This window comes from Marinicauda pacifica (genome assembly GCF_004793635.1).
Lineage (GTDB): Bacteria > Pseudomonadota > Alphaproteobacteria > Caulobacterales > Maricaulaceae > Marinicauda > Marinicauda pacifica.
Genome location: NZ_SRXV01000001.1, coordinates 221,649 through 334,856, shown reverse-complemented (window position 1 = coordinate 334,856; position 113,208 = coordinate 221,649). Strand labels below are relative to the sequence as shown.

Genomic DNA, 113,208 nt, shown 5'->3' with positions numbered 1-113,208 from the left:
ATCTCCAGAACCGGCTTGGCCCAGCCGCGCACGCCTGTGCTGGCATACTCGGACAGGTAGATCGCCGCAAACAGACCAACCGGGACCGCAACCAGCATCGCGATCACGGTGATAAGTGCGGTCCCGGCAAACAGGGGAACCGCCCCGAACGCCCCGGTCTGACCGACCTGGCCCTCGCGAATGGCGATTTGCGGGCTCCATTGCGTGCCGAGGAGGAACTCGTCGATGCGCCAGTTGATGGCCGAGAAAAAGCGAACGCTTTCAAACAGAAGCGACAAGACGATGCCGATCGTGGTCGCGATTGCGATGACGGATGCGAGCAGGAGAAGCACCGATATTGCGCCCTCCACCCGGTTGCGGGCGCGAAAGCTCGACGAGATTCGCGACCGGGCATAAGCCAGCCCGCCAATCGCCAGAGCCAGCGCCGCCAGCGCCATGCTGGACCGCAACACCTCATGGAATGGCCGCATCGCCGATGCCAAGGCATTGATTTCAGGGGTCTCCCGGCTTGCAACGCCTTCGCCGAAGGCGATCGCACGAGCATCGTTGATCATCAACTCGCGCCGCTCGTCGCTCAGGCGGGAATAGACAAAGCCCGCACGCGCCAGTGCGTCGTCAGTCTGCGCCTCCACCTGTCCGGCCAGAACCTCCGCTCGCGCTTCGCGTTCGGCTGCCAACCGGTTGATTTCGCTTGAAAGCGCCTGTTGACGTTCTGCAGGCGACTGAGCCGGATACTCGCCGGCAGCCGGCACCAGCTCGCTGTCGCGCTCGATCGCCTCACGGGCATAGATTCGCCGGTTCTCCAGCGTGGCGAGCTCGGCTTCAAGCCGGGCAATGTCCTCGTCGTCAGACAGTGCTTGCTCGAACTGGGCATGAACAGGCTCGCCGGCCCGGTGCATTTGCGCACCGGCGAGAGCATTGACCGCGTCATTGCCGAACATCCCGTAGATCGCCAGCAGGATGAACGCCGGAACGCCTGTCCACAAAGCAATATAGTAGCCATAGTAGCTCGGCAGCGAGTGCAGCCGCGACGCGTGGCCAGAGCTGACCGCATAGGCCCGCCGGCGTCCGACCAGAAAGCCGACCGCGGTCAGAACCATCAATATCAGCACTGTGAACAGCGAGATTTGCATGCCGATTTTCGAACCCGGAGGCGGAAATACGAGAAAGACGCGGTATCATCCCTGACACCAGCGCCAAAGCGGGCCGGACCATGGCCCCTATCGGCCTAGGAAATATGACACTCATACAACGGTTTTGTGACAACGCCCGGTCCAGGTCCGACGCGCCATCAGAGGCCAGCCTTCGGTCTGCGGCTCAAGAGACCGTCGCGCCGCGCTGCACCGGTTCGTTCCCGTCCGTAGCCGACTTTCTCACGGCCGGGAAAAATATCGAAAACACGGAGCCCTCGCCGGGTGCACTTTCTACAGTGAAGCCACCCCGGTGGCGGGCAACGATGTGCTTGACAATGGCGAGCCCCAGGCCTGTTCCCGATGTGGGACTGCTTTTCTGCCCGCCGACCCGGAAGAAGCGCTCCGACAAGCGCGGCAGGTATCGCCGGTCGATTCCCTGGCCGCAATCGCGAACCCGCAGAACCCCGTAGCGCGCTTCAGAGCTCAGCGGCGGCGCCGACAGCGTCAACCGGCCAGACCCTTCCGCGATGCGTTCGTCGCTGTGCTCAGCGGCATCGCGCGTGAGGTCGGCTCGCACGCTGATCGCAACAGATCCACCGTCGTCCGAGTATTTGAGAGCGTTCTCGACGAGATTCTCGACGACCTCATAAAGCTGATCGCGATCCCCGTGAACAATGGCCTCGCCTTCGCACGCGTCGAGGGACAGACCGATGCTCCGGCTGGCGGCGACGGGCCCCAGCGCACCAGCCACGTCCCGCGCCAGCTCGCACAGGTCGACAGCGCCGGATGGGGGCAGGTGCTCGTTCATCTCAACGCGGCTCAGCGAAAGCAGGTCGTCGATCAGGCGACGCATCCGCTCGGTCTGCACCTGCATGATCGACAGGAATCGTTCCCTCGCCTCCTCGTCATCGCGCGCCGGTCCGCGCAGCGTCTCTATGAAGCCCGACAGAGAGGCGAGAGGGGTGCGCAGCTCATGACTGGCATTGGCCAGAAAATCGGCTCGCATGCGCTCCGCGCGTTTGGACGAGGTGTCGTCAGCCAGAACCAGCATGGCGCGCCAAGGCATCGGCCCCGGTAATTCAAGCCGGATCGGCTCGACGAACGCGCGGACATGACTCTCGATCGGCGCCAGGGTCGAATACTCGACCGCCCGCCCCTTCTCGCCGCGAAGGGCCGCGCTGACAGCTTCGAGAACGCGAGGCTGGCGCAAGGTTGCCGACAACAGCCCGCCCTCGCCGCCGAGGCCGAGGAAGGCCCGCGCTGCCGGGTTGGCGCGCTCGATCCGTCCGCCCGGTCCGATCAGCAAGATAGGAACCGTAATGCGTTCCAGCATCAACTCTGCGACCGCCGTATCGGCAGGTTGGACGGTCACACGCTCCACCGGTCGCGCTTCCGGTTCAATCGTCGTCAACGCCGTGAGATAATAGACGAGCGAGAGCGAGGCGAGCGCCAGCGAGGTGCCGACGAACACGGCGAGATCGATCGTGCCGGCAGCCAGTAAGACAGCAAGGACCAGTACGCCAAGACCCGAGCTTATGGCGATATCGCGGCGGCGCGGCCGGTCGGCAGGCGTTTTGGACCAATTGTCGGACGGGTCTCGGCGAGCTCTCATATCGCTTTGATAACATGGGTTTGTGACATGTCGCTAACTTGCTGGCAGGAAACTCAACCTCAACATGAATTTTCTGTAATTCGAGAAATCCTTAGCGTTTTTCGATAAAAGTTTGTTGACATTCAGGATGTGATCGATAGGTTCGATCGCGGTCGATTAGGAAAAACAAGAAAAAAGGAGGGGGCCTTTGCTACGGCGAAGTCTACTCATCTCAGCCTCCCTGGTCGTTGCGGCATGCGCCGGGACGCCCAACCTTGCTATCGCTCCTGGAATTGAGGCGCCCGCCGACTTCCAGGCCGAACCGCAGGTTGAGCTTCCCGCTGCTGGCGACTGGGTTGCATCGTTTGAAGACGCCACGCTCAGCGCGCTGGTGGCTCAAGCCCTTTCAGCAAACCCGACAATTGAAGCAGCGTCAGCCAGTCTGGACGCTGCCCGCGCTTCGGCGCGCGCAGCCGGTTCGAACCGTCTGCCCTCTACTGACGCATCCGCGTCAACCAGCAGCAGCGACACGAGCTCCCGGCCCAGCGAGCAATACTCGTTCGGACTGGATGTCGCCTGGCAGGTCGATGTGTGGGGCCGGCTGAGCGATCAGGCGCGAGCGGGCTACCTCACTGCGGAGGCCGCTCGGGCCGACCTTTATGGAGCCCGACTGTCGATCGCCGGAGCCACGGCCAAGGCCTGGTTCAGCCTCATCGAGGCCAAGGAGCAAGCCGAGCTGGCCCGGCGCGATGTCGACACCCGGTCGCGTCAGCTTGAGATCGTCGAACGCCGGTTCGCACGCGGGGTAGCTCGCTCCTCCGATGTCCGGACTGCCCGCTCGGCCCTCGCCAGCTCACAAGCTTCCCTTGCCGCGCAGATTCGCATTGAGGCCGCTTCGGGCCGAGCTCTCGAGGTGCTGCTCGGGCGCTACCCGGGCAACCAAATTGTTCCGGACAGCACGCTACCCATCCTGCCCGTGTTGCCTCAGCCCGGCTCTCCCCAGCAGCTGCTTGAACGCCGCCCCGATGTGATCGCGGCGGAAACCAGGCTGGCTTCGGCCGGTTATTCGGCGAGCGCGGCGCGCAAGGCGCTCTATCCCGGCCTGTCCCTGGGCGCGGGCATTTCCAGTCAAAGCAGCGACGCCAGCGATCTGTTCGATCCCGATTTCCTCGTGGAGACGATTTCGGCCTCCCTGCTGGCTCCCATCTTCCAAGGCGGTGCTCTGCGTGCAGAGCGGACCAGAACAGAAGCGGTCGCGCGCCAGTTGTCTGCCCGGTATGTCGAAACAGCCCTCACAGCGCTTCGCGAAGCAGAGAATGCGATCTATGCCGACCGAACGCTTGAAGAACGGGTAGAGGCGCTCATCGTCGCTCAACGCGAAGCAGCGGCGGCCCTCGATCTGGTCGAGCGCCAGTATGCCAGCGGCGTCGCAACAATTTTCGAACTGATCGACGCTCAATCGCGCCTGATCACAGCCGAATCCCAACTGATAAGAGCGCGGCTCGAACGCGCCACGAACCGCGTGGATCTCCATCTGGCTGTCGCCGGCGACTTCGCTGCGGGTGGCGGTTATGCGGACACAAGCAACTAAAACACAGAACAAACAAAGAAGAATAATACGAGGTTGGTCATGAGCAAGTTTAGCGGTCGATTAGTCCTTTTCGGGGGTCCTGTTCTCATTCTCGGGGCCTTCATCCTCCTTTTCGCGGTGCTGTTCAGCACCGCGCCGGAACCAGAGCGCGGCGAAGTCGAAGCGCGTCCGGTGGCGGTGTTCGTCACCGAGGCCGAAGCGCGCCCGGTCCAGCTGACCGTGAACACGCAAGGCGAAGTGCGTCCGCTTACCGAGATATCTCTCACAGCCCAGGTCTCGGGACGGATCGACTATGTGGATCCCAATTTCGTGCAGGGCGGCTTTTTCGAAGCCGGTCAGACGCTGGTCCGTGTCGAGGACGATGATTATCGGCTCGCAGTGACGCGCGCCGAAGCGCTCGTTTCACAACGCCGCCAGCAATTGTTGCTGGAAGAAGCCGAAGGCGACCTGGCGCGAGAAGAGTGGGAGAGTCTCGGCGAAGGCGAGGCCTCCGCGCTTACCTTGCGCCAGCCCCAGATGGAGGATGCACGCGCCCAACTCGCCGCCGCTGAGGCGAGTCTCGCCGAGGCGAGGTTGAACCTGCGCCGGACGCGCATTTCCGCGCCATTCGACGGCCGGGTCCGCAGCAAGAATGCGGATCTGGGCCAGTTCGTCGGCGCGGGTAGCGAGCTCGGTGAGGTCTTCTCCACCGATGAGGTCCAGATTCGTCTGCCGCTGACGGATGCCCAGCTGGGCAAGCTGGGCATTCCGCTTGCCTTCCAGGCCGGCGATAGCGAAGGCCCGACAGTCCTTCTGCGCGCCATGCTGGCCGGCGAGCCCCGCGAATGGACGGGCCATGTGGTGCGTACCGATAGCGCTATCAATCCGCAGACTCGCACCTTGTATGCCATCGTGTCCGTTGAAGACCCGTATGGTTCCGGCGCCGAGGAAGCGGGCGCACCGCTCGCCATCGGTCTGTTCGTGGACGCGTTCATTGAGGGCCGGGAAATCAGCCAGGCCTACATCCTGCCGCGTAGCGCATTGCGTGGGAACGACACCGTCTACGTCGCCGAGGAGGACGGAACGCTTTCCGTTCGCACGGTGTCGGTGATTGATTCCAACGCCGAGGAAGTCGTGGTCGCCAACGGTGTAGAAGAAGGAGAGCGTGTCATCACCTCGCCGGTGCGTGCGGCCGCCGACGGGATGCCCGTTACTCCGCTTGGGCCGGATGGCGAGCCACTCGATGGCTTGGCCGACTCGGACGCTTCGTCCGCCGACCAGCCCGAAGGTGAAGATTCCGCCAGTGTCGCGAGCGCGGGCTGATGCCCGCTTTGCCCCGGCACCCGGCGAAGGAGTAGAAAAATGGTTGAACATTCCCAAGATCCGAGCACCCAGAAGGGGTTGCTCGCCTGGTGGGCCCGGAATTCGGTGGCCGCCAATCTGTTGATGGTGATTGCTCTTGTGGGCGGCATTATCGGCTTCTTTTCGATGCAGCGCGAAAATAATCCCGGCGCCGAATTCCCGGGTGCGACCATTTCGATGTCCTGGCCTGGCGCTTCGCCCCAGGACGTCGAGGAACAGATCATTGTGCGGATCGAGGAGGCCTTGGCCGACCTCGAAGGGATCGAGGAGCTTACCGCAACCGCCAGTGAGGGATCGGCGCGCATCTGGGTAGAGGGCGAGTCGAGCATTGACGACGCGTGGTTCGTTGACGAGATCGAGCGCCGCGTAAACACCGTCAACAACCTGCCGCGCGATGCCTACCGACCGATCGTCCAGCAATGGCGCAATCAGGACCAGATCGCCGGCTTTGCCGTCCACGGCGATATTGATCGCCGCGAATTGCAGCGCATCGCACGCGAAATCCGAGACGAGGTCTCGATTCAGGTGCCCGATGCTTCCCTGGTCGATATCATGGGCACCCTGCCCGAAGAGGTCGCGATCGAGGTCTCCGAAGAGAACTTGCGCCGGTACGGCCTGACCTTTTCCGACGTGGCGCAGGCCATTTCCAACTCGTCTATGAACGTCTCGGCTGGATCGGTGCGCACCGACCTGGGTGACGTCCGCATCACAGCCCGCCAGCTCGCGGACACAGCTGAAGAGTTCGAAGACATCGTTGTGCGCCAGACCGCCGATGGTAGCATCATCCGCGTCGGTGACGTGGCTCAGGTCTCCGACGGGCTCGCGGATGCCAACCTGAATGCAACATTCAACGGTCAGCAAATGGTGATTATCGCCGTTCGTTCGACCGGTAACGCTGATGTCATCACCGTCTCCGAGGGCCTTGAAGCCTATATGGAACGCAAGAACCAGGAGCTGCCGGACACCGTGCAGCTCTCTGAATGGTGGGACGGCGCAGACCAGTTCAACTCCCAGCTCCTGGTAATCGGCAACTCCGCCCTGCTGGGCCTTGGGCTGGTGCTGGTCATTCTGATCCTATTCCTGCGGCCGATTGTGGCCTTCTGGGTAACGGTGGGCATCGCAGTTGCCTTTGCCGGCGCACTCATGGTGCTGCCGATGCTCGGCATCACCCTGAACTTCCTCTCGCTCTTTGCCTTCCTGATCGTGATCGGCGTGGTCGTGGATGACGCGATCATCGTGGGCGAGAATATTCACAACCGGGTCGAACGCGGTGAGAGCGGCCTGACGGCCGCGATCCTTGGCGTGCAGATGGTTGCAAAGCCGGTCGTATTTGCTGTGATCACGACGATGATGGCATTCGCGCCCTGGATGCTGCTGTCCGGGCCTGAAGTCCAGTTCACCCGCCAGATCTCGCTGGTGATCATCGCTGCACTGGCCTTCTCTTTGATCGAGTCTCTTCTGATCCTGCCGGCCCACCTGGCTCATATCGGTCCGCAGAAGCAGACCGGCGCCTTGGCCCCGCTCTTGAAGGTCCAGGCCGCGATTGCCGACAGCCTGACCTGGTTTGCGCGTAACATTTATGCTCGCGTGCTCACCCTGGCGATCCGTCAGCGCTATGCCACCATTACGGTCTTCGTGGGCGTATTCGCGCTGTCCATCGTGTTGATGGCGACAGGGCGGGTTCCGGCGCGTTTCATGCCCGAGATCGAAAGTGATCTCATCCGTGTGAACATCACGCTGTCCGAGGGCACTCCCTGGTCGCGAACCGACGACATCCGGGCTCGCCTGGACGAGGCGGAAGAAGAAGTCCAAGCCTATTATCGCCAGCAGTTTCCAGACGAGCGCGACATGATCATGAGCCGCTCCACGCTGGCCACCGATGGTGAAGTGCGTGCCTGGATCAATATCGCGCCGCCGGAGGACCGGCCGGGCAACCTGCCCACCACCGAGGTGGCTCAACGCCTGCGCGAGGCGCTCGGCCCTGTTCCCGACGCGGAAGAAATCCGCTTCGAGGCCACGCTGAACGAGCAGGGGCCGGCGATCGAACTGGCGATCAACCATCCAGATCTGGATGTCCTGCGCACGGCTGCAGCAGATCTGAAAGCCCATCTTCGCACCTACGATACGGCCTATGACATCGTAGACAATCTGCAGACCTCGGCCGACGAACTGCGTCTGTCATTGAAGCCGGACGCGCAAACCCTGGGCCTGACCCTCGCCGACGTGACAAGCCAGGTCCGCCAGGCCTTCTACGGTCAGGAAGCTCAACGTCTCCCGCGCGAAGGTGAAGATGTTCGGGTCATGGTCCGCTATCCGCGCGAGCTGCGTCACAGCCTGGATGCGATCAACAACCTGCGGATACGCACCGCCGACGGGCGCGAAGTGCCACTCATGGCGGTCGCCGAAGCCGAGTTCGCTCCCGGCATCAGCCGGATTCGTCGCCGCGACCGTCAGCGGACGGTAACGGTTAGCGCAGAGCTGACCGATCCCGATGCCGCGCGCGACATTCGCGAGGACCTGAACGAGAACTTCTTCCCCGAGTGGCGCGAGCGCCATCCAGGGGTGTCGGTCGGGGCCATCGGCGAGGCCCAGGGCGAGCAGGAATTCCTGCAACAGATAATGACCCTGCAATTCATCATGATCGCGCTGATGTACGTTCTGTTGGCGGTCGCTTTCGGCTCCTACTGGCAGCCTCTCCTGATCATGACCGCCATTCCGTTCGCCTTCGCCGGTGCCGTGTTCGGCCACCTGATCCTCGGCGTCCCGTTCGCGCTATTCTCCAGCTTCGGCATCGGCGCCGCAGCGGGGATCGTGATCAACGACAACCTGGTTCTTGTGGACTTCGTGAACCGGCTACGCGATCGCGGAGTGGGCGCGTTCCAGGCTCTGGTGGACGGCGCGGTTCAGCGTTTTCGTCCCATCCTCCTGACCACCGTCACTACGTTCATCGGCATCCTGCCCATGATTGCAGAACGGTCGACCGCCGCCCAGTTCCTCAAACCGATGGTCATTGCGCTTGGATTTGCGGTGATCTTCGCACTTTTCCTGACGCTACTGTTGGTGCCCGCTCTCTATGCCGTCGGCGTGGACATCCGGCGGGCCCTGGTCGGATTGTGGACAGGTCACAAGCAGCCCGGCATCGGGTCGAGCTATAGCGGCCATGTCTCCACGCACGAGGAGGAAGTCGACGTCGGCCACGCTGCAGGTCAGCCCGCCGAATGAACCGCAAGACCGGGCGCGAAAGGGTGACCCTTTTCGTACCCGGTCTTTTTTATCGACCTCTGCCCTGAGACGACGTCTTGCGCATGCCGGAGGATGCACGCGCGGTGTTCTGGGCTAGAGTATCGGTTACCGCTTCCGGATACTCGGGAAGATGCTGGCGGCACACCGGATCCGGACAAGATTGCGACTTCGTACAGACGAAGCGCTTAACCTGGGGAGAAGACCCGCAATGAGAACCCTGCTTCTTTCAACGACGATGCTTACGCTCGCCACCGGCGCCGCGCTGGCCCAAGAGGGTGAGCCGCGCTATGGCACGTTCGGTTTCGATGTCGAAGGCATGAATACCGAAATCGATCCCGGAGACGACTTTTACGAGTACGCCAACGGCACCTGGTTAGACGCCACGGAGATCCCCTCCGACCGGTCGAACTACGGCATGTTCACAGTGCTCTCGATTGAAGCCGATGAAGATGTCCAGGTGATCGTGCGGGAAGCGGCTGCCGAAGACGCGGAAGACGGTACGAATTCCCAGATGGTCGGCGACCTGTTCGAGAGCTGGATGGATGCCGATGCCATCAATGCACGCGGGCTGGAGCCGGCGCGTCCGTATCTGGACCGCATCGCGCAAATCGAGACCCACGAAGACGCGGCCGCAATGTTCGCGACCGTGCACTATGCGGCCCCGTGGGCTGCTGGCGTGCTGCCCGATCCCGCCGACACCAGCCGTTACACGGTTGCGATGTCTCAAGCCGGTCTCGGCATGCCGGACCGCGACTACTATTTAAACGAAGAGGAACGCTTCGCCGAATTCCGTCAGGCGTATGTCGACTATATCGCGCGAATCTTCGAACTCGCCGGCATTGAAGGCGGTGACGAAAAGGCCGCCGCCATCCTGGAATTCGAGACCGCTCTCGCCGAAGTCCACTGGAGCCAGGAACGCCAACGCGACATTCAGGCCATCTACAATGTGATGACGCCGGACGAGGTCGCGGCCCTGGCGCCTAACCTGGATCTGGTTGACGGCCTCGACCAGCTCGGCCTGGGCGGTGTGGACAGCTATATGGTCACGACGCCATCCGCTATCAGCGAGTCGGCTGAGATCGTCGCGAACACCGACATCGCGCTGATCAAGGACTGGATGACTTTCCACTTCATCTCTGACCGGGCCGCATGGCTGGGCGAGGATTTCGATGCCGCGAACTTCGCGTTCTTTTCCACCACGCTGAACGGTATCGAAGAGCCCCGCCCCCGGGACGAACGCGGCGTGGAGCTGATCGGCAACCAGCTCGGCCATGCGATCGGTCAAATTTATGTCGACCGGCACTTCCCGCCGAGTTCAAAAGAACAGATGGAAGGCCTCGTCGGCAATCTCACCAGCGCTTTCCGGGTCCGGCTGGAAGACCTCGCCTGGATGGACGAGGAAACTCGCGAGCAAGCTCTGCTCAAGCTGTCGACCTTTGAGCCGCGTATTGGCTATCCTGAAATCTGGGATGACTTCTCCGGCCTTGAAGTCGATGCGAGCGACTATTTCGGCAATCGGATGCGCTTGGCCGAGTTCCAGTGGCAGGATCAGGTCGAGGACCTCGCGGGACCGGTGGACCGTCGTGAGTGGGGCTGGCCGCCGCAGATCGTGAACGCCAGCTACAATCCGCTGCTGAACCAGATCACCTTCCCGGCCGGAATCCTGCAGCCACCCTTCTTCGATCCCGCTGCCGACCCAGCGATCAACTATGGCGGTATCGGCGCCGTCATCGGTCACGAGATCGGTCACGGCTTTGACGACCAGGGCCGCCGCTTCGATCACCAGGGGCGCATCCGCGACTGGTGGACCGAGGAAACCAACGCCCGGTTCGAGGAACGTGCCGATGCTTTCGGTGCGCAATACGCCCAGTATTGCCCGATCGAGGACCAATGCGTGAACCCGAACCTCACGATGGGTGAGAATATCGGCGATCTCGGCGGGATGGAGATGGCCTACTCGGCATGGCGCGACTTTGCCGAAGCCAACTACGAAAATGGTGAGGCGCCTGTCATCAACGGCTTTACCGGCGACCAGCGCTTCTTCCTCGCCTGGGCCCAGGTGTGGCGCCGTCTCTACCGCGACGACAATCTGCGTCAGCGTCTGGTGACCGACCCCCACTCGCCCTCGGAATACCGGACCAACGGCATCGTGCGGAATATCGATGCCTGGTACGCGGCGTTCGATGTGGAAGAAGGCGACGAGCTCTACCTCCCGCCTGAAGAGCGTGTCTCGATCTGGTAGTTTCCAGCTCGAGCTGATCACAGCGAAAAGCCCGCCGCGACTGCGCGGCGGGCTTTTTCTTTGTGGCGGTCTCTCCGCGCCGACCTTAAAGTCCGGAAGCGCTTATTCGTTAGAGGGAAACAAGATCATGAAAGCCTGGGCCACAATCGCGTCCATCTTTCTTATTGCGGTGACGCTAACCGCCTGCCAGACCATCCAGGGCGCAGGGCGGGACATCCAGAACGCCGGGGAGGCGCTCGAAAGCGCGGTCGACTAGATCCCCGGCTTCCCGGGGTGCTCCGGGAATATCTCGGACTCCTTGCGGTTGAGATGACGCGTCTCGGAGTGCATGAAGTCGCCCTCGGTAGTGGCGACGTAGACATCCATCACGAAGTGATCGTCCTCAACCGTCAGCAGATTGAACCCGGCGGGTTCGTCGCGTGTGCGTATCGAGAACGCGGTCGACGCGCTGACAAACCAGCACACATGATCCTCATGGCTCTCGGCCAGGGCGAACACCTGGTGCATGTGACCGGTCAGAACCAGGTGGGCGCCTCCGCGAATGAAGACGTCAGCCGCCGCGCCCCCGAACTTTGTCTTGGCCCGCCCGGTCATGCCCTCCGGTGCGACCAAGGGGTGGTGACACGTTACGACCCTCAACTGGCCATTCGGGGCATTGTGCTGCAGCCTGCCGGCGATTTCACGGGCCTGGTCGGGCCTTGCCCGACCCAATGACCAGTCCAGCCGCCACTGCGCACCCCGGCTCGTCTCGAAACTCTCGATGGCCACTTTATCGTCGGCAAAGCGCGGCTCGATCGTGTCGCCCATCCGGCGGCGAAAACGGCGCCAGGGCGAGAGCAGCCGCGAAAAGATGTTGGCATAAGGCACATCATGATTGCCCGGCGAAGCCACGACCGGGGCCCTGAACCGTTCGAATAACTTGCGTGCGGCCGCGAATTCGCTGCGTTTTCCGAACGTAGTCAGGTCACCGGACGCCACCACGACATCCGGTGCCAGGGTCTTTTCCATTTCCGCGAGCGCCTCCACGAGGCGTTCGTCCTCGCGGCCGAAATGCAGGTCGGCGATATGCAGGATTTTAGTCATCATCCGTTCGCGGCCAGGAACCGCACAGCTTCTGATTTGATCTTGAACTCGATCGGCGCTTTCAAATGCATGGGCTCACCGTCGAGCATAACGTCCAACGTGTCACGTCCGTCGACTTTCAGGCTTTCCACCCACCCTGACCGGATTCGAGGATGGTCACGCCATTGTTGCATGAGTGTGCTCATCCCGAGGCTGGCGACCTCGCTCATATGCCGGGGATCGGCGGTGACGATTTCCAGCTTGGGACGCCCCGCTTCCGCCGCGCCAGTCTCCAGCACGACATCAATCCCACCCGGGGCCAGCATCACCGCCCGCACCTTCGCAAACCGGCGTTCGGCGCCGTCGGCGTAGAGGCTCAGCCGAGTGGAAAGCATGGCCTCGACCCCTTCGCTTGCGTGGCGCCAGATGCCGCCAAGCCCCCCGAAGAGTCCGTCGTCGCGCACCGCCTCGCGGGCTTCGGCAAAGCGGGTGAGAAAGCCGACCGAGGCAGCGACGAAGAAGAGCTTACCGTCGAGCCCGCCAGCATGCAGCTTCACCTCATGATAGCTTGGCGCTTCTTCCAGCACCGTTCTCCAGTCCCGATCGCCGTACAGGCGCTTGGGTAGAATGTTCGCAGTGCCCAGAGGCAAGGGCATGATCTGACAGTCGATTTCGCGTTCTGCCACGATTTCGCAAACGGAGCGCGCGGTCCCGTCCCCGCCAGCGACCGCGATAATGTCGCGCTTCTGCTCGCATACGTCGCGGATGGTTTGCTCAAAATCGGTGTCGAGAAGCTGGATTTCGACGTCGGCCCAGCTCGCCGCCTGCGTAAGTGAATCGATAAAGGAATCCTCGATCCGGGCCGGAACGGACCCGGCTCCCGGATTAATCAGCAACGCCAATGATTTTTTCATGTTCGCCTAACGATCTCTACTCGGCAAATGATCCGCGCGGCGTGAGCAAAGATGTACGGAGCGCAGGAGCGACATTGTGCAAATGTCATATTTTTGGCTTATGGCCGGTACTCGTGCAATGACCAGAACCGGGGGCCTATCATGACGATCCGTTCTCTCCTACTCGCCGCAAGCGTTTTCAGTCTTGGCGCCTGCGCAAGCAATACGGCGCAAACCCCGCCAGCGGCATACGGACCGGCCGGACCCGATGCGGTGGCGGCCTACGAGGCCGTCACGTATTCAGGGACAGGGGCACAATGGCGCAATCTTGGCCAGCAAGAGCTGGCTGAGCGGATCAATCAGCCGCTCGCGAACGGCCGGGCGCGCAACGTCATTGTGTTCATCGCCGATGGTATGAGCCTCGGCACAGTCACCGCAGCACGGATCTATGACGGACAGTCGCGCGGCATGAGCGGTGAGGAAAACTATCTTCCGTTCGAGCGCTGGGGCCACACGGCGACGATCAAGACCTATTCGGAAAACGGGCAGGTTCCCGACAGCGCGGCCACTGCGTCCGCAATCCATACCGGCGTGAAAACTCATAACGGCGCTATTTCTGTCTACGCCCGTCAAACGCTGGAGAGCTGCCGAAGCGATGCGGACCTTCCCGCCACGCTTCTCGAACTCGCAGAAGCACGCGGCCTCTCCACCGGTATCGTGTCGAGCGCCCGCCTCACTCACGCCACGCCAGCGACGGCCTTTGCCCACGTGCCCAGTCGCAACTGGGAAGTCGATGCGGTTCTGCCCGCCGACGCGGTCGAGGCGGGATGCCGCGACATCGCCCGCCAGCTTGTCGAGTTTGACCATGGGAACGGACTTGAACTGGCCATCGGCGGGGGGCGTGCGGCCTTCCTGCCTTCCAGTACAGGAGGCCAGCGCGCCGACGGCAGGGACCTGACTGCCGAATGGGTCGAACGCGGCGGCGCCTATGCCGACAACCGGGCCGACCTCTTGGCCAGCCCGGCGGATCGTCCGCTCCTGGGTCTACTGGCGAGTTCCCACCTACCCTACGAGCTCGATCGCGGCGAGGACGAAGCCTCGCTCGCCGAACTGACCGAGCTGGCCGTAAACCGGCTGCAGGGCGACGAAGACGGCTTCTATCTTCTGGTGGAGGCTGGCCGCGTCGATCACGCTCATCACGGCAGCAATGCCGCGCGCGCACTTGCTGACGCTCAGGAATTCGCTCAGGCGATCGAACGCGCCAGCGAAATGGTCGACCTGTCCGAAACGCTGATCATCGTCACGGCCGATCACGGACACGTCTTCTCGATCGCAGGCTATCCGCGCCGCGGCAATCCGATCCTCGGCCTGGTGCACCCTGACGCGCCAGATCTCAGCGATGATCCTACGCCGCCTGCAACCGCTCAGGATGGCCGACCCTACACCACGCTCGGCTACTATACCGGCCCGCACCAGCGCCCACCTGAGGGCAGTCTGACCGACGCGGAAGTGATGGACCCTGACTACCGTCAGGAGAGCGCCGTGCCGATGGGGTCAGAAACTCATTCTGGTGAAGACGTGATTGCCTACGCGACCGGTCCCCAGGCGCACCTTGTGCGCGGTGTGATGGAACAGAACACGCTCTTCCACATCATCACCTACGCCTATGGCTGGGATCAGGCTGACGAAGACTAGAAAGCGCCGACCAGCGGTTCCAGCAAGAAACCCCGGGACGGTTGACCGTCCCGGGGTTTGTTTTGTCGGGTCGACGGCTGAAGCCTAGTAGACTTCGAACAGACCGGCCGCGCCCATGCCGCCGCCCACGCACATCGTGCTGACGACATATTTGGCACCGCGGCGTTTGCCTTCAATTAGGGCGTGGCCAACCATGCGCGCACCCGACATGCCGTACGGGTGGCCGATGGAGATCGCGCCGCCATTCACGTTCAGAAGCTCGTTCGGGATACCCAGCTTGTCGCGGCAGTACAGGACCTGCACAGCGAAAGCTTCATTCAGTTCCCACAGCCCGATATCGTCCATCTTCAGACCATTTGCCTTAAGCAGCTTGGGAATGGCGTAGACCGGGCCGATGCCCATCTCGTCGGGATCGAGGCCGGCCACCGCCATACCGCGATACGCACCCAGCGGCTCCAGCCCGCGCTTTTCCGCTTCCTTGGCCTCCATAAGGACCGCAGCCGAGGCCCCATCGGAGAGCTGGGAGGCGTTGCCGGCGGTGATAAACTGGCCTTCGGACACCTTCTGACCGTTCGCATGAACCGGGTTCAAGCTCTGAAGCCCCTCGAGCGTGGTTTCCGGCCGGTTGCCCTCGTCTTTTTCAAGGACCACATCGACGATCTCGGTCTCGCCGGTTTCCTTGTTTTTCTTCACCTGCTTGGAGGGAAGCGGGACGATCTCGTCGTCGAACTTGCCCGCTTTCTGCGCCGCGGCAGTCCGCTGCTGGGACTGTAGCGAATACTCGTCCTGGGCTTCGCGAGAGATCTTGTAGCGGTCGGCAACAATCTCGGCAGTTTCCAGCATCGACATATACAGGGCCGGCACGTGCTCGTTGATCCAGGGATCGAAGGCGCGATGCAGGTTCATGTGTTCGTTCTGTACAAGGGAGATGGATTCCAGTCCGCCACCGACCGTGACCTGCATGCCATCGGAGATGATCTGCTTGGCCGCTGTGGCGATTGCCATCATACCAGAGGCGCATTGCCGGTCCATGCTCATGCCGGCAACGCTGGTTGGCAAACCGGCACGGATGAGACACTGACGGGCCGGATTCTGGAAGGTGGAGCCCTGCTGCATTGCAGCGCCCATCACGACATCGTCGATGTCCTTGCCATCCAGCTTGGCGCGCTCGACAGCGTGCTTGATGACGTGGCCGCCCAGTTCCTGGGCCTGGGTGTTATTGAAAGCGCCGCGATAGGCCTTGCCGATCGGCGTGCGTGCAGTGGAAACGATAACAGCTTCGCGCATGGGGAATTTTCCTTGAAGCGTTTGAGTGAGAGGGAGTCTAGCCGAGCTTCACGCCAAAATGCCGCGCGGCGTACTCAACGAATTTGAAAGTCTGCTGGCCGCCCTGTTCGAACTCCTGCTGACCATCCGGGTCGACAATCTTGTTGAAATTCTCGGCAACCTTTTCCGGCGTCTGGTCCTCAGGGGCAAGATAAACACCTGGAGTTTCATAGATTTTCGTCGCGGCATAACCGCCGGCACCCGCGCACAGTATCGTGCGCGCCGGTCCATCCTCGCTAACGAGATAGACCAGCCCGGCCGTAACGGACTCGACCGTCATCAGCTTGGCCGCCTCTTCGGGGATCAGACCTTCGGTCATGCGCGTCAATGCGGTGGGCGAGAGCGTGTTGACCTTGATGCCGTATTTCTGGCCCTCCAGATGGAGGACGTTCATGAAACCGACGACACCCATTTTCGCCGCGCCGTAATTGGACTGACCGAAATTCCCATAGATGCCGGATGACGAACTGGTCATGGCAATGCGGCCGTAACCGGCCTCGCGCATTGGCTCCCACACCGCCTTGGTCGCGTTGACCGAACCGATCAGATGCACGTCGACAACCGCCTGGAAATCTTCCAGCGGCATCTTGGAAAAGCTCTTGTCTCTGAGAATGCCGGCATTGTTAACGAGGATGTCGACCTTGCCCCAGGTTTTCAGGGTCTGATCGACCATGTCCTGGACTTCAGCGATCCTGGTGACGTTCGCGCCGTGGGCAATGGCCTGACCGCCTGCGTCTGTGATTTCCCTGACGACGCTCTCCGCCGCCGAGAGCGACCCGCCCTCACCGGACACCGAACCGCCCAGATCGTTGACGACGACCTTCGCGCCGCGCCGCGCCAATTCCAGCGCGTGGGACTTTCCAAGCCCCGTTCCCGCACCGGTAACAATGGCGACTCGCCCGTCGAACCGGATATCACTCATGCCTCACCTCGTGTCATGATCAAAAGCCTGCCTTCCAAGATGAAAGGCGTTTTGTTCATGCGAGCGCGTTTTCACGCGTATTGCAAGGCAGCAATTTTCCGTGAGGTGGAGATTAAAGCAGGAAGGCCGGCATCTGAACGGCGTCGAACCCGTTTCGGGCGACGAACTCGCGGACACTCTTCTTCACCAGTGAGAGCAGGCGTTCGCGATCATTTATGAGGGCCGGGTCGAAGCGCGCGGGCCGCTTGCTGGCCACGCTTGGGGTCTCGCCGATATGACACGTCCAGCCCGCGATCACCGCCGTGATGTCGTCTTGCGCTGCACCATCGAAAATATCGACGCAGGCGCTCAGCTTGAGACCGGTGGCATCGCGAAGGTCGAGCGCGATCTGAAGCTTCAGCACTTCTTCCATGCGCCACAACCGCATGCGGCCACCCTGGCGGCGAACGCCGTGTACAGCCTTGATGCAATTGACCCGCTGCATGTGGCGCAGGATGGAGGACGAGCCGTCCGCCCCGAGGACGGCGCCAGCCCGGCCGCTGGTCCCGACCACTTCCTGGTCGGTCAGAACCTTGCGCACGCGCCAGTCATACTGCAGGAGCGCATCGAGTGCGTCAGGATCCTTGAAGATGAACTCGGACCGGGTATCGATAAACATGCGCAAGCCCCCTCGCGTTTGATTGACTGCGTTTAGTGAACGCAATGCGCTTTTGGGGCCGAACCCGTTAACAAATATTTACCGGGCTTTAAGAAAGCGATTCGAATCAGGACGCGACGATTCGCCGATCAGATCTTGTTTCTTCAATATGTTAACGTAGGAATCGTCACCTCAACCGACGCCTGAACACCCCTTAACCCCTGAGAATTTTTTTATGCAGTCGTCTGATATTTCAAACTCCGATATCCGGGATGCGTCCGGTCCGGGCATCGACGAGGCCATGATCCGTACACTGGTCAATGCGTTCTACGACCGGGTGAAGCAGGATGCCCTCATCGGGCCGGTGTTTGCCGAGCGGATCAGCGACTGGGAGCCCCACCTGCAACGCATGTACGCTTTCTGGTCGTCTGTGATGCTGGGAACCCGGCGATATTCCGGCCGGCCGGTGCCGCTTCATGCCGCATTGGACATAGAGGGGCGCCATTTCGACCGCTGGCTTACCCTGTTTGTTCATACCGCCCGTGAAGTATGCCCCCCGCAGGCCGCTGCGGCATTTGTTTTCCGGGCCCGCAAGATTGCCGAGGGCATGCAGCGGGCCATCGATTTCGGACGGACCTAGCCCACTTTCGCCTTCTGCAAGCGTCCTGTTTTCACGCTTCCGACAGGACTGAACGCTGAGAACAAGGCGTTCTGGTGCCTAAAATTGCGCTTTCGTCACTTTCGTTAGCAAACCAACTATGTCATATTCCTGTCCATGAGAGGGCCGGTAGAGCCCCCAGCCATTTCGGCAGAACACACGATCCGGGGAGGACAGCATGAAAAACCATCGTTGGATGAAGGGCGTAGCACTTGGCGCACTAGGTGCGGTCATCGGCGCATCAACATCGTACGCACAGCAGCTCGATGTTATTACTGTGACAGCACAGAAGCGCGAGCAGGCCATTACCGACGTGCCAATTGCGCTTACCGTCGTGGAAGGCCAGACCCTCGACGATTTCGAGATCAACACGCTCGACGATCTTCAGCTGAGCATCCCGAACTTCCAGGTCACCCAGACCGGCATCGGGACGCAAATGTACATCCGCGGCATCGGCACCGGCAACGATCCGGCATTCGAGCAATCGGTCGCCCAGTTCATCGACGGGGTCAGCTATGGCCGCGCCCGGCTGATCCGCGCGCCCTTCTTCGATCTCGAACGCGTGGAGGTCCTGCGCGGACCGCAATCGGTGCTGTTCGGCAAGAACACGACCGGCGGCGCGCTCAGCCTGGTCACCGCCGGGCCGACCGACGAGTTCGAGGCGGGGGTCTCCTCCACCTATCTGTTCGACTATGAGGAGCTGACGGCGGACGCCTATGTCTCCGGGCCGATCACGGAGACCCTGGGCGGACGCGTGGCGATCCGTTACGCCGATAGCGGCGGCTTCGTCACCAATTCCAATCTGGGCCGCGACGAACCCCAGCGCGAGCAGTTTGCCATTCGCGGCGTGCTCGCCTTCGAGCCGACCGCCAATTTCGACGCCACGCTGAAAGTCGAGCACAACACGTTCGACAATACCGGACGCGAGATCGAGGTCGTGCGCGACGAGGCCACGGTCGGCCCGACCTATGCCCAGGCCCTCAACGCGGTCGGCCTGACCGGCGGCATGACGAACACGCAGTTCGATTTCGTACGCGACGGCAATTCGCTGGAATATTCGGACAACACCGTCTTCAACACGACGCTGACGACGAATACCGATTTCGACCTTGGCACGCTGACGACGGTGACCGGCTATGTCACCTATGACCGCAACGAATTCGCCGATCTCGACTTTACCAACTACTACATCCTGACCGGCCTGGTCGAAGAAGAGTACGAGCAATTCTCCCAGGAAGTGCGCTTTGCCTCGCGCGAAGACCAGCGCCTCTCCTGGATCGTGGGCGGCTACTTCCAGGACAATACGCTGACCAATGGCGACGTGACCGGTTTCGGCCCGGCCATTACCAATCTGGGCTATGCGCCGATTGCCAATGTCGGACTGGAACGCGCCTACGAACAGGAAGCCACGGCCTACGCCGTGTTCGGCGAGTTCAACCTGGACATCACCGAACGCCTGCGCCTGATCGCCGGTCTTCGCTGGACCTATGAAGAGAAGGAAGCGAGCCGCCAGATCACGGCCACCACCGCGCCGGATGCCTTCGGCGCGCCGCTCACCACCAACCCGGTCGCGATTGCGATCGTGCAGGGCGGGCTCGGTGTTGCGCTCAACAATCCGGGCGCGGCCGGTCACGACCTCAACCAGAGCCGGGAAGAAGACCGCTTCACCCCCGCCATCACGCTGGAGTTCGATGCGAGCGACAATGTGATGCTGTTCGCCTCCTACAAGGAAGGCTTCAAGGGCGGCGGCTTCGATGTGCGCGGCAACTCGACGGCCTTCTTCGAATTCGACGAGGAGACCGTCACCTCCTACGAGGCCGGCCTTCGCGCCGACCTGTGGGATGGACGCGCGCAGTTCAACGCCACGGCTTACCTCGCCAAGTACGAAAACCTGCAGATCAGCCAGTTTGACGGCACGATCGGCTTCAATGTCGGCAATGCGGGTGAAACCGAAGTCAGCGGGATCGACATGGACGGGCGGATTGCTCTGACCGACAGCCTGTCGCTGGCCGCCGGCCTCTCCTATCTCGACTTTGAATACACCGACTTCCGCCGCGGCAACTGCGCCTTCGGTCAGACGCCGGATGGCGATGTCGTGAACGGGGTCCAGCTGTGCGACTACACCGGACGCCGGGGCCGCTTCACGCCGGAATGGACCGGCTTTGCACGCCTCGACTATGTCCGCCCGGTGAGCGACCGGATCGACTTCGTGAGCACGCTCAATGCCGGCTATACCGGCGAGCACAACATCCACGACAATCTGGACGAAGCCGCGGTTCAGGACGCCTACACGCTGGTCGATCTGCGGGTCGGCTTCGAGTCCGATCGCTGGGATGTGGCCCTCATCGGGCGCAACCTGCTGGACGAGGAAATCCTGACCTTCGCGGCCAACGTGCCGTTCGCCAGCAGCGTCGGCGCCAACACCTGGTATGCGGTGCCGCTGCGCCCGCAAACCTTCGGCATCCAGGGCTCAGTCCGCTTCTAGACGCCAACCAGCACCCGAGACTGAAAAACCCCCGGCCAATCGGCCGGGGGTTATTTTTTGTTGCGGGTATGTCGTTTGCAAACCCGCTTAATTGCCCGGGGTCTCGACTCAGTGGTAGCGTCCCGCCAAACAACCACGAAAGGGACGGCAATGAGCGAGTGGGAAGAAAATGGCCTTCAGGTCGATTTCGGCCAAGACCAGGCAAGCATCAACTGGCGGCGCGGGCGTGGCGCGATGATACATATTAATCGTCTGCCCTTTAACGGCCCCGGCCAGCAGACCGAGTCTGAAACTCAGGCTGCCGTTCGGCGAGCTGCGAAACAAGCCCTTCAAGAGCTTCTAGATCAGCTCTGAGACAAAAGATTTCGCCCTCACAAGCCGCGATGCGGTCTACATCATCCATCCTCACCTCCACGAAAAAGCCCGCCTATTTGGCGGGCTTCTTTTACTTCGGTTTGTCGCCAGCCTTCATAGGCGGCGGATCGTGCTTCGCCACGCGCTTTAGGCACTCGTCAAAGCGCTCGTCGTCCTCGTCGCATCCAGTTCGCGGGCGAGGTCACGGAACTTATCGGATTGAGGCTTATTCGGTTTCATCGCCAGGGTCCCCAGCGGTAAACAAATTCTCGCCGTCAACCATCGCAGCGGTGCATATCTCTAGAGGCTTCCCATCGGCCCGAATAACGCTGAGCCCTATTAGGTCGCTCATGTCGTATGTATGCAGCTGGTCCAGATTCCAAACCACAGCGGTCGCCAGGTGAATCGCATCGCTCGGCTTCTTGAGCTTCTCATGAGACCGCAAAAGGCTTCGCGCCCGCTCCGCTATCTCAATATCCACTTGGACGACATGGACAAAATCCTGCTCAAACAAGTTGTCGATTTGATTGTCCTCTTCAGCTGCCAGCCCCGTTTTGCCCCCCTCGCATTTAACCTTGTAAACCTCAGCCAAGCAGAACGCGCTGGTCCAGACCTCCAGCTGCCCGCGCTCCGCCTTATGCCAAACCACTTTTAAGTCGGCGGCTTTGTCTGGTTCGCCGTTAATGAGGCCGAGCCACGCGCATGCATCCCAGTATACACGCCTCCGCTCAGTCATCATTATATCCCCAAATCTCATCAAGGTGCTGAGTGGGAGACCTGCCCTCTAAGATATTGATTTTGCGAAGCGCCTTGAAATCTACAGGGCTGGACGTGACATCCTGCAGGTCAGTCGCCTGAATCCGGCTTATTACACCCGATTTGTCGTAAAACAGTCGACCTCGGACCCGAACTCGCTGACCGTTCCACGCGTCCGACCAACTGTGCGCGGAGCCAACCTTATTTGCTAATTCGTCAGAGAGCACGCACGGGACCAAGCGGCCAGTGAGCCGATCCTTCACATACACCGCCGGACGCCCGTTCCACGTTTTCGTCTCAGTCACATGGCCGTCAAGCGCGCCGTGTTCGGAATGACTCCTGTCTTCAACGAGAAGGGCCTCCACGCGGTTCAGCGCCTCAAGGCTGCTTCGAGCGAACTTCTCAATGAATACGGTTCTCGGCAAATCGTCGTCGAAATCAAAAACCGTCCGGCCTATACCGTTCAGATTTCGCTTGAATAAGGATTTCGCCGTAGAAGCCCGCTCCTGAATCCAAGGCGCGACCTTGCCTTCGCGCAACGCGGCCATATCCCGAGAAAACCGCTGCTTACCAGTTTGCATTAGTGGGATGACAGGCACCTCAGGATCGGGCGAATAGCCGACACCTGTAACAGTCGCCGGAGAGTTTTTCGAAAGACTCTCAAGGCGCCATTTGATTTTCTCCCCGCCAGCTTCTTGCGCTATCGCGACCGTCAGAAGCTCGAAAGCATCACGAAACTGGTCAAGCGTATCCGTTACCGTAAGAGGCCCGTCCTCTCCGATGTTGGATTCCACCTGTATCGTGATGCGATCGGACGACATGACTACCACCTCCACTGGCAGGATAGACTGTCACCGTAACATTGTGAATCAGCTAATATGCGACCGAGCGTCTACCGCTGATAAGGTTTCACATTAGTCAGCAGCGGTGCGTTCCTACTCACGCGTACGCAAGTCACATATTCGCGTTTCGTATTCGCATTAACCATCACACCGACGGGCGTTTGACCAGGTCTTCGCAGAAGTCCGGCAGGGTGCGTTCTCCGGCCACCTGGTCGTCGATCAGGGCGCGGTCGAAATAGTCGCGCCAGCCGGTGATGAGGCCGTCCGCATCGAAATCGACAATCCCTGCATAGGGTACCAGGACGTGGCGTCCTGCCGGGGTGTCGAAGTCCTCGGTCGCCTCGTAGAAGAGCTGGCTCTCATTCTCCGCATGACTGAACAGGCGCAGGCGGCTGGTAACGCAGACTTCGCCATAGGCCTTGAGAAAGGCGATCGCGCCATCCCGGCCATGGGCGGGCGGCTTGGTGGTGGCGGAAAAATGCCAGACCACATCGGGATGAAGCCGGGCCGAGACGCTGTCGAGATCGCCCCGCTTCCAGTCATCGATGAGGCCGAGAAAGCTGTCGAGTTTGCTCATAAAGTCGGGTCCTTCTATTTCGAGGGGGCGACGCGGGCCGCGTCTTCGCGCAGCTTGGAGACGATCTCCTCCGCGCTCGCCAGAGGCTGGCGCGTACTGTCGTAGACATGGGCCGGGCGCGGCCGGTGATCGAACCAGAGGCGGCCTTCCTGGGGCTCGGGCCGCTGCGCGGAGAGCCAGAGGGCGGTGTCCCCGCCCTGCTCCGGCGAGCGCAGGAAAGCGCCGAGGATCTTGTGAAAACGCGGCAGGCTGCGCTCCACGCCTTCGGTATCGGCCCAGCCGGGATGCATGGTGTAGGCGCGCGCATCGCCGTCACGCGCCGTCCACAGGTCGGACAGGACGAGCTGGGCGCGCTTGTGCGTGGCGTAGGCGGCAAAGCCGTTAAAGCCCTCCTCGCCCTGCTCCATGTAGGCCAGGTTCTGGGGCGCGTTGTACATGCCGCCCGACGCCATGTTCACGATGGTTGCCTCGGGCGCGAACAGGCCGCGATCGAAGAGACCCTCGGTCAGGATGTAGGCGCAGAGCACGTTGACCGCGTACATCTGCTCGAAGCCTTCTTCGGTCTTGCGCCAGGAATGACTGAGAATGCCGACATTGTTGACCAGCGTATCGATGCGGTCGCCGCGCTGCTCGAGCGTATCCAGCAAGGCGTGCGTCTCGCTGGCGAGGCTGAGATCGGCCTTCAGCGGCACCAGGCTGCCCGGACCGCCAGAGGTCTCGGAGTCCAGCCGGGCCAGCTTCTCGTCCGACCGGCCGACCGCCAGGACCTGGGCGCCCTGGGCGACGGCGGTGCGCACGATCGCCGCCCCGATCCCGCCCGTGGCACCGGTGACCAGCAGGGTCTGCCCGGCCAGCGCGTCGTAATTGCCCGGCTTTCCAAGGCCGTGCAGCTTGTAGCCCATGACCGAAAACGGGATAAGAAAGCGACCATAGAAGTTTACGGCTTTCACCAATGGGGACACGCGGGGCTCCTTTTCTGGTTACATTGCAGATCGCGTCGACGCACCCTTGCATCGACGACCCGGTAACGGCTAACTTACTTTCACAATAATACTAACTCGACGCATTACGAAACCCAGTGCAAGGATCGACATCATGTCTGCCGAACGTCCCGCCGCCCTGTACGAGCGCAACAAGGCCCATCTCGATGCCGCGCTGAAGGCCTGCGAGACGCGCAGCTACTGGAGCCCCTTCACCGAGTCTCCGAGTACCAGCCTGCACGGGCCGGAGCGGCCGGCCGAAGGCAAGGCGCGCTTCGAGGCCATGCTGGGCCGGCGTTTCGATCTGGACCAGCCTGGCACGATCGGCGAGGTCGGCTACGAGATTTCGCCCTATACCGGCAAGACGCTGGACGTGCGCTACCCCAAGCCGGACCCGCAAGCGCTGTTCGATGCGGCGAAGGCCGCGATGAAGCCGTGGCAGCGCCTGACGGCGGAGGAGCGCGCGGGCGTCTGTCTGGAGATGGCGTTCGCGCTGGAAGAGCAGGCCTTCGCCAACGCTCACGCGACGATGCACACTGCCGGCCAGGCCTATCTGATGGCGTTCTCGGGCAGCGGGGCGAACGCGCTCGACCGCGGCGTGGAGGCGCTGACCTATGCCTACAAGGCGCTCAAGGATGTGCCGCGGACCGCCGACTGGGAGAAATCCTTCGGCCGGACCGGCGTGGTCCAGCTGAAGAAGCAATACCGGATTCGCGCGCGCGGGGTCGCGGTCGTGGTCTGCTGCGCCACCTTCCCGCTCTGGAATGCCTACCCGGCCGTGTTTGCCAATCTGATGACCGGCAATCCGGTGATCCTGAAACCCCACCCCAACGGCATCCTGCCCGTGGCGATGGCCGTCAAGCGCATGCGCGAAACCCTCACCGCGTGCGGGCTCGACCCCAACATGGTCCTGATGGCCGCCGACGAGCGCGAGACCCCGATCACGATCGAGCTGCTGCAGCATCCAGATTGCGCGATCATCGACTATACCGGCAGCCAGCGCTTCGGCCTCTGGATCGAAGAACATTGTGCCGACAAGCTGGTCTATACCGAGACCGCGGGCTGCAACGGCGTCGTGATGGACTCCCTGTCCGATCCCGAAGGCCTGATCGGGGGGCTGGCCAACGGGCTGTGCGGCTTCTCCGCCCAGATGTGCACCAGCCCGCAGAACATCCATATTCCGGCCGGCGGGGTGAAGATTGCCGGCGGCGAGACGCTGTCCTTCGAAGAGGTCGGCCAGCGCCTGGCCGACACGATCGTCAAGCGGACCGAGGACCCCAAGCGCGCCGCGGCCCTGTGCGGCGCCGTCCAGGCGCGCCAGTCGATCGATCTGATCGAGCAGGTGCGCGAGCGGGTGAAGGCCGCTGGCGGGCGGGTCGTGCTGGACAGCCGCCCCTATGAGCATCCCGACTTCCCGGGCGCGCAGACGGCAACCCCGCTGGTGGTCGAGGTCGAGGCCGATGCGGTCGACCTCTACGGCGAAGAGGTGTTCGCGCCGGTCTGCTTCCTGATCCGCGAACCGAGCCGGGAGGCCGCGTTGCAGAATGCCGCGACGCTCGCCGCCGAGCGCGGAGCGATCTCCTCCTACCTCTATTCGTCCGACCGGGACTTCATCGAGGCCGCGCAGGACGCCTTCACCGATGCGGGCGCCTCGCTATGGATCAACATGGACCAACGCATGCCGATCAACTTTGCCGCCGCGTATAGCGATTATCACGTCACCGGGCTGAACCCGGCGGGCAATGCGTGCCTGGCCGACCTCGCCTTCGTGGCGGACCGCTTCCGGATCGTGCAGTTCCGCGAGCCGGTCCCGGCCGAGGCGGCCCAATGAGCGCGCCGGGCGAAGGCCAGACTGGGCTGGAAATCCTCACCGAGTGGAAGGCGTCCGGCAAGGCGCCGGGCTTTGCCGGCCTGCTGGGCTTCAGCGTCGCCGATTTCGGGCCGGGCTATGCCCATCTCGACTGCCCGATCCGGCCCGAGCACGCCAATCTGATGAAGGGCGTGCATGGCGGCGTGATGGCCGGGCTGATGGATGCGGTGACCGGGTGCGCGCTGCTGACCCTGCTGGGGTCGAACGAGCGCTTCGCCACGACCGACCTGCAGGTGCGCTATCTGAAAGGCGCGCCGTCCGATGCGAAGCGCCTGCGCGCCGAAGCCGACATCGTCCACCGAGGACGCACGCTGTGCGTGGCCGAAACGCGCGTCTGCTCGCCGGACGGGACGGTGCATGCGCGCGGCTCGGCCAGCATGATGATCCGGCCGGTCAAGAGAGCTTCGGAAGACGGGTAGGACGTACTCTGACGTTTCGAGCATTTTCGAACCGCAAAACCGGTCCCCACTTTTGCTGAAAATGCTCGGGCATCAGGACAGCGCCGCAGCTACCTCGCGGCGCACCACCTTGCCGACCGCATTGCGCGGCAGGGCCTCCAGGACGTGATAGGTCTTGGGCGCGGCGACTGCGCCGATGGCGTCGCGCACCGCCTGGCCGAGATCGTCCTCGCTCACCGCACCGGAATGCACGATGGCCGCCTCGATGCGCTCGCCCCAATAGTCGTCGGCGACGCCGAAAACACACGCTTCCTCCACCCCGTCGACGCTCAAGAGCGCGCGCTCGACCTCACCGGGATAGACGTTGAAGCCGCCGGTGATGATCATTTCGCGCGCGCGGCCCCGGATGTAGAGGAAGCCGGCCGCGTCGATACGGCCCAGGTCGCCGGTGTGCAGCCAGCCCTCGGTCGCCGGAAACTCCTCTCCCGTCAGATAGCTCTGCGCGACGAGCGGGCCGCGCACGAGGATCTCCCCGTCCTCGCCGGGTCCGGCGTCGATACGCACCTCGCTTGACGGACAGGGCTGGCCGACGCTTTCCAGCTTGCCGGAAGACGAGAGCGTGTCCGCATTCATGGCGCTGACCGCGACCGGCGCCTCGACCTGGCCGTACATCACCGCGATGCGCGGACCGAAGGCGGCCTGCGCCTTTTCGATCTGGGCCGGAGCCATGGGCGCGGCGCTGTAGATGAGTTCGCGCAGGGCCGGGAAGCGGTCCGGCGTGGCCTTTCCGCTGGAGACCAGCTTGGTGATGAGCGTGGGCGGCATGAAGGTGTGGGTGACGGCGCGCGCCTCCATCGTGTCCAGCACGGTGTCCGGATCGGCGCTGGCCAGCACTTCGTGCCGCCCGCCCTGGGCCAGCACCGGGAAGAGCAGATGGAACGCGCCGTGGGAGAGCGGGGCGACGGCGAGATTGACCGAGTCCGGGCCGATGGCGAAGACCTGCGTCAGGTCGTCAATCACGGTGGCGATCATCGACTGGGTCTGAGCGACGGCCTTGGGCGTGCCGGTCGTGCCGCCGGTCAGCTTGATGCTCATCACATGGTCCGGCGCCAGGGCAGGACGCCGCCAGCCGTCCGCATCGATCCCGAGCGCGTCCAGGCATCCGGCGGCCGAGGCGGAGAAGGCGACGCTGTCCCGAGTCTCGCTGACACAGTCGGCACAGGCCGTATCGCGCAGCACCAGGCCGGGCTTGAGCGTCGCGACCACGGTGTCATTGAGCGCGCGGGCGCTGCGCGGGTTGAGCGGCAGCCAGCTATGACCCGACAGGAAGATGCCCAGCATGGCGACCAGGTGCTCGCCATGATTTTTGGCCGCCAGTGCCACGATCCGGGTTTCGCTGGTGCCGAGCCTGGCCTGCAGACCTGCCGCAAGCCGCGTCGCCCGGCGCGCCAGCGCCCCATAGGTCAGCGCCGCGCCGCTCTCGTCGCGCACGGCGAGCGCGTCCGGGGTACGCTGCGCCTGGGCCAGGAACCGGTCGATAGCGGCGATCATGACGCGGGGGCCTCCAGCACGCTGACCACGGTCGCGCCCTCCTCCACGTCCAGGAAGCCGCCGCCATTTTCCGCCACGGCGATCCGCGCGCCTTCCACCTGGCGCCGGCCCGCCTCGCCGCGCAGCTGGGTCACCAGTTCGAAGAGCTGGGCAATGCCGGTTGCGCCGACCGGATGTCCCTTGGACACCAGCCCGCCAGACGGATTGACCGGTGTGCGTCCACCCAGACGGGTATGGCCGGCTTCCGCATACACACCGCCCTCGCCTGGCGGGCAAAGTCCGAGATTTTCGGTCTGCTGAAGCTCGGCATAGGCGGTGGCGTCGTGGACCTCGGCGACATCGATGTCTTCAGGCGAAATGCTGGCGAGCTCGTAGGCGGCGCGGGCGGTGCGCGCGCCGACATGCTGGTCGAACGCCTCTGGCGCGCGGCTGGTCGCGCTGAGCAGCGAGATGCCGCGCAGGCTCACTGCGCGGGCTCTGGCCGCCTGCGGCACCGCGCTATCCGCCATCAGGACCAGCGCGGCGGCGCCGTCGCTGATCGGTGCGCACATGGAGCGGGTAAACGGCCAGACAATGAGCTTGTCGGCCAGCACCTCCTTGATGCTCATCGGCTTCTGGTACTGGGCCAGCGGGTTGAGCGCGGAGTGATCGTGATTCTTCGCCGCGATGGCAGCCAGCTGGCGCTGGGTCGAGCCGAACGTCTTCATGTGCAGCCGCGCGAAGGCCGCATAGCTGTCCATGAAGAAGCTGCGCGTCGCAGCACCGCTGCGCTGGTCTTCGGGGATCAGTTCGGCGGCAAGCCGGTCGACCGCCGCGTGGACCTCGTCAATGCGGGCAATGTCGGTCCCGCCGCGAAAGGCGGCGGCGACCGCGTCGGCCCGGTCGGGGAAGAACATCTTCTCCGCCCCGACCACAAGCGCGGTTTCGCACAGGCCGGCCCTGATATGGGCCGCGGCCTGCCACAGCGCGGTCGATCCGCTGGCGCAGGCATTCTCCACATTGACGATGGGAATGCCTTCGATGCCCGCCGCGCGCAGGGCGATCTGGCCGCGGATCGTGTTCTGGCCCTCCAGCATGGGCTGGCGGGTATTGGCGAACCAGGCGGCTTCAATGCGCTCCGACCCGATCCCGGCATCGGCCAACGCCGCCGATACGGCCTGTGCCGTCAACTGTTTCACGCTCGCCCCGGGCTGCTTGCCCATGGGCGTCATGGCGATTCCGGCGATTCGCGGCGCGGTCATGCCGGTTTCAGGCGGGCGGCAAGCTCGGCGCGAACCACCTTGTTGAGCGGGTTGCGCGGCAGGGCGTCGACAATCTCCAGGCGCTCGGGCCATTTGAACTTGGCCACGCCCTGCTCGGTCAGGAAGGCGCGCACATCGTCCAGCGTCAGGCTCTCGCCCGGTTTCAGCACGGCGAACAGGGCAACCTTCTCGCCCATCGTCGCATCGGGATAGCCGCACACGGCCGCCTCCGCGATGGCCGGGTGAGCGCTGATAATGCCGTCCAGCTCCTCGGGCGAGATATTCATCCCGCCGCGGATGATGAGCTCCTTGCGCCGTCCCTTGAAGCGGTAGAAGCGCGCCAGATCGCCCTCGCCGGCAATCTCGAACAGATCGCCGGTGCGGAAATAGCCGTCCGCATCGAACACGCCCTCGCCTGCATCGTTGAGATAGCCGTCAAACACGTTGGGGCCCCGGATGAGAATCTCTCCGGGCACGCCGGGCTCGGTGATCTCCCTGTCGTCGTTCTCCCACTCGACCAGCTTGGTCTCGAAGCGCTGGCCGAACCGGTTCTGCCATTCGATCTCGGGCCGGCCGAAGCGGGGAAAGAGCGTGGCACGCTGTTCGGTGTCGGGCACTTCGTTCGGGCCGCCGCACAGGCCGATGCCTTCGTTGGAGCCGAAGAAGTTGATGATCTCGATCCCGAACTTCTCCTTGAAGCCGCTGACCATCCACGGGTCGAGCGGCGCGCTGCCCGAGGCGATGTATTTAACGCCGGAGATATCGACCTTGGAATGAAGCTCCTCGTTCTGGAGAAACATGTTCAACACCGCCGGAGGTGCGATCGTGTAGGCCACATCTTCCTGCACGAGCTGCTGGAGGAAGACCGGCAGATCGAACGGGTGATGCAGGGCCAGCGTCGCGCGCACTTGCGGCCAGTAGAAGAAGAATCCCGACAGTGCGGCCATGTTGGTCATCGGGAACGGGTTGAGCATCGTCTCCCCGTCCTCGAGCGGCACGGTATCCTCGATCGCGACGACCTGGGCAAACCAGTGCTGGTGGGTACGCGGAACGCCCTTGGGCGTGCCGGTGGTGCCCGACGTCCAGCACACGGTAAAGATCTTGTCGGCCGTCGCCGCGCTTTCCTCGATACGCTCGGAAGGCTTGGCCAGGTAGAGGGCGAGCGACCGCGCCTTGTCGTCCGGCGAGCCGAAGGAGAAGCGCGTCACGCTCTTGTCCAGCGCGCTGGCGACGCCCGATGCCGCAGGCACACCCTTGAAGTGGGACTGGCCGATGAAACAGACCGCATCGAGTTCGCGAGCCATGTGGCCGATCTCGTGACGGCCGTACTGCATAGGCACCGGGCTGATGATCGCCCCCAGGCGCGACAGCGCCAGGTAAAGCACGCTCAGCTCGGCCGTGTTGGGTAGCTGGACCAGCACGGCGCGCCCGGGCTTCACCCCGGCTTCGCGCAGCGTGTAGGCCAGGTTGTGCGAGGCGTTCTGAACCTGATTATAGGTCAGGCGCCGGGGCGGACGCCCGATCAGTGTTTCGCAGTCTGGCGGATCGACGACCGCGACCCGGTCGGGGACCGCGTCGGCGGCGGCATCGAACACGGAGTGAAGCGTGCGGTCGTCCCACCAGCCCTGATCGCGGTAATACTGATGCCTGGTCTCGCGGTCGCTCATGGACATCGTGCTTTCTCCCCGTATTCTTTCATTGGCCCTGTGGCTTTCGTAATCAAACCAACTTAGCGGCTCCATGCCAAGCTCAATTGCAGAGCTTTCGACAGATTGGGGCGCAGAAACTGTGACAATGCAAGCCAGTTCGGATATAGTTCGCGTATGACGAGGCCTATGATTCAACCGCCAACCGATGTGAAGCTGATCCGGTGTTGCTCCATCTGGCGGGCGCTGGAGGATGTCGGCGACGTGCCGACCATGCTCATCCTTGAGGCTTTCTGGCTCGGGGAGCGCCGATTCGACGGCTTTCAGAAGCGTACCGGCCTGTTGAAGGCCCTGCTCAGCCAGCGGTTGAAGCAGATGGTCGCCTCCGGACTTTTCGAAAAGCGCAAATATTCCGATCGTCCGCCGCGCTACGAATACGTGATGACGGAAAAAGGCCGCGATTTGTACTGGGTCGCACTGGCCATGCTGCGCTGGGAACAGCGCTGGGGCTCGGCCAGCGCCAAATTCCGGGTTCGCCTGACCCACACTGCGTGCGGCACGAAAGATATCGAACCCACGCCCTACAGCCTATCGAGCGACATGGCGTTCACGGCCCGCGATGTCGCCTGGCAGCACGGGCCGGGGATGGGCTGGGTGACGCCGCGCCACAGCCGACGGCGCAAGCAGCGCGGCGAGACCGCGCCGGGCTCGGACAACAACCTGCTGGATGTCATCCTGCAAGTGCTCGGCGATCGCTGGGCGTCGCTGATCCTGCGCTCCATCTTCACCGGTTTCCGGCGCTACGACGAGATTCAGAAAGACGCGGCGATCGCGACGAATATCCTGGCCGACCGTCTGCAATGGCTCATCGACATGGGGCTGATCCACAAGCGGCTCTATTCGCAGAATCCGCCTCGATACGAATACCGGCTGACGGAGCTGGGCATCGACTATTACCCGGTCCTGGTCATGCTGATGGCCTGGGGCGATCGCTGGTATCTGACACCGGAGGGGCCGCCCCTGCTGCTGCTGAACCGGCATACCGGCAAGCCGCTGGAGCCGGCGATGGTCTGTTCAGCGTGTGAGAAACCGCTGATGCCCACAGATGTACAATACTCCATCGTGCCGGCCCGGAAGATGGCAGCGGACGCCGCTTCCGCATAGACTTTCATAAACAAACTTACTAGCGTTCTTCCGAGTCAATTCGGGAGGGACGTGATGTCTGATGCATCGAAGGACCGTGTGGTCCTGGTAACCGGAGCCGGAAAAGGGCTGGGCCGAGCGTTCGCGCTGGCCGCCGCTGCGTCCGGTGCACGGGTCGTGGTCAATAACCGCCAGCGCGAGGGCGCGGCTGACAGTGCCGGCGCGGTGGCCGAAGAGATCAAGGCGGCCGGGGGCGAAGCGATTGCCGAGCGAAGCGACATCGCTGCGCCGGGTGCCGCCGAGGCCATGGTGGCGGCGGCGAAATCCGCGTTCGGCCGCCTCGACGCCCTCATCCTCAATGCCGGTATCCGCGGAGATGCGCTGCGCTTCGAGAAGACGCCGCGCGACGCCTTCGACGAGATCATGACGGTGAACTTCACCGCGCAGGTCGACCTGGTACGCGCGGCCCTGCCCGAGCTGAACGCGGGCGGCGCAGGACGCCTGGTCTTCGTGTCATCCTCGGCCGGGATGTACGGGATTGGCGGCTTCAGCCCTTACAGCGCCTCCAAGGGCGCCGTTCGAGCCTTCGCCGGAGCGCTCGCCCACGAACACCGCCACGGTCCGCTGCGCGTGAACGTGCTGGCGCCTTACGCGACGACCCGCATGACCGAACATGCCTTGACCGGCGAGCTGGGCGATACCTTCCGTCCGGAGGGCTGCGCGCCGCTGGCGGCGTGGCTGGCCGATGCCCGCTGCGAGCGTCATGGCGAACTATGGGTGGCGGGCGGCGGCTATATCCGGCGCGCCTCGATGATGGAGGGCGCGGGCGGGCTGATCCCCGATCCGATAACCGGCGATGCGGACCTGGACGCCGCAGCGTCGCTGGATGGAGCGCAGGATTTCGGCGACGGAGAGGCCTCCTTCCGCGACCTGGCCGAACGCCTGATGCGGGCGGGGGGGACACGATGACCCTTCTCGTCAACCTGATCAGCGCCTACGCGCTGGTCATGGCATGCGTTATCGCGCTGTGGTTCCTCAGCATGCGAATCCGTAATGTCAGCATCATCGACATGTTCTGGGGCGCCGGATTCGGGCTGATCTCGATCCTGCTGCTGCTCATCAACCGGCCAGGGACACTCTATCCCCTGCTGATCGCGGCCATGCCGCTGATCTGGTCGTTGCGCTACACCGCTTTCATCTTCCAGCGTAACTGGGGCAAGGGCGAAGATGCGCGCTACACCAAGCTGAGAAGCTGGGCGGAGACCGACGCGGCCTTCAACAAGCTGGCGCTGAAAAAAGTCTTCCTGCTGCAAGGCCATATCATGGTGATCGTGGCCCTGCCCGTGATCGTGGCGCTCTCGCTGAGCGGTCCGCCCGCCCTGCCGGTCCTGATGTGGATCGGGGCCGCGATCTGGCTCACCGGTGTGCTCGTCGAGGCGACTGCGGACCGGCAGCTGAAAGCCTTCCGCGCCGACCCTGAAAAGCGCGGCCAGATTCTCGATACCGGGCTGTGGCGCTACAGCCGGCATCCCAATTACTTCGGCGACGCCGTGATGTGGTGGGGCGTCTTCATCGCCGCCAGCGCCAATCCGCTCGCGCTGCCGACTGTGGTGGGGCCGATCTTGATGACACACTTCCTCATCAACGTGACGGGCGTGGCCACGCTGGACAAGAAGATGGCGCGCGAAAAGCCGGGCTATGCCGATTACATGGCGCGCACCAGCGGCTTCGTGCCGTGGCCGCCCAAAGCAAAAGCGGCGCCCCGGTAATACCGGAGCGCCGCCTCGCGCATCCCCCCAGCCTGGAGGAATTTGCGGGTATCAGGCCGCGATGTCGTCGCCGGGAGCCCAGGTGCCGTGGAAGCCGGCCGGCACACGCTGGGGCAGCTTGACCCGGGCCAGCGGAGCGGCATCGAAATCCTTGGCATCCAGGATCAGCGCTTCGGACTTCCCGGTCGCACTGTCGGTCACGAAGGTGATGACATAGCCATCGTCCTCGTCCTTGGCCCCAACGCGCGGCGCGAAGGCCGGCTCCGAGCCGTAAACGCCCTCGGCAAAGCGATGGTCGGTGCCCTGCCCGGTCTCCAGATCGTATTTCACGAGACCGTCGAAGACCTGCGTGTCTGTGTTGGGAATGGTGACGTTGTAGGAATAGCGGCTCTTGCGGCCCATATGATCCAGGCTGACGACCGGGAATTCGGTGCGCCGGTCATCGAGCTGTTCGACCTTCACCTCGCCGGTCTTCATGTTGAACGACCAGCGGTGCAGCACCGCCTGCAGGGCCAGCACCGCGGCCATCGGCGCGTAAGGGCCGAACTCGGCGTTCGGGGCCAGGCCGTTGGGCACCATCTTGCAGGCGTAGAAGACGATCTCGTCGCCCTCCTCCCACGCGTTGATCCCGTGATAGATGTAGCAGGGCTCGGTCTCGAACCATTTCACGTCGCCCGTGCCGTCGCGGCGCACGACGCCGAAGCGGGCGGGCAGATTCTTCGGCTGGTGAATCTGCCACATCTTGTTGCGCAGACCGGCCTCGGTGAACACGACCGGCAGATCCATCAGGATCATGTAATTCTCGGTGATCGCCATGTCGTGCGGCAGGCGCGGACCGGGCAGCTCGATCTCCTTGAACCAGGACAGCTCGTTATCCTTCGAGACCACGCCGGCCGACATGACCGGGTTGTACAGATCGTAGTCGAAGAACAGAAACTCGCCCGTGACCGGGTCGACCTTGGAGTGGGCCGAAACATTCTTGGGCAGCGCTCCGGAGAAGGTTTCGGTCCCGATGGTTTCCAGCGTGCGCGGATCGAGGCGCACCGGTTGGCCGCTGATATACCAGAGCGCCATCAGCGACCCGTTGTGGAGAACCACGTCGGTGTTCGCGGTATCCTTGTAGACGGTCGGTGCGCCTTCGGGGCGGCGGGCCGGTTCCAGGATGCCGCCGGCAGTCAGCGTGCCGGCGCGGTCGGCCTCGTGGTCCTGGCTGTGAATATAGCGGTTGCGGTACTCCGCCTTGCCGTTCTCGAAGAAGATGGCATGCAGCATGCCATCGCCATCAAACCAGTGGTGCATGCCTTCCGGGCCATGCATCGGATTGGGCCCGTTGCGCACGTAGGCGCCATACAGGTCGGTCGGGATTTCCCCTTCCACCTCGAGCTCCAGCGCCGTCACCTCGTTGCGCACGGGGGCGTAAATCCCCTTCAGATAGGGGTTGAAGCGGTTGAGCGAGGTCAGCTCGTCGCGTTCGAATTCGGTTTCGATCATGGTCATGGGGGTTACTCCTCCGGTGACGGGTGCAGGGCTTACCCTGCGAGAGCGCGCGCGGCGCTTTGGGTCGGGTGAGCCGGCACGGCGCAGGCCTGCTCGTACTGGGCCGCCAGCTCGTCGACGATTGCGGCCACGGAACGCGCCTCCTTGACCGATCCGACGCCATGGCCAGCCGACCAGACATCGCGCCAGGCCTTCACCTGGTTCTCGCTGTCGGCAAAGTCGGGGCCGCCATCGCGTGCGGCGGCATCCAGCAGGCCCATCTTTTCAAGGCTGGCCTTGAGATAGTGAGCGGGTGCGCCGGTCAGCTTGTCGGACAGGATCAGATCCTCGAACTCGGCGGCGGCCAGCATCTCGCGGTATTCCTCGTCGGCCAGGCTCTCGCGGGCCGCAATGAAATGGGTGCCCATATAGGCAAAGTCGGCGCCCAGAACCTCGGCGGCGCGAATGGCGCGCCCGTTGCCGATCGAGCCGCCCAGCATGACCGGACCGTCGAAGAATTCACGAACGGCGCTGACGAACGCGAAACCGGCCATCGAGCCGGTATGACCGCCTGCGCCGGACGCGACGAGCACCAGCCCGTCCGCGCCCTGCTCGATGGCTTTCCTTGCGAAACCGACCGAGTTGACGTCGGCAAACACCAGCCCGCCATAGGCATGCACGGTGTCGACCACGCGGCGCGGACCGCCCAGCGCGGTGATGACCACGTCCGGCTTGTAGCGCGCAACCAGAGCCAGCTCTTCGTCGAAGCGGCCATAGGTGGAATGGGTCAGCATGTTCGCGGCAAAGGGCGCTCGCGGTCCGTCCCCGGCGCAGGTCTCGCGCAGCCAGCCCTCCAGCACGTCGATCGTGCGTGCATTGGGGAAGGGAAAGGACGCCATCAGGCCGGCTTCGCGCGCGGCTTGGACCAGCGCAGGCCCCGAAACCAGGAACATCGGGGCGACAACAGCCGGAAGACGCATGCGCGACTTCAGCTCGGACGCGGTAACTCGATTGGCCAAAAGCACACCCTTCTCTCAATCACTTTCATAACCATACTGGCTATGAGGCAATCATGCAAGACGGGGGTGGAGCTCGGTTCCGGGATCCGGGCCGGGGTCCGGGCCAGGATGGCTACCGCGTTGGGTGATTTCGCGTTTCTGCGTCGAAAGATTTCACGCGCACGGCGCCGGGCCGCTCGATTTGAACTCGCGGTTGTGCCCGCTTATGATCTTCGCGAAACTGCCAGGACACGACGATGAACATTGATTACTGGAAATGGATCGGCGGCAGTTGCCTTTATGCCCGCATTCCCGCGGAGCCCGAGATCAAGGACCAGCTTGAGCCGGTTATCGAACTTCTGGAACTGGCCAAATCGCAAGAGCTGGATGGACTGGCGTTCGATTTCGACCACGCCGGAACACCCATGAAGCGCGGCGAAGATCTCTGGCAGATCGACCAGATCATGGCACATGCCATGAATTCCAGCCTCAAGGTTTTCGCGATCATCGACCGGTCGCAGCGCAATGCCTGGTGGCTCGACCTGGTTTCGGAACTCGAGAAGTCCGGACTTGAAGCGCGCCTCTTCTACGATCCGCAACTTGCCCGCGAGTGGGTCGAAACCCGGTTCAACAGCTAGCGGCGGCGCGCGTCACTCGGCAGGCACGGACGAGCGCAAAGACACCAGACGCCTGACCGGCCGGATCGACAGCGCGAGCACGAGGGCCGCGGCCACAAGCGCGATCGTGACGCCCCACGCGCTGGCAGGCAGGACAGGATGCACCGCCAGCTTCGCACCGGCAGCAGCGACCAGGATCGCAGCGGTCAGCCCTCGCAACACCCGGGACAAGGCGAACGCGTCAAAGGCAATCGCCAGCACGAAGGCGCCTGCCAGCGCCGCCGCGAAGACAAGAGCCGGTGCAACCGGCAGCATCACCGATCCAAGTGCGGCGGCGGCAAAGCCCAGCCCTGTCCCCCAGACGGTCGCCGTCCAGACGCGGGCCCAGCGCGGCGCCGGCCGGCCCTTGTCGGCACGCCGGGTGAGCCAGATCGTCACCCCGCCGACCGCGACCACCGTCGAGGCGAGGCCGAGGAAACCGTAGAGGATCTTCACCGGCATTCCGCCGAACACGCCGAAATGGAGCGGGCCCATAGCCGACAGCGTCTGCTGGCCGGCAGGACCTTTTGCATTGCCCAGAGTGCGAAGGAAGGTGCCGGTCCCGTCGTAGAAATATTCCTCCGCGGCAACCAGGTCGTCGGGTGTCTCGATCTGCACGCCGACCAGCTGGCCCTCTTCGCCAGGGTGCTCAAGCGAGACAAACCGGACCGCCTGGCCGTCGCCGCGCGCTCTCGCATCGGCGATGATGGCCTCCATATCCGGCAGGTCGGCCGCCGGTGTCCCCTCGCCGGCTTGCGGACCGAGGACCGCTTCGATAGCCGCGGCCTGGTCGCCATCATAGGCGGCAAAGGCCAGGATCGCGACGATCAGGAAAGACAGGCCGAGAAAGGCACCGGTAAAGGAGATGACGAGGTGGAAGGGCAGCGCCCAGACGCTGAGCCGGTTGTGCAGATCGGCTTCCTGAAGCCGCTTCGACCCGCCCCAGCGCAACGAGAACGCATCGCGGAAGATACGCGGGTGGGACAGGAGTCCAGAGATGACGAGGGAGAGCATGGCCACCCCCATCAGACCGACTAGCCAGCGCCCCCAGGGGCCGGGCAGGTGCAGATCGTCGTGAAGATGAACCAGGAATCCGGCCAGCGGCGCATGTTCACGCAATACGAGCTCACCGGTGGCCGGGTCGGCGAACCATTGCTCATACCCTCCGTCATCGGCGTAGAAACGGGCGCGCAGCCAGGGCCCGCCCAACTCCGGCGCCCAGACCGAGAGCGAATGGATCGGGCCTTGGGCCTTCGAGTAGACGTCAATCTCGCGCATGGCATTGGCCAGCGCCGCATCGGAGACCTCGCCTTCCACGCGCGGCGCGCCGGGCTGTTCCCATTGCCGGATCTCCGACTTGAACACGACGATCGTGCCGGAAATGCAGACCAGGTAGAGCAGCGCCGCGAAGGCCAGCCCCAGCGCTGAATGGCCGGCGAGCATCGCCTTGACGAAACCGGATGAAATCCTGGGCCAGCGCGACATGACGTCTCCTCAGACAGCAGAAAAGGCAAAACCGGCGGCGCCCACAGCGATCAGGATCAGGCCGGGGCGCACGATACGGTCGTCGGCGAGCGTCCAGGCCATCCCGGCCGCCCACCCCAGCGGAACCAGCGAACCGCCCAGCACCAGCCTGTCCGCTTCGCCAAGCGGAGCGTGCACGGCGACAGCCAGACCCACGCCGATCGCCGCGCCGCCCGAAAGCGGACCGGCCAGCAGCACCCGGACGACGCCGCGCCACCAGCGCGAGGTGCGCTCGGAGGGTTCGGCCGCGGAGACTTCACGCTCGCGCACCCGCTCCGGCCGGCGCTGAAAGCCGAGCAGCACCGCTGCGATGGCCGCCAGGGAGATGGCGACGCCAGCCAGCGCGAGGCCGCGTTCAGCGCCACTCAGGACGGCGGCGAGACCGATGCCGGTAAGAATCGCTGCCCACCCGAGCACCGTCCAGTGACGCCCCGCCTCCCTGCGCTGAAGCAGAGCGCGGCGCAGGGCCATGGTGCCCACAGCCATCAGAGCCACGCAGGCGAGAAAGGCGATGGCGTCAGTAGTCGACATCGAGCCGGATTCCGAGAACGCGCGGCGCGCCGGGGCGGGCAAATCCGCTCGTTGTGTTGCGGTCGTAAGTGTATTCCTCGTCCAGCGCGTTGCGGACGTAGCCGATCAGCGCGACCTGGTCCCAGCGCCAGCCGGCCTGGAGATCGACCAGGAGGCGGGCGTCATTCTCCCCGGCCGGGTCGTTCTCCACATCGCGGTAGCTCGACCCTGTATAATTGGCGGACACAGAGCCGTAGGCGCCCGTCATCGCGCCATACTCCAGCGCGAGCGAGCCGGTCCATTCCGGCGCGTAGATGAAGCGGTTGCCCGCCACATTGACGAAGTCGCCGAGCGTGCTGTCGAAGACCTGGTAGTCGACAAACTCGGTATGGGCGTACCCCAGCGCGGAGCGAATGCGCCAGAGATCGCTGAACGCATAGTCGCCCTGCAGCTCAACGCCCCAGATTTCGGACTCGCCGGCATTGTCGGTGATGAAGATGTCGGTGACGTTGGGCGCCGCGGGCTGGCTGATCTGCTGATCGGTCCAGTCGGCGTAGTAGACGCTTGCCGCCCATTGCAGCGCGCCCCCGGCCCCCAGCCCCTTCAGGCCGGCTTCGTAATTGGTCATGAATTCCGGGTCGAACACGTTTGTCTCGCCGGTCACGGCGTTCAGCTCGCCGCCGCCCGCACGATAGGCGCGGCTGACCACGAAGGAGGCGTTGATATCCGGGGTCAGGGCATACTGCACGCCGGCCTTGGGCAGCCAGGCATCGTAGCTGGCCTCCACCCTGCTGGAGACCTCTCCCTCGAACTGCCGCAGGAATTCCAGACCCGGCGGAAGCTCGGAGATCAGCCGTGTCACGGCATCCGCGGCAAAGCTGGATTCCTCCTCATCATAGCGCAGCCCCGCCAGCAGCGTGAGCCGGTCGGTGATGGCGTACTCGGCATCGACGAAGAGCGCGCGGTTTTCCAGATCGAGCGCGGTGTCGCTGATCCGCTCGGCGAAAATATTGTTGGGCAGGCGCGGATCGAGAATGCTGACCGGCGTTATGAAGGCATCCACATAGGTTTCGCGGCCGTCATAGTAATAGCCCCCGGCCGACATGTTCAGGGCGCCGCGTGAGACGTTGAACCGGACCTCCTGGCTCATGGAATCGTCCTCACCCGAGCGGTCGAGTTCGGCGATCGGCTGGATGGTGACGTCGAAATCCTCGGTGCGCACATAGTCGGACTGGTTGGCGGTGGTTATCGAGACCAGCTCGAGCCCGTCGGCGATATCGATCGTCACGCGTCCGGAATGGATGAACCCTTCCGAGCCTTCGCGCCGGGGCGTGTTGTAGGCGACCTCACGTTCGAACACCTCGTCGTCCGTGAAGCCGATCACGCCATCGTCGCCCCGATAGCCCTCGAAATAATTGCTGGTCAGCAGCACTTGCGCGCGCGGGCCGGGCTGGAAGAGGAGCTTGCCACGAACCGTGGTGAGCTCACGCGCGTCTGCGGGCTCGTCCAGGAAGGTGTTGGTGATGAAGCCGTCGCTTTCCTGGTGCGACGCGGAAATACGAAAGGCCAGCACGTCCTCCACCAGACCGCCACCACCGGCCACGGCAAGCTGCGAGGTGCCATATTCGGCGATGGAGGCGCGAGCGCGGGCGCTGTATTCGAACTCGGGATCGCGGGTTCTGGCGTAGATCGCGCCGGCCAGCGTATTGCGTCCGAAATTGGTCGATTGCGGGCCGCGATAAACCTCGATCTGCTCCAGGTCCCAAACGTCCAGCGGACCGGCGAAGGTCTGCCGGTTCGTCAGGGCCGCATCATCGACGTAGACCGTCAGGGCGAGATTGGACGTGCCGGACGCGGCCGCGCCGCGCTGGTCGATGCCGCGGATCACGAAGCCTCGCTGGCCCACCGAAGACGCGACGTTGGGGAGCCGCTCGATCACGTCATAAACGTCGATTACCGGCTGACGCTCGAGCACTTCGGGACCGACCACCGAGACGCTTTCATCCACCTCGATGAATCGGTTCTCGATCTTCTGGCCGAGCACGACAATGCGGTCCATCGAGGCGCCGCGCTCCGGGGCCGCATCCGGTGCAGCCTCCTGCGCCTTAGCGGCGCCGGCAAGGAACACCGCGCTCGCGCATCCCGCCAACAACCCTGCCCGCATCGTCATATCCGCCCCCTCGATTCAAGCAAATGAGAATAAGTCGCACTCCTATATTGCGAGGCATTCTCATTTGCAAGGGGCGGAATCCGGCGCGCCTCATTCGCCGCGGGAACGATATGTTCGCGGCAGAGACGACCGACCTGTCGACATCAGCGGTCGGTGGTGGTGGGCGGGACGGGGGATGTAAGGGAGGGCCGTTCGGTGATTCAATCCGCCATCGCGAAGCGTTGCCGGCAGACGGGACAGGCCGGGCGTGCCTGTTGACCTGCTCAGCCCTGGCTGCTGTCCGTGCCGGTCAGCAAGCGCTGGTAGCTGTCCACGAGGGCGAGATAGGGCGGCACGTGCGTATTCTGCAGACCCGCAGGCGTATTGACCGCTATCTTGACCTCAAAGTGCAAGTGAATCGTGGTGGCGTTGCCGCCAAACTCGTTCGACACCAGACCGAGGCGGTCGCCGCGACTGACCACGTCACCGGGTTCGACCACCAGGCTGTCGCTGTCCAGATGGAGATAGGTGAAGCGAAGCCCGTCATCGCTCATCAAGCGGACCGAGTAGCTTCCCACAGAGGTGATGGTTCCGTCCGCCGCGGCCACGGCCCAATGCGAGGCATCCGCGCAGCTCGCCGGCCGGATGTCCTGGCCCTGATGGCCGGTCCCCGCCGGGCAGAGCGGGGTCGAATGCCCGCGCGTTTCACAGAAATTATCCCGCCAGGCATAGGCATAATTCTCGCCGTCGCATTGCCCGCCCTCCGGTCCGTGAAAGCCGCCGTGGCCGTAGACCTGCGAGTTGGCATAAGCTTGGCCAAGCTCCATCGGAAACCGCATGGCCGGCGCATAGTTGATCTGCTGGGTGAGCCCTGTGCCGCTGTCCGGGAGCAGCTCGCCCGGCGGCATGAAGGCGAAGGCGTCACCGCTCTCATCGACGACTTCCGGCTCCGGTCCGGGTTCCGCCTCGTCGTCCGCCTGGGGCGGGACGTCGTCCGCGCCGTCAGGTTGCGGTTCGCCGTCGGCCGGCAGTTCGGGTCCGGACGCCTCGTCCGGCATGTCGACGGGGTCCGAGGCATCGAGCCCCTCCCCAGCGGGCCACCAGACCATGGCTGCAATGCCGGCAGCGGCGACGACGACAGCGAGACCCAATTCAGCAGGACGCGACATCATTGAGCCCCCTGTGTGCCGCGCGAACCCGGCAGGATCTGGAGCGACTGCATCAGCTGGTCGCCGTAGCCGGGCGCGGTACAGCGCGGGTCACGCATAGGATCGGCACACTCCACCGTGATCGAATAGGCAACGCCATAGCGGTTGAACGAGACCTCCCGCCCGTACTCGGTGCGTTCGGAACGGTAGCCTTCGGCCCCGCTGCCGACGAGACGCCGGGCGGCCTGCGGATTAAACGGTTCGCTGTGAGCCAGGCGGGTGCAGAAGACCTCGATCGTGACACCCTCGCCCATGGCGACCAGGGTGTAGAAATCACCCCGTGGAAAGATCAGCACGTTCGGCTCGCTGGAAAAGCCCAATCCGCGATAGGTCGGCACCAGGATCGGCACTTCCATGCCGTCCAGATCACCCGGTCGCAGATTGCGCGGCCGGGGGAAGGCCTGGGTCTGCTGCGCCACGGCGACGGCCCTTACAGGCTGGCGCCGGGCTGCCTCTTCGCGGGCATCCGCTCGAACTTCATCCCAGACCACAACCGACTGGATCGGCCGGTCCGGTGTCGGCGCGCGATCAGGTTGCTGGACGATTGCGGCCTGCTGCACCGGCTGAACTGACCGGGTCTGTGCGCTCGCGGATGCGGCGACCGCCAGGCACAGCGTCATCGCTGCAGCCAAAGTCCTAAAGCAGAAGCGCCGGGCCATCATTTTTCTCCCCAGCGGAGATTATAATATATGCATTCTACCTGCAAATGATGTTGTTATGACTGCACCAACACATTGGGACGACATGGCAAAGCATGCGTGACCGCCAGCGATGCCCGAGCAGCTCGAGCACCAGGCTGGAGCAGGAACGGCCGCGCAGACGCAATTCGCAAGTCTGATGCTTGCCGTTTCGGGTAGACCGGGAAGGGGATATGAGCGCGCGTAGAACAGCGCAGAACCAGGGCCGGAAAGCGGTTCAGAATGACACCCGGAAATCGGTGCTAAGTATATGGCGCGCCGGGGAGGAGTCGAACCCCCGACCCCCAGATTCGTAGTCTGGTGCTCTATCCAGCTGAGCTACCGGCGCCTGTCCGTCCAGGCCCGCTTGGGTCCTGAACAGGGCGCGGAACCTACACAGCACTTCTTGATGTGGCAAGCGGGCTATATGCGGTTTGTGCAGGTCATTGCGCAGCGTGGATTCAGCAGGCTGGCGGGAAGTATTTTCGGGGCCGGTGGAACGCTTCACCCGGCCGTACGTTCGTACTGCGTTCGAGGTTTATATCAGGAGGATAACCATGCCCCGTATCGCAGCCCTGCTTGCCAGTCTCTTCATGCTCGCCGGTATCACCGCCTGCAACACCGTTGAAGGTGCCGGCGAAGACGTCCAGGAAGCCGGTGAAGCCATCGAAGACGCCGGCAACTAGGCCCGGGCGTCTCTTCCATGAAAAAGCCCCGCCGGTATCCGGCGGGGCTTTTTTTATAAGTACCGGAGGCCGGGCCTAGTTCGGCTCGCTCGGCGAATCCGGTTCGCCTTCGCCCTGAAGCTCGTCGCCGGCGTCTTCAAGCGCCTGCTCGGCATTGTCGACCATTTCGTCGACTTCCTCGCCGGCGCGTTCGAAGGTGCCGTCTTCCTCGGTGGCTTCCTCGATCGACTCGCCGATTTCCTCGGCAGCATCACGCAGGTCTTCACCCGCCTGCTCGAGTTCTTCCTCGGCTGCGGTTTCGTCCTCACCGCAAGCCGCCAGCGCGAGCGATCCGGTCAGTGCCGCGAGAATTGCAAAGCGTGAAATCATGTGTCCCTAACTCCTGTCCAAACTGCTCCGACTCCCCCCGCCCCAAGCGGGAGTCTTGCGTGCAGTGTCATAATTCATATCACAGCCGCCCGGTGAGACCAGTACGAACCTTGCCGTTCTGTAAGGTTCGCCGCTACCGGCCCGCCGACGCGAACACAGCGCGCGCGACCGCCCGGGTCAGTGTGTCGGCGCACAGCGCGCCCAACCGGGCAAGCGTGACCATTTCGGGATCGGCCAGCACCTTGTCCCCGGTCGAGACGGCAAAAACCACATCGCCGTCAAATGGCGTGTGAACCGGGCGGATGGCACGCGCCAGCCCGTCCTGGGCCATCACGGCGAGGCGGCGCGCCTGATCGCGCGTCAGCGCCGCATCGGTCGCCACGATCGCAATGGTGGTGTTCTCGCGCGCACCGGGATTGAGCTTGGCCGCGCCCCAGTCCTCCGCGCCGAACCGGTGGCCGTGCGGGGGGCGCACACCGCCGAACTCGTCCCCGATCTCGAAAGGGTTAGCCCAGAAGGCGTCGCTGCCAGGAATGCGGACCGAGCCGAAACTGTTCACGCAGACGAGGGCGCCGACCGTGTAGCCGTCAGACGTCATGGCGCTCGCCGATCCAGTGCCGCCCGGATCGGTGCCGGCCATGGCCCCGAAGCCGGCTCCGGCCCGGCCAAGCTCGACCGGCCGGTCCGACGCGGCCTTCAGCGCTTGAAGGCCGAGCGCGCGATAAGGCGGGGTTTCTCCCCAGGCCTTGTCGCCGCCATTGGCCAGATCGTAGAGAATGGCGGCCGGCACGATCGGCGAGCGCGGAACCCCAGGCGTATCCATCAGCGCAAAACCGCGCCCGGCCGCGCCGAGCCCGGCGCAGACGCCATCCGCGGCCGCCAAGCCATAGACCGACCCGCCCGCCAGCACGATGGCATCGACCTGGCCCACCAGCCCGCCGGGCGCGAGCGCATCGGTTTCACGCGTTCCCGGCCCGCCTCCGCGCACGTCGACCGCTGCGGTCATGGCGCGTTCGGCCACCATCACCGTGACCCCGGTACGCGCGGTTTCATCGACAGACTGGCCGACGGTCACACCCGCAATATCGGTGAGATCGTTATGCGTGCCGGTTTTGATCATCTCCGGGCCTTTCTCATGGTTCCGAGCACGCTATGGTGCGGCTTCATACGTGAACCGCAAGGGCGAACCCGATGTCGAGACTGTCTGTATTCCTGAGCCTGCCCGCCCTTGCGCTGGTCAGCGCCTGCAACTTCGCCGGCGAGGACGCTGTTTCCCCGCCAGAGAACGCCCGTACCGGCAACCAGGCCCAGCGCGAGGCCATGGTAGCCGCTGCCCATCCGCTGGCCGTCGAAGCCGGGCTGGAAGCCTTGCGCGATGGCGGTCATGCGGTGGACGCCGCGATTGCCGTGCAGAGTGTTCTGGGCCTGGTCGAGCCGCAAAGCTCCGGCATCGGCGGGGGTGCGTTCATGGTCTATTACGACGCGAGCGACCGCGCCCTGACCGTCTATGACGGGCGCGAGACCGCGCCGGCCCAGATCGACGAGACGCTGTTTCTGGACGATGAGGGCGATCCGCTCTCCTTCATGGAAGCCTGGCAGTCGGGCCGGTCCACCGGCGTTCCGGGCGTGATCGCCATGCTGGCCATGGCGCACGACGACCACGGAACACGCGCCTGGGCTGACGGCTTCACCTATGCGGCCCATCTGGCGGAAGAAGGATTCGCCGTTGCGCCGCGCCTCCACCAGATCGCCTCGCGCGTGGCCGAAGTCACCCAGATCGACGAGCGCCAGCCCAGCGCGCGCTATCTCTTCGATGAGAATGGCGACGCGCTTGCCGTCAGCCAGGTGGTGACCAATCCGGCCTATGCGGACACCCTGCGCGCCATCGGCGAGGACTGGCGCAATTTCTACACTGGCGAGATCGCCCAGGGCATTGTGGACGCTGCCTCCGAACGCCCCCTGCCCGGCTATCTGACGATGGAGGACCTGGCCGGCTACGAGCCGCTGCGCCGCGAGGCGTTGTGCACGCCCTATCGCGAGCTGCAGATCTGTGGAGCGCCGCCGCCCGCGTCCGGCGGGGTCGCCGTCGGCGCGATCATGGGGATGCTGGAAAACTTCGAGATGAGTGCTTTCGGGCCGGAAAGCGCCACGGGCTGGCACCTCTTCATCGAGGCCAGCCGCCTGGCCTATGCGGATCGCGACCGGTATGTCGGCGATCCTGCCTATGCCGACGTCCCGGTCGAGGGCCTGCTGGACGAGGCCTACCTCAACGCGCGCGCCGACGCGATCGCGCTGAACCAGGCAATAGCGAGCGCCGAGGCCGGCACGCCGCCCGGCGCTCCGCAAGCGGCAGTGGACGGTTCCGACGATGCGCCCGGGACCAGCCATTTCGTGATCGTGGATGCGCAGGGCAATGCGATCTCGATGACGACCACGGTGGAAAGTCCTTTCGGCAATAATCGCATGACCCAGGGCGGGTTCTTCCTGAACAACCAGCTGACCGACTTCGCGTTCGAGCCGCGCGACGAGGACGGACGGCTGCGGGCCAACGCCGCCGCGCCGGGAAAGCGCCCACGCTCGTCCATGTCGCCGACCATCGTGCTGACGCCGGATAACGAGTTTGTCCTGGCCACCGGATCGCCGGGCGGCAACTCCATCATCGCCTACACGGCCAAGTCGCTGGTGGGCATGCTGGACTGGGATCTTTCCCCCGATGCCGCAGCTGCGCTTTCAAATGTCGTTGCGCGCGGCGATGTGGTGAGCATCGAGGCTGGGTTCGAGGGGTCGAAGATCGAGACGCTGCGCGAGTTCGGACATGAGGTCCGCGGCGGTCAGGGTGAAACCTCCGGCATCCACATCGTACGCCAGACCGAGGACGGGCTGGTGGGCGGCGCCGACCCGCGACGGGACGGCACGGTCCGGGGGCTGGGCGAGGACTAGACCCTAGCCGCTTGCGCCCCGCCGGAGCGCCAGTTCAAATACGCTGCCGCTGTCATTCGAGCGCGCGAGTGAGACGTCGCCGCCCAAGGCCCGCGCGAGTTCGCGGGCAATCGACAGGCCGAGACCGGTCCCGCCCGACGAGCCGGTGACGGAGAAAGGCTGGAACAGGGTCTCGCGCACCCGGGCCGGGATGCCCGGGCCGATGTCGTGGATTTCGGTGACCACGCGGCCATCTTCCTCGCGCGCGCTGACCCGCAGGCAGGCGTCGGGCTGGGAGTCCATCGCCTGGAGGCTGTTTCGGAACAGGTTCAGAAAGATGCGGTGAAGATGATCGGGATCGGCGCTCACCCGGATGTCGGCGGCGATCGTGTTGCGCCAATCGACCGGGCCGAGCGCGGCAAACGCATCTCCGGCCGCATCGTCGGCGGCATCGCGCAGGCACACCTCGACCGGCTCGGCCTCGCGTTCTCTCGAACGGCCGTATTCCAGCGTTTCGGTACACAGGCGCACGCCGCGATCAATGGCGCGCACCAGGCGCGCGCCCATCGCCGCGACACGCGCATCGCTGTTAGCGGCGAGCCGGTCCGAAATCAGCTGGGCCGAGGACAGGACATTGCGCAAATCGTGATTGATCTTGGCCACCGCTCCGCCTAGCGCCGCCAGGTGCTCGCGCTGCCGGAAGGCCATCTGCACATCGGCCTGCATGGCCGCCAGCGCCCGTTCGGAGTCTCCGATCTCGTCGCTTCGCGCCGACGCGATATAGTTGCGCGCCGGATCGGCCGGGTCTTCTTGAAAGGCGGTCATGGCCCGTGCCAAGCGGCGCATGGGCCGCACCAGCAGGTAGAGAAGCGAGACATAGATCAGGCTGCCCGTGACCAGCGAGATGAAGATGGAGAGGCCCGCGATGCGCAGGGAGAAGGCGATGAGCGCCTCGCGCAGGGGTTCTTCGCGCACGATGACGGAGATGCGCTCGTCGGGCCGGGTTTCTGGCATCGCCCAGATATTGATGAAACGCCCCCTGGGGGCGAGCAGCGTGGCGCAGGCGGCGCGGATGCTTTCGAACAAAGACGTGTCGGTCAGGTCGGCGCGCACCAGCTCGCCTTGCACGTCACCGCCCAGGACCAGTTCGTTGACGCCGCCATAGACCCGGCCCACGGCGACAACGTCCGCGCCGTCGAGCAATTCCATGACCATGTCCTCACTCGGCATGGCCCCGGCGGCATTTTCTGCGGCAATGGCTGCCAGGTGGGCAGACTGGGCCCGGTCCTGAAGCCATTCGGTACGGAATGCGGCGGCGCTGGGCAGGAAGATGAGGATTTCGGCCAGCAGAACGAAGCCGACCGTCAGGCCCAGCAACTTGCCCGGCAGCGAGGTCGCCGCACGGCGCACGGCCGACAGCGCAGCGCGCGAACGCTGCACGGTGCCGATCCGGACTGGTGGAGGCCGCGAATCCATCATTGCCCCTAATGTAGGAGGCGCTAGTGGAAGCGCGAGAGGAGCCCCGCCCACATTTTTGCCCAGCGACCGAAAACGACCGGCTGGAAGTGCGCATTGGCGGCGTGCTTCCAGATCTCGCCGCGGGTCGGATAGGGGGCGATTGCCTCGGTCAGATCGCGAACCTTGCCGCCCTTGTGCACCGTGAGGGACACGATCTGCAGCAAGTCGTCCGCGCGCTCGCCAACGATGGATGCCCCCAGCACCTTGCCGCCCTTGCCCAGGATCAGCTTGACGCCGCCGGTCTCCAGTCCCTCGGCGATGGCCCGGTCATTGTCGTCAAAGGCGGCGCTGGCCACCGAGATGTCATCACCGTGACGCTCCCGGGCACCCGCTTCGGTCAGACCGATCTGGGCCAGGGGCGGATCGGTATAGACTGCCGCCGGGATCGCGGCCGAGGATTGCTTGGTGGGCAGGCCGAAATACAGATTGCGAACGATCACCGAGCCATGCCAGCCGGCGAGATGGGTCAACGCGCCCTTGCCCGCTATGTCGCCGGCAGCAAAGACCCGCGGATTGCCTGTCTTGAGCTTGTCGTCGCAGACGAGCCCGGCTTCGTCGGTCTCGATCCCCGCCGCCTCCAGGCCCAGACCGTCAAATACGGGCTCCCGCCCGATCGCCACGAGAAGATGACTGCCGGTCACACGGCGCCCATCGTCCAACGTCACGGAAACATCCGTGGCGGTGCCGTCGACGCGCGCTGCCTTTGAGCCCTCGGTCAGGTCGACGCCATCGTTGATCAGCGCCTCTCGCACTCGTCCGGCATGATCTGCATCCATACGGCCCAGAAGGCGGTCGGCCTCGATGATGGTGACCTCGGCCCCCAGCCGGCGAAACGCCTGGCCGAGCTCGCATCCGATCGGCCCGCCGCCCAGAATGACAAGACGATCGGGGCGCGTCTCAAGGTCCCAGATATTGGCGTTGGTCAGGTAGTCGACCCGATCCAGCCCGTCGATCGGGGGGATGCGGGCGCGGGTGCCGGTTGCAAGGACGAAGCGCTTGGCGACGACCTCGCGGGTCTCGGAGCGCACCGTGCGCTCATCCACGAAGCTGGCATGTTCGCGAATGACGGTGACCCCCAGAGCCTCGAACCGCTCCTGGGAGTCGTTGGGGTGAATGGCATCAATGGCACGCTGGATGTGTGCACGGACCTTCGCAAAATCGATTTCCGGCTCGCTGGCACAGACACCCATGCGCGCGCCCGTGCGCACCGCGTACGCGTGATGGGCTGCCGTCAGGAGCGCTTTAGAGGGCACGCAGCCATAATTCAGGCAATCGCCGCCCATCTCCCCCTTTTCGAACAACACGACCTTTCGGCCCAGCTGGGCGGCACCGCTCGCCACGGTGAGGCCGGCCGAACCGGCGCCGATCACACACAGATCGGCCTTGATGCGGATTACGGTCATTTATTCGCTTTCCTTGGCAGTGTCCTCGCCTGGAACGCCGCCGCGCACGCGCTTGAGGACGATCGGGATGAGCGACAGGACGATCAGGCCGCCTATCGCGAGGAGAATGGGCAGTGTGATCAAGTCGGAGAGGCCCGGTGTCTCTTCGGCGGCGAGCTGCTCGAGCGCACGCGCGCCGCCCGCGCCGAAACTGGCATAGACGAAGGCCGCCGGGATCATGCCGATGAGGCTGCCCAGAACATAGGCACGCAGCGGGATGGAAATGAGCGCCAGCGCCACGTTCAGCACGAAGAAGGGCATGATGGGAATCAGGCGCAGGACGATCACGTAACTCAGCGCATCTTCCTGCATTCCGGCGCGCAGCTTTTCGATCCGGCCCTTGAACTTGTCGCGCGCCCAGTCTGCCAGCGCGTAGCGCGTTATCAGGAAGATCAGAGTCGCGCCGGTCGTGGCGCCAAGGATCGCCACCCCGGTGCCGAACCACGGCCCGAACAGGAAGCCCGCGCCAATCGTGAACCAGAGCGCGCCCGGCACCGAGACCGACACGGCCAGGGCGTAGAAGACGAGATAGGCCAGCATCATCAGCCAGAAATGGTCATCGACCGTCTGATCGAGGCCAGAGATGAAAGCCGCGATCTGCTCGCGCCCCTCCGCGCTCCAGATGCCGGACAGGTAGGCCACGCCAAAACCGACTGCGATGAGAATTAACGGCAGAAGACGGCGCAGGAGCGAGGTCTTCTTCGGCGAGGTCTCGCCCGCTTCGGTCATGAAATTTCCTTCGGATTGCCGCTTGGGACGATGTATACGCGATCAGAGCAGGTTTTGGATGTGACGCTTCCTCGCCACGCCGTCACGAGTGTGTGATCGCATGCTGCGCCGGACGCCAGCAAAACCTGCGGTCCGCCTTGACATCGTTCAGGCTGGCCCGTATCACCCGCGCCTCGCTTTTGCATGCGCCAGGTCCTGTGGCCCGGCGCACTCCTTGAAGGAGAGACTTCCGTGAAACGCACGTTTCAACCGTCCAATCTCGTCCGCAAGCGCCGCCACGGCTTCCGTTCGCGCATGGCGACCAAGGCAGGCCGTCAGGTCATCGCGCGTCGCCGTTCGAAGGGCCGCAAGCGTCTGAGCGCCTAACGGCGTTCCGGGACAGATTGCTACATTACCCAGATCGCGCCGCCCGTCTGAAGACGCGGCGCGATTTTTTACGTTTGCGTCACGGCGACAAGGCCGCGCGCCGGGGTGTCGTGGTCCAGGCCATGGTGCGTAGCGGCGATGACGACGGCCCGCCGCGCGCCGGATTCACCGCGACGAAGAAGATCGGCAACGCGGTCGTGCGCAACCGTGCCAAACGCCGCCTGCGCGAGGCCGCCCGGCTGTTACTGCCCGAATACGGCCAGCCTGGAACCGACTATGTCTTCATTGCGCGGGCCGCGACACCGGAGCGCGCGTGGCAGCACTTGCTTGACGATACGAGAAGCGCGCTGATAACCCTCGCGCCACCCCGTGACGCGGGCGCAGACGAGACGCCTGGCAATCGGGCCATCCAGTCTTAGTAAAAAGAGGAACGGGCCGCCCATGGGCGATAATCGCAACATGATCCTCGCCGTGGTGATCGCGATCGCCATCATCTTCGGCTACCAGTTCCTCATCCTGCAGCCGATCCAGGAACGCCGGGAGGCGCAAGAGGCCGCCCAGGTGGAACGCGAAACCGGCGCCGATGCCGGGAGCCCGAGCGGAGAGGCGCCCTCTGCCACATCCGCCTCCGGCGCACCCAGCGTGAACTCGATCGCGCCCGGCCCGACCGGTGTGATGGTGCCGCGCGACGAGGCCTTGAGCCGGACGCAGCGCATCGAGATCCGCACGCCGGCCCTGCACGGATCGATCAACCTGGCCGGCGCCCGGCTGGATGACCTGGAATTGCTGCGCTACGACGCGACTGTGGACAGCCCCGAGCCGGTCACCCTGTTCAGCCCGGAGGGCGCGGAAGGCGCCTATTACGCGATCAGTGGCTGGTCGGGCGCCGGCGGCGCGCCGGAGAACCTGCCCGGCCCGAATACGGTCTGGACCCAGACCGGCGGCGATATCCTGACGCCGGACAGCCCGGTCACACTGGAATACCGGACCGGCGGGCTCGTCTTCGAACGCACGATCTCAGTCGATGGCGACTACATGTTCACGCTCGAAGACAGCGTCACGAACGAAGGCGGCGACGCGGTCGGCCTGGCCCGCTACGGCCTTGTCCGGCGTCATGGCCTGCCCGGCGACCTGCAGAATTTCTTCATCCTGCACGAGGGCCCGGTCGGCGTGGTCGACGCGCGCTTCTTCGACCGCAAATACGGCAAGATGGAAGACGAACGCCTGCTCCAGCGTTCGGGCACTGGCGGCTGGATGGGCATCGCGGACAAATACTGGCTGGCGGCGGTCGCGCCCGAAGGCGACCCGCAGGTCAATGCCGAGTTCCGCGTGCGCGGCGAAGACAACAATCTGCGATTTGAATCCAACTATATCCGGTCCGCAGAAACGATCGCGCCGGGACAGACCCTGTCCAGCACCGCCTTTGTCTATGGCGGCTCGAAGGATTCCGGGATCCTCACGCGCTATCAGGACGAATACTCCATCGAACGCTTCGACATGGCGATCGACTGGGGGATGTTCTGGTTCATGACCCGCCCCTTCTTCTTCATCCTCGACCAGCTGACCGATATCCTCGGCAATTTCGGGCTGGCCATCATGGCCCTGGTCGTCGGACTGAAGATTCTGCTCTTCCCGCTGAACAACAAGGCGTTCGCCTCGATGGCGAAGATGCGGGCCGTGACGCCGAAAATGCAGGAAATCCGCGAGCGCTTCGCATCCGACAAACAGCGCCAGCAGCAGGAAATGATGGAGCTGTACAAGCGCGAGAAGATCAATCCGGTCGCTGGCTGCATCCCGATCCTGCCGCAGATTCCGATCTTCTTCGCGCTCTACAAGACCGTCTTCATCTCGCTCGACGCGCGGCACGCCAACTTCCTCTATATCCGCGACATGTCGTCCCCGGATCCGACGACGCTCTGGAATCTGTTCGGCCTATTGCCCTACGACCCGTCCGGCCTGCCCGTCATAGGCTCGACCCTGGCCATCGGCATCCTGCCCATCGCGATGGGCCTGACGATGTGGGCGCAGCAGGCGATGAACCCGCCCCCGCCCGATCCGATGCAGCGCAAGATTTTCGCCTTCCTGCCGATCGTCTTCACGATCATCATGGCGCCCTTCGCTGCAGCGCTGATCATCTACTGGACCTGGAACAACTTCCTGACGATCCTTCAGCAATACGTGATCATGCGCCGCCACGGCACCGAGCCCGAGCTTGAGAAGCAGGCCAAGCGTGCGGTTGCGCGGTTGCGCGGGAAGCCCGTTTCTCCAGAGCTGAAGTCGCACGATACGGTCGGCTCGACGCCGGAAGAGAAAGCGGCCGTGGTGACCGACCAGGTGCTGGAGTCCGGCCCGGAAAACGCCGGCGGCGCGGGTAGCGAGACCAAGGACCTGAACCGGCCACTGGAAAGCGCTCCGGAGTCCCCGCTGGTAGGCACCGACGAGAAGGAGAGCTCAGACCAGCCGGAAGAGACACCCGCCACGCCTGCGACAACCGGCGGCAATCGCACGCGCTCCAACCCGGCCGCGAAGAAGAAGCGCAGCCCCGCGCGCAAGAAGCCGGGAGGCCGACGCTGACCGGTTCCGACACCGAGCGCGACGAACACGAGGCGGCACGTCTTGAAGCGGGGCGCATGCTGTTCGCGCGTGAATGCAACTTCATGCTCGGCGCGGTGTCCATGGATACCCTGCCAGAAGCCGGCTTGCCCGAAATCGCATTTGCCGGGCGCTCGAATGTCGGCAAGTCCTCGCTCGTCAACGCGTTGACGGGGCGCAAGACTCTGGCGCGCACGTCCGGCGACCCCGGCCGCACGCGGGAGCTGAACTTCTTCGACCTGGGCGGCCAGATCCGCCTGGTCGACCTGCCCGGCTACGGGTTTGCCAAGGCGCCCAAAGACGTCTCGGCGCGCTGGACCCGTCTGACCCGGGATTATCTGCGCGGCCGGGTCAATCTGAAGCGCATCTTCCTCCTGATCGATGCCCGGCACGGACTGAAACCCAGCGACGAATCGGTGATGAGCGATCTGGATAACGCGGCGGTCGTGTATCAGATTACGCTGACCAAGCTGGACAAGCTGAAGCCAGCCGAACAAAAAACGATTGTCGAGCAGACGATGGCCCGCATTGCGCGCCGGCCCGCCGCCTTCCCCAAGGTCGCGGCCACGTCATCTGCCAAGAAGATCGGGCTGGACGATCTGCGTGCCGACATCGCGGATCTGGCAGCCTCCTGATTGCAGGAGTGAGGGTCATGCCGCGTGGCAGCCTGCTAGCCGTGATACTCGCCTTGCTGTTGCCGTTCGGCGCGCGCGCGGGCGATGTCTGCAACGAGACGAGTTTCACGCTCGACATCGCGACGGCCTGGCGCACGGAAGCCGGCCTCGCCGCGCAAGGCTGGACACGTGTGCGACCCGGCGCCTGCGAGACCACCCCGGCGAGCCCCGCTGTCTCGGAACAATATCTCTATGCCCGGTCGACACCCGCTTACCCCGGCGGTGTGCGTGAATGGCGCGGCGGTCAGGAAATCTGCATCGAGCCCGGCGACTTCAGCTTCGAAGGCCTGGCCGAATGCACCGCACTGGGCCTGGACTCGCGGCGCTTTCGGCGCCTGTCCAACGATGAACGCGTGCGCGCGGTCCTGGTCGAGCCCGCCGACTTCGGTGACCGTGCCGAGGAGGCCGGCCTCCAGCGTCTTCTCCAGGCGACCGGTTACGACATCCGCACGATCGACGGCTATGCCGGACGCCGGACGCGGCGGGAGATCGACGCCTTCGAGGCCGATATCGGGCGCGGTTTCGGCAATGACCGGGTGGCGCTGCTCCAGGCCCTGCACGAGCGGGCGCTGGAACTGAACGCCAATGCCGGCCTGCTGATCTGCAACGAGTCCGGCTCGGACATGGCCGCCGCGCTGGCGCAATTGCGCGGGGATGTCTGGGAGAGCCGGGGCTGGTGGCAGATTGCGCCCGGCGCCTGCGCCCGGCCGCTGTCGGGCAACTATATTGCCAACCAGGTCTATTTCTATGCCGAGCGGCTGAATGACGAGCCGGACGGCCCGCTCGCCGACCCGCTGGCCGGCGGGACCCAGGGCTTCTGCATCGCGCCCTCGCGCTTCCTGGCCGAGGGGCGCGACGACTGCGAGGTGCGCAGCTATGCCTCGGTCGAGTTCCGTCAGGCGCCCGAACCCGAAGACGGTACCGGGCGCGTGACGCTTGGCGATCTGGACTTCGAGGAGACGCGCGAGTGAACCGCCTGGACGCGATACATACTTGGGTCTTCGACCTGGACAATACGCTCTACCCGTCCCAGGCCGCCGTCATGAGCCAAGTGGAAGGGCGCATGACCGAGTATGTGATGAAGAGTCACGCGCTCGAGCGGGAGGACGCGCGCAAGCTGCAGCAGCGCTACTATGCCGACTACGGCACGACGCTGAACGGGCTGATGTCGAACCGGTCGGATGTCGACATCGCTCACTTCCTTGACTTCGTGCACGATATCGATCATTCGGTCATCGATCCCGATCCCGATCTTGCCGCCCATATCGGCAAGATCGACGGGCGCCGGCTGGTCTATACGAATGGCTCCCGGCTTCACGCCGAGCGCGTGATCGACCAGCTCGGCCTGAACGGGCTGTTTGAAGACCTGTTCGACATCGAGGCGTCGCGCTACGTACCCAAGCCGAGCCGGGAAGGCTTTGATGCGTTCACCGGGCGCTACGGAATCGAGCCTGCGACCGCGGTGATGTTCGAGGACTCCCTGCGCAATCTGGAGACCGCGGCCGAGCTCGGCTTTACCACCGTGTTCGTCCGCCCCCATCACCATGAAGGCGAGCCCGGCGAGGCGCGCCCGCATGTGCATTTTGAAACCGACAGTCTGAATACCTTCCTCAAGAACGTTCACGCCCATCGCGAAAAACCCAAGGACCCATCCTATGACTGACCAAAGCCTGATCGACACGATTAATGCCGGTTGGGAGTCGCGCGGCGAGCTTGATGCTGAGACGCGAGGCGAAATTCGCGACGCGGTCGAGTCCGCGCTCGCCGCCCTCGATGCCGGGACGGCCCGGATTGCCTCGCGCGCAGACAATGGCGACTGGCAGGTTCATGAATGGCTGAAGAAAGCGGTGCTGCTCTCCTTCCGCCTGAATCCCAACACGCTGATGGGCGCGGCAGACGCCCCGGGACCCTGGTTCGACAAGGTCGAGACCAAGTTTTCGGGCTGGAGCGAGGCGGACTTCAAGAAAGCCGGCTTCCGCGCCGTTCCGCCGGCAACCGTGCGCCGCGGCGCCTTCATCGGCCGCAATGCGGTGCTGATGCCGTCCTACGTCAATATCGGAGCCTATGTCGACGAAGGCACGATGGTGGATACGTGGGCCACGGTCGGCTCCTGCGCGCAGATCGGCAAGAACGTGCACATTTCCGGCGGGGTCGGCATTGGCGGCGTGCTTGAACCTTTGCAGGCCAACCCGGTGATCATCGAAGACGGTGTCTTCATCGGGGCGCGCTCCGAAGTGGCCGAGGGCGTGATCGTGCGCGAAGGCGCCGTCCTGTCCATGGGGGTCTATCTGGGCGCCTCGACCAAAATCGTCGATCGCGAGACCGGTGCCATCGTGAGGGGTGAAGTGCCCTCCTACTCCGTGGTCGTCCCCGGTAGCCTGCCCGGCAAGGATGGCGGACCGAACCTGTATTGCGCCGTCATCGTCAAGCGGGTCGATGCCCAGACGCGTTCGAAGACAAGCGTCAATGCGCTGCTGCGAGACTGAACGTCAGAGCACGTAGAAGATCGCGCTCGCCCAGACATGGACCGCGAGCGGCAGGACAAGCGAGCCCGATGCGTTGCGCAGCCAGGCCAGGATCAGGCCTGCGGGGAAGAGATAGGCGCCTTGGCCGACATCCATCGAGACGATCAAGCCCGGCGTTACAATGAAGCTCTGCGAGGCGGCAAACAGGATGGCGCTTGCCACCGCTCCCCAGCCCATGGGGGCGCCCAGTACGCTGAGCGGCCGGCCGAAGGCCCGGTCGAGCGCGCTCAGTAACAGGCCACGGTAGAACAACTCGTCCACGAGCGGTGAAAGTCCGGCCTGGAAGGCGATTTCCTCGAGCGGAGCGTGCGGCACCCCCGGCGCCATCCAGTAGGCCGCGGCACCCGCCGTGATGCAAAGAGCAATTGCGACCAGCGCCGCCCTTGCCGGTGCGGGTCCTGACTGGCTGAGTTTCAGGCCGCTGACTTCGCCGCGATCCCGCAACACGAAGGCGCCAACCAGAACGAGGATCAGGAGGGCAAGCAACTCGCCCTCCCAGTTAAATCCTCTTTCGAACGGCCTGGTAAAAACCGAGCCCCAAGCCGAGGAAAGCGCGAAATCTTCCAGGATGAAAAGGCCGAACGCGATGGCAAGCCATGCCCAGGCCACGCGGCCGCGGGCCAGCACAATACCGATGCCGGCCAGCAGGAGAAAGAGGCTGCTGTCGGCGAGCAGTTGTGAAATCGGCCCGCTCATTTGTTGTCTTTCGCATGGCTGTCAGACGCGAACTGTCCTATTTCGGAAGTATGCTGACACAAACCGCCTCCCTGATCGATCCACTTGCGCTTGCCCGCGCTCTTATTCAGGCGCCCTCGGTCACGCCGGCCGATGCCGGTGCGCTCGATACGCTTGAAAGCGCGCTATCCTCGCTGGGTTTCCGCTGCGAGCGGCATCGCTTTGAGGACGTGGACAATCTTTACGCACGCCTCGGTACCGAGGCGCCTGTCTTCTGCTTTGCCGGGCACACCGACGTGGTCCCGGCCGGCGATGATGCCGCCTGGCAGAAGCCGCCCTTCTCCGGCGAGGTCGAGGACGGCGTGCTGTGGGGACGCGGCGCCGCCGACATGAAGGGGGCAATTGCCGCCTTCGTGGCCGCCGTGGCGCGGTATCGCGAGGCACACGGCGAGCCGGCCGGCTCGATCGCCTTTCTGATAACAGGCGATGAAGAAGGCCCGGCCATCAACGGGACAAAGCGCCTTCTTGAAGCGGTACACGAGGCGGGGGAGCGCTTCGACCATTGCCTGGTCGGCGAGCCGACCAACCCAGAGCGGATGGGCGAGACGATCAAGATCGGGCGGCGCGGCTCGCTGAACGGCGTGGTCACCGTGACCGGCCGGCAGGGCCATGTCGCCTATCCCGACAAGGCGGACAATCCGATCCCGCCGCTGCTCGACCTGCTCGGCCGGCTTCTGGCGCGCAAACTCGATGACGGTGCGCCGCACTTCCAACCCTCCAATCTGGAGGTCACCAGCCTGGATGTCGGCAACCATGCCCACAACGTGATCCCGGCAAAAGCCAGTGCGAAATTCAACATCCGCTTCAATATCTCCCACAAGGGCGAGGACCTGAAACGCTGGATCGAACGTGAGGCCAAGGCCGCGGCGCTCGGGTTTGAAGGCCGGATCGATCTCGACCTGAAAGTGACGGGAGACGCCTTCCTCACCCGCACCAGCGCATTTACCGATCTCCTGAAGGACGCGGTGGCCGCCGAAACCGGGCAGGAACCGGCGATGACCACCGGGGGCGGCACCTCGGATGCGCGCTTCATCAAGGATTACGCGCCTGTCGCAGAGTTCGGCCTGGTTGGCGCGACAATGCACCAGGTCGACGAGCGCGTCCCCGCCGGCGATGTGGAGATACTCACGCGCATCTATACGCGCATCCTCACCCGCTATTTCGAGGTGTTCAACGCATGATCGCCGCCCTGCTTGCCGATGCGCGCAATGCGATGATCGGCCTTGCGAGGCTGGTCAGCTTCCGCGAGGGCTGGCGGCCCTGCTTCGACACCAGCACCAACGGGCTGATCCGCTCCTTCGGGGCGATGATCCTGGCGGCGCCTGCCTTCGTTATGTTCGTTCTGGCCGCCAATTACATCGTTTCGTCGGCAGGCGCGGTATCGGCCGAGGCCCGGTACACCCCGCTCGAAGCCATCGGGTCGTATGCGCGAATCTGGCTGCTCTTCCCGGTGGTCGCCATCGCCGTGGTTTCAGTGCTGGGACTGAAGCACCGCTATGTGAGCTGGGTGGTCGTCCACAACTGGGCGGTGTTTGCCCTGCTGCACCTGGCCGCTCTCCTCTACCTGCTTTATCCGGCAGGCCTGGCCGACACGACGGCGCTCGCCATGCTGCTGCAGCTTTATCTGTTTGCGCGGCTTTTCCTGCACTGGCGCGTAGCGGTGTCCGCGCTGGAGACGGGGATGGCCACAGGCGCGGCGGCTGCGGGCATCCCCATCATACTCGACCTGCTGGCGATCTACCTGGTGTCGCGATAGGTCGGGCGCCGGCGACCGCGTGGTTTCGCCGGCGCCTGTTGCCTAGTCCTTCTTGCGCTTGACCCGCTTGAGCGTCTTGCCGCCCTCGGGTGGCCAAGACCTAGCCGGTTTGCGCGGGCCATCGCCGGCGGGCTTGGCCGATCTTGCGGGAGCCTTGCCTGACGGCTTGCCGCCTGGCTTGCCTGCCGGCTTACCGGGGCCTGGCTTCCTTGCCCGGGGCGGACCGTCCTCGTGGCGCGAGGCGGTGCGCTCGGGCTTGTTCTGCCGCTCCAGCTTGCCGGGGCGGGGTTCACGCGCCGGCTTGCTGCGCGGTGGAGGCGCGTCGCGATCCGCCGGGGTCAGCGGCGCGGCGCCGGCGCGCGTCACGCGCACCTTCTCGTCGCGCTCGCGCGGCTTGGTCATGGCCGCTTCGAAACCGGGCACGGCCGGGCCGGTGATCTCGAACCGGGTGGCGGTTTCGCCAATATCGATCTGACCGATCTCGGCGCCCGTCACGTCTCCGACACGGCAGATCAGGGGCAGAATCCAGCGCGGCTCGGCGCGGTGCTTGCGTCCGACATTGATCTCGAACCAGGTGCCCGGCTCGAAATCGGCCCGCGACGGTTTCGGCCCGCGCTCGGGACGATCGCCCCTTTCTGGGCGGTCGCCGCGTTCGGGCCGGTCGCGCATCACAGGGGCCGCGCCCAGCTCTTCAGGCGCCGGAAGGCGGGCTTCCAGCTCGGTCAGGAAGGCGGCGGCGATCGTCTCCGCACTGAAGCGCTCGAGCAAGGCACGTGCCTCCTCCAGCCGGCTTTCCTCGATCTCGCCGGACAGGGCAGGATGCTCGGCCAGGCGCTCTGAGTCCTTGGCGCGCACCGCGTCCGCGTCGGGCGCGTCGACCCATTCGGCCTCGACCCGGGCGTCCTTGAGAAGCCGCACGACCTTGCCGCGCCGGTTACTCGGCACGATCAGGGCGCTGACGCCCTTGGCCCCGGCCCGGCCCGTGCGTCCCGACCGGTGCAGCAAGGCTTCGCCATTGGTCGGCGGTTCCGCATGGATCACCAGATCGAGACCGGGCAGATCGATGCCGCGCGCAGCGACGTCAGTGGCCACACAGACTTTCGCGCGCCCGTCGCGCAGGGCCTGCAGCGCCTTGGTCCGCTCGGCCTGGGACAACTCGCCCGACAGAGCCACGGAAGAAAACCCGCGATTGCCCAGCCGCGCGGCCAGACGGTTGACCGCCTCGCGCGTGGCACAGAAGACCAGCGCCCGCGGCGCGCCATGGTAGCGCAGCACGTTGATGACGGCGTTCTCCCGGTCATGGGGCGCGACCAGGTGAGCCAGATAGGCGATGTCGGCGTGCTGACTGCCGCCGCTCACCGTCGAGATGCGCAGCGCATCCTTCTGGTAGGTCTCTGCGATGCGCGCGATGGCTTTCGAGACCGTCGCCGAGAAGAGCAAGGTGCGCCGCGACGCAGGCGCGGAGTCCAGAATGAATTCGAGATCGTCCTTGAAGCCGAAATCGAGCATCTCGTCGGCCTCGTCCAGCACCGCGGCGCGGGCCGCGGACAGATCCAGCGCGCCGCGCTCGATATGGTCGCGCAAACGGCCAGGCGTGCCCACGACGATATGGGCGCCGCGTTCCAGCGTGCGCCGTTCTGCGCGCGCATCCATGCCGCCAACGCAGGAGGCCAGACGGGCACCCGCCTCGGAATAGAGCCAGGCCAGTTCGCGCTGAACCTGCAAGGCGAGTTCGCGCGTTGGCGCAATCACCAAGGCGAGCGGTGCGCCGGCGGGCGGCAGCCGGTCTTCGCCAGCCAGAAGCTCGGGCGCCATGGCCAGGCCAAAGGCCACCGTCTTGCCGGACCCGGTCTGCGCACTGACCAGCAGGTCGCGGCCGGCGGCGTCGGGCGCCAGAACGGCAGCCTGGACTTCGGTGAGGGTCGAATAGCCTTTGGACTCCAGCGCAGCTTTGAGCGCGGAGGGAAAATTCTCGGGAAGGGTCATGAAAATCCGTGTCAGCCCGGGCGGCGTTCGGCCCGGCGCAAAAGGTCTCGCAGCGGGAACGCCCGCATGTCAGTTGCGCCCTATAGCAGAGGCCGGGGTATTTGGAAAACGGCGATGTCGGGGCAGACCGCCCGTGTCAGTACCGCACGAAGGACAGGTAGAGCCCGTCCGGCGGCGCCACGGGGCCGCAACGTGTGCGGTCGGCTGCCTCCAGGGCCGCCTTGAAATCGTCCGGCGTCCACTTGCCCGTTCCGACCTCGACCAGCGATCCGGCGATCGAGCGGATCTGGCGATGGAGGAAGCTGATCGCCTCCACCTCGATATGAATCTCCGCGCCCCTGTCTCCTGACTGCCGCGTGACCGAAATCGTGTCCAGCGACTTGACCGGGGAATCCGCCTGGCACTGACTGTCGCGAAACGTCGTAAAATCGTGCGTGCCGATCAGGGCCTGCGCCGCCTCGTGCATCGCCGTCGCATCCAGTGCGCGCGGCACACGCCAGACCCGGCCGCGATCCAGCGCCAGCTTCGCGCGCCGGTCGATCACGCGGTAGACATAGCCGCGCCGCACCGCCGAAAATCGCGCGTGGAAGGCGTCGCCGACCCGTTCGGCCTGGAGCACCGCGATCGTGTGATCGCCCAGATGATGGTTGAGCGCATCGCGCACGCGGTCGGCGCGCAGGTCCTTTTCCAGATCGACATGGGCAACCATCGCGAGCGCATGGACGCCGCTGTCGGTGCGCCCCGCGCCATAGACTTCGCGCGGCCCGCCATCGAGCTTCTGCGCGGCCGCTTCCAGCGCCGCCTGAACGGACGGCCCGTTCTCCTGACGTTGCCAGCCCACATAGGGGCCGCCGTCATACTCGATGGTGAGCTTGTAGCGGGGCATGACGCCGGATTTAGCCGGGACAGGACCGGTAAGAAACCGGTTTTTCTGTCTGGCTCAGAAGCAGGAGCAGGCGGCCGCCGGAAAAAGTCGCCGTGAGAGTCGAGACCCCAGGCGACGCGCCTCCTACTACTACCACGACTCTCATTCTGCCGGAGGATGCGCGGGGGACCTATACGAATTGAGAAAGAGCCGGCGCGCAGTGTGAGGGCGCGAGGAGATGGCGGGGATTAAGCTTGGGAGACAGGGCGCGCGGGGTGGCCGCCTTCTCCTGAGCTCGTTAGGTCTGCGCTTCGCTACGCCCGGGATTTCAGTGTGTATGATTGGCTGAAACCCTGGGGCGCCGCAGGCGAGTCGCGGCCTCAGGCAGACAGGATTGCCTGCCTCTCTTTCCTGACGAAAGTCAGGACCCAGGAGAAGGCAGGGCGGCGTAATCAGAATGACAGCGCTCCACGATCTCTGGGTCCCAGCTTTCGCTGGGAAAGAGAGATTCTGATCGGTTTTGAAGAACCCCAACCCTTTGTCATTCCGGGCGAGCGAAGCGAAAGCCTTAGACCCCCGAGAGGACAGGGTGCCGTCATCCGATCCTTCGAGGCTCGCTAAGCTCGCACCTCAGGATGAGGAGGAAGGATGACATCGAAGACGACGGCGAGGGTGTCACGGCTCTGAGTTACGGCCGCGTCCGCTACAGCCGTGTGCCCGGGGCGATGGCGGTGCCGCGGGCGAAGTCTTCGGCGTCCATGACGCCCTTGCCCTCGCGCTGCAGGCGTTTCAGACGGACGGCACCGCGCCCGCAGGCGACGCGCAGCGTGTCGTCGAGCACTTCGCCGGGCTCGCCCTCGCCGCTGACAGGTTCGGCCAGATGGACTTTCACGCGCACTTCGCCTTTTGCGGTCTCCAGCGCGAACCAGGCACCGGGAAAGGGGGAAAGGCCGCGAATCTGGTCGGCAACCTGATCGGCGGGCCGGGTCCAGTCGATGCGCGCTTCGGCGCTCCTGATCTTCTTCGCGTAGGTCACGCCCTCTTCGGCCTGGGGCTGGGCGGTCAGCGAGTCGCGTTCCAGCGCGGCGAGCGTGCGTGGCCAGAGCAGCGCGCCGGTCGTCATCAGTCGGTCGTGCAGCGTGCCGGCCGTGTCGTCGGGGCGGATGGGGACAATCTCGCTCATCAGGACAGGCCCGGTATCGAGCCCGGCCTCCATCTGCATGATCTGGACACCGGTCATCTCGTCGCCGGCCATGAGGGCGCGCTGGATCGGCGCGGCACCGCGCCAGCGCGGCAGGAGGGAGGCGTGCAGATTCAGGCAGCCCAGGCGCGGCGCATCGAGCGCCTCCTGCGGCAGGATCTGGCCATAGGCGACGACACAGGCGGCATCGAGGTCGAGGGCGGCGAAGCCGGCGAGGACTTCGGGATCGCGGAAACTCTCCGGCGTCTCGACCGGCAGACCGAATTGTTCGGCGAGCTGGTGGACCGGGGTCGTGCGGGCGGCCTGCCCACGCCCGCGCTTGCGTTCCGGCTGAGTGTAGACGCGCACCACCTCGTGGCCCGCCCCGACGATCTCGGCCAGGGAGGCGGCGGCAAACTCGGGAGTCCCCATGAAGGCAAGGCGCAAACTCATTCGTACAATATCGCTCTTTAACGCTCGGCGCTGACGCAGCATTTCTGATACAGTCCGGCACGCCCCGTTTCCACCGGAGACCTGCAATGCGATTGATGTATCTGATAGCCGCCCTTGTTCTGGCTGCCTGCCAGGCACCTGCCCCGATGCCGGGCGAACCGGATACCCCAACACAAAACCCCGATCGCGCCAGCGCGATCGGCGAGGCCTGCGGAGGCATGATGGGGCTGTATTGCGCCGATGAGGCCGCCTATTGCGCCTACGAGCCCGACGCGATGTGCGGGGCGGCCGACCAGACTGGTACGTGCGCTATCCCGCCCGAAGTCTGCACGCGTGAATATGCTCCCGTCTGCGGGTGCGACGGGGAGACCTATTCCAATGCGTGCGTCGCCGCGTCGGCGGGAACCAGCGTGGCCTATGAAGGCGAGTGCCGGAAGCCGGACTGATCCGGCTCCCGGCTTCGTTCTCTACCGCTCGCGCGTGCGCTTCTGGGATTCCGCGATGCGGGTCACCGGAGTCGAGGCCGAGGGTGCGGCGGCGGCGTTCGTCTTCGGTTTTTCTTTTTTCGGTTTCTTGGCTTCGCGATTTCCGCGTTGCTGGCCTTTGGCCATGAGGTTATCTCCACGGGCGGGAACCGTCAGGGTCAACGCGCCATGACGGCGGAGGGCGTGCCGTATCGCTGCGGCCTTGCGGGCCGGAGCGCGCGCATCTCACCGGTTGAGGGTGCGCCCGAATGAACCGTCTGTCGACCGAATTTACCGCAGGCTCCCAGGCCGCGCCGTTGACGTGAAAGCGGGGCCGGCCCAAGATAACAGTCTGGCGTTCGACGCCTGTGCACCGCCCCGTGAGGCGAGGACCCTGACGATGATTTACTCGATCTGATTGTTTTGCCGGCCGGCCGCAAGGCCCTGAGCCGTTCCCGCGCGCCACCTGCGCGCAGCATCAGATTCATGAGCGATCCATCATCATGTCCCGACTATCCAACCAGATCGCGCTCGTCACGGGCGCGGCGAACGGCATCGGCTACGCCATTGCCGCCGCCTTCCTGCGCGAAGGCGCGACCGTCATTCTCACCGATATCGATGAGGAAGCCCTGACCCAGTCCGTTGCCGGGCTGGGAGGGGCCGCCCATTCCCGACAGCTGGACGTGCGCAGCGAGAGCGACTGGGCCGCGTGCGCCGGCTGGGTCCGGGAGCGCTTTGGCGGTCTGGACTGCCTGGTCAATAATGCCGGCATCACCGGCTTCATCGAGACGTCCGGCCCGCACGATCCCGAACACCTCGACATGGAGAGCTGGCGTGCGGTGCACGAAACCAACACGCATGGAACGGCGCTGGGCTGCAAATACGCAATTCGCCTGATGAAGCATCGCGAGGCGGGCTCCATCATCAACATCGCCTCGCGCTCGGGCGTCGTTGGCATCCCCCGCGCGGCCGCCTACGCCGCCAGCAAGGCCGCCGTGCGCAACCATACCAAGTCGGTGGCGCTGTACTGTGCGGAGGAAGGCTACCCGATCCGGTGCAATGCGCTGCTGCCGGCGGCAATCTGTACCGGAATGTGGGAGGCCATGTTGCCGCCCCCCGGAGAGACGCGCGAAGCCATGACAAGCGCCCTCATTGCAGACGTGCCGCTGCGCCGCTGGGGTCAGCCGGGAGACGTTGCCGAGGCTGCCGTCTATCTGGCCACCCCAGGGTCTGCCTACGTCACCGGAACCGAGCTGCATATCGATGGCGGTCTGCTGGCCGGCAGCGCCGCCCCGCCTCGCCCTGCTAGCGAGACTTGATGGCCGAGGAGAAGGAGGAACCGATGATCGCGATGATAAGGCGCGCCAGAACCGTGAAGAACAACAAGAGGATGGCGCCCTCTTCCACGAAGAGATCGAGCCACACATTGTAGCGCGCGGGCAGGCCCGTGCCGGTGATCCAGGTCTCCACGGTCTTGGCCCACTGGACCAGCGCATTGAGCACGTCGGGAGCGAACAGGCCGAGCGAGATCAGCATTGCGTAGGACAGTATGAAGGCGAGAAAGATCGTGAATGTCGCATTGGTGACGCGACCGAAAACAAGGCCCATGGCTGGCTCCCCTCTGCACATTGCGGACGGCGCGGGACCCACAACTCGGAGCGCCCGCACGGCACCCTCTATCGTCAGTCTAGCACGCCGGCCGGTGTCCGTCGCGGGCCGACTGGCCCGCCGGAATCTCGCCGCCGGCAGCGGGCTGTCCTTAACCCCTGCGGGACCACGGGACAGGGCCGGCCACCGGCGGGAGATCCGGATCGTCTAGGACGTCCGCGTGATAGTCAGCTCGGTGCCGTCGCTCGACCAGTCGGACGTGGTCATGCTTTCGCCGACCTCCATGGACTCCCAGGCATTGCAGATTTCCTGCGTGCCTTCTTCGGCCTCAATCTGCATGCACAGCGTGCCGTCCTCGAACGTCCAGGTGCCTTCGGCGCCGAGTGAGCTCGCATAGCCCCCGTCCTCGGCGAAGGTGCTGGTCCAGCTCGCGTCACCATTGGTGATTTCATAGACGTGCCCGGACGGCCCATTCGCAAAGGCGAGACCGGCCAGACCCAGCGCCGCAGCTGCGGCTGTCAGTAGCGTTTTCATGTATGCGTCCTCCCAAACCTTGTTGCCCGGCTAATCGCCGGGTCCGGGTATGGTTAACGCGGCCCCGCCAAAGTCAATCGGGCCGGTCGTGAAATTTTTATGGAGCGCTCCATAAAAAAAAAGCTCCGGACTAGGGTCCGGAGCGTTCGCCATGCGTGCCTGCAAGGTCTGGTACGTGCGGGCTCAGCCGTCGGCGGCGACGGCGCGCAACATCCAAGCATTCTGCTCGTGCACCTGCATGCGCTCGATCAGCATGTCCTCGCTGACCTTGTCGCCAAGGTCCTCGGCGATGTCGGAGGCCTGCTTCAGGCGCCTCGCGATCTTCTCGTTATCGTGCGCCAGCGTCTCGACCATCGTCCTGGCGGACTTCACCTTGCCGTCATCGTCCTCGATGGCGGTGATTTCGGCAAACTCGCGATAGCTGCCCGGCGAGCGCTCGCCCAGAGCGCGGATGCGCTCGGCCAGATCGTCGGCAGCATCGAACATGTCCTCATACTGGCTTTCGGTCAGCTCGTGGATCGACACGAAAAGCGGGCCGGCGACATTCCAGTGATAGCCCTGCGTCTTGACCATCAGCATGTAGGTGTCGGCCACGGCCATGGCGAGCTGCTGGGACAGGCGTTGGCGCGAGACATCGTCGGCGACCGAGATATGCGGCTTCTCTTCAAGCTCGGCATCGGTTTTAAGGGCATCAGTCATGGGGGAGATCCTCTGCTTGTCAGGCGTCGGTGTCAGGTATCAGTCATCAGCCGTCGATCTGGCCGGGCGAAGCGTCGACGGCTCAGTTGAGAAAGAAGAACACGAAAAGCGCGCCGAACAGCAGCACGGCGGCGGCAGTTGTCGAGATGTACAGAATCCGTTTCTGGAACTGGCGGTTCTCACTCTGACGGACGTCTTCTTTTTCTTTCTTGACTGTCATGGTCCAAATCCTCTCCGGCTGCGCCTTGCGATCGAGACCTATGTCTCGCCGCGCAGGTTTCAACCTTCCCATTGTTTTCTGATAACGCCTTGAGAGGGCCGAAAAGTTCCACCCTGCGCTACCAGTCGCGAGCCGGATTGCCGGCGCTTCGGTATTCGTCGATACGCCGGCGGGTCGCCGGGCTGGTGTCCTGCGGAAGCCGGCCGGGATCTGCCCAGATCCGATCGGTGATCTCGCCGTCTTCCTTCGCGGCACACGTCACCCAGCTGTGAAGATAGAACAGGACGATATGGTCGCCGCGAAATGTCGGATTGCGATAGACACCCGCCAGGGTCAGTGAGCCAGGTTCCGGCGATAACCCGGCCTCCTCGGCGACCTCGCGCTCGGCAGACAGAGACACATCCTCGTCTCGCTCCACCCCGCCCCCGGGCAGATGCCAGCCATCGATATAGGAGTGGCGGACCAGGCATATCCGGCCTTCGCTGTCGGTCGCCAGCACACGTACGCCCAGCGTCATGGCGCGCGTCCGGCGCCAGTAGAAGCGGAAGGCCGGTGTCAGCCAGCCGCCAATCCGGCGCCGCCAGAGATAGCGGGTGTCGCTCATCGGAAAACTCTCCTGCCTCGCGGTGGCCTGTGCTCTGGTCTCGTGTCACGGCACAGGGTATAGACGGGCGCGAGTTGAACAACGCTGCACCCAGCGCCGGGTGCACAAGACAGAGGGAGAGCATCATGTGGGCTCTGATCGCGATCGGCATGTGCGTCGGACTGTTTGCCCTGTTTAACCTGATCGAGTTCAAGCGGCTCGACTAGACGGGTCGTGCGCCGCACACCGCGGCCGCACATCAGGCCCCTCTCCCGTTAACGCAGCCAGTCAAGGGCCAGCCATGACGCTTGCCGTCGACATCATTCTTGTCATCTCCGGGATCGCCGTTCTGCTTCTGGGCGGCGATTTTCTTGTGCGCGGCGCTGTGGCGTTGGCCAACCGGGCCGGGATCTCGCCGCTTATCGTCGGCCTGACCGTCGTGGCCTTCGGGACGAGCGCGCCGGAAATGGTGGTGAGTGCGGCTGCGGCGATCTCGAACGCGCCGGGCCTGGCCGTCGGCAATATCGTCGGCTCCAATATCGCCAATATCTTTCTGGTGCTCGGCCTGCCGGCAATCTTGATGCCAATGGCGACGCGCGCGCCCGGCGTCGGCCGCAATGCGCTGATTGCGCTGGCCGCCTCTGTATTGTTCATTGCGTTGTCCTGGGACCGGATGCTGGACCTGACCGACGGTCTGATCCTTGGCGCCCTCATCATCGTGTACGTGATCTACCTGGCCATAGGTGCAACGCGCGCCAAAGACGATCCGGTCATCGCCGAGCTGACCGAAGCGGCGACGGTTGGCGACGTCCCGGTCTCGACGGGGCGCATGCTGTTCTTCCTTCTGGTCGGTATCGTGGCCCTGCCGATCGGTGCAAACCTGATCGTGGAAGGCGCGAGCGACATCGCCGCGCTGCTGGGCGTGTCCGACGCGATCATCGGCCTCACCATCATCGCCTTCGGCACATCGCTGCCCGAGCTGGCGACCGCCGCGGTCGCCGCGATGAAGCGCCATAGCGAAGTTGCCATCGGCAATGTGATCGGCTCGAACATCTTCAACATCTTTGCGGTGGGCGGCATTACCGGCATCTCGGCCGGCCTGATCCGCGGCGGCGCGCCGATCGCACAGGAATTCTTCGTGCTCGATTTCTGGGTCATGCTGGCCGCGGCGGTGATCGCTGCGGTCCTGGTCCTGACAAGGCGGCCCATCGCTCGTGTGACAGGCGCGGTTCTCTTTCTGGGCTATTGCGGCTATATCGCCGCGCTTGCATATACAAGCCTCAGCTAGCCCCGATCTGTCATGTCCAACCTGCGCCTGGAAATTTCGAAGGACTTCGCCTTCGACGCCGCTCACTATTTCGAGCACAAGGAGAAGGATCATCCCTTCTCGCGTCTGCACGGCCATTCCTTCCAGGGTACGGTGACGCTGTCCGGCTCGCCGGCAGAAGATAGCGGCATGGTCAAGGACTTCTGGGAAATCGACTCGGAAATCAAGGCACTGCGCGACCGGCTCGACCATCGCCTCCTGAACGAGGTTGAGGGTCTTGAGCATCCCTCGCTGGAAGCTGTCGCGCTCTGGGTATTCGAACGCCTCGATGCCGTCCTGCCCGGCCTCGTCAGCGTCGAGATCCGCCGCCCGAGTTGCGGTGAGAAGGCTGTGATCCGGCGCGGGTAGCGTGCTCAGGTCGGGTTGCGCATCGGCGAAAGCCTGCCACCCGGCCCGCTACAGCGCCCCGAACACGTCCCGCGTCAAGCGGGGGTCGAAATGCTGGCCGCCGTCGACAGCAAGGATCTGGCCTGAAACGCTGGGGGTCGCGAGGAAGTAGCGCAGCGTGCGCACCATGTCCTCGAGACGCGGCCCGCACCGCAGCGGGTTGTCGTCGTGCAAACGGTCGAATTCATCTTCATCGTGATAGGGGCTTGGTAATGTCAGGCCCGGCGCGACGGCGTTGACCCGCACAGCCGGGGCAAACTCGCGTGCCAGCATCTCGGTCATCGTCTTCAGCGCGGCCTTCGACAGCGTGTAGCTGAAATAGTCGGCATTGATGTTGAACAGCTTGTAGTCGAGCACGTTCAGGATCATCGCGCTCCCGCCAGTGTCTGCGGCCTGCGCGGCGAAATCGCGCGACAGGAGCGCAGGGGCGAGCGTGTTCACTTCCATGTGGCGGCGAAAACTCTCCGGGGTCAGGTTTGACGGGCTGTCATCCTCGAAGATGGAGGCGGAGTTGACGAGCACTTCGAGCGGCCCGATCTCCTGGCGTGCGCGCTCCACCAGCGCGCCTGCGGCAGCCGGGTCGGACAGGTCCGCGCCCAGCGCGATGGCCCGGCCTCCGCGGGACTCGGCCTCGCGAGCGGCGGCTTCGGCCTCCTCACCCGAGGTATTGAAATGGATGACAACCGGATACCCGTCTTCAACCAGAGCATCGACGAAGGCCCGGCCCATCCGCCTGGCCCCGCCGGTGACCAGCGCGGCGCCTTTGGCTGGCATCGTGTTTGTCATTGTGACATGTCCTTTCATCGCAGCTCGGCCATACCCGGACGGGTCTATCGCGCTTATACCTCTCAAAGCGCCGTCATCCAGAGGACATGGCATGAAAGTCGACGCCTTGCATTCCATCCCGGCCGAGGCCACCGAGACGGCAGCCGGACAACGGCTGAGCGTGCGCGTCGAAGGTCTGCGTCTCGATGCGCAGGTGGGCGTGTATGCGAGCGAACACGGTCGGACCCAGCCCCTGGAGATCAGCCTGCAGGCCGAGGTCGAGGAAGCGTCGGCCGCACCCGGGTCCGACCTGACCCAGGCGGTCAACTACGCCGCGATGGCCGAGACCGTGCGCCAGGTGGTGGCCGCGCGCCATCACGAGCTGCTCGAAGACCTCGCTCAGACCCTTACCGACACGCTGTTCCAGGATGTTCGCGTCAAGCGCCTGCGCCTGACCATCGACAAGCCGGACGCGCTCGACGACGCACGCAGCGTCGGCGTCACCTACGAGCGCTGGCGCTAGAAGACACTCTCATCCTGGCGCCAGCCGCCACACCATCGGCCCCAGTTTCCGCTCGCTGCATCCCTCAAGCTGACGTCGGGCGCGCGAGCCCCTATCTTTGCCGTCATGGCCAAAGCCGACCGCCCCGATTCCGCTCCGACCGACATGAATGACGCCCCGGACCCGTCCGGTGCCGTGCGTGACGATGCCCGCTCCGGGCCGGAGATCATTGCCGACTACGTCAAGCGCCTGCCCGCCAAGCCGGGCGTCTATCGCATGTATGACGAGGCCGGCGAGGTGCTCTATGTCGGCAAGGCGCGCAAGCTGAAGAACCGGGTGTCGAACTACGCCAAGTCCGGCGGGCACACCAATCGCATCGCGCTGATGATCTCGCTGACGCGCTCCATGGAGTTCGTGGTCACGGCCACGGAAACCGAGGCGCTTCTGCTCGAAGCCAATCTCATCAAGCGATTGAAGCCGCGCTTCAATATCATCCTGCGCGACGACAAATCCTTCCCATACATCCTGATCCGGACCGATCACGAGGCGCCGCAGCTGCTCAAGCATCGCGGATCGCGCAAGGCCAAGGGCCAGTATTTCGGTCCGTTTGCAAGCGCAGGTGCGGTCAACGACACGCTCAACACGCTGCAGAAAGCCTTCCTCCTGCGCACCTGTACCGACAGCGTGTACGAAGGACGTACCCGGCCCTGCATGCTCTATCAGATCAAGCGCTGCGCGGGGCCGTGCGTGGATCTGGTCGAGCCGCACCGTTACGCGGAACTGGTGGACGAGGCGACGCAATTCCTTCGCGGCAAGTCGAACCTGCTCCGGGAACACCTGCAGGCCGAGATGGAGGACGCGTCACAAGAGCTCGACTTCGAGCGCGCTGCACGCCTGCGTGACCGCATTCGCGCCATTTCGGCGGTGACGACCCAGCAGGGCATCAACCCTGAAGGGCTCGAGGAAGCCGATGTCATCGCCCTGCACCAGGAGGGGGGACGCACCTGTGTGCAGGTCTTTTTCTTCCGCGCCGGCCAGAATTGGGGCAACCGCGCCTTCTATCCCAGGCACGAATCCGAAAGCGGGCCAGAGGACGTGCTGGCCGCCTTTATCGCCCAGTTCTATGACGACAAACCCGCCCCCCGCCTCCTGCTGACCTCGCACGTGCCGGACCAGGGCGAACTCCTGGCCGAGGCCTTGACCTTGCGGGCCGAACACGCGGTCGAAATCCGGAGCCCGCAGCGCGGCAGCAAGAAGGCGCTGGTCGAGCAGGCTGTTTCCAACGCTCGCGAGGCACTGGGCCGCAAGCTCGCCGAGACAAGGTCCCAGGCCCAGCTTCTGGACGGGGTGCAGAAGGTCTTCGGCCTGCCGCGCCGGCCCGAGCGTATCGAGGTCTACGACAACTCCCACATTCAGGGGAGCAACGCGCTGGGCGCCATGATCGTCGCCGGACCGGAGGGGTTTGAAAAGACGAGCTATCGCCGCTTCAACATGAAAGGCGATGACGCAGCGACAAATGACGATTTCGCGATGATGAAAGCGATGCTGCGCCGGCGGCTCGGCCGCCTGGCCCGCGAACGCAGCGAGGGCGCACCCGTGCCCGACCTGATGTTGATCGACGGGGGCAAGGGTCAGCTATCGGCAGTGCTGGAGGTGATGGAAGAGACCGGGACGAACGATATTGCCGTTGCCGGCGTGGCGAAAGGTCCCGACCGGCATGCGGGCCGCGAGGACTTTTATCTGCCCGGCAAAGCGCCCTTCCGCCTGCCCGCCAATGATCCGGTGCTCTACTACCTGCAGCGCCTGCGCGACGAGGCGCACCGCTTTGCCATCACCGGCCACCGCGCGAAACGCACCAAGCAGATCCGGGAGAACCCGCTGGACGATATCGCCGGTGTGGGAGCGAGCCGCAAGAGCGCGCTACTCAAGCATTTCGGGTCGGCCAAGGCCATCTCGCGCGCCAATCTGGCCGACCTGGAAGGCGTCGACGGTGTCTCCAAGGCGCTCGCGCGAAAAATCTACGATCATTTCCACGAGTGAGCCTCTGACATACAATTTATGTCTATTTTTCAGTAATTTAATGCAACCCTAGAAACATCATGGTTATGGGTTGTTTAAGCTTTTCCCGTCACCTCTCGACCGGAGTTTTCCCCATTAAAAAGGATGGCCGTCATGGGCGATCTCGCGCTTGCGCAACGTTTTGACTTCCTCGACTTCGATGACGACGCTCGCGCCATTCTGCGCACCATCAAGCCGATCGTGGAGCGTGCACTCCCGGCCGTTCTTGACGAGTTCTATGAGCATATTGCCAGATATCCTGAAGTCGATGCGCTGTTCGCCACTCCCGAGATCCGCGCTCACGCCAAGTCCGCGCAGTTTCGCCACTGGCTGATGATCTGCGATGCGCAGTACGGCGACGACTACATGAAATCGGTTCAGCGCATCGGCGAAACCCATGCGCGGCTCGGCCTGGCCCCGGCCTGGTATTTCGGTGGCTATTCCAAGATCACCTGCGGCATATTCCGCGCACTCGTGCGTCATGCAAAGTCGGGCCAGGGTGGTCTCCTGCGCCGGGGCAACGGGTTCGACCTCGAGTTCGCCCTGCAAAGCATCAACCGTGCGGCTTTGCTCGACATGGACCTGTGCATGTCGACCATTGATGCGGCGGCCGTTCGCAAGAAGCAGGCGGAGCGGGACGCGCTTGCCGAGCGGTTCGAGCAATCCGTGTCTGAAGTCGTCGCGTCGGTCGCGGCTGCATCGGAAGAACTCGCGCAGACCGCCCGGGCCATGAACCAGACGGCAGGACGCACGACCGAGCACAGCACCTCCGTGGCTGCAGCCGCAGAGGAAGCCACGGTCACGGCGCGCAGCGTGGCTGAAGCCACCAGCGAGCTGACCAAGGCCATCGCCGAGATCAGCCAGAATTCGAGCAAGGCGGCCGAGACCTCCGGCCTGGCCACCAGCGAGGCCAGACGAACCGGCGAAACCATGGCCGAGCTGTCGGGCGCGGCCGAGAAGATCGGCGAGATCGTGAGCCTGATCGAGCAGGTCGCCGAACAGACGAACCTGCTGGCGCTGAACGCGACGATCGAAGCGGCCAGGGCCGGTGACGCGGGCAAGGGCTTCGCGGTTGTCGCAAGCGAGGTCAAATCCCTGGCTTCCCAGACCGCCCGAGCCACCGAGGACATCTCCGCTCAGATCGCAAACGTCCAGAACGTCGTGGCCAGCGCTGTCAAAGCCATCTCGTCGGTGACCGATGCCATCGAAAACGTGACCTCGATCTCGACCTCGATCTCCGCCGCCGTCGAACAGCAGAGCGCGGCGACCGCGGAAATCAGCCGGAACACCGATCAGACCGCGAGCAGCACGGAGTCGGTTTCCGCAACGATTCAGGAAGTCCGCATTGGCGCCGAAGAGACCAGCCGGTCCTCCGATTCAGTGGTTTCCGCCGCTGAAGAGGTCGGACGTCAGGCAGAATCCCTGCGCGGCGACGTGGGTCATTTCCTTCAGCACATCCGTGCGTCTTAAGCGCGAACAACGCTTTATCGTGACCCGGTCCTAAGGTAGCACTGACCGCGCCGGCAACCGGCCGGCGCGGATCAGCGGTTCGTCATGACCCCCTCGTCTACATCTGGCTGGCTGAAGGCCCTGCCCAACCTCATCACGGTCTCGCGCTGCATCATCGGAGTGCTGGGGGCCTGGCTGCTGGTCAAAGCGTCACAGTCGACCATGGAATCGCAGGCAGTTGTGCTCGCGGTATCGTCCGGCGCGCTATTCGTGATTTCAGCGCTTTCCGATTTCATCGATGGATGGCTGGCCCGGGCGATCGGCGCCGTCAGCGCGCTCGGCGCCCTGCTTGACCCTATCGCAGACAAGGTTCTGGTCGGCAGCTATCTGATCGCCTTCGTGCTGATCAGCCGGTTTGATCCGTTTCTGACGCCAGCCGTCGTCATCATTGTGGGCCGGGACGTGCTGGTCACGGCCCTGCGGCTTTCCCGCCTGAACAGCCGTGAAGTACCGCTGCCGGTCACCGACGAGGCCAAGTTCAAGACGGGCCTGCACATGGTGCTGATCGCGCTGCCCTTTCTGCTCGTCCTGACGGGACTGCGCGATGTCGAAGGCTGGTTCTACTACTGGGTCGGCGGCGTATGGCTGGCAGCCTTGCTGAGCGCATGGACCGCCATGCCCTATCTGCGCAAGGCCTTCAGCGGGCACCGCTAGCCGACGGCAGATCAGTCGGCCAGCACGGTCGGATCGAGTTCCAGGGTCAGTGCCGGGTCGATGTAGCGATTGTGCCATTTGATCCGCCAGTCCAGATGCGCGCCGGTGGAGCGGCCACCGGATCCGACCGCGCCGATCACGTCTCCGGCCTCGACCCTATCGCCCGCCTCCACCGAGACTTCGGAGAGATGCAAGAAGCCGGAGGTGAAGCCCTGACCGTGATCGATGAAAATCAGCCCGCCTTCATAATACATGTCGCCATCGGCAAGGGTGACCAGGCCGGGGGCTGGCGCGTGGACGTCCGTCCCTTCGCCCGCGGCAACATCGAGACCGTAATGCGGACGCCGGGGCTCGCCGTTGAAGATGCGCTGTGAGCCGTACACGCCCGTGATCGGGCCTTCAGCCGGCATCACGAAACCGTCGAGAAAACCGCTGCCCTGCCAGCGCGACGTATAGGCCTGCGCCTTGCGGGCGCCTTCACTGCGGATGCGCGCGAGGGTCTCTTCAGGCGGCGTCACATATTCTTGCGGTACGCCATCGATGCGCTGGATCTCGTATTCGCGCTGCGTCACATCCAGGCTGCGGCTAAAGTCCAGCCCGCCTGCGGACACACGAAGCTCGGTCTGCTCCGGTGCATCGCGGTCATGCCCCAGAATGACGTAGCCGGCCTCGTCTGCGGTTACGGTGATGTCGCCGAGCGACACCCCGGCGCCGGGAAGCGTGCGGCAGATCAGCGTCGCGCCCTGGATGTGCTCGCCGACACAGTCGATGGGGGAATCGGAGGCCGCCGGGACCGCCGGTTGAACGAGAAGCGCGAAGCCGAGTGCGAACATCACTGGGACTCTCCCTCCTTCACGCCAGGCCCGGTATGGATTTCCATCCAGCGCTGCGTCGCGGTCGGCCCGTCCTGATAGGCTTCCTGAAGCTCGGCGCTCCAGTAGCGCAGATCGTTGAGCGGTATTTTCGAGCCCGTTACCGCGCAGACCACATACGCGCCGGGCGACAGGATGAGATAATCGGCATCCCCGTATTCCAGCTTGGCCTCACCGGTAAATTCACGGTCGAAATGGTTCATCGCTTCATCTCGCTATTCAGTGTCCACACAGAAAACTAGCACAGGCGGGACGAGGGTTGCAGTCCGTTTGCAGGCTGGCTTCGCGCGTCTGTCACCCGAGATCTTATCCCCGCCATGGTAACCCGGCTTGATGCTTTCAGTCCTGTTCAACCAGCCAGGACGCTGCTGTCTCATGGCCTATCTCGACTCCCCCCTGAGCCAGGTTCGTGCCATCGCCTCGGCGCGCTCACAGCTGAGAGTGCGCACCCGGCCTGCGCTCGACGCTCCGATTGTGGGCAGGCTGGCTCCCGGGCAGATGGTGGAGATACTCGGCGCGGTCGAAGGCGAGAGCGTGCAAGACCAGAGCGGCTGGTCCGTGCTGCAAGCGGACGCCGTGTGCTGGTCGGGCGGACTGAGGCAAGCCCAGCCGCTGCAGGACGGCCATTTCGCGCTGGCTCCGGTCCGCGTGCGGCGCCGGCCCGATGGTACGATCAGGCCGATGAGCCCGCGCGAATGCGAGACGCTCTTCGGCCGGATCGAATACCGGTCGCAGCCGGATGGCAGCGTGACGATCCTGAACGGGTTCGAGAGCCGGCTGGACGTGCTGCGTCCGCCCCTTCTGCCTCGCCCGCCCTACGGCGCAACGGCGATCAGCGTTCATCCTCTCGCCCGGCCGGCCTTCGAACGGGTTTTCTATCGCCTGCACAAGTCAGGGCTCGATGCCGGGATCCTGACGTTCGACGGCGCGTATATGGCGCGCCACAAAGGTTGGGACACCCGCCGGGCGCTCAGCACCCATGCCTATGGCATCGCGATCGATCTGAATGCCGCCTTCAACCGGTATGGCCAGCCCCCGGCGCTCGCCGGGGAGACGGGAAGCCTGGAGCGCATTCTGCCGGTCTTCGCCGACGAAGGCTTTGCGTGGGGTGGAGATTTTTCCGCACCCTGGCAGGACGGAATGCATTTCGAGCTCGCCTGCCATCCAAGAAAGCCGTTCTAGAACAAGTTGCCCTGTTCGGGGGGCGGCTTCTTTGCCGCCTTCTTTCGCGGCTTTGCCGCTGGTGCAGCAGAGGGCCGGGCCGGATCGTCCCAGATCACGGCGCGCCGCGTTGCGTCATCGGCAAATGTCAGCATCAGCGCCTGGCCTTCGCCAAGGCTGGACCCCGCCCGCACCACGCCGCCCGCTTCATCGCGCACCAGCGCAAAGCCGCGCGCCAGCACGTTCTTGTAGGAGAGCGAATCCAGGCGAGCGCCCAGGCTGGCGACTTCGCGCGTGTGCTGGCGCAGCTGGCGCCCATAGGCCGGTTGCAGGCGGCGCGACACCTCGGTCATCCGGCGCCGGGCCTGGTTGATATCGCGCTGCAGCGCGGCGGGGCGCAAGCCGGCCGCGAGTGTCTCGAGCCTGCCGCGTTTGCGTTCCACCCCTGTTTTCAATGCGGTATCAAAACGCTGGCTGACGAAGTCGTGGCGCTGGCGCTTGTCGAAAAGCAGGTTCTCGGCCCGCGGCATGGCGCGCACCAGGGCGCCGAGGTCCGAGCGCTTGCGATCGACCGAGCGCCGCAACGCGCCGGAGAGACGACTGCCTGCAAGATCAACACGTTCGATGAGTTCGCGCCGTACCGGGACTGCGATTTCGGCTGCCCCGGTCGGCGTCGGCGCGCGGCGGTCGGAGGCGAAATCGATGAGCGTGGTGTCGGTTTCATGGCCGACTGCGGAGATGAGGGGGATGTCAGATCCCGCCGCCGCACGCACCACGCTCTCCTCATTAAAGCACCATAAATCCTCTATCGAGCCACCACCACGTGCGACGATCAGGACATCAGGCCTGTGCAAGGGGCCGTTATCCGGCAGCGAATTGAAGCCCTGGATCGCTTCGACGATCTGGGCGGCCGCCCGGTCGCCCTGGACCAGGACCGGCCAGAGGAGGACGTGGACCGGGAAGCGGTCTTCGAGCCGGTGGAGGATGTCGCGGATCACCGCACCGGTCGGCGAGGTGATCACCCCGATCGTGCGCGGAAGGAAAGGCAGAGCGCGTTTGCGCTCCGGGTCGAAGAGGCCCTCGGCGGCGAGCTTCTTCTTGCGCTCCTCCAGCAGCGCCATGAGCGCGCCGGCGCCGGCCGGTTCCATCCGGTCGATGATGATCTGGTATTTCGAGCGGCCGGGAAAGGTGGACAGCCGGCCCTCGGCAATGACCTCCAGCCCTTCTTCCGGGCGGAAGGCGAGCTGAGCGGCCATGCCCTTCCAGACTACGCCGTCGATGACGGCCTGCTCGTCCTTCAGGTCGAGATAGACATGGCCGGACTTGGCGACCGTGACGCGGCCGAGCTCGCCGCGCACGCGCACGTGGCCGTAGGAGTCTTCCACCGTTTTCTTGAGCGCGCGCGCCAGCTCGCTGACGGTGAATTCTGGTGCGTTGGTAGCGGTGGCCATCTAAAAAGCGGACTCATCTCGTTTCTGCTTTGCCATGGGTAACCCAAGCCGCCTGTGCGGCGCCAGAGGCGGGCCTGCGCATTTGAGGGCTGGATTGAACCGCCGGATTTGGGCTAGGCCACCTCCCGACACTTGCGAGCGGCGCGAAGACTTGCGGCGCAGGACCGGAACGAGGCATTTGGGCCATGAATATTCTCATCATCGGATCGGGCGGGCGCGAGCATGCCCTGGCCTGGAAGATCGCACAGAGCCCGCTGGTCGACACCGTGTGGTCTGCGCCGGGCAGCGTGGCGATGGATCAGATCGGGCCCTGCTTCGATGTTGCTGCCGACGACATTGACGGTCTTCAGGCGCTGGCCCTGCAGCTGGAACCCGATCTGATCGTGATCGGCCCCGAAGCCCCGCTGGCGCTGGGGCTGGCCGACCTGCTGCGCGCGCGCGGCTTCGATGTGTTCGGTCCGTCCAGGGACGCGGCGCAACTGGAAGCCTCCAAGGGCTTTGCCAAGGACATGATGGCGCGCTTCGGCGTGCCGACCGCCGCCTACGGGGCCTTCACCGACCTGGCCAAGGCACGCGCCTTCCTGGACACGATGAACGCGCCCTACGTGCTGAAAGCCGACGGCCTGGCCGCGGGCAAGGGCGTGGTCATCGCCCAGACGCGCGAAGAGGCCGAATCCGAGCTGTCGGACATGTTGTCGGGCAAGTTCGGGGACGCCTCGGCCTCGGTCGTCATCGAGGAGTTCATGGAGGGCGAGGAGGCCAGCGTCTTCGTGCTGACCGACGGGACCAATGCGCTGACCCTGCCGGCCGTGCAGGATCACAAGCGGGTCGGCGAAGGCGATACCGGGCCGAATACCGGCGGCATGGGGGCCTACGCCCCAGCCCCGCTGATGACCCCTGAATTGATGGCAACCGTCGATGAGCAGATCGCCCGCCCGATGCTGGACGGGATGCGCGACGCGGACATGGCCTATTCCGGCGTGCTCTATATCGGCATCATGGTCACCGCGCAGGGGCCGAAAGTCGTCGAGTTCAATTGCCGCTTCGGCGACCCGGAATGCCAGGCCCTGATGGTGCAGACCGAAGCGGACATCGTGCCGGCCCTGCTGTCCTGCGCCACTGGCGGCATGCCGGCCCGGGACTTTGCCCGGCTCCTGCCCCAGGATGACCGCCCTGCCCCCACCGTGACGGTGGTGATGGCGAGCGAGGGCTATCCCGGCAGCTATGAGAAGCACACCGTGATCAAGGGTCTCAAGGAGGCCGGCGAGGTCGACGGCGTGACCATCTTCCACGCCGGGACCGGCGTGAACGATGCCGGCGACGTGGTCGCGACGGGCGGACGGGTGCTGAACGTCACCGCCACCGGGGCGACGCTGCAAGAGGCCGTGGACCGGGCGTATGCCGCGGTGGACCGCATCGACTGGGCGCAAGGCTTCTGCCGCCGCGATATCGCCTGGCGCGCCCTCTAACGCTGTCGTGCGCTACTCTGCTGCGCCCGCCCCCTCGGTTGCGGTGCGCGGTTCGGCGGCGGCAATGGCTTCCAGCTCGGTATCGATCTTCTCTGCCATGAGGATCGCGGTCTCGACCGCGTTCACGAAGAAGTCGCGGGTCAGGTTTTCGAACGTGTCGGTCGGCTGGTGATAATGGGGGTGGTCTTCCACACTGAGCAGCAGGAAGGGGATTCCGGCTTCGAAGAAGGGACCGGAATCGGTGCGCAGCGTCCAGTCGTCACCGCCGGTATCCTCCGGCGTGTCGTAGCCGCGTGACAGGGTGACCGGGGCGGAGGCGCCAATCTCCTCGATAATCGGCACCAGAACCGGGAAGTGATAGCTCCCGACCGCGTAGAGCTCGTTCTGTTCGTTATACCCGATCATGTCGAGGTTGAGGTTGAAGGCCATTTCGCCGAGCGCTTCGGGCGGGTTGGCCACGAAATGCTCCGCGCCCTTCAGCCCGACCTCCTCGGCATCGAACGCCACGAAGACGACATCGTGCTCGGGCGGGTTCTCGACGAAATGCTCGGCGATCGCGAGCATGCCGGCCACGCCGGAGGCGTTATCGTCCGCGCCGTTATAGATCTCGTCGCGGCGCACCCCGACGTGATCGTAATGGGCGGTGACGACGATGGCCCGGTCCGATCCGCTCTCGCACAGGCAGGCAATGATGTTGGTGCCGGTCCGCGGCTCGTTGCTGCGCGACATGTAGCCGAAGGGATATTCGAAGCTCGCGCCGACGGGCGTGAGGCCGATCTCCTCGAACCGGGACATGATGTAGGCGCGTGCGCGTTCGCTGCCTGGCGTGCCGGCGGCGCGCCCTGCCATGTCGTCACCGGCGAGAACGCGGACATCCTCCAGCGGCTCGGCGTTGACGGCAACCAGAAGGGCGAGCACAGGCAGGGTGGCAAGCAGCGGCATGGGGGACGATCTCCGACAGAGTTCAGCAACGATGAAGGCTGCGGGTTCCCACCGCCTGCCGGTCTCTTATATTCCAGTTCAACGAAAATGGGAGTACACGCACATGCCGATGGCCGCGGACGATATCGCAAAGCTGATCCGGGACGGCATCCCCGATGCCGAGGTCGAGATTGTCGACCTTGCTGGAGACGGCGACCACTACAAGGCGATCATTACGGCGGAGAGCTTTCGCGGCATGCCCCGCGTGAAACAGCACCAGGCCGTGTACGCGGCCCTGGGCGGGCGAATGGGCGGAGAGTTGCACGCGCTCGCTCTGGAAACCCGCACTCCTGCAGGCTGATCGCTTGACCGCCTGCCCCGCTCTTCCTAGCTAGAAGACTTGATATTCTTCCGGAGGCTTCTGCCATGACCGACCAGGCCGTACTCGACGAAATCAAGGATGCCGTCACCAAGAATGACGTGGTCCTGTTCATGAAGGGCACGCCGACCTTTCCCCAGTGCGGGTTTTCGTCGGTCACGAGCCGGGTGCTCGACCATCTTGGCGTGAACTACGTGGCGGTCAATGTGCTGGAAGACCAGGCGGTGCGTGAAGGCATCAAGGTCTTTTCCGACTGGCCGACCATCCCGCAGCTCTACGTGAAGGGCGAATTCGTCGGCGGCTGCGACATCATCAAGGAGATGTTCGAGACCGGCGAGCTGCGCAGCTACATGGCGGACAAGGGCGTGCTGGAAACCGGCAGCGCGGCGTAGACACGCCCCGCCATTTTCTGCTTTTCAAAAAAGCCCCGGTCGATTGGCCGGGGCTTTTGTCTATCGCCCGATCGGGTTGGCCAGCCGGATGTCCGCGCTCTGCGGCACGCCCAGCTCGGCGCGGGTCCACTCAAGCGTGACCCCTTGGGGGAGAATCGCCTCGCAGCGGTCCGGCTCGCGGCGGACCAGCTCGACCTCGGCGGTCCAGCTTTGCGGCGCCATGAAGATGTCGATATCGAAGCTGTCCTTGGTCGTGCAGCCATTCGAGTGGGCCTGAACGATCAGCGTGTCCTGCTCCACCCGCCAGCCCAGAACCGAGTCCAGGCGACGTTGAGGCTCCGCGATACGCGACGGCTCGAGTTCCGGGCCAGGCTGGCATCCGGCGGCGAGGAGTGCGAGCACAAGTGCATGCCCTCCGGTGGCCAAAGCAATAGCGTTCATCTGAACCTCGCGACCCGCGAATGGGTGTCTTCACTCTAGCCGCAAACCTGCAACGCGGTCAGCCCGAAACGCAAACGCCCGCCCCGGAATATCCGGAGCGGGCGCCTGGTCGTCTCGAACGGGTCGTGAAATCTACGAGGAGTAGAATTCGACCACGAGGTTGGGTTCCATCTGCACCGGATACGGCACATCGGAGAATTCGGGGATGCGGGTGAAGGTGGCCGTCATCGCCTTCACGTCGACTTCGACATAGTCGGGGAAGTCGCGTTCGCCGCTCTGCAGCGCTTCGAGGACGAGGGCCATGTTGCGCGACTTTTCGCGCACTTCCACGACATCGCCCGGCTTCACGCGGTAGGACGGGATGTTCACGCGCTGGCCGTTCACCTTCACGTGCCCGTGGTTCACGAACTGACGTGCGGCGAAGACGGTCGGGACGAATTTCGCGCGGTAGACCACGGCGTCCAGACGGCTTTCCAGAAGACCGATCAGGTTCTCGGCCGTGTTGCCTTTGCGGCGATCGGCCTCGTCATAGATCGAGTGGAACTGCTTCTCGGTGATCGAGCCGTAATAGCCCTTCAGCTTCTGCTTGGCGCGCAGCTGAAGGCCGAAATCGGAGATCTTCGCCTTGCGGCGCTGACCGTGCTGGCCCGGACCGTAGGGACGCGAGTTGATCGGGGATTTGGCGCGGCCCCAGATATTCTCGCCCATACGGCGATCGATTTTGTGTTTCTGCGAATGACGCTTCGACATGTTTTTCCTGTTTCGACGCGGCCCGGCAGAGCGCCCTCTTCGCTCCGCAATAAAAACGGCGGTTCACGCGTCGCCCGTGAGTGTTGGACGAATTGGCAGCTTCATGCTGGCCGAGGGAAGCGCGGGTTATGTTAGATGGCCGGGGCTAAGTCAACTGGCCGCAGCGGTTCGCGGGCCGACGGGCGCCCAACTTGCCCGCTTACAATTATTTGACCTGTGTACCGGCGCGGACTTCCATACGGTCCTAGCCTTTGCAAGAGGAAACCGGCCATGCGTCGTCTTCGTCCACTCGTCCTGTTTGCTGCCCTTGTGCTGGCACCCGGCATGGTGTCTGCCCAGTCCGAACCCGACCCTCGTGCTCTGCAGCCCGCGATCGATCAGCTGTACGCCGAGCAGACTGCCCCCGGCGTCTCTGCGGCGGTGATCGGCCCGCATGACGATGACGCGGTGAGAGCCTGGGCCGGAAAGATGGCCCGAGATGCGGGCCCGGTCGGGCCGCAAACGCGCTATCTGGCAGGCAGTCTGGGCAAGACCGTCACCGGTTTGATCGCCGCCCAGCTCGTTCACGAAGGCCGGCTCGACCTCGATGCGCCGATCACGGCCTGGCTTGCCGACCGGCCCTGGATCGAGGCGCTCGAGCATGGCGACGCGATCACCATGCGCCATCTGCTGACGCACACTGCCGGCGTGCCGGACTATCTGGAGGATTGGCGCTTCCATCTGGCCCTCCGCCTGCGGCGTGAGCACAGCTTCACGCCGGACGAGTTGATCGGCTTCGTGGCATCGCACACCCCGGCCGGCGAACCCGGGGCAGCGTTTTCCTATTCCGACACCCATTTCATCATCGCCGGCCTGGTCCTGGAGGCTGTGACGGGATCAGCCTATGGCGAACTGGTCCGCGACCGGGTCATCGTCCCGCTGGGCCTGTCCGAAACCGAGGTTCTGGCCGGGCGGCACTACGAGAATCTGGCGACCGGATATGACCGGGCGCTGTTCGGCGGAAAGACCGCAACCCTGCGCGGCGACGCCCTCATCCGCGATTTTTCCTATGAGGGCGCGGCCGGCGGGCTGGTGACCAGCCCGGCCGATCTGGCGCGCCTTTTCCTCGCTCTGGGTTCTGAGACATTCGCCCCCTATCGTGCCATCATGATCGACGAGGCCTGGACGCTGGATGCCGAGCGCGGCACCGGCTACGGGCTTGGCGTCTATGTGACCCGAAACGAGGACGGTACGTACCGGCTGTTCCACGGCGGCGATTTTGCCGGCTACCGCTCGGCGGCGCTGTATGACAGCCGCAGCGCGCTGGCCTTGGCCGTTCAGGCCAATGCCAAATCGTTCGAAGCTCCGGACGCGGTGTTTACCCTGATGGATACGTTGACCGGCAATCCCGGCCCCTAATCCCCCCGCACGACGCGGTGCTTGCCGCGTCCGAGAGTCAGCGCCTTCACCGCGCCGCGGAAGGTGCGCACTTCCTGGATGGTCAGTCCGCCGCGCGCGAAGATATTGCGCAGATTCTGGATCATCAGCGGCGTTTTCTCCGGCGGGAAGAAGAAGCCGGCGCGCTCCAGCTCCTCCTCGAAATGGCGGTACATGCGGTCAAGCTCGTCCTGGCTGGCCGGGTCCTCCAGCGGGCGGAACTCGGCCGGCGGCGGATCGGCCGCGCGCCATTCGTGCGCGATGATGCCGACCGCCATGGCGAGATTCAGGCTGGCAAATCCCGGCTCCACCGGCAGGGTGAGGATGGCGTTCGAGCGCGTGACCGCCTCGTTCGGCAGGCCCGCGCGCTCGCCGCCGAAGAGCACGCCCACGCGCGTACCCGCCTCGACATGACCGCGCGTCTCGGCCATCGCCTCGCGCCCGGTCAGGACAGGCTTGAGCATGTCGCGCGGGCGCGCCGTGGTCGCATAGAGCACGGACAGGTCGGCCACCGCCTCGTCGAGCGAGTCGAACACCTGCGCGGCGTCCATCACCGGAGAGCCGACGGCCATCGTGATCGCCGTCTCGTTCGGCCAGCCGTCGCGCGGCGCCACGATGCGCAGTTCGGGCAGCGCGAAATTGCCCATCACCCGGGCAGCCGCGCCGATATTCTCACCCATTTGCGGGCGGTGAAGGATGAAGACGGGGTGTTTGGAACCCTCTTTCATAGCTGCTCTTTCACTTCCAAGGATCGGGTGCTAGATCACGCCCCAATACGACTCCCCCCTTTAGCGCGCGTTTGGGTGCGCGCCTCAAGACGGAAAGCGCATAAACATGGCCAAGATCAAAGTCGACAATCCGGTGGTCGAGCTCGACGGCGACGAGATGACCCGCATCATCTGGGATCTGATCAAGGAAAAGCTGATCCTGCCGTATCTCGACATCGACCTGAAATACTACGACCTCTCGATCCAGAAGCGCGACGAGACCGACGACCAGATCACCGTCGAGGCCGCCGAGGCCATCAAGCATTACGGCGTCGGCGTGAAATGCGCCACGATCACGCCGGACGAGCAACGCGTCGAAGAGTTCGGCCTGAAGAAGATGTGGCGCTCGCCCAACGGCACGATCCGCAACATTCTCGGCGGCGTCGTCTTCCGCGAGCCGATCGTGATCCAGAATATTCCGCGCCTGGTTCCCGGCTGGACCAAGCCGATCGTCATCGGCCGCCACGCCTTCGGCGACCAGTACCGCGCGACCGACATGAAGATTCCCGGCCCCGGCAAGCTGACGATGACCTATACGCCGAGCGATGGCGGCGAGCCGGTGACCCGCGAGGTCTATGACTTCCCGTCCGCCGGCGTTGCCATGGGCATGTACAATCTCGACGACTCCATCCGCGACTTCGCGCGCGCGTCGCTGCGCTATGGCCTCGATCGCGGCTGGCCGGTCTACCTGTCGACCAAGAACACGATCATGAAGGCCTATGACGGCCGCTTCAAAGACATCTTCCAGGAAGTCTACGAGGACGAATTCAAGGCCGACTTCGAGAAGAAGAAGATCACCTACGAGCACCGCCTGATCGACGACATGGTCGCGGCGGCGATGAAATGGTCCGGCGGCTTTGTCTGGGCCTGCAAGAACTATGACGGCGACGTGCAGTCCGACACCGTGGCCCAGGGCTTCGGCTCGCTCGGGCTGATGACCTCGGTGCTGATGACGCCGGACGGCAAGACGGTCGAGGCCGAGGCGGCGCACGGCACCGTGACGCGTCACTACCGCCAGCACCAGAAAGGCGAGAAGACGTCGACCAACTCCATCGCGTCGATCTTCGCCTGGACGCGCGGCCTGAAATATCGCGGCACGATGGACGGCAACGAGAAGGTCGTGGCCTTTGCCGAGAAGCTGGAAAAATCGGTCGTGCGCACCGTGGAAAACGGCTTCATGACGAAGGACCTGGCCCTGCTGGTCGGCGATCAGCAAGGCTGGCTGACCACCGAGGGCTTCCTCGACAAGGTGGGCGAGCGCTTCGCCGACGAGATGAAAGACGTCGTCTAGGCCTTAGCGCCTGACGGGACGAGGTCAAAGGCCGGGCAGCCATGCCCGGCCTTTTTCTTTGACGCCCCGGCGAACAGGGGCGTGCCGAGATACCTCGGCCACGCGGGCTAGCGAGGACTAGTCCTGCTGCTTCCTGGCGCGCGCATACTCGGCGTCGCGCGCGGCGGCGATGCGGTCGCGGACCGTTTCCGGGGCGAGGCCGTATTCTTCCAGCGCCCGCCCGGCAAGCTGCAGCCCGGCCTCGATGGCGTCGGGAATAATGAAGTCGGCGCCCGCCTCGCTGAGCCGATGGGCGTGGTGGGCATCCTGAGCCCGTGCCAGAACCAGCGCATCGCGCCGGACCTCGCGCACGGCGCGCACCATCGCTTCGGCGCTCAGCGCATCGTCGACGGTGACCACGAAGAGCGACGCCCCCTGCGCGCCGGCGCGCATGAGGATTTCCGGGCGTGACGCATCGCCGAGATAGACCTGCCAGCCGGCCTTGCGGGCGCGCGACACCACGCCCGGACGCCGGTCGAGCGCCACGATCTCGGCCTCCTCGGTCTTGAGAACGCGCGCAATCGCTTCGCCGACCCGCCCGAACCCGGCAATCACCACGTGATCTTCAGGCGCGGTCAATCCGGCAACACCCGGCACGCCGGGGTCGGGCTGGCCCATGCGCTCGGCAAGCATGCGCCCGAGGCGTCCCGAGATCGGTGTGAACAGCATGGAGAGCGCGGCCATCGCCGTGAGAATGGTCGTCATCTCCGGATCGAAGAGCGCGCCGCCGCCGGCCGCCGCGACGATCACGAAGGCGAACTCGCCCGCCGGGGCGAGCAGAAAGGCCGCCTCGATCGCCACGGGGCGCGAACCGGAAATCAGGCGCACGGCAAAGAAGGCGATGACGCCCTTGAGCAGAAGCAGCCCGAACAGCCCGCCGGCAATGACCCACAGATCACGCAGCACGCCCTGCAGGTCGAGGCCCATGCCGACGGTCATGAAGAACAGGCCGAGCAGCAGCCCCTTGAAGGGTTCGAGGTCGACCTCGGCCTGGTGCTTGAACTCGGTTTCGCCAAGCAGGAGACCGGCCAGGAAGGCGCCCAGCGCCAGGGAAAGTCCTGCGCCGGCCGTGAGCACCGCCGCGCCGACAACGACCAGCAGCAGGAGCGCCATCAGGAAGTCGCGCCCGCCCTGGGCCGCGTAGCGGAAGACGCGGTTCAGGCCGAAGCGGCCGATCAGCACGATGATCGCGATCGCGATCGTGCCCTGAACCAGCGCTTCGAGCATTGCCGTCAGCAGACCGGTTTCGCTGTCCCGGCTCAGAAACCCGACCAGGATGAGGATCGGCGCGACGAGAATATCCTGGAACAGGAGGACGGCGAGCGAGGTCCGGCCGACCGGCTGAAGGGTGCGCCGCTCCTCGGCCAGCACCTGCATGACGATCGCCGTGGAGGAAAGTGCGAGCGCGAACCCGACTGTAAGCGCGGCAGGAGGCGGCAGGCCGGCGAGCCATGCTGCGCCCGCAATCAGACCGGCGCTGACGAAAGCCTGCAGGCCGCCAATCCCGAACACCGCGCGGCGCAGCTGCCAGAGCTTCTGAAACGACAGCTCAAGACCGAGCAGGAAGAGCAGGAAGAGCACGCCCAGTTCGGCGAAGGGCGCTGCGGTCTCCGGCTCTGAAATCGTGATGTATTCCAGAACCGGCAGACGCGGCACGAACTGACCCAGACCGAATGGCCCGAGCGCGATGCCGGCGAGAAGAAAGCCGAGCACCGCCGACATCTTCCACCGGCGCAGCAGCGGTACGATCAGGCCGGCCGCGACCAGAAAAACGATCACGTCCTTCAGCCAGACTTCCTGCCCTGCCCCGTGTTCCATAGCGCCCCGCGCATGCTTGATCTGTCCTGATCAGATCAGCTTACACACGCGCGAGGGCTTGCGTCAGGGCAAATCCCTTTTTGCCATGAGGTGTTTGCAGCGGTTTTGGGGCTGTTTCTCGTGTCTGTGGAGCCGGCCGCCCTGCATGCGCAGACCGTCTCGCTGGCGCTCGATTTCTTCGGCCGGCTGGGTGGCCGCGAGTGATCCGCCTCAGTCCGCGCCGCCCGTACGCTTCAGCGTCACGAAGGTCTCCGCCTCGATGACCCAGCCGAGCGCGTCACGGCGCCATTTGGCGAAATAGCGGCCGGAATAGCGGACGCTCATGCCCTCGGCGGACCAGGCGCCGCGCCAGCGCCCGGTTTCGGCGGCCAGCTGGCCGTCCTCTCCGACCTCGATGCGCGAGGGGCTGCGCACATAGGTCACATCCGGCATGGCGGTGAAGATCGACTGCCAGGCCTCCAGCTGGGCGGCGCGGCCGACCATGCACTCCGCCTCGTCGCCGGGCACCAACAGCACGTTATCGGCCAGCACAGCGGCGATGGCCTTCAGATTGCGCATGTCCAGCGCGGCGTTGAAGTCACCCCTGGCCGCGGCGACAGCCCGAGCAGCCGGCTTGTCGCCAACCAGCTGGATACCCGTCTTCGGCGTCCGCGCCATCAACCGGCCAGCGCCTCGCGGATCGCCGTCAGCCCGGCTTCGGCCTGAGTGCCATCGGGTCCGCCGGCCTGAGCGAAATCGGGACGCCCGCCGCCGCCCTTGCCGCCAACCGCCGCAGCACCTTCGCGCACCAGGTCCACGGCGTTGTACCGGTCTTTCAGATCGTCGGTGACGCCGACGGCCAGCGCCGCCTTGCCTTCATTGATGCCGATGAAGACCGCGACGCCTGAGCCCATCTGAGACCGGGCCTCGTCCACCAGACCGCGCAAATCCTTGCCGCCGACGCCCTCGACCACGCGGCCGATGAATTTCACGTCACCGATCGTCTCCGGGCCCGCCGGCGCGCCGGCGGCACCGCCGCCCATGGCGAGCTGTTTCTTGGCCTCCGCCAGCTGGCGCTCCAGCTTCTTGCGCTCATCAATGAGGGCGTCGAGGCGCGCTTCAAGCTCGCTGGCGGGGATTTTCAGGCGGTCCGCTGCGGAGCGGGCGATACCGGCCTGGGTTTCGAGATACTGGCGTGCCGCTTCACCGGTCAGAGCCTCGATGCGGCGCACGCCGGCGCTGACCGCGCTGTCGCCGACGATCTTGAACAGGGCGATATCGCCAGTACGCGCGACGTGGATCCCGCCGCACAGCTCGATCGAGTACGGTTTCTGCCCGTCGTCGAACGCGTGACCCATTTCCAGCACGCGCACGCTGTCACCGTATTTTTCGCCGAACAGGGCGAGTGCCCCGCGCTCGATCGCCGCCTCGGGCGCCATCTCGGCGATCTGGGCGGGCGCATTCTGACGGATGACCGCATTGACCTGGGCTTCGATCTCTCGCGTCTGTTCCTCGCTGAGCGCCTGGCCGTGCGAGAAATCGAACCGCAGGCGGTCCGGACCGACATAGGAGCCTTTCTGGCTGACATGCGGCCCCAGCACATCGCGCAGCGCCGCGTGAACGAGGTGGGTGGCCGAATGGTTGGCGCGGATCTTGTCCCGGCGTTCGCCATCGACTGCCTGACGGCCGGTATCGCCAACGCCGATTGCCCCGCCGCTCACCTGACCGATATGGGCATACACGTCACCGGCCCGCTTCTTCACGTCCTCGACCTTGAAGACCGCGCCATTGGCGAAGCTGATGGTTCCCGTGTCGCCGATCTGGCCGCCGCCTTCGGCATAGAAAGGCGTGCTGGAAAACACGAGCTCGCCGCTCTGGCCGTCCTCCAGCGCGTCCACCGACGTCTTGCCGGCGACGATCGCGCGGATTGTGTCCTCGCCGCCGAGCGCCGTGTAGCCGGTAAATCCGGTCGCCCCGGCCGCATCGCGAACCGAATACCAGACCGTGTCGGGGGCGGCCTCTCCCGATCCCGACCAGCTGGCGCGCGCTTCGGTCTTCTGGCGGTCCATGGCCGCGTCGAAGCCGGCCACATCCACGCTCATACCCTTGGCGCGCAAAGCATCCTGGGTCAGGTCCAGCGGAAAGCCGAACGTATCGTAGAGCTTGAACGCGGTTTCACCGGGCAGCGAGTCGCCCTGTGCCAGACCGGAGGAAGCCTCTTCAAGCAGGCTGAGCCCGCGCCCGAGCGTGCGCTGGAAGCGCTCTTCCTCGGCGCGCAGCGTTTCCTCGATTACCGGGCGCGCCCGGTTCAACTCGGGGAAGGCATCGCCCATTTCCGCCACGAGGGCGGGGACGAGCTGGTGCATCACCGGCTCCTGCGCGCCCAGCAGGTGGGCATGGCGCATGGCCCGGCGCATGATCCGGCGCAGCACATAGCCCCGGCCCTCATTGGACGGACCGACGCCGTCTGCGATGAGGAAGCTGGTCGCGCGTAAATGGTCGGCGATGACGCGATGGCTGGCGAGCTGGTCGCCGGCGGCTTTCGCCTTGAGCACCTCTTCGGACTGCGCAATGAGCCTCTGGAACAGGTCCACCTCGTAATTATTGTGCACGCCCTGAAGGACAGCGGCGATCCGCTCAAGCCCCATACCAGTATCGATCGAGGGTTTAGGCAGAGGCTTGCGCTCGCCGCCTTCGACCTGCTCGTACTGCATGAAAACGAGATTCCAGATCTCGATGAAGCGGTCGCCGTCTTCATCCGGCGATCCCGGCGGTCCGCCCGCGATCTCCGGTCCATGGTCGTAGAAAATTTCAGAGCACGGGCCGCACGGACCGGTGTCGCCCATCATCCAGAAATTGTCGGACGTGGAGATGGGAATGATCTTGTCGTCCGGCAGGCCGGCAATCTTCTTCCAGAGCGCGGCCGCTTCCTCGTCCTCGCTGAAGACGGTGACCAGGAGCTTGTCCTTGGGCAGCGCAAATTCCTTGGTGACCATCGTCCAGGCGTGGTGGATCGCCTCTTCCTTGAAGTAGTCGCCGAAGGAAAAATTGCCCAGCATCTCGAAGAAGGTGTGGTGGCGGGCGGTATAGCCGACATTGTCGAGATCGTTGTGCTTGCCCCCGGCCCGCACGCATTTCTGCGAGGAGGTCGCGCGCGGCTGTGAGCGCTTCTCGACACCGGTAAACGCGTTCTTGAACGGCACCATCCCGGCATTGACGAATAGCAGCGTGGGATCGTCCTTCGGGACGAGCGGGGCCGACTGGACGATTTCGTGTCCGTGGGACGCGAAATAGTCGAGAAACTTGGCGCGGATATCGCGCAATGGTGTCATGACAGGCTCCGAGGCCGGTGTGAATTCGTGCCGGCGGCAAGACGCAGCCGGGCGAGCATCCCCCATATACGAACGGGCGCCCGGCAAAGCCAAGCGCCCGTTGCAATCATTTCAGGCTTACACCCCGGACCGGGGCAAACTCCCTCTAGCCGGCAGCGGCCTCGTCGCCGTCATCGGCCTGGTCCAGATCGGGCCGGCCGAGCATTTCCTCAGCCAGAAGGCCGGCATTCTTGCGGACTTCGTTTTCGATCTTGTTGGCGATGTCGGGATTGTCGAGCAGGAATTTGCGCGAATTCTCGCGGCCCTGGCCGATCCGTTCGGAGCTGTAGGAATACCAGGAACCCGACTTCTCCACGATGCCGCCCTTGACGCCCAGATCCAGCAATTCGCCGGTCTTGGAGATGCCTTCACCGTACAGGATGTCGAATTCCACTTCCCGGAAGGGCGGAGCGACCTTGTTCTTGACCACCTTGACGCGGGTCTGGTTGCCGATGACCTCGTCGCGGTCCTTGAGCGCGCCGATCCGGCGGATGTCCAGACGCACCGAGGCGTAGAATTTCAGGGCGTTGCCGCCGGTTGTGGTTTCCGGGCTGCCGAACATCACGCCGATCTTCATCCGGATCTGGTTGATGAAGATGACCAGCGTGTTCGACTTGGAAATGGAGGCGGTGAGCTTGCGCAGCGCCTGGCTCATCAGGCGCGCCTGCAGACCAGGCAGGCTGTCGCCCATCTCGCCTTCGAGTTCGGCGCGCGGCGTGAGGGCCGCCACGGAGTCCACGATGAGAATGTCGATCGCGCCGGAACGCACGAGCGTATCGGTGATTTCCAGGGCCTGCTCACCGGTGTCCGGCTGGGAGACGAGAAGTTCGTTCACGTCGACACCGAGCTTGCGCGCATAGACCGGATCAAGCGCGTGCTCCGCATCCACGAAGGCCGCAGTGCCGCCCGCCTTCTGAGCTTCGGCGACGCAATGCAGGGCCAGCGTCGTCTTGCCCGAGCTTTCCGGCCCGTAAATCTCCACGACCCGTCCCTTGGGCAGGCCGCCGACACCCAGCGCGATGTCCAGACCCAGAGAACCGCTAGAAATCGCTTCGATATTCTGGTTCGGGCGCGAGCCCAACTTCATGACCGACCCCTTGCCGAAAGCGCGGTCGATCTGGGTGAGCGCGGCGTCGAGGGCTTTGGTCTTGTCCATATTGTCGTCTTTCACGAGCTGCATCTTCGCCTGAGCCATGGCGTACACTCCCTTTTCTCACGCCGCCCTGAGTCGGGCAACCAAGGGATATGTACGCGTTTCGTTCTGCGAACGCAACAAGAACATTAAACCGGCGCGGCGGCAGGCCTGACCGAGGTCAGGGGCTCAGCCGCCGATAAGCTCCTTAACCCGTTCGGCCAGCTGCGGCAGCGTGAAGGGCTTGGGCAGGAAGGACACGTCGAGTTCCTTCGACAGGGTGTGAGAGAACTCTTCTTCCGCGTAGCCGGAAATGAACACGATGCGGGCATTGCCAAGATAGGGCCGACCCTTTTCCAGCAATCCAGGGCCGTCGAGCCCCGGCATCACCACGTCGGAGATGATGAGATCGAAGCTGCCCGGAGACTCTTCCAGGATTTCCAGTGCTTCCTCGCCATCCTCGGCCTCGACCACTTCATAGCCGCGCTTGACCAGCGTCTTGGCCGCGATGGTGCGCACCGGCGCTTCGTCCTCGACAAAGAGGATGCGCCCGCGGCCGGCAAGATCGGCGGGCTTGCGCTCGACCGTCCTGGCTTCCTTCTCGGCCGCGATTTCTTCGGTTTCCGTAGCGCTGGGCTGGTGCTCGGGCATGTAGATCGTGAACGTGGTCCCCTCGCCGACGCGCGACTTGGCAAAGAGGAAGCCGCCCGACTGCTTCACGATGCCGTAGACGGTCGCCAGCCCCAGACCGGTGCCCTGCCCGGCCGGCTTGGTGGTGAAGAAGGGCTCGAAAATCTTGGTCAGCGTCTCCTCGTCCATGCCGGTTCCGCTGTCGGCCACACGGATGGCGGCCCAGCGCCCGTCCTTGGGGTTGGGCGCACCGGCCCGGCGCACATCGTCCGCGTCGACCGTCTGGGTCGAAATGGTCAGCGTGCCCCCACCCTTCGACTTCATCGCGTCGCGCGCATTCGTGGCGAGATTCATGATGGCGTTTTCAAGCTGGGTCTTGTCCGCGCGGATGAGGGGCAGGTCGCGGCCATGCTTGAATTCGAGCCGCACCGATTCCTCGAGAATCTGGCGCAGGAGTACCGAAACGTCCGACAGCGTGTCGGTGACGTCCAGCGTGGTCACACGGAAGGTCTGCTTGCGCGAGAAGGCGAGCAGTTTCTTCACGAGGCCGGCCGCGCGCGCCACGGTGGAATTGATCTGTTGAAGCTCGGGATAGGACGGGTCGCCGACCGGGTGGCGGCCCAGCAGCTCGTCGGTATTCAGGCGGATGGCGGTCAGCATGTTGTTGAAGTCGTGCGCTACGCCGCCGGCCAGCTGCCCGACTGCCTGCATCTTGGCCGCCTGGGCGAACTGGCGCTCGAGATCCTTGAGTACCGTGATATCGACCAGATAACCTACCCGCTTGCCGGCACGCGAGGGCGCGAAGAAGAGATGGATCTCGCGTGAGCCCTCCCCGGTGATCAGACGCGCCTCGGCCGGTTCGCCGCGCCCGGCCAGGGCGGTCGCGAAGACACTCTCCGCCGACATGTCCTCGGTCCAGTCGAACAGCTCGGCAAAGCGCGTGCCCGGCGTCGCACGCCCGGCGGAGAGCTGGACCATGGCCGGATTGGCGTCCTCGATGAGGCCGGTTTCCGGATCCGCCTGGTCCAGACGCACAACGCCGAAGGGGGCGCTGGCAAACATGTCGTCAAACGTGCGCCCGGCCGTGTCGCCGTGGGCGGCCATCGCCTGGGCCACGCCCGGCGGTGCGCCGGTGATCGACAACCCGTAGACCACAGCACGCGCGCGCGGCGGACGCGCATCGTCCCAATCCAGGGCCAGCACGGCGGGCGCCTCGACGCCCTCGCGGGCGTTCAGACGCACATCGATGCGCACCGGCGTGTCGCTGCCGCGCGACCTGGCGAAGCTCTTCGCGGTATCGCCGAGGAACATGTCCTTGATCTTCAGCGCCTGGTCGGCATCCACACCGAGCCAGTCGCGCAGCGTCGCGTTGGCGGCCAGAACCCGGCCCTCACCGTCGGCCAGGAACAGACCGACCGGCGCGTGCTCGGCCCAGCCGGGAACCTCCTCGCCGGCGGGACCTGCTTCGGCATGCTCCTCGGCGAACCGCCAGACCGCACCACCGCTCTTCAAAGGACTGACCTCGGCGCGATAGACGGCCGCGCGCACGCCAGAGCGCAGAGGCGGCAGGGTCTCGCGCGCCTGTGTGCGGGCCTGTGCGGCGCGGGTGAGCCGGTAGATCGCCGCGCCCGCAGCCCCCGCCCACACCCGGTCGGGAGAGGCCGGGCCGAGTGTCGCGCCCAGCCCGGCCGCATCCTTTGCAAGCTGGCGGTATGCGGTGTTGGCCCAGACCGGGCGCCCCTTCACATCGCTGATGAGCACCGGGTCGCTCATCGCTTCGAAGGCCTGGGAGGCGAGCCCGTCGGATGCAGCCTGCGGTGCCTTTTCCGACAAGACGCGCGCGGCGCTCTCGCCGGCGACCAGCGCATAAAGGAAGAGGAAGGCGACAAAGGCGACGCCGGAGAGAAGGAGAAAGCCCTGCCAGCCTGCGGCGGACGCGGAAAAGGCACCAAACGACGCTGCACCAAGCGCGGCCAAGCCGGCCACCCAGAAAACGATTCGTGTAGCCGGCGCCAGCCAGCGGCGCGCAGGCGCGTCGGCGGACGGGCTCTGCAAGGGCTGCTCGCCGGGGCTCCCGGCCTCACGGCTGGATTGGCTGCGGTCGGTCGAGGGGGCGTCAGTCATGGTTAACTCGCATCCTGAAACTGTGCGCCCGGCCTAGACAGCAACCGCACGCCGATTCGTCTGGAAGTCTGACCGGTTAAGGTTAACGCTCCTTTCGCTTGCGGCCGCCTCCTTTCGCAATCGACATGACGTAACCGATCACCTTGGCGACCGCCGTATAATGATCGACCGGGATCACCCCATCCAGCTCCGCCGTAGCATGCAGGGCACGCGCGAGCGGAGGATCCTCGACGATCGGGATGCCGTGCGCCTCGGCGATTTCACGAATCCTGAAGGCCACATCATCCACGCCCTTGGCGATGCAGATGGGCGCCGGCGTGCGACCCTGCTCATATTCCAGCGCCACGGCATAGTGGGTCGGGTTGGTGATCACGACGGCCGCGTTGGGCACATTGGCCATCATACGCCGCTGGGCGCGTTCGTGGCGAATCTGGCGCAGCTTTGCACGCACCATCGGATCGCCCTCGGTATCCTTCATCTCGTCGCGGATTTCCTTCCGGCTCATCTTGTTGCGTTCCATGAATTCATGGCGCTGGAAGAAAAAATCGCCGGCCGCAATGAGGCTGTAGACGGCAAGAGCGGCGAGCATCAGAAGGATGGCGTCGGTCCGAAGAAGGCTGAGCACGCCGACCAGTTCCATACCGGGCAGGGCCGCGAGTTCTCCGCGCCGGGGCCAAAGCACGACCGCGATCGCGACGGAGACCAGCCCCATCTTCCCGATACCCTTGAAGAAATTGACCCAGCCTTGCGGGCCGAACATGCGCTTGACGCCCTCGACCGGATTCAGCTTGGATAGCTTGGGTTCCAGCTTGGAGGGGGTGAACATCAGCCCCTGCTGCACCGTATTGCCCAGCACAGCGGCGACAATCAGCGCCATGAAGGCAAAGCCGACGACCGCACCGATGCGCAGCGCCGTGGCTGTCGCCAGATCAATCGCTTCGACCGGCGCAAGGCTGAGCTCGTGCGCGTTGGCCAGAAACAGGCTGAGAGAGTTTGCCATGCCCCGCGAGAGGCCGGGGCTCAGAACCGCGATAATCCCCAGCCCGGCCGCCAGAATGAACCAGCCGGGAATCTCCTGCGATTTGGGAACGTCGCCCTTCTCGCGTGCCTGGCGGAGTTTTCGCTCTGTTGGCTGCTCTGTCTTTTCTGACTTGTCTTCCTCGGACATGCCCGCCTCACATGAAGGTCACGGCAAAGCGCTCGAAGCGCTCAAGCCAGACAATTGCGATCGCACCGAGCGAAATCGCCAGGATGGCAAAGCCGATCAGGATGTTGAGCGGCATCGCGATGAAGAAAATCTGGGCCTGGGGCATCAATCGGGACAGCACGCCCAGCCCCAGATAGAAAATCAGACCGAAAACGATCAGCGGCGCGGAAATCTGAATGCCGATGGTGAACGCGTCGACGAACAGCGTCAGCGCCCACTCCGCCGCGTCCTCAAACATCGGCACCTGTCCGGCCGGCATGACCTGGTAGGAGGATGCAGCCGCCTGCAGCAGGAGGTGATGCAGGTTCGTGGCGAAGATCAGAACCAGGAAGGTCAGGTTCAGGAAAATGCCGGGAAGCGCCCCGCTCTGCCCGGCCGCCGGGTCGAAAGCCTGAGCCATGGCCAGACCGGTCTGATAGCCGATCACCTGACCGGCCACCGCCGCCGAGGCCAGGAAGAACCGCGCCGCCGCGCCGATCATGAGACCGATCAATGCTTCGACCGCGACCATCGCGGCGGCTGTCGCCTGGTCTGCTGGCATCTCCGGCAAGCTGGGCGCGATGGACGGCCCGATCGCGAAGGCGAAGGCGAGCGCGAAGGCCAGACGGATGCGCGGGGGGATGCCCGGCTCGCCAAAACCGGGAAGCAGCATCAAGACAGCGCCCAGCCGCGCGAAGATCAGCGCGGCGGCGAAGAGTGTCGTCTGAAGGTCGATGGCGGCGAGCATGACCCGCCTAGCCTGTGATGATTCTGTCGGCGACCGTTGTCATGAATGTCGACATCACCGCGCCCATGAGCGGCAGAAAGATCAGCAGCGCGATGAAGATGGCGATAATCTTCGGCACGAAGACGAGCGTCATCTCCTGGACCTGAGTCAGCGCCTGCAGCAAGGCGATCATGACGCCGACCACCAGGCCGACAATCATGACCGGAGCGGCCATGGCCAGCATGGTCCAGATCGCGTCGCGAGCGATGTCGATGACTTCCGCACCATTCATAGCGGTCCAGCCTTCTTTCCACGTGAGCCAACCCGGCAATTTTTGCCGCCCCCAACGTTAACGATCCCGGTTAACGAAGCTTGAAGGAAGATGAAAGCGCGCCCCGCGATCGGGATTTAACCTCGCGACCTGTCCATGATTTAATTCGTGCGTTGCGCCAGAGGCTTCTAGGATCACGCGCGACTCTGGGCCGGACAAACCGGGCCGATCACAATCGGGGAATAAATATGCTGAAATATCTTATGGGTGGCGTGGCTTCCGTCGCGCTTCTGGCTGCCGCGCCGCATGCGGCGATGGCGCTGACCACGACCGCGCTGCAGGCGACTGAGGCCGAGACGCCCGCCGCTGGCGAGCAGACCGAAACCGAGCGCCTGTATGCCTGGATGGACGAGGTCTTCCAGACCGAGCTGCAATATTCGCCGGAAAGCAAGACCCAGCTGGGCATCATTGACGAAGATTATGACGACTGGGGTCCGCGTGGCGACGAGGCGGCCGCAGCTGAACATGCGCGCAGGCAGGAATACCGGGCGGAGCTGATTGAGAACTTCGACCGCGACCTGCTCGATGAGGCGGGCAAGCTGTCCTACGACTTCCTGATCTATCAGGGGACCATGTCTGACCGCCTCTACCAGGTGCGCGAGAGCGGGTACGTGTTCTCGCCGATGGGTGATGCGGTGTCAGGCCTGACCACCTTCATGATCAATGCCCATCAGGTGCGTAACGAGGAACACGCCGAAGCCTATCTCAGCCGCCTCGCCGGCCTCGGCGAGATCGTGGACGACCTGGTCGAAGAAGCAGAAGAGCGTGCCGAAAACGGCGTGCGCCTGCCGCTCTTCGCCTATCCGCGCCTGACCGCCTCGGCCGAGCGTCAGATGTCGGGCGCTCCGTTCGACGATACCGATACCGACAGCGCGATCCTCGCCGATTTCCGCGGCAAGGTCGAAGCGCTGGACCTGAGCGAGGAAGACGGCGCGGCGATGATCGCGCGCGCCGAGGAGATCCTCCTCGACAGCTATCAGCCGGCTCTCCAGCGCTACGTCGCGTCCCTGGAAGAGATGGAGACACACGCCGACGAACGCGCGGGCATCTGGAAGAACCCCAACGGCGCGGAGTATTACGAAGCCCAGGTCGCCTTCTTCACCACGCGCGACGACCTGACGGCGCAGGACGTTCACGAAATCGGCCTTTCCGAAGTCGAACGCATCCAGAACGAGATGCGCGGCATCATGGAGCAGGTCGGGTTCGAGGGCGATCTTCAGGAGTTCTTCGAATTTTTGCGCACGGATGAGCAGTTCTACTATCCCGATACGGACGAAGGCCAGCAGGCCTATCTGGAACGCTCCACCGAGATCATCGACCAGGTCATGGAAGTGGCGCCGGAGTATTTCGACACGCTGCCGGAAGCCGACCTGGAAGTGCGTGCGGTGGAGGAGTGGCGCGAAGCCACGGCTACGGGCGCCTTCTACAACCAGCCAGCCCTGGATGGCTCGCGTCCGGGCTATTACTACGTCAACCTCTCCAACATGGCCGATAATCCGAACTACCTGATGGAGAGCCTCGCCTATCACGAGGGCGCACCGGGTCACCACTTCCAGATCGCCCTGGCGATGGAACTGGAAGACGTCCCGATGCTGCAGAAGCTCGCCTGGTATTCGGCCTATGGCGAGGGCTGGGCGCTCTATGCCGAGCATCTCGGCAAGGATATGGGCTTCTTCGAAGATCCGTACATGGACTTCGGCCGCCTCTCCTACGAGCTGTTCCGGGCGGTGCGCCTGGTGGTGGATACCGGGCTTCACGACCAGCGATGGACGCGTGAGGAAGCCATCGCCTACATGATGGAAAACACGCCCATGACCGAAGGCGACATCACGCCGGAAGTCGAACGCTACATCGTGTGGCCGGGTCAGGCGCTGTCCTACAAGATCGGCATGATGACCATCCTAGACCTGCGCGAGCAGGCCATGGAGCGTCTCGGCGACGATTTCGATTATGGCGGCTTCCATGATGCGGTGCTGACGGCAGGCACGATTCCGCTGCCGCTCCTGCGCACCCGGGTGGAAAGCTGGATCGCCAGCGTCGAAGCGGGCGAATAGGCCGGCCGACCACCCTTCTGACTGGCGAAAGGGCGCTCCATCCGGGGCGCCCTTTTTGCTGGCTCGATGATGGAGGCCTACTCGATGATGTGGTCGTCCAGATCCTCGTCGTCGACTTCGTCCTCGCCGACCAGCGTGCCATGCACGCCCGCACCTGCCTTGCGGGTGGAGTCCGGATCGCCCGTCTTCAGCGGATGCCAGTCATAGAGAGGGCGGCCTTCGTGAATGAGCCGGTACGCACAGGTCTGCGGCATCCAGGAAAGCGTGCCCACATTCTCCGGCGTCAGCTTCACACAACCAGGAACCCGGGTATGGCGATTGGCGTAGTCGCTGCATCGCACGGCTTTGAGATCCAGCAGCCGGCAACCTACATCGGTGCGCCAGATGCGTCCGCCGTCTTCGGGCGGATCCTGCAGCAGGACAATGCAGCACTTGCCGCACCCGTCGCAGAGCGATTCCCATTCCGCCTTCGTCATTTGCGAAAGCGTCTTGGTTTCGTAAAAGGGCGCGGTATCGGTCATGGCCTGAATTTAGCCGTGTTCGCTTGTTCTTTCAGAAGGTCCTGCAGGTCCTTCACAGATAGAGACGGGGACGATCATTAGCGATCATCAAGACAGGCGTGAACCCGCAAGGGGCATCTCGCGGAGCGTACTCCTGCGCGCCGGCCTCGGCACGGCACTGGGTGTGCTTGTGGTCGCGCTAATAAGCTTCGCCGTGTTCTGGCACTGGGCCTTCCATGACCTGCCCGACCTGCCGGAGGCCAACTCCGCCTTGTGGGATGTGCGCCGCGAACCGGCAGTCACAATTCTCGACCGCCAGGGCCGCGTGCTGACGGTGCGCGGACCGCGCTACGGCCAGGCGGTGACGCTGGACGAGCTGCCCGACCATGTGCCCCAGGCCTTTATCGCCATCGAGGACCAGCGCTTCTACGAGCATGACGGCGTGGACCAGCAGGGCACCCTGCGCGCGCTGGCCGTCAACCTGCGCGCCGGGGAGATCGAACAGGGCGGCTCGACCCTGACCATGCAGCTGATCAAGAACCTGATCCTGAGCCCGGACCGGACCGTGCGGCGCAAAGTGCAGGAGATGCGCCTTGCGCTGGCGCTCGAACGCCGGCTGAGCAAGCAGGAGATCCTCGAACTCTACTTAAACCGGGTCTATCTGGGCGAGCAGGCCTACGGAATCGAAGCCGCCAGCCAGCGCTATTTCGACAAGCCGGCAAGCGAGCTGACGCTGCAGCAGGCTGCGCTTCTGGCCGCGCTGCCCAAGGCGCCGAGCCGGCTGGCACCGACGGCCAATCTGGATGCAGCCCAGGCCCGGGCCCAGGACGTGCTTCAGGCCATGCTGGAACAGGGCTTCATCGACGAGATGACCTATCTGACGGCCGTATCGACCCCGGCCGAGCCCATCGCGGGCTCCGAGCTGGTCGCCGATCCGGCCATTTTCGGACATGCCTACGATGCCGCGGTCGCAGAGGTGACCGCCCTGCTCGGCGAGGAAGAGCTCGCGCCCGACCTGATCGTGCGCACGACCATCGACGCCGACCTGCAGCGCGCCGCTCACGCAGCCATCATGGAAACGATCAACGGCGCCGGCGCCGACCGCACCGCATCGCAAGCCGCGCTCGTCTCGATGACACCGGAAGGCGCGATCCGCGCGCTGGTCGGCGGGACCGATTACACCGAGAGCCAGTTCAACCGCGCGGTTCAGGCCGAGCGCCAACCGGGATCAGCCTTCAAACCCATCGTCTTCGCGGCCGCTCTTGAGGCCGGCTACGAGCCCTCCTCCGCATTCGAGGACGCGCCGGTTGATATCGACGGCTGGACACCGGAGAATTTCGGCGGCGGGTATCGCGGGCGCGTCACCATCGCAGACGCGCTGAAGCGCTCGATAAACACCGTGGCCGTGCAGGTGGGCGCCGCGATCGGCACCGGCCCCATCGTCGACATGGCCGAACGGCTGGGCATCGATACACCGCTCGCGGGGCATCCCTCCATCACGCTCGGCGCCGAGGAGGTCACACTGAAGGAGCTGACCGGCGCGTTTCTCGTCTTCGCCAACGATGGCGTGCGCCGTGCGCCCTACCTGGTCGAGGACGTGCGGACCTCGCGCGGGAGCGTGCTGTATCAACACGACCTGACCGAACGATCCACGGCCCTGTCGCAAGACACGGCGCGGGCGATGTCGACAATGCTGCAAGCGGTGGTTCGCGACGGGACGGGCACACGCGCCCAACTGGGCGCCCGTCCGGTGGCCGGCAAGACCGGCACGAGCCAGAACAGCCGCGATGCCTGGTTCGTTGGCTACACCGCCGACTTCGCAACCGGGGTCTGGGTCGGTAATGACGACGATACTGCCATGGCCAACGTGACCGGCGGCTCCCTGCCGGCGACGATCTGGCGCGACTTCATGTCCGAGGCGGAGGACGGGCTGCCGGTAACCGCGCTGAATGCACCCCCGCCGCGCCGCCGCAGCGAAAGCGAGGAACGCCTCGCCGCCTTCTACTCCGAGCTGTCTTCACGCTTCGATGCGTTGATCGAAGACCCGTCGGGCAATTGAAGCGCGGCGAGCATGGCCTTGAGATCGGACATCTCCCGGCGCAGCGCGCTGACTTCATCGATCAGCTGTTCGCGTTCGCCGTGGGCTGCCGCCTCGCGCTCGGTCTCGGCGTCAAAGTGCTTTGACTGGAGAGAATCCACGATCACCGCGATGAACATGTTGAGCACCGCGAAGCTGGTGATCACGATGAAGGCGACGAAGAATATCCAGGCATAGGGATGCTCGGCGATGACCGGGCGCGCCACCCCCATGGACCAGCTCTCCAGCGTCATGATCTGGAAGAGGGTGAAGGCGCTGGCGCCCAGATCCGCGAAGAATTCCGGGTGCGTGCCGGAGAACAGTTTCGCTCCCATGACCGACGCGACGTAGAAGACGAGCGCCAGCACCATCATGATCGCGCCCATGCCCGGAATGGCGCGTGCGAGTGCCTCCACCACGCCGCGCATCTCCGGCATGACCGAGAAGAGGCGGAACAGGCGCAGTACGCGCAGCGCCCGCAAGACACTGAGCGCGCCGGCGGCGGGGACGAGGGAGATCGCGACAACGACGAGATCGAACCAGTTCCAGCCAGAGCGGAAGAAGGCGCCGCGCAGAGCCACCATCTTCACGGCAAGCTCGGCCACGAAAATCCAGATGATGATCTTGTCGATCAGGACCAGGCCCTGCGAGACCGCGGCCGGTAACGGGTAGGTCGTCGCGCCCAGGATGATGGCGTTCACGATGATCAGCGTGATGATGGTGTTGCGAAAGCCCGCGCTTTCGACGAGCGCTTTGAGGCGCGAGCGAGGCTGAGCAGGCGCGGGCGTGTGGTTCGGCTTGGACGTCATTACGGGCTCGGCTCTTTGAGGAATTCGACGCGTTGGTTAGCGGGCGCGGCCGTCTCGATCAATCGCAATACGCCGCCATACTGGCGTATACCGACGGGAAACCTGTCCGCGCGCATTATGCTCTGATGGTCATCATCGCCGTTCTCTCTGCACTCGCCTTCGTCCAGTTGCCGCCCGAGGGGGCGGTCAACGAGGGCCATGAGCGCCGCGGCGGTGTCATCGCGCGTCTCGACGGCCTCCCCGCAGAGAGCTGGCAGGCCTGCGCGAGCGCGTGCAGCCTCAATCACGCGTGCGCCGCGTGGACCTGGCGCGTCGGTCATACGCAGCATCCTGCGCGCTGTGAGCATCACGCCAGCGCCCTCACCCCCCGCCGCCATCCCGGCGCCATCACGGGACTCTCCTCAAGGCTCGCAACGCAAATTGAAGCCGCCAGCGACCGGCTGCCAGATGCGCGCGAGCGTGAGGCGCTCAGGGCGCTTGGGCCGGCCGAGCCGGCTCGATCGACGCCTTCGCCGGAATTTGGCGAAATCGACCCGAATTAACCTTGCTCGCGCACCCTTTCTTTACCGGAAAGTCGCATCCTCAAGACGTTCTGGCCGGGTCGGGTGATTCATGACGATCGAAACGAGACTCGATAAGCTCAATGCCTTGGCACGCGAGCGATCATCGCAACGCCGCCGTGATTTGCTGCGCGAGGTGACCGATCTCTTCTTCGACGAACCCCCGTTGAGCGACACCCCCCTTCAGCGCCAGTTCGACGAGATACTGAGCGCCATAGCCACACAGACAGAGCTGGATGCCCGCGCCGAAATCGCCAACAAGTTTGCCGATTTCGACGGGGCGCCCCGGGGCCTCATTCTTCAGCTGGCTCGCGATGCGATTTCGGTGGCCGCGCCGATCCTGCAGCGGTCATCGGTTCTCAGTGAGGACGACCTGGTCAGCATCGTTCATGAGACAGGCCAGGATCACATGCGCGCCATCTCGGTTCGCGACACAGTGCCTGAGCCGGTGTCCAACGCCATTGTCGAACGTGGCGACGATACCACGGTGGCCAGTCTGGTCTCGAACGAGGGGGCGAAACTGTCCCGCTCGACCTTCGAGACCGTGGCGCAGCGCGCCGAGGCAAATCCTGAACTGCAAGCCCCCCTGGCCAAGCGCGAAGACACGCCGATCGACCTGCTCAACGATCTGATGAGCGTCGTCGAAACCAATCTGCGCGAAACGATCACCCGCCGGTTCGAAGGCCTCGACCCCGAAGTGGTCGAGGCTGCCCTTGCGGCATCCAAGAAGCGTCTGCAAGCGCGCCTGGAAGAAGACCAGGACATCGTCAAGGCGCGCAACATGATCATCCGCAAGAAGATGCGCGGCCAGCTCAACGGATCGTTTCTGGCAAGCCTGTTGCGCGACAAGCAGAGGACGGCGTTCTGCGTCGGCTTTGCCGAACTGTCCGGCGTCGACTATTTCGCCGCCAGACGCGCGCTCGAGCACCCCAGCGTCGACGGGCTTGCGCTGATCTGCAAAGCGGCCCGGATCGAAAAGCCGCTCTTCGTGACGCTCGCCGTGTTGCGCGAGGACACAAAAGCAGACCCCTTCACCGGCTCGCGCAAGCTGGGAGAGCTCTACGACGCGCTGACGGAAGAAGCGGCCGGGCGCGCCCTTCGCTTCATGCGGATGCGCCGCGACGCAGCCGCCTAGTCGTCAAACCGCGCCGGTTCGACGATCGCGCGTCCGATCGTATTGGTATCGGCGCCGAACCAGATCACTCCGTCCGGCGCATAATACTCCATATGGCGCACCGTGCCGCCGCCCGACGGGACTTCGGTATTGGACACGAAGGCTTCAGTCTCGGGATCAAAGCCGACGAAGGCGTTGGGCTGAACACCAGTTTCCACCAGCCAGAGGCGGCCTTCGCCGTCGCGCGCCATGCCATAGGGGCGCGAGCCCTCTCCCGAAGGCGTCAGCCAGTCGTTGACCTCTTGCGTGGCCGGATCGAATACGCCAACGCGCGATCCTGCGTAGTCGGTGTACCAGATGCGCCCGTCATCGGTGATGGCCAGACGGCGGGGCCGGCTCTCCTCGCGCGGCAGCTCATGTTCGGTCAGAGCCATCGTCCCGGGATCGATGCTGGCCAGCTTGTTCGTGCCAAGAAGCACGACCCAGACCGTACCGTCCTCTGCGATCTTGATTCCATAGGGGCGCGCATCGGGCGTCGGGACTTCGAGGGTCTCCACTGTGCGTTCTGATACGTCGAGCTTGCTGACCGTGTTGGCGCCCTGGCCGGTGAACCAGATATCGCCCTGCGCGTCGAAGATCATCGTGTGGGGATCTTCCGGATGGCCATCAGGCATCATCACCCGTTCGAACTCGCCCGTCTCGACATCGTAACGTCCGACATGAGCGGCGCGATTGGCCGCGTACCAGACTGCCTGGCCGTCCGGTTCGACGATCAGGTTATGCGGGCCGTCGCCGTCCTGCAGGTCGACCTTGGAGAATTCGGCCTCACTCACATCGAACGAGGCGATATAGTCGGTAACCTGGCCGACAAACCAGATCGTGTCTCCGTCCACGGTGTAAGGATCGCGCGGACGCGACGTCTCGTAGGGTACCGTCCATTCTTCGATGACGATCGTGCCGTCACCGGCTTCGGTGGCAAAGTCCTGCGCGACAGCGGGCGCGGCCAGGACGGGCAAGGCGGCAAGGGCGGTGAGACGCATGGCGATCTCCTGTCAGCTCGTGAATGGCGCAGAGTGTGCCACGAAAGACCGTTCTGCGTCACCTCGATCCAGGATTGAGCCCGGCCTAGTCGGAGTCGTTGTCCGGCTCGTCCCCGGCCTCGCTGGGGGTTTCGCGTCCGCGCATGTCGGGCAGCGCACTGTCCCGGCCGACATGCTTGCGCACGCTCGGCGGAACGAAAACCTCCGTGCCTTCATCCATGTAGATAGTGGTCGACGGGAAGGCGAACGCAGTCCCGGCCTCTTCCTCGACAATACGCTTGACCGCAAAGGCCAGCTCCTCCTTGACCCGCAGCCACTCGCCCCAGCTCGTGGTGTGGGTGAAGCAATAGAGCAGGAAATCGATGGACGACGCGCCGAAGCTGTCCACGTGCATGAAGGTCGACACTTCCGGCGGGTCGGCAAAATCGTCATTGGTCAGGATATAATCGAGCACGTGATCGCGGATGTATTTCAGCTGCTCGGTCGTCGTCTTGTACTCAACGCCGATGGACCATTTGATCCGGCGATGGGTCATGCGTGTGAAGTTCGTGACGGCATTGTCGGCCAGGAAGGAGTTCGGCACGTAAACCGGGCTCTTGTCGAACCGGCGTACCAGGGTCGAGCGGAAATTGATCTTCTCCACATGGCCTTCGACGATGCCGTCGACGAGGATCCACTCGCCGGGGAGAAAGCGCTTCTCGGTGAGAACCAGAAGGCCCGCGATGAGATTGCGGAACAGATCCTGCGCACCCAGGCCCACGGCGACGCCCAGCAGGCCTAGGCCCGCGACGATCGGCGCCACCGGGATGCCCCAGATCTCCAGCACCGCGCCAATACCCACGACCACGAACAGGATACGCAGTGCCTTGGCGAGCCAGTCGACCAGAACCGGCGTCAGCAGATTGCGAAGTCCGGTCAGCAGATAGCTGACGGGCAGGACCGCATTGTGCAGCGCCCAGAATATGGCCACGGCGATAAGGGACTGGACCAGACGCGTCCCTGGCCCGGCCCCATCGGGCCCTTGCAGCCCGACAATCTGCACGGCGATATAAACCCCGACGATGATCGGTATCAGGCGCAGCGGGTTCGAGATCGCGGCCAGGACCTTGTCGTCCAGCAGGGTCTGGGTCTGCTCGACCCGGTTCTTCAAGATCACATTGAGCACGCGGGTGAACAGACCCCGCACCGCAAATGCGATCATGATGACGAGAAGCGCGACCAGCGCGTCGCCGACATTCAGCCCGAGAAAGCTCGTATCCCAGACAAAGGCGACCTCGCCCCACAGATTGCGGGCCGTTTCGACGACCTGGCGGAAAACGCCGGACTGCGCACTCATCCGCGCCGCTCCTTGGCTTTCAGAAACTCGATATCAGGGTATTTTTCCTGGCTGTAGGAAATCTCCCAGGCCGACTTGGCCATGAAGACCAGCGCCCCGTCGATGTCTTCGGCTATCGCCGACTTGTGACGATCGATAAAGGCTTCAAGCTTGTCGTCCGGCCCGGTGATCCAGCGCGCCGTATCGTACGGGGCAGGCTCGAAGATGACGTCGATGCCGTACTCGGCGGCGACGCGTTCGGCCATTACGTCGATCTGCAGCGCGCCGACCGCACCCACGATGAAATCCCCGCCGACCTGCAGGCGGAAGAGCTGGGTCACGCCCTCCTCGGCCAGGCTTTCCAGCGCCTTCTTCAGGTGCTTGGCCTTGAGCGGATCCTTCAACCTCGCCCGGCGCAGCATCTCCGGGGCGAAATTCGGTATTCCGGCGACCTGCCACTTGCCGCTTTCCGAGAGCGTGTCGCCGACGCGCAGAACCCCATGGTTCGGGATGCCGATCACGTCGCCGGCATAGGCATTGTCGGCGATCTCGCGGTCCTGGGCGAAGAACAGGATCGGGTTGGACACCGTCATCGTCTTGCCCGCGTCGGTCTTCAGCTTCATGCCGCGCTTGAACGTGCCCGAGCACAGCCGCATGAACGCCACGCGGTCGCGGTGATTGGGATCCATGTTCGCCTGGATCTTGAACACGAAGCCGGCCACTTCCTTGTCACCGGGCTCCAGCTCCGGCTTGGACCCGCCGACCGCGGGCTGGGCCTCGGGTCCAGGTGCCACCTGGACCAGCGCGTCGAGCAGCTCGCGCACGCCGAACTGGCGCAGCGCCGAACCGAAATAGACCGGGGTGAGATGGCCCTCGCGATAGCTTCGCGCATTGAAATCGACACAGACCTCGCGCGCCAGCTCGACGCCTTCGGTGATTTCCTCGGTCTCGGCCGGCGACATGATCTCGTTCAGCGCGTCCGGTGTCAGCGCGAGACGATCTGACGCCTTTTCCGGGTCGGCGTCATCGCCGGGGCGCTCATACCGGATGAATTGCCCGGTCTGCAGGTCGGCGACCCCTTTAAAGCGCTGGCCCGAGCCGGAGGGCCACTGCATCGGCGCGGCATCGAGCGCCAGCTTGTCCTGGATGTCGTCGAGCAATTCGGACGGGTCGAGCGCCTCGCGGTCCATCTTGTTGATGAAGGTCAGGATCGGAATGTCGCGCAGGCGGCAGACCTCGACCAGTTTCAGCGTGCGCGGCTCCACGCCTTTGGCCGCATCCAGGACCATGATGGCGCTGTCGGCCGCGGTGAGCGTGCGGTAGGTGTCCTCGGAGAAGTCCTCGTGGCCCGGCGTGTCAAGCAGGTTGAACAACAGACCCTTGTATTCATAGGTCATGACCGAGGCGCTGACCGAAATGCCCCGCTCGCGCTCGATCTTCATCCAGTCCGATTGCGTGCGCCGGTTCTGACCGCGCGCCTTGACCTGACCGGCGAGCCGGATCGCCCCGGCGGCGAGGAGGATGTTTTCCGTCAGCGTGGTCTTGCCCGCGTCCGGGTGGGAGATGATGGCGAATGTCCGCCGGCGCGCCCATTCCGCGCCGTTAGCCGCATCGGTCATGAAGGGTCCTGGAAGGTTTTCGGGTCTGACCGTGCGGACTAGCCGAGCAAGCCTGAAAGGGCAAGCCGGACGGGGAGTGAGAGTCCGCGCTCAAAGGCCGGCCAGGCGACTCCTACTCCTATCACGACTATCACAGACCCTCGCCACCGCTTCGAGGCCGGACGAGTGCGTGGACGGTGAGAAAGAGCGCGGATCGGGAGAGTATATGCGCACCTGGCAAGGGCAGGGATAAGCGTGAAGTCCCGGGGATTCCGCCCGCCTACGCCTGCATTCTCTGAGGGGCGTGATCCCAGACGGCGCTGTTGGTGGCGCGCGGGGTCAGCTTGCCGCCCTGCTGCAGCTCGCGCAGCTGGACAAGCGTGACCAGGGAGACGGCGGCCAGACGCACCTGAACGTCCTGGGGACCACGGGCGGCGGTCGGCCGCACAGCGAGAACCGCGTTCGCCTCACCCGTCTTCCAGGCCAGCATCGCGGCCAGGAAATGGGCCTTGTCCGGCCGGTTCTGTGCCAGGTCCGGATCGTCGAAAATGGTCTCGCGCAACAGCTTGATGGTCTTGGCGACGCCCAGATTGAAAAGCTGGGCCTCGCTGAGCGGGCTCCGTGCGGCCAGGGCTGTCGCCCGGGGCTCTGCGACGTCGAAAACCACTTCGTTAAACAGGAAGAGCATGAATGTGCCGTCCGTGCCGATCATTCGAATTCGTTTCAGGTCGGCCCAGTATTGCCGGATGCGCGTTAAGACTTCTCAAGCGGCTCGGTAAGGAAATGTCGACCATAACGGTCCTCGACCTCGACGACCCACAGGTCGGGGTCGTCCTCCAGCCGGCGCCGGGCGTAGTCGTCCGCGCGGACCTCGGCCAGAGGCCCCTCGCCCAACGGCTGGCTCCACACACGCTGACCTGAAAAATCTGTAACCGGCACAAACAGATGCGCCGTGCGGTCGGGCATGGACACCTTGACCAGAACCGCTCCGGCATCCGGATCGCCGCGCTGGGCGACATAGACCGACGCGCCCGCCCCCTCGGCACGCCAGCGCAGGGCGTCGACCCAGAATTGCGTCTTCAGTTCATTCATTCGGCTTGATGGCAAAGCAATTGCTTAATAAAGTCCTAACCAGAGGGGAATGTTTCATGTCGATACGCTTTGTTCTGACGTGCGTCGTGGCGTTGGCTTGCGCCTGTCTGTCGCTGTCCGCAATTGCTCACGCGGAGGACTTGCGTGCCGCCCGCTCGGAGGAACACGCCCTCAGCTCCCTGGCCGCACAAAGCAGCGTGACGCTGAACGAGACGTCCGGCCTTGCCCGTATCAGCTTCGACATCGCGCCTGGCGCCCGGGCCGAGGCGGTCGAACTCGTCCTTGTCGCGCGCCCGGTCAGCCCTCAGTCCGGCGGGCGCCTGCAGGTCTCGGTCAATCGCGGCCGCAGCGTCACCCTCGCTCCGCAGCCGGAAAATTTCGAGGCCCGCTTTGCGCTTTACGCTGACTCGCTGCGCGAGGGAAGAAATACGTTGAACCTGAACTTCGACGCGGCTGGCGAGGACGGCTGGGTCATCGATGCCGAAGCCAGCCGGCTGCGCGTTTCCGTTGCCCCGGCAGCGGGTTATTCCAGCCTTTCCGATGTCGAGGCCGCCCTGGGCGCCGACTTCGCCGCGCCGCGCCGCATCTTCATCGATGCCGGTCAGGCCGGGACGCAGGCTGTCCCCGTTTCGGCCCTTACGGCCCAGGGGCTCGCGCTGCGTATGGGTGAGGCCCCGATTCTGGTCAGCGAACGCAGTGTCGCGGAACTGACCGTTCGCGCGGTCGCCGACCCGGCCGCCGCGACGCCGGCCGTAACCCTGACCGGCGAAGACGAAATCCAGCTCAGCGCCACCGATTCCGCTGCCCTGATTGCGGCCGCGCGCCTGTTCGCCGCGCGCTCCATGGATGGCCAGGATCGCCGCTTCGGCGCCGCGCAGGCACTCTCCGCCGCGCGCCTGGTCCGCGACACCGGCTTTGAAACAACGGGCGCCAATGCGGATCTGGAGACCCTGGCGGGGTTCGGCGCTCCTTTCGGCGCGGAGCAGGGCATCGCCACCGCCGTCGTCTTCACCGATACCGATCCGCAGGCGCGACTGGCTGCCCTGGCCGTCGTGGGCCGTGCGGCCATCGCCTCGGGCTCGGCCTGGATTTATGGCTGGTTCGGCGAGGACATCGACGCCGCGCCGGCGAGCCATCACCGGATGGTGCTTGGCCCGCTGTCCACCATGGACAGCCGCCTGCTCGCCGCGGCTCCTGCAGAAATGCGCGCGGCCACGGATGCGGCACGCGCGCGCCTGCCGCGCCAGCGCCGCCATTTCGGCTCGACCGCCTATGCCGACGACACGGTCGGCCCGCTGGCCGAGATCGCCGGGATCGCCGCTATCTATGAAGACACGTCCGGACAGACCGTGGCCATCATCACCTCGCCGGACGGGGCCGACTTTGCCCGCGCGGCCCGGCGCCTGGCCCGGTCTTCCCTGTGGAACGGCATGGAAGGCCAGGCGGTCCTGTGGGACGCCTCGGCCGTAACGGCCTTCGGTCCCACCACCGGCCCCGCCTTTTCGCGTGAAGCCTTCGTCGTCTTCCTGCGCGACAATGATCGCTACGTGGCGCTGGGCGCGTTCTCTCTGGCGATGTTGCTGCTGCTGAGCGGCAGCGCTGTAAACCGGTCAGCAAGCCGACGTGTGTAAGACTGACGGACATGTGGATGTCCGTCAGCTCTCTCGCCCTTGTTCTCGGTGCCAGCGATCCCTCCGGGGGCGCCGCGCTTGAGGCGACCTTTATCGGTCGCGCGCGCGCCATTGCCGCCGATGAAGCCTGCGACCTGTTCGATGAGAACCAGCGTACCGCGCTGCAATCGGGCCTGAGCCAGGCACGGCGGGATCTGCGCCGGGCCGGCTATGATGGCGGTGACATCGACGCGGCCCTCGCGCGCGTGCGCACCGACCGGCAGCTGGCAGACTGTTCCAGCGAGGGCGTCACCGCGCTCGCCGAGGATTATCGCAGCGCCTATGCCGGCTATGCGCGCCAGCCCTCCCTGAGTTTCGAAGGCCCCCGCCATCGCTGGACCGCCGACCGGACCGAATACGATTTCGTGCACTGGCCGCTGGTACAAAAGATCGACGGCGGGCATTTCGGCCGGGCGGTTCTTTCCGGTCCGCGCGACGAGACGCGCCAGGTCGAGCCGGCGGTCGTGCTGGAAGGCCAATCGGACGCGGTCAGCGCAATGCTGGTCCTGCGCGATACGGCCAAGCGCGCCGAGGTCTATGACCGCACGCTGGGCGGGCTCTACGCCCTGCCAGACGGTGAAGAGCTGGCCCGCTACAGCGCGCCGTCCCATGCCGAGCGGAGAATCTTCGCGTCCGGGCGCATCGATCCGGCGCAGGCGCGGGTGCTGAATGCGGGCGAACGCGGCAACGATTTGCCCGAGGCCTACGGCTTCCGATTCCCCGAAAGCGCGCTGACCGCGCTGGCCGGACTGGAGCCGGAGGAAGCGGCGGCCATCGAGCTTGTCGACAATCGCGGCCGCGTCATCGACCGTGTCTGGGTGGAGGCAGGCCAGCTTCAGGCCGCGCTGGATTTTGCCAGCGTGCCCTACGAGTCCATCACCGCATCGCGCTAGGGATCAGGCGGCGCCGCTGTTTGCAGCCTGCGAAATGACATCGCCCGCGCTCTGCGCACGGCGGATCTGTTCATGCACGGCGAGCGGCTCGAACGTTTCGACATCGCCGCGCGCATCGACGAGCACCGGCAGGCGGATCGTGACGGTTGTCCCCTCGCCCTTGACGCTCTGGACGGTCATGCGACCGCCATGCATCTCGGCCAGCGACCGTACCAGCGACAGGCCAAGGCCCGAACCGCGCTCATCGCTGGTCAGCGAGGAGCGGGTCTGGGTGTACTGGCCGCCAAGGGCGCGCAGCTCGTCTGCGCCCATGCCGACACCGCTATCGCCGACAGCAAGGACAAGCTCGTCGCCTTGTGCGCGTGCCATTACAGCGACCGCGCCACCCTCGGGCGTGAACTTCACGGCGTTGGAAATCAGGTTGAGGAGGATCTGGCGCACCGCCTTGCGGTCGGCATCAACCTCCAGCGCATCGCTGCCGGCGTCTGTCGAGAGGGTCAGGCCCTGATCTTCGGCGCGCAGGCGCAGCATCTTCGCACAGGTCTCCACGACGTCGCGCGCGTCGAAGCGGTCGGTGACCAGCTCGTAGC

Annotated in this window: 107 protein-coding genes and 1 tRNA gene (2 of these 108 running past the window's edge); 47 read left to right on the top strand and 61 right to left on the bottom strand. The window is 64.5% G+C overall.

Going from position 1 to position 113,208, the window contains the following annotated elements; translation table 11 throughout:
* Positions 1-1,133, bottom strand: partial view of a phosphate ABC transporter permease subunit PstC gene (gene pstC, locus E5162_RS01700; protein WP_135943224.1) — the 5' portion only. It extends 562 nt beyond the left edge of the window; the window shows 1,133 of its 1,695 coding nt (coding positions 1-1,133); it begins with the start codon at positions 1,131-1,133; its stop codon lies off the left edge, out of view.
* 184 nt (positions 1,134-1,317) lie between these two features.
* A complete protein-coding gene (locus E5162_RS01695) occupies positions 1,318-2,745 on the bottom strand; it encodes a sensor histidine kinase (RefSeq protein ID WP_135943223.1) in 1,428 nt (475 codons plus the stop codon).
* Between the two features lie 187 nt (positions 2,746-2,932).
* Here E5162_RS01695 and E5162_RS01690 point away from each other — a divergent pair, with 187 nt between their 5' ends.
* The 5 genes from E5162_RS01690 to E5162_RS01670 all read left to right on the top strand — a co-directional run bounded on the left by E5162_RS01690 (position 2,933) and on the right by E5162_RS01670 (position 11,397).
* Positions 2,933-4,315, top strand: a complete 1,383-nt coding sequence (locus E5162_RS01690) for an efflux transporter outer membrane subunit (protein WP_135943222.1) — start codon at positions 2,933-2,935, stop codon at positions 4,313-4,315.
* 39 nt (positions 4,316-4,354) lie between these two features.
* Positions 4,355-5,617 carry an efflux RND transporter periplasmic adaptor subunit gene (locus E5162_RS01685; RefSeq protein ID WP_135943221.1) on the top strand — a complete coding sequence of 421 codons (1,263 nt, stop codon included), beginning with the start codon at positions 4,355-4,357 and terminating at the stop codon, positions 5,615-5,617.
* 39 nt (positions 5,618-5,656) lie between these two features.
* Complete coding sequence (locus E5162_RS01680) at positions 5,657-8,878, top strand: efflux RND transporter permease subunit (protein WP_135943220.1); 3,222 nt, start codon at positions 5,657-5,659, stop codon at positions 8,876-8,878.
* Positions 8,879-9,107: 229 nt separating this feature from the next.
* Positions 9,108-11,141, top strand: coding sequence for a M13 family metallopeptidase (locus tag E5162_RS01675; protein WP_135943219.1), 2,034 nt, complete (start codon positions 9,108-9,110; stop codon positions 11,139-11,141).
* Positions 11,142-11,268: 127 nt separating this feature from the next.
* Positions 11,269-11,397: an entericidin A/B family lipoprotein gene (locus E5162_RS01670; RefSeq protein WP_135943218.1), complete on the top strand. Its 129-nt coding sequence runs from the start codon at positions 11,269-11,271 to the stop codon at positions 11,395-11,397.
* On the opposite strand, the gene E5162_RS01665 is transcribed toward E5162_RS01670, so the two are convergent.
* Both E5162_RS01665 and E5162_RS01660 read right to left on the bottom strand, forming a co-directional pair.
* Positions 11,394-12,227: a metallophosphoesterase family protein gene (locus tag E5162_RS01665; protein WP_135943217.1), complete on the bottom strand. Its 834-nt coding sequence runs from the start codon at positions 12,225-12,227 to the stop codon at positions 11,394-11,396. The genes E5162_RS01670 and E5162_RS01665 overlap by 4 nt on opposite strands.
* Positions 12,224-13,117 carry a diacylglycerol/lipid kinase family protein gene (locus E5162_RS01660; protein ID WP_135943216.1) on the bottom strand — a complete coding sequence of 298 codons (894 nt, stop codon included), beginning with the start codon at positions 13,115-13,117 and terminating at the stop codon, positions 12,224-12,226. The genes E5162_RS01665 and E5162_RS01660 overlap by 4 nt, the downstream gene beginning before the upstream one ends.
* A gap of 141 nt (positions 13,118-13,258) precedes the next feature.
* On the opposite strand from E5162_RS01660, the gene E5162_RS01655 reads away from it, so the two are divergent.
* Positions 13,259-14,791 carry an alkaline phosphatase gene (locus E5162_RS01655; RefSeq protein WP_135943215.1) on the top strand — a complete coding sequence of 511 codons (1,533 nt, stop codon included), beginning with the start codon at positions 13,259-13,261 and terminating at the stop codon, positions 14,789-14,791.
* An 84-nt stretch (positions 14,792-14,875) separates the two neighbouring features.
* Here E5162_RS01655 and E5162_RS01650 read toward each other — a convergent pair whose 3' ends face one another.
* The 3 genes from E5162_RS01650 to E5162_RS01640 all read right to left on the bottom strand — a co-directional run bounded on the left by E5162_RS01650 (position 14,876) and on the right by E5162_RS01640 (position 17,697).
* Complete coding sequence (locus tag E5162_RS01650) at positions 14,876-16,078, bottom strand: acetyl-CoA C-acyltransferase (RefSeq protein WP_135943214.1); 1,203 nt, start codon at positions 16,076-16,078, stop codon at positions 14,876-14,878.
* A gap of 37 nt (positions 16,079-16,115) precedes the next feature.
* Positions 16,116-17,039 carry an SDR family NAD(P)-dependent oxidoreductase gene (locus E5162_RS01645; RefSeq protein ID WP_135943213.1) on the bottom strand — a complete coding sequence of 308 codons (924 nt, stop codon included), beginning with the start codon at positions 17,037-17,039 and terminating at the stop codon, positions 16,116-16,118.
* A 112-nt stretch (positions 17,040-17,151) separates the two neighbouring features.
* Positions 17,152-17,697, bottom strand: coding sequence for a hypothetical protein (locus tag E5162_RS01640; protein ID WP_135943212.1), 546 nt, complete (start codon positions 17,695-17,697; stop codon positions 17,152-17,154).
* Between the two features lie 214 nt (positions 17,698-17,911).
* Here E5162_RS01640 and E5162_RS01635 point away from each other — a divergent pair, with 214 nt between their 5' ends.
* The 3 genes from E5162_RS01635 (at position 17,912) to E5162_RS01625 (ending at position 21,173) form a co-directional block, all read left to right on the top strand.
* Positions 17,912-18,316 carry a group III truncated hemoglobin gene (locus tag E5162_RS01635; RefSeq protein WP_135943211.1) on the top strand — a complete coding sequence of 135 codons (405 nt, stop codon included), beginning with the start codon at positions 17,912-17,914 and terminating at the stop codon, positions 18,314-18,316.
* A gap of 295 nt (positions 18,317-18,611) precedes the next feature.
* Positions 18,612-20,819: a TonB-dependent receptor gene (locus E5162_RS01630; RefSeq protein WP_158291159.1), complete on the top strand. Its 2,208-nt coding sequence runs from the start codon at positions 18,612-18,614 to the stop codon at positions 20,817-20,819.
* Positions 20,820-20,969: 150 nt separating this feature from the next.
* On the top strand, positions 20,970-21,173 hold the full coding sequence (locus E5162_RS01625) for a hypothetical protein (RefSeq protein WP_135943209.1): 204 nt from the start codon (positions 20,970-20,972) through the stop codon (positions 21,171-21,173).
* A gap of 226 nt (positions 21,174-21,399) precedes the next feature.
* On the opposite strand, the gene E5162_RS01620 is transcribed toward E5162_RS01625, so the two are convergent.
* From E5162_RS01620 to E5162_RS01605, 4 genes are all read right to left on the bottom strand, one after another.
* Positions 21,400-21,912 carry a type II toxin-antitoxin system VapC family toxin gene (locus tag E5162_RS01620; protein WP_158291158.1) on the bottom strand — a complete coding sequence of 171 codons (513 nt, stop codon included), beginning with the start codon at positions 21,910-21,912 and terminating at the stop codon, positions 21,400-21,402.
* Entirely contained in the window at positions 21,902-22,750 is an 849-nt protein-coding gene (locus E5162_RS01615; RefSeq protein WP_135943207.1) for a hypothetical protein, read from the bottom strand. The genes E5162_RS01620 and E5162_RS01615 overlap by 11 nt, the downstream gene beginning before the upstream one ends.
* Positions 22,751-22,916: 166 nt before the next feature.
* The gene (locus E5162_RS01610; RefSeq protein ID WP_135943206.1) at positions 22,917-23,348 is read right to left on the bottom strand and encodes a nuclear transport factor 2 family protein; all 432 of its coding nucleotides are present in this window, start codon (positions 23,346-23,348) and stop codon (positions 22,917-22,919) included.
* A 14-nt stretch (positions 23,349-23,362) separates the two neighbouring features.
* Complete coding sequence (locus E5162_RS01605) at positions 23,363-24,310, bottom strand: SDR family NAD(P)-dependent oxidoreductase (RefSeq protein WP_135943205.1); 948 nt, start codon at positions 24,308-24,310, stop codon at positions 23,363-23,365.
* Positions 24,311-24,443: 133 nt separating this feature from the next.
* On the opposite strand from E5162_RS01605, the gene paaN reads away from it, so the two are divergent.
* Both paaN and E5162_RS01595 read left to right on the top strand, forming a co-directional pair.
* Complete coding sequence (gene paaN / locus E5162_RS01600) at positions 24,444-26,159, top strand: phenylacetic acid degradation protein PaaN (protein ID WP_135943204.1); 1,716 nt, start codon at positions 24,444-24,446, stop codon at positions 26,157-26,159.
* Positions 26,156-26,617, top strand: a complete 462-nt coding sequence (locus E5162_RS01595; RefSeq protein ID WP_135943203.1) for a PaaI family thioesterase — start codon at positions 26,156-26,158, stop codon at positions 26,615-26,617. Before paaN ends, E5162_RS01595 begins: the two co-directional genes overlap by 4 nt.
* 72 nt (positions 26,618-26,689) lie before the next feature.
* Here the strand turns inward: E5162_RS01595 and E5162_RS01590 are convergent, their stop codons facing one another.
* The 3 genes from E5162_RS01590 to E5162_RS01580 are packed head-to-tail and all read right to left on the bottom strand — an operon-like array spanning position 26,690 to position 31,061.
* A complete protein-coding gene (locus tag E5162_RS01590; protein WP_135943202.1) occupies positions 26,690-28,147 on the bottom strand; it encodes a class I adenylate-forming enzyme family protein in 1,458 nt (485 codons plus the stop codon).
* Positions 28,144-29,388, bottom strand: coding sequence for a thiolase family protein (locus tag E5162_RS01585; protein WP_135943201.1), 1,245 nt, complete (start codon positions 29,386-29,388; stop codon positions 28,144-28,146). The genes E5162_RS01590 and E5162_RS01585 overlap by 4 nt, the downstream gene beginning before the upstream one ends.
* On the bottom strand, positions 29,385-31,061 hold the full coding sequence (locus E5162_RS01580) for a class I adenylate-forming enzyme family protein (protein WP_158291157.1): 1,677 nt from the start codon (positions 31,059-31,061) through the stop codon (positions 29,385-29,387). The genes E5162_RS01585 and E5162_RS01580 overlap by 4 nt, the downstream gene beginning before the upstream one ends.
* A gap of 162 nt (positions 31,062-31,223) precedes the next feature.
* Between E5162_RS01580 and E5162_RS01575 the strand changes: the two genes are divergently transcribed.
* From E5162_RS01575 to E5162_RS01565, 3 genes are read left to right on the top strand one after another with little or no spacing between them, the layout of a single operon-like run.
* Positions 31,224-32,198: a winged helix-turn-helix transcriptional regulator gene (locus E5162_RS01575; RefSeq protein ID WP_135943199.1), complete on the top strand. Its 975-nt coding sequence runs from the start codon at positions 31,224-31,226 to the stop codon at positions 32,196-32,198.
* Between the two features lie 54 nt (positions 32,199-32,252).
* Positions 32,253-33,146, top strand: a complete 894-nt coding sequence (locus E5162_RS01570) for an SDR family NAD(P)-dependent oxidoreductase (protein ID WP_135943198.1) — start codon at positions 32,253-32,255, stop codon at positions 33,144-33,146.
* The gene (locus E5162_RS01565; protein WP_158291156.1) at positions 33,143-33,946 is read left to right on the top strand and encodes a DUF1295 domain-containing protein; all 804 of its coding nucleotides are present in this window, start codon (positions 33,143-33,145) and stop codon (positions 33,944-33,946) included. Before E5162_RS01570 ends, E5162_RS01565 begins: the two co-directional genes overlap by 4 nt.
* 51 nt (positions 33,947-33,997) lie before the next feature.
* On the opposite strand, the gene E5162_RS01560 is transcribed toward E5162_RS01565, so the two are convergent.
* On the bottom strand, positions 33,998-35,443 hold the full coding sequence (locus tag E5162_RS01560) for a carotenoid oxygenase family protein (RefSeq protein ID WP_174234978.1): 1,446 nt from the start codon (positions 35,441-35,443) through the stop codon (positions 33,998-34,000).
* A 32-nt stretch (positions 35,444-35,475) separates the two neighbouring features.
* The gene (locus E5162_RS01555; protein WP_206751021.1) at positions 35,476-36,447 is read right to left on the bottom strand and encodes an NAD(P)H-dependent flavin oxidoreductase; all 972 of its coding nucleotides are present in this window, start codon (positions 36,445-36,447) and stop codon (positions 35,476-35,478) included.
* 230 nt (positions 36,448-36,677) lie between these two features.
* Between E5162_RS01555 and E5162_RS01550 the strand changes: the two genes are divergently transcribed.
* On the top strand, positions 36,678-37,058 hold the full coding sequence (locus E5162_RS01550) for a hypothetical protein (protein ID WP_135943195.1): 381 nt from the start codon (positions 36,678-36,680) through the stop codon (positions 37,056-37,058).
* A gap of 12 nt (positions 37,059-37,070) precedes the next feature.
* Here E5162_RS01550 and E5162_RS01545 read toward each other — a convergent pair whose 3' ends face one another.
* The 6 genes from E5162_RS01545 to E5162_RS01520 form a co-directional block, all read right to left on the bottom strand.
* On the bottom strand, positions 37,071-38,561 hold the full coding sequence (locus tag E5162_RS01545; protein ID WP_135943194.1) for a PepSY-associated TM helix domain-containing protein: 1,491 nt from the start codon (positions 38,559-38,561) through the stop codon (positions 37,071-37,073).
* Between the two features lie 9 nt (positions 38,562-38,570).
* Positions 38,571-39,131 carry a hypothetical protein gene (locus E5162_RS01540; RefSeq protein ID WP_135943193.1) on the bottom strand — a complete coding sequence of 187 codons (561 nt, stop codon included), beginning with the start codon at positions 39,129-39,131 and terminating at the stop codon, positions 38,571-38,573.
* Positions 39,118-41,280, bottom strand: coding sequence for a TonB-dependent receptor (locus E5162_RS01535; RefSeq protein WP_135943192.1), 2,163 nt, complete (start codon positions 41,278-41,280; stop codon positions 39,118-39,120). Before E5162_RS01535 ends, E5162_RS01540 begins: the two co-directional genes overlap by 14 nt.
* Positions 41,281-41,543: 263 nt before the next feature.
* Positions 41,544-42,431 carry a M23 family metallopeptidase gene (locus E5162_RS01530; protein ID WP_135943191.1) on the bottom strand — a complete coding sequence of 296 codons (888 nt, stop codon included), beginning with the start codon at positions 42,429-42,431 and terminating at the stop codon, positions 41,544-41,546.
* Positions 42,428-43,087 carry a hypothetical protein gene (locus tag E5162_RS01525; protein WP_158291155.1) on the bottom strand — a complete coding sequence of 220 codons (660 nt, stop codon included), beginning with the start codon at positions 43,085-43,087 and terminating at the stop codon, positions 42,428-42,430. Before E5162_RS01525 ends, E5162_RS01530 begins: the two co-directional genes overlap by 4 nt.
* A gap of 329 nt (positions 43,088-43,416) precedes the next feature.
* Positions 43,417-43,493 (bottom strand) — tRNA-Arg (locus tag E5162_RS01520).
* Positions 43,494-43,701: 208 nt separating this feature from the next.
* Between E5162_RS01520 and E5162_RS01515 the strand changes: the two genes are divergently transcribed.
* A complete protein-coding gene (locus E5162_RS01515) occupies positions 43,702-43,830 on the top strand; it encodes an entericidin A/B family lipoprotein (RefSeq protein ID WP_135943189.1) in 129 nt (42 codons plus the stop codon).
* A 75-nt stretch (positions 43,831-43,905) separates the two neighbouring features.
* Here E5162_RS01515 and E5162_RS01510 read toward each other — a convergent pair whose 3' ends face one another.
* Both E5162_RS01510 and E5162_RS01505 read right to left on the bottom strand, forming a co-directional pair.
* Positions 43,906-44,199: a hypothetical protein gene (locus tag E5162_RS01510; protein ID WP_135943188.1), complete on the bottom strand. Its 294-nt coding sequence runs from the start codon at positions 44,197-44,199 to the stop codon at positions 43,906-43,908.
* Positions 44,200-44,332: 133 nt separating this feature from the next.
* The gene (locus E5162_RS01505) at positions 44,333-45,319 is read right to left on the bottom strand and encodes a P1 family peptidase (RefSeq protein WP_135943187.1); all 987 of its coding nucleotides are present in this window, start codon (positions 45,317-45,319) and stop codon (positions 44,333-44,335) included.
* 71 nt (positions 45,320-45,390) lie between these two features.
* On the opposite strand from E5162_RS01505, the gene E5162_RS01500 reads away from it, so the two are divergent.
* Positions 45,391-47,139 carry a gamma-glutamyltransferase family protein gene (locus E5162_RS01500; protein WP_135943186.1) on the top strand — a complete coding sequence of 583 codons (1,749 nt, stop codon included), beginning with the start codon at positions 45,391-45,393 and terminating at the stop codon, positions 47,137-47,139.
* Between the two features lie 3 nt (positions 47,140-47,142).
* Here the strand turns inward: E5162_RS01500 and E5162_RS01495 are convergent, their stop codons facing one another.
* From E5162_RS01495 to E5162_RS01485, 3 genes are read right to left on the bottom strand one after another with little or no spacing between them, the layout of a single operon-like run.
* Positions 47,143-48,558 (bottom strand): ATP-binding protein, encoded by a 1,416-nt coding sequence (locus tag E5162_RS01495; RefSeq protein ID WP_158291154.1) that lies wholly within the window; start codon positions 48,556-48,558, stop codon positions 47,143-47,145.
* Between the two features lie 59 nt (positions 48,559-48,617).
* On the bottom strand, positions 48,618-50,039 hold the full coding sequence (locus E5162_RS01490; RefSeq protein WP_135943184.1) for a dihydrolipoyl dehydrogenase family protein: 1,422 nt from the start codon (positions 50,037-50,039) through the stop codon (positions 48,618-48,620).
* Positions 50,040-50,807, bottom strand: a complete 768-nt coding sequence (locus tag E5162_RS01485; RefSeq protein WP_135943183.1) for a TVP38/TMEM64 family protein — start codon at positions 50,805-50,807, stop codon at positions 50,040-50,042.
* Positions 50,808-51,038: 231 nt separating this feature from the next.
* Here E5162_RS01485 and rpmH point away from each other — a divergent pair, with 231 nt between their 5' ends.
* The 7 genes from rpmH to dapD are packed head-to-tail and all read left to right on the top strand — an operon-like array spanning position 51,039 to position 56,925.
* Positions 51,039-51,173 carry a 50S ribosomal protein L34 gene (gene rpmH, locus E5162_RS01480; RefSeq protein WP_135943182.1) on the top strand — a complete coding sequence of 45 codons (135 nt, stop codon included), beginning with the start codon at positions 51,039-51,041 and terminating at the stop codon, positions 51,171-51,173.
* Positions 51,174-51,190: 17 nt separating this feature from the next.
* Positions 51,191-51,592, top strand: coding sequence for a ribonuclease P protein component (gene rnpA, locus E5162_RS01475; RefSeq protein WP_206751020.1), 402 nt, complete (start codon positions 51,191-51,193; stop codon positions 51,590-51,592).
* Positions 51,593-51,614: 22 nt separating this feature from the next.
* Complete coding sequence (gene yidC / locus E5162_RS01470; protein WP_135943181.1) at positions 51,615-53,747, top strand: membrane protein insertase YidC; 2,133 nt, start codon at positions 51,615-51,617, stop codon at positions 53,745-53,747.
* A gap of 56 nt (positions 53,748-53,803) precedes the next feature.
* Positions 53,804-54,400, top strand: coding sequence for a ribosome biogenesis GTP-binding protein YihA/YsxC (gene yihA, locus E5162_RS01465; RefSeq protein ID WP_135943180.1), 597 nt, complete (start codon positions 53,804-53,806; stop codon positions 54,398-54,400).
* A 17-nt stretch (positions 54,401-54,417) separates the two neighbouring features.
* Positions 54,418-55,410, top strand: a complete 993-nt coding sequence (locus E5162_RS01460) for a DUF1036 domain-containing protein (protein ID WP_135943179.1) — start codon at positions 54,418-54,420, stop codon at positions 55,408-55,410.
* Positions 55,407-56,102 carry a pyrimidine 5'-nucleotidase gene (locus E5162_RS01455; RefSeq protein ID WP_135943178.1) on the top strand — a complete coding sequence of 232 codons (696 nt, stop codon included), beginning with the start codon at positions 55,407-55,409 and terminating at the stop codon, positions 56,100-56,102. Before E5162_RS01460 ends, E5162_RS01455 begins: the two co-directional genes overlap by 4 nt.
* Complete coding sequence (dapD, locus tag E5162_RS01450; protein ID WP_135943177.1) at positions 56,095-56,925, top strand: 2,3,4,5-tetrahydropyridine-2,6-dicarboxylate N-succinyltransferase; 831 nt, start codon at positions 56,095-56,097, stop codon at positions 56,923-56,925. Before E5162_RS01455 ends, dapD begins: the two co-directional genes overlap by 8 nt.
* A gap of 3 nt (positions 56,926-56,928) precedes the next feature.
* Here dapD and E5162_RS01445 read toward each other — a convergent pair whose 3' ends face one another.
* Positions 56,929-57,660, bottom strand: coding sequence for a CPBP family intramembrane glutamic endopeptidase (locus tag E5162_RS01445; RefSeq protein WP_135943176.1), 732 nt, complete (start codon positions 57,658-57,660; stop codon positions 56,929-56,931).
* 50 nt (positions 57,661-57,710) lie between these two features.
* Here E5162_RS01445 and dapE point away from each other — a divergent pair, with 50 nt between their 5' ends.
* Together dapE and E5162_RS01435 are read left to right on the top strand one after the other, a co-directional pair.
* Complete coding sequence (dapE, locus tag E5162_RS01440; RefSeq protein WP_135943175.1) at positions 57,711-58,880, top strand: succinyl-diaminopimelate desuccinylase; 1,170 nt, start codon at positions 57,711-57,713, stop codon at positions 58,878-58,880.
* Entirely contained in the window at positions 58,877-59,455 is a 579-nt protein-coding gene (locus tag E5162_RS01435; protein ID WP_135943174.1) for a hypothetical protein, read from the top strand. Before dapE ends, E5162_RS01435 begins: the two co-directional genes overlap by 4 nt.
* Before the next feature lie 42 nt (positions 59,456-59,497).
* Here E5162_RS01435 and E5162_RS01430 read toward each other — a convergent pair whose 3' ends face one another.
* The 3 genes from E5162_RS01430 to fmt all read right to left on the bottom strand — a co-directional run bounded on the left by E5162_RS01430 (position 59,498) and on the right by fmt (position 63,933).
* Positions 59,498-61,441 carry a DEAD/DEAH box helicase gene (locus tag E5162_RS01430; RefSeq protein ID WP_135943173.1) on the bottom strand — a complete coding sequence of 648 codons (1,944 nt, stop codon included), beginning with the start codon at positions 61,439-61,441 and terminating at the stop codon, positions 59,498-59,500.
* 136 nt (positions 61,442-61,577) lie between these two features.
* Positions 61,578-62,327, bottom strand: a complete 750-nt coding sequence (gene truA, locus E5162_RS01425; RefSeq protein WP_135943172.1) for a tRNA pseudouridine(38-40) synthase TruA — start codon at positions 62,325-62,327, stop codon at positions 61,578-61,580.
* Positions 62,328-63,009: 682 nt separating this feature from the next.
* A complete protein-coding gene (fmt, locus tag E5162_RS01420; RefSeq protein WP_371872216.1) occupies positions 63,010-63,933 on the bottom strand; it encodes a methionyl-tRNA formyltransferase in 924 nt (307 codons plus the stop codon).
* 92 nt (positions 63,934-64,025) lie between these two features.
* On the opposite strand from fmt, the gene E5162_RS01415 reads away from it, so the two are divergent.
* The gene (locus E5162_RS01415) at positions 64,026-64,385 is read left to right on the top strand and encodes a Kazal-type serine protease inhibitor family protein (RefSeq protein WP_135943170.1); all 360 of its coding nucleotides are present in this window, start codon (positions 64,026-64,028) and stop codon (positions 64,383-64,385) included.
* A 21-nt stretch (positions 64,386-64,406) separates the two neighbouring features.
* On the opposite strand, the gene E5162_RS14895 is transcribed toward E5162_RS01415, so the two are convergent.
* Entirely contained in the window at positions 64,407-64,550 is a 144-nt protein-coding gene (locus tag E5162_RS14895) for a hypothetical protein (protein ID WP_174234977.1), read from the bottom strand.
* Between the two features lie 356 nt (positions 64,551-64,906).
* On the opposite strand from E5162_RS14895, the gene E5162_RS01410 reads away from it, so the two are divergent.
* Entirely contained in the window at positions 64,907-65,722 is an 816-nt protein-coding gene (locus E5162_RS01410; RefSeq protein WP_135943169.1) for an SDR family NAD(P)-dependent oxidoreductase, read from the top strand.
* Here E5162_RS01410 and E5162_RS01405 read toward each other — a convergent pair.
* The 5 genes from E5162_RS01405 to E5162_RS01390 all read right to left on the bottom strand — a co-directional run bounded on the left by E5162_RS01405 (position 65,709) and on the right by E5162_RS01390 (position 68,068).
* Complete coding sequence (locus tag E5162_RS01405; protein WP_135943168.1) at positions 65,709-66,011, bottom strand: hypothetical protein; 303 nt, start codon at positions 66,009-66,011, stop codon at positions 65,709-65,711. The two genes, E5162_RS01410 and E5162_RS01405, sit on opposite strands and share 14 nt — an antisense overlap.
* A gap of 207 nt (positions 66,012-66,218) precedes the next feature.
* Positions 66,219-66,545 carry a hypothetical protein gene (locus E5162_RS01400; protein ID WP_135943167.1) on the bottom strand — a complete coding sequence of 109 codons (327 nt, stop codon included), beginning with the start codon at positions 66,543-66,545 and terminating at the stop codon, positions 66,219-66,221.
* 183 nt (positions 66,546-66,728) lie between these two features.
* On the bottom strand, positions 66,729-67,244 hold the full coding sequence (locus tag E5162_RS01395; protein WP_135943166.1) for a Dps family protein: 516 nt from the start codon (positions 67,242-67,244) through the stop codon (positions 66,729-66,731).
* Between the two features lie 82 nt (positions 67,245-67,326).
* Positions 67,327-67,464: a hypothetical protein gene (locus E5162_RS14710; protein WP_158291153.1), complete on the bottom strand. Its 138-nt coding sequence runs from the start codon at positions 67,462-67,464 to the stop codon at positions 67,327-67,329.
* A 118-nt stretch (positions 67,465-67,582) separates the two neighbouring features.
* Complete coding sequence (locus E5162_RS01390) at positions 67,583-68,068, bottom strand: NUDIX domain-containing protein (protein WP_188634446.1); 486 nt, start codon at positions 68,066-68,068, stop codon at positions 67,583-67,585.
* Positions 68,069-68,142: 74 nt separating this feature from the next.
* Between E5162_RS01390 and E5162_RS15105 the strand changes: the two genes are divergently transcribed.
* From E5162_RS15105 to E5162_RS01380, 3 genes are all read left to right on the top strand, one after another.
* Positions 68,143-68,274 (top strand): hypothetical protein, encoded by a 132-nt coding sequence (locus E5162_RS15105; RefSeq protein ID WP_267902627.1) that lies wholly within the window; start codon positions 68,143-68,145, stop codon positions 68,272-68,274.
* Between the two features lie 74 nt (positions 68,275-68,348).
* Complete coding sequence (locus E5162_RS01385; protein WP_135943165.1) at positions 68,349-69,335, top strand: calcium/sodium antiporter; 987 nt, start codon at positions 68,349-68,351, stop codon at positions 69,333-69,335.
* A gap of 12 nt (positions 69,336-69,347) precedes the next feature.
* Positions 69,348-69,722, top strand: a complete 375-nt coding sequence (locus E5162_RS01380) for a 6-pyruvoyl trahydropterin synthase family protein (RefSeq protein ID WP_135943164.1) — start codon at positions 69,348-69,350, stop codon at positions 69,720-69,722.
* Between the two features lie 48 nt (positions 69,723-69,770).
* Here E5162_RS01380 and E5162_RS01375 read toward each other — a convergent pair whose 3' ends face one another.
* On the bottom strand, positions 69,771-70,547 hold the full coding sequence (locus E5162_RS01375; protein ID WP_135943163.1) for an SDR family oxidoreductase: 777 nt from the start codon (positions 70,545-70,547) through the stop codon (positions 69,771-69,773).
* Between the two features lie 91 nt (positions 70,548-70,638).
* Between E5162_RS01375 and folB the strand changes: the two genes are divergently transcribed.
* The 4 genes from folB (at position 70,639) to E5162_RS01355 (ending at position 75,249) form a co-directional block, all read left to right on the top strand.
* Positions 70,639-71,049: a dihydroneopterin aldolase gene (gene folB, locus E5162_RS01370; protein WP_135943162.1), complete on the top strand. Its 411-nt coding sequence runs from the start codon at positions 70,639-70,641 to the stop codon at positions 71,047-71,049.
* A 105-nt stretch (positions 71,050-71,154) separates the two neighbouring features.
* Positions 71,155-73,068 (top strand): excinuclease ABC subunit UvrC, encoded by a 1,914-nt coding sequence (gene uvrC, locus E5162_RS01365; protein WP_135943161.1) that lies wholly within the window; start codon positions 71,155-71,157, stop codon positions 73,066-73,068.
* 132 nt (positions 73,069-73,200) lie between these two features.
* A complete protein-coding gene (locus E5162_RS01360) occupies positions 73,201-74,556 on the top strand; it encodes a globin-coupled sensor protein (protein ID WP_158291152.1) in 1,356 nt (451 codons plus the stop codon).
* Between the two features lie 84 nt (positions 74,557-74,640).
* Complete coding sequence (locus tag E5162_RS01355; RefSeq protein ID WP_135943159.1) at positions 74,641-75,249, top strand: CDP-alcohol phosphatidyltransferase family protein; 609 nt, start codon at positions 74,641-74,643, stop codon at positions 75,247-75,249.
* An 11-nt stretch (positions 75,250-75,260) separates the two neighbouring features.
* Here E5162_RS01355 and E5162_RS01350 read toward each other — a convergent pair whose 3' ends face one another.
* The gene (locus E5162_RS01350; RefSeq protein ID WP_135943158.1) at positions 75,261-76,082 is read right to left on the bottom strand and encodes a M23 family metallopeptidase; all 822 of its coding nucleotides are present in this window, start codon (positions 76,080-76,082) and stop codon (positions 75,261-75,263) included.
* Positions 76,082-76,324, bottom strand: a complete 243-nt coding sequence (locus E5162_RS01345; protein WP_135943157.1) for a DUF2093 domain-containing protein — start codon at positions 76,322-76,324, stop codon at positions 76,082-76,084. The genes E5162_RS01350 and E5162_RS01345 overlap by 1 nt, the downstream gene beginning before the upstream one ends.
* A gap of 172 nt (positions 76,325-76,496) precedes the next feature.
* On the opposite strand from E5162_RS01345, the gene E5162_RS01340 reads away from it, so the two are divergent.
* A complete protein-coding gene (locus E5162_RS01340) occupies positions 76,497-77,303 on the top strand; it encodes a M15 family metallopeptidase (protein WP_158291151.1) in 807 nt (268 codons plus the stop codon).
* On the opposite strand, the gene xseA is transcribed toward E5162_RS01340, so the two are convergent.
* The gene (gene xseA, locus E5162_RS01335) at positions 77,300-78,733 is read right to left on the bottom strand and encodes an exodeoxyribonuclease VII large subunit (protein WP_135943155.1); all 1,434 of its coding nucleotides are present in this window, start codon (positions 78,731-78,733) and stop codon (positions 77,300-77,302) included. The genes E5162_RS01340 and xseA overlap by 4 nt on opposite strands.
* 185 nt (positions 78,734-78,918) lie before the next feature.
* Between xseA and purD the strand changes: the two genes are divergently transcribed.
* Positions 78,919-80,202, top strand: a complete 1,284-nt coding sequence (purD, locus tag E5162_RS01330) for a phosphoribosylamine--glycine ligase (protein WP_135943154.1) — start codon at positions 78,919-78,921, stop codon at positions 80,200-80,202.
* Between the two features lie 12 nt (positions 80,203-80,214).
* Here purD and E5162_RS01325 read toward each other — a convergent pair whose 3' ends face one another.
* On the bottom strand, positions 80,215-81,144 hold the full coding sequence (locus E5162_RS01325; RefSeq protein ID WP_135943153.1) for a M20/M25/M40 family metallo-hydrolase: 930 nt from the start codon (positions 81,142-81,144) through the stop codon (positions 80,215-80,217).
* Between the two features lie 103 nt (positions 81,145-81,247).
* On the opposite strand from E5162_RS01325, the gene E5162_RS01320 reads away from it, so the two are divergent.
* Complete coding sequence (locus tag E5162_RS01320; protein ID WP_135943152.1) at positions 81,248-81,484, top strand: BolA family protein; 237 nt, start codon at positions 81,248-81,250, stop codon at positions 81,482-81,484.
* Between the two features lie 65 nt (positions 81,485-81,549).
* Positions 81,550-81,894, top strand: coding sequence for a Grx4 family monothiol glutaredoxin (gene grxD / locus E5162_RS01315; protein ID WP_135943151.1), 345 nt, complete (start codon positions 81,550-81,552; stop codon positions 81,892-81,894).
* A 60-nt stretch (positions 81,895-81,954) separates the two neighbouring features.
* Here grxD and E5162_RS01310 read toward each other — a convergent pair whose 3' ends face one another.
* Both E5162_RS01310 and rpsD read right to left on the bottom strand, forming a co-directional pair.
* A complete protein-coding gene (locus tag E5162_RS01310) occupies positions 81,955-82,335 on the bottom strand; it encodes a hypothetical protein (RefSeq protein ID WP_135943150.1) in 381 nt (126 codons plus the stop codon).
* A 132-nt stretch (positions 82,336-82,467) separates the two neighbouring features.
* Positions 82,468-83,085 carry a 30S ribosomal protein S4 gene (gene rpsD / locus E5162_RS01305; RefSeq protein WP_135943149.1) on the bottom strand — a complete coding sequence of 206 codons (618 nt, stop codon included), beginning with the start codon at positions 83,083-83,085 and terminating at the stop codon, positions 82,468-82,470.
* 270 nt (positions 83,086-83,355) lie between these two features.
* On the opposite strand from rpsD, the gene E5162_RS01300 reads away from it, so the two are divergent.
* The gene (locus E5162_RS01300) at positions 83,356-84,483 is read left to right on the top strand and encodes a serine hydrolase domain-containing protein (protein WP_135943148.1); all 1,128 of its coding nucleotides are present in this window, start codon (positions 83,356-83,358) and stop codon (positions 84,481-84,483) included.
* Here E5162_RS01300 and E5162_RS01295 read toward each other — a convergent pair.
* The gene (locus tag E5162_RS01295; RefSeq protein ID WP_135943147.1) at positions 84,480-85,229 is read right to left on the bottom strand and encodes an RNA methyltransferase; all 750 of its coding nucleotides are present in this window, start codon (positions 85,227-85,229) and stop codon (positions 84,480-84,482) included. The genes E5162_RS01300 and E5162_RS01295 overlap by 4 nt on opposite strands.
* A gap of 106 nt (positions 85,230-85,335) precedes the next feature.
* Between E5162_RS01295 and E5162_RS01290 the strand changes: the two genes are divergently transcribed.
* On the top strand, positions 85,336-86,559 hold the full coding sequence (locus tag E5162_RS01290; RefSeq protein WP_135943146.1) for an NADP-dependent isocitrate dehydrogenase: 1,224 nt from the start codon (positions 85,336-85,338) through the stop codon (positions 86,557-86,559).
* 117 nt (positions 86,560-86,676) lie between these two features.
* Here E5162_RS01290 and E5162_RS01285 read toward each other — a convergent pair whose 3' ends face one another.
* The 8 genes from E5162_RS01285 to fliQ form a co-directional block, all read right to left on the bottom strand.
* Positions 86,677-88,416 (bottom strand): cation:proton antiporter domain-containing protein, encoded by a 1,740-nt coding sequence (locus E5162_RS01285; protein WP_135943145.1) that lies wholly within the window; start codon positions 88,414-88,416, stop codon positions 86,677-86,679.
* A 210-nt stretch (positions 88,417-88,626) separates the two neighbouring features.
* The gene (locus E5162_RS01280; protein WP_135943144.1) at positions 88,627-89,073 is read right to left on the bottom strand and encodes a nuclear transport factor 2 family protein; all 447 of its coding nucleotides are present in this window, start codon (positions 89,071-89,073) and stop codon (positions 88,627-88,629) included.
* Positions 89,073-91,727, bottom strand: a complete 2,655-nt coding sequence (gene alaS, locus E5162_RS01275; RefSeq protein ID WP_135943143.1) for an alanine--tRNA ligase — start codon at positions 91,725-91,727, stop codon at positions 89,073-89,075. Before alaS ends, E5162_RS01280 begins: the two co-directional genes overlap by 1 nt.
* A 145-nt stretch (positions 91,728-91,872) precedes the next feature.
* Positions 91,873-92,961, bottom strand: a complete 1,089-nt coding sequence (recA, locus tag E5162_RS01270; RefSeq protein ID WP_135943142.1) for a recombinase RecA — start codon at positions 92,959-92,961, stop codon at positions 91,873-91,875.
* Between the two features lie 126 nt (positions 92,962-93,087).
* Positions 93,088-95,652, bottom strand: a complete 2,565-nt coding sequence (locus E5162_RS01265) for an ATP-binding protein (protein ID WP_135943141.1) — start codon at positions 95,650-95,652, stop codon at positions 93,088-93,090.
* A gap of 82 nt (positions 95,653-95,734) precedes the next feature.
* Positions 95,735-96,820, bottom strand: a complete 1,086-nt coding sequence (gene flhB / locus E5162_RS01260; protein WP_135943140.1) for a flagellar biosynthesis protein FlhB — start codon at positions 96,818-96,820, stop codon at positions 95,735-95,737.
* A 7-nt stretch (positions 96,821-96,827) separates the two neighbouring features.
* A complete protein-coding gene (gene fliR, locus E5162_RS01255; RefSeq protein WP_135943139.1) occupies positions 96,828-97,586 on the bottom strand; it encodes a flagellar biosynthetic protein FliR in 759 nt (252 codons plus the stop codon).
* 7 nt (positions 97,587-97,593) lie between these two features.
* Positions 97,594-97,857: a flagellar biosynthesis protein FliQ gene (gene fliQ / locus E5162_RS01250; RefSeq protein ID WP_135943138.1), complete on the bottom strand. Its 264-nt coding sequence runs from the start codon at positions 97,855-97,857 to the stop codon at positions 97,594-97,596.
* A gap of 227 nt (positions 97,858-98,084) precedes the next feature.
* On the opposite strand from fliQ, the gene E5162_RS01245 reads away from it, so the two are divergent.
* Positions 98,085-99,950, top strand: coding sequence for a DUF885 domain-containing protein (locus E5162_RS01245; RefSeq protein ID WP_135943137.1), 1,866 nt, complete (start codon positions 98,085-98,087; stop codon positions 99,948-99,950).
* Between the two features lie 77 nt (positions 99,951-100,027).
* On the opposite strand, the gene E5162_RS01240 is transcribed toward E5162_RS01245, so the two are convergent.
* Positions 100,028-100,471: a YcgN family cysteine cluster protein gene (locus tag E5162_RS01240; RefSeq protein WP_135943136.1), complete on the bottom strand. Its 444-nt coding sequence runs from the start codon at positions 100,469-100,471 to the stop codon at positions 100,028-100,030.
* A gap of 193 nt (positions 100,472-100,664) precedes the next feature.
* Here E5162_RS01240 and E5162_RS01235 point away from each other — a divergent pair, with 193 nt between their 5' ends.
* On the top strand, positions 100,665-102,509 hold the full coding sequence (locus E5162_RS01235) for a transglycosylase domain-containing protein (RefSeq protein ID WP_233342115.1): 1,845 nt from the start codon (positions 100,665-100,667) through the stop codon (positions 102,507-102,509).
* On the opposite strand, the gene E5162_RS01230 is transcribed toward E5162_RS01235, so the two are convergent.
* Positions 102,452-103,336, bottom strand: coding sequence for an ion transporter (locus E5162_RS01230; protein WP_135943134.1), 885 nt, complete (start codon positions 103,334-103,336; stop codon positions 102,452-102,454). The two genes, E5162_RS01235 and E5162_RS01230, sit on opposite strands and share 58 nt — an antisense overlap.
* 32 nt (positions 103,337-103,368) lie before the next feature.
* Here E5162_RS01230 and E5162_RS01225 point away from each other — a divergent pair, with 32 nt between their 5' ends.
* Positions 103,369-103,878 (top strand): PAN domain-containing protein, encoded by a 510-nt coding sequence (locus tag E5162_RS01225; RefSeq protein ID WP_135943133.1) that lies wholly within the window; start codon positions 103,369-103,371, stop codon positions 103,876-103,878.
* A 70-nt stretch (positions 103,879-103,948) separates the two neighbouring features.
* On the top strand, positions 103,949-105,031 hold the full coding sequence (locus E5162_RS01220; RefSeq protein ID WP_135943132.1) for a DUF2336 domain-containing protein: 1,083 nt from the start codon (positions 103,949-103,951) through the stop codon (positions 105,029-105,031).
* Here E5162_RS01220 and E5162_RS01215 read toward each other — a convergent pair.
* The 5 genes from E5162_RS01215 to E5162_RS01195 all read right to left on the bottom strand — a co-directional run bounded on the left by E5162_RS01215 (position 105,028) and on the right by E5162_RS01195 (position 110,055).
* Positions 105,028-106,050, bottom strand: a complete 1,023-nt coding sequence (locus E5162_RS01215) for a Vgb family protein (RefSeq protein WP_135943131.1) — start codon at positions 106,048-106,050, stop codon at positions 105,028-105,030. The two genes, E5162_RS01220 and E5162_RS01215, sit on opposite strands and share 4 nt — an antisense overlap.
* 85 nt (positions 106,051-106,135) lie before the next feature.
* Positions 106,136-107,386 carry a mechanosensitive ion channel family protein gene (locus tag E5162_RS01210; protein ID WP_135943130.1) on the bottom strand — a complete coding sequence of 417 codons (1,251 nt, stop codon included), beginning with the start codon at positions 107,384-107,386 and terminating at the stop codon, positions 106,136-106,138.
* A complete protein-coding gene (locus E5162_RS01205; RefSeq protein ID WP_135943129.1) occupies positions 107,383-108,984 on the bottom strand; it encodes a peptide chain release factor 3 in 1,602 nt (533 codons plus the stop codon). The genes E5162_RS01210 and E5162_RS01205 overlap by 4 nt, the downstream gene beginning before the upstream one ends.
* Positions 108,985-109,243: 259 nt before the next feature.
* Entirely contained in the window at positions 109,244-109,675 is a 432-nt protein-coding gene (locus E5162_RS01200) for a hypothetical protein (RefSeq protein ID WP_135943128.1), read from the bottom strand.
* Positions 109,676-109,716: 41 nt separating this feature from the next.
* A complete protein-coding gene (locus E5162_RS01195; RefSeq protein ID WP_135943127.1) occupies positions 109,717-110,055 on the bottom strand; it encodes a DUF1491 family protein in 339 nt (112 codons plus the stop codon).
* Between the two features lie 56 nt (positions 110,056-110,111).
* On the opposite strand from E5162_RS01195, the gene E5162_RS01190 reads away from it, so the two are divergent.
* Together E5162_RS01190 and E5162_RS01185 are read left to right on the top strand one after the other, a co-directional pair.
* The gene (locus E5162_RS01190) at positions 110,112-111,686 is read left to right on the top strand and encodes a hypothetical protein (protein ID WP_135943126.1); all 1,575 of its coding nucleotides are present in this window, start codon (positions 110,112-110,114) and stop codon (positions 111,684-111,686) included.
* Between the two features lie 17 nt (positions 111,687-111,703).
* Positions 111,704-112,618: a hypothetical protein gene (locus tag E5162_RS01185; RefSeq protein ID WP_135943125.1), complete on the top strand. Its 915-nt coding sequence runs from the start codon at positions 111,704-111,706 to the stop codon at positions 112,616-112,618.
* A 3-nt stretch (positions 112,619-112,621) separates the two neighbouring features.
* Here E5162_RS01185 and E5162_RS01180 read toward each other — a convergent pair whose 3' ends face one another.
* Positions 112,622-113,208 carry the 3' end of a sensor histidine kinase gene (locus tag E5162_RS01180; RefSeq protein WP_135943124.1) on the bottom strand. Its footprint extends 1,192 nt past the window's final position, so 587 of the gene's 1,779 nt are visible here — the last part of the coding sequence; the start codon falls outside the window, past its right edge — the gene reads right to left on this strand; it ends in the stop codon at positions 112,622-112,624.

Coding starts and splice junctions, on each gene's coding strand:
- E5162_RS01200 (WP_135943128.1), bottom strand. CDS start 109,675: ATGATCGGCACGGACGGCACATTCATGCTCTTCCTGTTTAACGAAGTG.
- E5162_RS01265 (WP_135943141.1), bottom strand. CDS start 95,652: ATGACTGACGCCCCCTCGACCGACCGCAGCCAATCCAGCCGTGAGGCC.
- alaS (WP_135943143.1), bottom strand. CDS start 91,727: ATGACACCATTGCGCGATATCCGCGCCAAGTTTCTCGACTATTTCGCG.
- E5162_RS01435 (WP_135943174.1), top strand. CDS start 58,877: ATGATCGCCGCCCTGCTTGCCGATGCGCGCAATGCGATGATCGGCCTT.
- fliQ (WP_135943138.1), bottom strand. CDS start 97,857: ATGAATGGTGCGGAAGTCATCGACATCGCTCGCGACGCGATCTGGACC.
- E5162_RS01490 (WP_135943184.1), bottom strand. CDS start 50,039: ATGACCGTAATCCGCATCAAGGCCGATCTGTGTGTGATCGGCGCCGGT.
- paaN (WP_135943204.1), top strand. CDS start 24,444: ATGTCTGCCGAACGTCCCGCCGCCCTGTACGAGCGCAACAAGGCCCAT.
- truA (WP_135943172.1), bottom strand. CDS start 62,327: ATGCCCCGCTACAAGCTCACCATCGAGTATGACGGCGGCCCCTATGTG.
- E5162_RS01635 (WP_135943211.1), top strand. CDS start 17,912: ATGCAGTCGTCTGATATTTCAAACTCCGATATCCGGGATGCGTCCGGT.
- E5162_RS01560 (WP_174234978.1), bottom strand. CDS start 35,443: ATGACCATGATCGAAACCGAATTCGAACGCGACGAGCTGACCTCGCTC.
- E5162_RS14895 (WP_174234977.1), bottom strand. CDS start 64,550: ATGGCCAAAGGCCAGCAACGCGGAAATCGCGAAGCCAAGAAACCGAAA.
- E5162_RS14710 (WP_158291153.1), bottom strand. CDS start 67,464: ATGACAGTCAAGAAAGAAAAAGAAGACGTCCGTCAGAGTGAGAACCGC.
- E5162_RS01540 (WP_135943193.1), bottom strand. CDS start 39,131: ATGTCGACTACTGACGCCATCGCCTTTCTCGCCTGCGTGGCTCTGATG.
- E5162_RS01405 (WP_135943168.1), bottom strand. CDS start 66,011: ATGGGCCTTGTTTTCGGTCGCGTCACCAATGCGACATTCACGATCTTT.
- uvrC (WP_135943161.1), top strand. CDS start 71,155: ATGGCCAAAGCCGACCGCCCCGATTCCGCTCCGACCGACATGAATGAC.
- E5162_RS01655 (WP_135943215.1), top strand. CDS start 13,259: ATGACGATCCGTTCTCTCCTACTCGCCGCAAGCGTTTTCAGTCTTGGC.
- E5162_RS01190 (WP_135943126.1), top strand. CDS start 110,112: ATGTCGATACGCTTTGTTCTGACGTGCGTCGTGGCGTTGGCTTGCGCC.
- E5162_RS01285 (WP_135943145.1), bottom strand. CDS start 88,416: ATGGAACACGGGGCAGGGCAGGAAGTCTGGCTGAAGGACGTGATCGTT.
- yidC (WP_135943181.1), top strand. CDS start 51,615: ATGGGCGATAATCGCAACATGATCCTCGCCGTGGTGATCGCGATCGCC.
- E5162_RS01680 (WP_135943220.1), top strand. CDS start 5,657: ATGGTTGAACATTCCCAAGATCCGAGCACCCAGAAGGGGTTGCTCGCC.
- E5162_RS01565 (WP_158291156.1), top strand. CDS start 33,143: ATGACCCTTCTCGTCAACCTGATCAGCGCCTACGCGCTGGTCATGGCA.
- E5162_RS01640 (WP_135943212.1), bottom strand. CDS start 17,697: ATGTTTATCGATACCCGGTCCGAGTTCATCTTCAAGGATCCTGACGCA.
- E5162_RS01195 (WP_135943127.1), bottom strand. CDS start 110,055: ATGAATGAACTGAAGACGCAATTCTGGGTCGACGCCCTGCGCTGGCGT.
- E5162_RS01205 (WP_135943129.1), bottom strand. CDS start 108,984: ATGACCGATGCGGCTAACGGCGCGGAATGGGCGCGCCGGCGGACATTC.
- recA (WP_135943142.1), bottom strand. CDS start 92,961: ATGGCTCAGGCGAAGATGCAGCTCGTGAAAGACGACAATATGGACAAG.
- E5162_RS01580 (WP_158291157.1), bottom strand. CDS start 31,061: ATGTCCATGAGCGACCGCGAGACCAGGCATCAGTATTACCGCGATCAG.
- E5162_RS01570 (WP_135943198.1), top strand. CDS start 32,253: ATGTCTGATGCATCGAAGGACCGTGTGGTCCTGGTAACCGGAGCCGGA.
- E5162_RS01505 (WP_135943187.1), bottom strand. CDS start 45,319: ATGATCAAAACCGGCACGCATAACGATCTCACCGATATTGCGGGTGTG.
- E5162_RS01375 (WP_135943163.1), bottom strand. CDS start 70,547: ATGACAAACACGATGCCAGCCAAAGGCGCCGCGCTGGTCACCGGCGGG.
- E5162_RS01530 (WP_135943191.1), bottom strand. CDS start 42,431: ATGATGTCGCGTCCTGCTGAATTGGGTCTCGCTGTCGTCGTCGCCGCT.
- E5162_RS01590 (WP_135943202.1), bottom strand. CDS start 28,147: ATGATCGCCGCTATCGACCGGTTCCTGGCCCAGGCGCAGCGTACCCCG.
- E5162_RS01220 (WP_135943132.1), top strand. CDS start 103,949: ATGACGATCGAAACGAGACTCGATAAGCTCAATGCCTTGGCACGCGAG.
- E5162_RS01360 (WP_158291152.1), top strand. CDS start 73,201: ATGGGCGATCTCGCGCTTGCGCAACGTTTTGACTTCCTCGACTTCGAT.
- E5162_RS01595 (WP_135943203.1), top strand. CDS start 26,156: ATGAGCGCGCCGGGCGAAGGCCAGACTGGGCTGGAAATCCTCACCGAG.
- E5162_RS01290 (WP_135943146.1), top strand. CDS start 85,336: ATGGCCAAGATCAAAGTCGACAATCCGGTGGTCGAGCTCGACGGCGAC.
- E5162_RS01485 (WP_135943183.1), bottom strand. CDS start 50,807: ATGACCGAAGCGGGCGAGACCTCGCCGAAGAAGACCTCGCTCCTGCGC.
- E5162_RS01625 (WP_135943209.1), top strand. CDS start 20,970: ATGAGCGAGTGGGAAGAAAATGGCCTTCAGGTCGATTTCGGCCAAGAC.
- E5162_RS01675 (WP_135943219.1), top strand. CDS start 9,108: ATGAGAACCCTGCTTCTTTCAACGACGATGCTTACGCTCGCCACCGGC.
- E5162_RS01510 (WP_135943188.1), bottom strand. CDS start 44,199: ATGATTTCACGCTTTGCAATTCTCGCGGCACTGACCGGATCGCTCGCG.
- E5162_RS01695 (WP_135943223.1), bottom strand. CDS start 2,745: ATGAGAGCTCGCCGAGACCCGTCCGACAATTGGTCCAAAACGCCTGCC.
- E5162_RS01310 (WP_135943150.1), bottom strand. CDS start 82,335: ATGAACGCTATTGCTTTGGCCACCGGAGGGCATGCACTTGTGCTCGCA.
- E5162_RS01280 (WP_135943144.1), bottom strand. CDS start 89,073: ATGGCGCGGACGCCGAAGACGGGTATCCAGCTGGTTGGCGACAAGCCG.
- E5162_RS01585 (WP_135943201.1), bottom strand. CDS start 29,388: ATGACCGCGCCGCGAATCGCCGGAATCGCCATGACGCCCATGGGCAAG.
- flhB (WP_135943140.1), bottom strand. CDS start 96,820: ATGTCCGAGGAAGACAAGTCAGAAAAGACAGAGCAGCCAACAGAGCGA.
- E5162_RS01345 (WP_135943157.1), bottom strand. CDS start 76,324: ATGAACCATTTCGACCGTGAATTTACCGGTGAGGCCAAGCTGGAATAC.
- E5162_RS01670 (WP_135943218.1), top strand. CDS start 11,269: ATGAAAGCCTGGGCCACAATCGCGTCCATCTTTCTTATTGCGGTGACG.
- E5162_RS01660 (WP_135943216.1), bottom strand. CDS start 13,117: ATGAAAAAATCATTGGCGTTGCTGATTAATCCGGGAGCCGGGTCCGTT.
- E5162_RS01295 (WP_135943147.1), bottom strand. CDS start 85,229: ATGAAAGAGGGTTCCAAACACCCCGTCTTCATCCTTCACCGCCCGCAA.
- E5162_RS01515 (WP_135943189.1), top strand. CDS start 43,702: ATGCCCCGTATCGCAGCCCTGCTTGCCAGTCTCTTCATGCTCGCCGGT.
- E5162_RS01390 (WP_188634446.1), bottom strand. CDS start 68,068: ATGAGCGACACCCGCTATCTCTGGCGGCGCCGGATTGGCGGCTGGCTG.
- E5162_RS01350 (WP_135943158.1), bottom strand. CDS start 76,082: ATGTTCGCACTCGGCTTCGCGCTTCTCGTTCAACCGGCGGTCCCGGCG.
- E5162_RS01430 (WP_135943173.1), bottom strand. CDS start 61,441: ATGACCCTTCCCGAGAATTTTCCCTCCGCGCTCAAAGCTGCGCTGGAG.
- E5162_RS01245 (WP_135943137.1), top strand. CDS start 98,085: ATGCTGAAATATCTTATGGGTGGCGTGGCTTCCGTCGCGCTTCTGGCT.
- purD (WP_135943154.1), top strand. CDS start 78,919: ATGAATATTCTCATCATCGGATCGGGCGGGCGCGAGCATGCCCTGGCC.
- rpsD (WP_135943149.1), bottom strand. CDS start 83,085: ATGTCGAAGCGTCATTCGCAGAAACACAAAATCGATCGCCGTATGGGC.
- E5162_RS01380 (WP_135943164.1), top strand. CDS start 69,348: ATGTCCAACCTGCGCCTGGAAATTTCGAAGGACTTCGCCTTCGACGCC.
- E5162_RS01445 (WP_135943176.1), bottom strand. CDS start 57,660: ATGAGCGGGCCGATTTCACAACTGCTCGCCGACAGCAGCCTCTTTCTC.
- dapD (WP_135943177.1), top strand. CDS start 56,095: ATGACTGACCAAAGCCTGATCGACACGATTAATGCCGGTTGGGAGTCG.
- E5162_RS01545 (WP_135943194.1), bottom strand. CDS start 38,561: ATGTCGCGCTGGCCCAGGATTTCATCCGGTTTCGTCAAGGCGATGCTC.
- E5162_RS01535 (WP_135943192.1), bottom strand. CDS start 41,280: ATGACGATGCGGGCAGGGTTGTTGGCGGGATGCGCGAGCGCGGTGTTC.
- yihA (WP_135943180.1), top strand. CDS start 53,804: ATGCTGTTCGCGCGTGAATGCAACTTCATGCTCGGCGCGGTGTCCATG.
- grxD (WP_135943151.1), top strand. CDS start 81,550: ATGACCGACCAGGCCGTACTCGACGAAATCAAGGATGCCGTCACCAAG.
- E5162_RS01215 (WP_135943131.1), bottom strand. CDS start 106,050: ATGCGTCTCACCGCCCTTGCCGCCTTGCCCGTCCTGGCCGCGCCCGCT.
- E5162_RS01320 (WP_135943152.1), top strand. CDS start 81,248: ATGCCGATGGCCGCGGACGATATCGCAAAGCTGATCCGGGACGGCATC.
- E5162_RS01550 (WP_135943195.1), top strand. CDS start 36,678: ATGAACATTGATTACTGGAAATGGATCGGCGGCAGTTGCCTTTATGCC.
- E5162_RS01400 (WP_135943167.1), bottom strand. CDS start 66,545: ATGAAAACGCTACTGACAGCCGCAGCTGCGGCGCTGGGTCTGGCCGGT.
- E5162_RS01650 (WP_135943214.1), bottom strand. CDS start 16,078: ATGCGCGAAGCTGTTATCGTTTCCACTGCACGCACGCCGATCGGCAAG.
- E5162_RS01645 (WP_135943213.1), bottom strand. CDS start 17,039: ATGAGTGATATCCGGTTCGACGGGCGAGTCGCCATTGTTACCGGTGCG.
- E5162_RS01185 (WP_135943125.1), top strand. CDS start 111,704: ATGTCCGTCAGCTCTCTCGCCCTTGTTCTCGGTGCCAGCGATCCCTCC.
- E5162_RS01300 (WP_135943148.1), top strand. CDS start 83,356: ATGCGTCGTCTTCGTCCACTCGTCCTGTTTGCTGCCCTTGTGCTGGCA.
- E5162_RS01340 (WP_158291151.1), top strand. CDS start 76,497: ATGGCCTATCTCGACTCCCCCCTGAGCCAGGTTCGTGCCATCGCCTCG.
- E5162_RS01620 (WP_158291158.1), bottom strand. CDS start 21,912: ATGATGACTGAGCGGAGGCGTGTATACTGGGATGCATGCGCGTGGCTC.
- E5162_RS01355 (WP_135943159.1), top strand. CDS start 74,641: ATGACCCCCTCGTCTACATCTGGCTGGCTGAAGGCCCTGCCCAACCTC.
- E5162_RS01525 (WP_158291155.1), bottom strand. CDS start 43,087: ATGACGCTGTGCCTGGCGGTCGCCGCATCCGCGAGCGCACAGACCCGG.
- E5162_RS01385 (WP_135943165.1), top strand. CDS start 68,349: ATGACGCTTGCCGTCGACATCATTCTTGTCATCTCCGGGATCGCCGTT.
- E5162_RS01460 (WP_135943179.1), top strand. CDS start 54,418: ATGCCGCGTGGCAGCCTGCTAGCCGTGATACTCGCCTTGCTGTTGCCG.
- E5162_RS01410 (WP_135943169.1), top strand. CDS start 64,907: ATGTCCCGACTATCCAACCAGATCGCGCTCGTCACGGGCGCGGCGAAC.
- E5162_RS01325 (WP_135943153.1), bottom strand. CDS start 81,144: ATGCCGCTGCTTGCCACCCTGCCTGTGCTCGCCCTTCTGGTTGCCGTC.
- folB (WP_135943162.1), top strand. CDS start 70,639: ATGAAAGTCGACGCCTTGCATTCCATCCCGGCCGAGGCCACCGAGACG.
- dapE (WP_135943175.1), top strand. CDS start 57,711: ATGCTGACACAAACCGCCTCCCTGATCGATCCACTTGCGCTTGCCCGC.
- E5162_RS01685 (WP_135943221.1), top strand. CDS start 4,355: ATGAGCAAGTTTAGCGGTCGATTAGTCCTTTTCGGGGGTCCTGTTCTC.
- E5162_RS01500 (WP_135943186.1), top strand. CDS start 45,391: ATGTCGAGACTGTCTGTATTCCTGAGCCTGCCCGCCCTTGCGCTGGTC.
- E5162_RS01610 (WP_135943206.1), bottom strand. CDS start 23,348: ATGAGCAAACTCGACAGCTTTCTCGGCCTCATCGATGACTGGAAGCGG.
- E5162_RS01240 (WP_135943136.1), bottom strand. CDS start 100,471: ATGACCGATACCGCGCCCTTTTACGAAACCAAGACGCTTTCGCAAATG.
- xseA (WP_135943155.1), bottom strand. CDS start 78,733: ATGGCCACCGCTACCAACGCACCAGAATTCACCGTCAGCGAGCTGGCG.
- E5162_RS01415 (WP_135943170.1), top strand. CDS start 64,026: ATGCGATTGATGTATCTGATAGCCGCCCTTGTTCTGGCTGCCTGCCAG.
- E5162_RS01665 (WP_135943217.1), bottom strand. CDS start 12,227: ATGATGACTAAAATCCTGCATATCGCCGACCTGCATTTCGGCCGCGAG.
- E5162_RS01395 (WP_135943166.1), bottom strand. CDS start 67,244: ATGACTGATGCCCTTAAAACCGATGCCGAGCTTGAAGAGAAGCCGCAT.
- E5162_RS01210 (WP_135943130.1), bottom strand. CDS start 107,386: ATGAGTGCGCAGTCCGGCGTTTTCCGCCAGGTCGTCGAAACGGCCCGC.
- E5162_RS01230 (WP_135943134.1), bottom strand. CDS start 103,336: ATGACGTCCAAGCCGAACCACACGCCCGCGCCTGCTCAGCCTCGCTCG.
- E5162_RS01575 (WP_135943199.1), top strand. CDS start 31,224: ATGATTCAACCGCCAACCGATGTGAAGCTGATCCGGTGTTGCTCCATC.
- fliR (WP_135943139.1), bottom strand. CDS start 97,586: ATGCTCGCCGCCATCGACCTTCAGACGACACTCTTCGCCGCCGCGCTG.
- E5162_RS01615 (WP_135943207.1), bottom strand. CDS start 22,750: ATGTCGTCCGATCGCATCACGATACAGGTGGAATCCAACATCGGAGAG.